98 protein-coding genes, 4 tRNA genes and 2 pseudogenes (2 of these 104 running past the window's edge) are annotated in these 111,921 nt (G+C 67.0%); 65 read left to right on the forward strand and 39 right to left on the reverse strand.

The window, feature by feature from the left end:
* From ACKN61_RS10265 to ACKN61_RS10275, 3 genes are all read right to left on the reverse strand, one after another.
* On the reverse strand, positions 1–391 hold the beginning of the coding sequence (locus ACKN61_RS10265; RefSeq protein ID WP_408953374.1) for an esterase-like activity of phytase family protein. It extends 989 nt beyond the left edge of the window; only the first 391 of its 1,380 coding nucleotides appear in the window; the start codon lies at positions 389–391; the stop codon falls past the left edge of the window.
* Positions 392–442: 51 nt separating this feature from the next.
* On the reverse strand, positions 443–1,300 hold the full coding sequence (locus tag ACKN61_RS10270; RefSeq protein WP_408953375.1) for an endonuclease/exonuclease/phosphatase family protein: 858 nt from the start codon (positions 1,298–1,300) through the stop codon (positions 443–445).
* Positions 1,301–1,599: 299 nt separating this feature from the next.
* A complete protein-coding gene (locus ACKN61_RS10275; RefSeq protein ID WP_408953376.1) occupies positions 1,600–3,387 on the reverse strand; it encodes a M14 family metallopeptidase in 1,788 nt (595 codons plus the stop codon).
* Positions 3,388–3,552: 165 nt separating this feature from the next.
* Here ACKN61_RS10275 and ACKN61_RS10280 point away from each other — a divergent pair, with 165 nt between their 5' ends.
* From ACKN61_RS10280 to ACKN61_RS10295, 4 genes are all read left to right on the forward strand, one after another.
* Entirely contained in the window at positions 3,553–3,972 is a 420-nt protein-coding gene (locus tag ACKN61_RS10280; protein WP_408953793.1) for a pentapeptide repeat-containing protein, read from the forward strand.
* Positions 3,933–4,559 carry a glutathione S-transferase family protein gene (locus ACKN61_RS10285; RefSeq protein WP_408953377.1) on the forward strand — a complete coding sequence of 209 codons (627 nt, stop codon included), beginning with the start codon at positions 3,933–3,935 and terminating at the stop codon, positions 4,557–4,559. The genes ACKN61_RS10280 and ACKN61_RS10285 overlap by 40 nt, the downstream gene beginning before the upstream one ends.
* 266 nt (positions 4,560–4,825) lie before the next feature.
* Entirely contained in the window at positions 4,826–6,463 is a 1,638-nt protein-coding gene (locus ACKN61_RS10290; RefSeq protein ID WP_408953378.1) for an oligopeptide:H+ symporter, read from the forward strand.
* 112 nt (positions 6,464–6,575) lie between these two features.
* Positions 6,576–7,196 (forward strand): rhomboid family intramembrane serine protease, encoded by a 621-nt coding sequence (locus tag ACKN61_RS10295; protein WP_408953794.1) that lies wholly within the window; start codon positions 6,576–6,578, stop codon positions 7,194–7,196.
* Between the two features lie 104 nt (positions 7,197–7,300).
* Here ACKN61_RS10295 and ACKN61_RS10300 read toward each other — a convergent pair whose 3' ends face one another.
* Positions 7,301–7,498: a hypothetical protein gene (locus ACKN61_RS10300; protein ID WP_408953379.1), complete on the reverse strand. Its 198-nt coding sequence runs from the start codon at positions 7,496–7,498 to the stop codon at positions 7,301–7,303.
* A 248-nt stretch (positions 7,499–7,746) separates the two neighbouring features.
* Between ACKN61_RS10300 and ACKN61_RS10305 the strand changes: the two are divergent.
* The 6 genes and pseudogenes from ACKN61_RS10305 to cfa all read left to right on the forward strand — a co-directional run.
* Positions 7,747–8,283, forward strand: a pseudogene (locus ACKN61_RS10305) (histone H1-like repetitive region-containing protein); the annotation flags it as partial.
* Positions 8,284–8,907: 624 nt separating this feature from the next.
* Positions 8,908–9,210 (forward strand): hypothetical protein, encoded by a 303-nt coding sequence (locus ACKN61_RS10310; RefSeq protein WP_408953908.1) that lies wholly within the window; start codon positions 8,908–8,910, stop codon positions 9,208–9,210.
* A gap of 134 nt (positions 9,211–9,344) precedes the next feature.
* Complete coding sequence (locus tag ACKN61_RS10315) at positions 9,345–9,620, forward strand: GNAT family N-acetyltransferase (RefSeq protein ID WP_408953380.1); 276 nt, start codon at positions 9,345–9,347, stop codon at positions 9,618–9,620.
* A 179-nt stretch (positions 9,621–9,799) separates the two neighbouring features.
* The gene (locus tag ACKN61_RS10320) at positions 9,800–10,513 is read left to right on the forward strand and encodes a pseudouridine synthase (RefSeq protein WP_408953381.1); all 714 of its coding nucleotides are present in this window, start codon (positions 9,800–9,802) and stop codon (positions 10,511–10,513) included.
* A 109-nt stretch (positions 10,514–10,622) separates the two neighbouring features.
* A complete protein-coding gene (locus ACKN61_RS10325) occupies positions 10,623–11,450 on the forward strand; it encodes a DUF3298 domain-containing protein (RefSeq protein ID WP_408953382.1) in 828 nt (275 codons plus the stop codon).
* A 208-nt stretch (positions 11,451–11,658) separates the two neighbouring features.
* Positions 11,659–12,795 carry a cyclopropane fatty acyl phospholipid synthase gene (gene cfa / locus ACKN61_RS10330; protein ID WP_408953383.1) on the forward strand — a complete coding sequence of 379 codons (1,137 nt, stop codon included), beginning with the start codon at positions 11,659–11,661 and terminating at the stop codon, positions 12,793–12,795.
* 171 nt (positions 12,796–12,966) lie between these two features.
* Here cfa and ACKN61_RS10335 read toward each other — a convergent pair whose 3' ends face one another.
* Positions 12,967–14,406, reverse strand: coding sequence for an amino acid permease (locus ACKN61_RS10335; RefSeq protein WP_408953384.1), 1,440 nt, complete (start codon positions 14,404–14,406; stop codon positions 12,967–12,969).
* Between the two features lie 228 nt (positions 14,407–14,634).
* Between ACKN61_RS10335 and ACKN61_RS10340 the strand changes: the two genes are divergently transcribed.
* Positions 14,635–15,939 carry a glycerophosphodiester phosphodiesterase family protein gene (locus ACKN61_RS10340; RefSeq protein ID WP_408953385.1) on the forward strand — a complete coding sequence of 435 codons (1,305 nt, stop codon included), beginning with the start codon at positions 14,635–14,637 and terminating at the stop codon, positions 15,937–15,939.
* 271 nt (positions 15,940–16,210) lie between these two features.
* Here the strand turns inward: ACKN61_RS10340 and ACKN61_RS10345 are convergent, their stop codons facing one another.
* From ACKN61_RS10345 to ACKN61_RS10360, 4 genes are all read right to left on the reverse strand, one after another.
* Positions 16,211–17,056, reverse strand: coding sequence for an NAD-dependent protein deacetylase (locus tag ACKN61_RS10345; protein WP_408953386.1), 846 nt, complete (start codon positions 17,054–17,056; stop codon positions 16,211–16,213).
* Positions 17,057–17,244: 188 nt separating this feature from the next.
* The gene (locus ACKN61_RS10350) at positions 17,245–20,514 is read right to left on the reverse strand and encodes a YadA-like family protein (protein ID WP_408953387.1); all 3,270 of its coding nucleotides are present in this window, start codon (positions 20,512–20,514) and stop codon (positions 17,245–17,247) included.
* A 362-nt stretch (positions 20,515–20,876) separates the two neighbouring features.
* Positions 20,877–21,644, reverse strand: coding sequence for a response regulator transcription factor (locus ACKN61_RS10355; RefSeq protein ID WP_408953388.1), 768 nt, complete (start codon positions 21,642–21,644; stop codon positions 20,877–20,879).
* A 254-nt stretch (positions 21,645–21,898) separates the two neighbouring features.
* Positions 21,899–24,115 (reverse strand): M3 family metallopeptidase, encoded by a 2,217-nt coding sequence (locus ACKN61_RS10360; protein ID WP_408953389.1) that lies wholly within the window; start codon positions 24,113–24,115, stop codon positions 21,899–21,901.
* Between the two features lie 227 nt (positions 24,116–24,342).
* On the opposite strand from ACKN61_RS10360, the gene ACKN61_RS10365 reads away from it, so the two are divergent.
* The 4 genes from ACKN61_RS10365 (at position 24,343) to ACKN61_RS10380 (ending at position 31,051) form a co-directional block, all read left to right on the forward strand.
* Entirely contained in the window at positions 24,343–24,726 is a 384-nt protein-coding gene (locus tag ACKN61_RS10365) for a VOC family protein (protein ID WP_408953390.1), read from the forward strand.
* Between the two features lie 93 nt (positions 24,727–24,819).
* Positions 24,820–26,892 carry an amidohydrolase family protein gene (locus ACKN61_RS10370; protein WP_408953391.1) on the forward strand — a complete coding sequence of 691 codons (2,073 nt, stop codon included), beginning with the start codon at positions 24,820–24,822 and terminating at the stop codon, positions 26,890–26,892.
* 645 nt (positions 26,893–27,537) lie between these two features.
* Positions 27,538–29,841, forward strand: coding sequence for a TonB-dependent receptor (locus ACKN61_RS10375; protein WP_408953392.1), 2,304 nt, complete (start codon positions 27,538–27,540; stop codon positions 29,839–29,841).
* 727 nt (positions 29,842–30,568) lie between these two features.
* Positions 30,569–31,051 carry a glutathione peroxidase gene (locus ACKN61_RS10380; RefSeq protein ID WP_408953393.1) on the forward strand — a complete coding sequence of 161 codons (483 nt, stop codon included), beginning with the start codon at positions 30,569–30,571 and terminating at the stop codon, positions 31,049–31,051.
* A 120-nt stretch (positions 31,052–31,171) separates the two neighbouring features.
* Here the strand turns inward: ACKN61_RS10380 and ACKN61_RS10385 are convergent, their stop codons facing one another.
* Positions 31,172–32,365: an acyltransferase family protein gene (locus ACKN61_RS10385; RefSeq protein WP_408953394.1), complete on the reverse strand. Its 1,194-nt coding sequence runs from the start codon at positions 32,363–32,365 to the stop codon at positions 31,172–31,174.
* A 153-nt stretch (positions 32,366–32,518) separates the two neighbouring features.
* Between ACKN61_RS10385 and ACKN61_RS10390 the strand changes: the two genes are divergently transcribed.
* Positions 32,519–33,454: a LytTR family DNA-binding domain-containing protein gene (locus ACKN61_RS10390; protein ID WP_408953395.1), complete on the forward strand. Its 936-nt coding sequence runs from the start codon at positions 32,519–32,521 to the stop codon at positions 33,452–33,454.
* A gap of 46 nt (positions 33,455–33,500) precedes the next feature.
* On the opposite strand, the gene ACKN61_RS10395 is transcribed toward ACKN61_RS10390, so the two are convergent.
* Positions 33,501–34,310 (reverse strand): ferredoxin--NADP reductase, encoded by an 810-nt coding sequence (locus ACKN61_RS10395; protein ID WP_408953396.1) that lies wholly within the window; start codon positions 34,308–34,310, stop codon positions 33,501–33,503.
* 259 nt (positions 34,311–34,569) lie between these two features.
* On the opposite strand from ACKN61_RS10395, the gene ACKN61_RS10400 reads away from it, so the two are divergent.
* Positions 34,570–36,975: a Tex family protein gene (locus tag ACKN61_RS10400; protein WP_408953397.1), complete on the forward strand. Its 2,406-nt coding sequence runs from the start codon at positions 34,570–34,572 to the stop codon at positions 36,973–36,975.
* 819 nt (positions 36,976–37,794) lie between these two features.
* On the opposite strand, the gene ACKN61_RS10405 is transcribed toward ACKN61_RS10400, so the two are convergent.
* The 4 genes from ACKN61_RS10405 to ACKN61_RS10420 all read right to left on the reverse strand — a co-directional run bounded on the left by ACKN61_RS10405 (position 37,795) and on the right by ACKN61_RS10420 (position 41,881).
* Entirely contained in the window at positions 37,795–38,985 is a 1,191-nt protein-coding gene (locus ACKN61_RS10405; RefSeq protein WP_408953398.1) for a PQQ-dependent sugar dehydrogenase, read from the reverse strand.
* Positions 38,986–39,113: 128 nt separating this feature from the next.
* Positions 39,114–41,003 (reverse strand): ABC transporter ATP-binding protein, encoded by a 1,890-nt coding sequence (locus ACKN61_RS10410; RefSeq protein ID WP_408953399.1) that lies wholly within the window; start codon positions 41,001–41,003, stop codon positions 39,114–39,116.
* Between the two features lie 80 nt (positions 41,004–41,083).
* Entirely contained in the window at positions 41,084–41,395 is a 312-nt protein-coding gene (locus tag ACKN61_RS10415) for an NIPSNAP family protein (RefSeq protein ID WP_031374156.1), read from the reverse strand.
* A 117-nt stretch (positions 41,396–41,512) separates the two neighbouring features.
* The gene (locus ACKN61_RS10420; RefSeq protein ID WP_408953400.1) at positions 41,513–41,881 is read right to left on the reverse strand and encodes a hypothetical protein; all 369 of its coding nucleotides are present in this window, start codon (positions 41,879–41,881) and stop codon (positions 41,513–41,515) included.
* A 267-nt stretch (positions 41,882–42,148) separates the two neighbouring features.
* On the opposite strand from ACKN61_RS10420, the gene ACKN61_RS10425 reads away from it, so the two are divergent.
* Entirely contained in the window at positions 42,149–43,675 is a 1,527-nt protein-coding gene (locus ACKN61_RS10425; RefSeq protein ID WP_408953401.1) for a fumarate hydratase, read from the forward strand.
* A 636-nt stretch (positions 43,676–44,311) separates the two neighbouring features.
* On the opposite strand, the gene ACKN61_RS10430 is transcribed toward ACKN61_RS10425, so the two are convergent.
* The 3 genes from ACKN61_RS10430 to ACKN61_RS10440 all read right to left on the reverse strand — a co-directional run bounded on the left by ACKN61_RS10430 (position 44,312) and on the right by ACKN61_RS10440 (position 47,197).
* Positions 44,312–45,268: a patatin-like phospholipase family protein gene (locus ACKN61_RS10430; RefSeq protein ID WP_408953402.1), complete on the reverse strand. Its 957-nt coding sequence runs from the start codon at positions 45,266–45,268 to the stop codon at positions 44,312–44,314.
* A gap of 153 nt (positions 45,269–45,421) precedes the next feature.
* Positions 45,422–46,579: a phospholipase A gene (locus ACKN61_RS10435; protein ID WP_408953795.1), complete on the reverse strand. Its 1,158-nt coding sequence runs from the start codon at positions 46,577–46,579 to the stop codon at positions 45,422–45,424.
* A 132-nt stretch (positions 46,580–46,711) separates the two neighbouring features.
* Complete coding sequence (locus ACKN61_RS10440; protein WP_223619483.1) at positions 46,712–47,197, reverse strand: DUF456 domain-containing protein; 486 nt, start codon at positions 47,195–47,197, stop codon at positions 46,712–46,714.
* 218 nt (positions 47,198–47,415) lie between these two features.
* Between ACKN61_RS10440 and ACKN61_RS10445 the strand changes: the two genes are divergently transcribed.
* Positions 47,416–47,625: a cold-shock protein gene (locus ACKN61_RS10445; protein WP_031371474.1), complete on the forward strand. Its 210-nt coding sequence runs from the start codon at positions 47,416–47,418 to the stop codon at positions 47,623–47,625.
* A gap of 688 nt (positions 47,626–48,313) precedes the next feature.
* On the opposite strand, the gene ACKN61_RS10450 is transcribed toward ACKN61_RS10445, so the two are convergent.
* The 3 genes from ACKN61_RS10450 to ACKN61_RS10460 all read right to left on the reverse strand — a co-directional run bounded on the left by ACKN61_RS10450 (position 48,314) and on the right by ACKN61_RS10460 (position 50,818).
* Entirely contained in the window at positions 48,314–49,423 is a 1,110-nt protein-coding gene (locus ACKN61_RS10450) for a M35 family metallo-endopeptidase (RefSeq protein ID WP_408953403.1), read from the reverse strand.
* Positions 49,424–49,714: 291 nt separating this feature from the next.
* Complete coding sequence (locus tag ACKN61_RS10455) at positions 49,715–50,215, reverse strand: glycine zipper 2TM domain-containing protein (protein WP_408953404.1); 501 nt, start codon at positions 50,213–50,215, stop codon at positions 49,715–49,717.
* A gap of 150 nt (positions 50,216–50,365) precedes the next feature.
* On the reverse strand, positions 50,366–50,818 hold the full coding sequence (locus ACKN61_RS10460; RefSeq protein ID WP_036148322.1) for a hypothetical protein: 453 nt from the start codon (positions 50,816–50,818) through the stop codon (positions 50,366–50,368).
* Between the two features lie 221 nt (positions 50,819–51,039).
* Between ACKN61_RS10460 and ACKN61_RS10465 the strand changes: the two genes are divergently transcribed.
* Entirely contained in the window at positions 51,040–51,858 is an 819-nt protein-coding gene (locus ACKN61_RS10465) for a ThiF family adenylyltransferase (protein ID WP_031371470.1), read from the forward strand.
* Positions 51,859–51,977: 119 nt separating this feature from the next.
* On the opposite strand, the gene ACKN61_RS10470 is transcribed toward ACKN61_RS10465, so the two are convergent.
* Both ACKN61_RS10470 and ACKN61_RS10475 read right to left on the reverse strand, forming a co-directional pair.
* A complete protein-coding gene (locus ACKN61_RS10470) occupies positions 51,978–52,769 on the reverse strand; it encodes a TatD family hydrolase (protein WP_408953405.1) in 792 nt (263 codons plus the stop codon).
* A gap of 4 nt (positions 52,770–52,773) precedes the next feature.
* A complete protein-coding gene (locus ACKN61_RS10475) occupies positions 52,774–52,998 on the reverse strand; it encodes a DUF6116 family protein (protein ID WP_408953406.1) in 225 nt (74 codons plus the stop codon).
* Positions 52,999–53,198: 200 nt separating this feature from the next.
* Here ACKN61_RS10475 and ACKN61_RS10480 point away from each other — a divergent pair, with 200 nt between their 5' ends.
* The 6 genes from ACKN61_RS10480 (at position 53,199) to asnB (ending at position 61,302) form a co-directional block, all read left to right on the forward strand.
* The gene (locus ACKN61_RS10480) at positions 53,199–54,020 is read left to right on the forward strand and encodes a glycine zipper 2TM domain-containing protein (protein WP_408953407.1); all 822 of its coding nucleotides are present in this window, start codon (positions 53,199–53,201) and stop codon (positions 54,018–54,020) included.
* 346 nt (positions 54,021–54,366) lie between these two features.
* The gene (locus ACKN61_RS10485; protein ID WP_031371466.1) at positions 54,367–55,530 is read left to right on the forward strand and encodes an acyl-CoA dehydrogenase family protein; all 1,164 of its coding nucleotides are present in this window, start codon (positions 54,367–54,369) and stop codon (positions 55,528–55,530) included.
* 222 nt (positions 55,531–55,752) lie between these two features.
* Positions 55,753–56,307, forward strand: a complete 555-nt coding sequence (locus ACKN61_RS10490; protein ID WP_408953408.1) for a GNAT family N-acetyltransferase — start codon at positions 55,753–55,755, stop codon at positions 56,305–56,307.
* A complete protein-coding gene (locus tag ACKN61_RS10495) occupies positions 56,307–56,945 on the forward strand; it encodes a glutathione S-transferase family protein (protein ID WP_408953796.1) in 639 nt (212 codons plus the stop codon). The genes ACKN61_RS10490 and ACKN61_RS10495 overlap by 1 nt, the downstream gene beginning before the upstream one ends.
* Positions 56,946–57,082: 137 nt before the next feature.
* Entirely contained in the window at positions 57,083–59,320 is a 2,238-nt protein-coding gene (locus ACKN61_RS10500) for a thiamine pyrophosphate-dependent enzyme (RefSeq protein ID WP_408953797.1), read from the forward strand.
* A gap of 5 nt (positions 59,321–59,325) precedes the next feature.
* Complete coding sequence (gene asnB, locus ACKN61_RS10505; RefSeq protein ID WP_408953409.1) at positions 59,326–61,302, forward strand: asparagine synthase (glutamine-hydrolyzing); 1,977 nt, start codon at positions 59,326–59,328, stop codon at positions 61,300–61,302.
* A 434-nt stretch (positions 61,303–61,736) separates the two neighbouring features.
* Here the strand turns inward: asnB and ACKN61_RS10510 are convergent, their stop codons facing one another.
* A complete protein-coding gene (locus tag ACKN61_RS10510; RefSeq protein WP_408953410.1) occupies positions 61,737–62,609 on the reverse strand; it encodes a YgfZ/GcvT domain-containing protein in 873 nt (290 codons plus the stop codon).
* Positions 62,610–62,639: 30 nt separating this feature from the next.
* On the opposite strand from ACKN61_RS10510, the gene ACKN61_RS10515 reads away from it, so the two are divergent.
* The 23 genes and pseudogenes from ACKN61_RS10515 to ACKN61_RS10625 all read left to right on the forward strand — a co-directional run bounded on the left by ACKN61_RS10515 (position 62,640) and on the right by ACKN61_RS10625 (position 82,181).
* The gene (locus tag ACKN61_RS10515) at positions 62,640–62,828 is read left to right on the forward strand and encodes a DUF1674 domain-containing protein (protein ID WP_408953411.1); all 189 of its coding nucleotides are present in this window, start codon (positions 62,640–62,642) and stop codon (positions 62,826–62,828) included.
* A 95-nt stretch (positions 62,829–62,923) separates the two neighbouring features.
* Positions 62,924–63,319, forward strand: a complete 396-nt coding sequence (gene sdhC / locus ACKN61_RS10520; RefSeq protein ID WP_408953412.1) for a succinate dehydrogenase, cytochrome b556 subunit — start codon at positions 62,924–62,926, stop codon at positions 63,317–63,319.
* Positions 63,316–63,711, forward strand: coding sequence for a succinate dehydrogenase, hydrophobic membrane anchor protein (sdhD, locus tag ACKN61_RS10525; protein WP_031371459.1), 396 nt, complete (start codon positions 63,316–63,318; stop codon positions 63,709–63,711). The genes sdhC and sdhD overlap by 4 nt, the downstream gene beginning before the upstream one ends.
* Before the next feature lie 42 nt (positions 63,712–63,753).
* A complete protein-coding gene (sdhA, locus tag ACKN61_RS10530; RefSeq protein ID WP_408953798.1) occupies positions 63,754–65,508 on the forward strand; it encodes a succinate dehydrogenase flavoprotein subunit in 1,755 nt (584 codons plus the stop codon).
* Positions 65,509–65,589: 81 nt separating this feature from the next.
* Positions 65,590–66,372: a succinate dehydrogenase iron-sulfur subunit gene (locus ACKN61_RS10535; RefSeq protein ID WP_031371457.1), complete on the forward strand. Its 783-nt coding sequence runs from the start codon at positions 65,590–65,592 to the stop codon at positions 66,370–66,372.
* 106 nt (positions 66,373–66,478) lie between these two features.
* Positions 66,479–66,901, forward strand: coding sequence for an MAPEG family protein (locus tag ACKN61_RS10540; RefSeq protein ID WP_408953413.1), 423 nt, complete (start codon positions 66,479–66,481; stop codon positions 66,899–66,901).
* Complete coding sequence (locus ACKN61_RS10545; RefSeq protein WP_408953414.1) at positions 66,898–67,581, forward strand: hypothetical protein; 684 nt, start codon at positions 66,898–66,900, stop codon at positions 67,579–67,581. Before ACKN61_RS10540 ends, ACKN61_RS10545 begins: the two co-directional genes overlap by 4 nt.
* 25 nt (positions 67,582–67,606) lie before the next feature.
* Entirely contained in the window at positions 67,607–67,882 is a 276-nt protein-coding gene (locus ACKN61_RS10550; RefSeq protein ID WP_408953415.1) for a succinate dehydrogenase assembly factor 2, read from the forward strand.
* On the forward strand, positions 67,833–68,279 hold the full coding sequence (locus tag ACKN61_RS10555; protein WP_408953416.1) for a hypothetical protein: 447 nt from the start codon (positions 67,833–67,835) through the stop codon (positions 68,277–68,279). Before ACKN61_RS10550 ends, ACKN61_RS10555 begins: the two co-directional genes overlap by 50 nt.
* A gap of 165 nt (positions 68,280–68,444) precedes the next feature.
* On the forward strand, positions 68,445–69,689 hold the full coding sequence (locus tag ACKN61_RS10560) for a lipoprotein-releasing ABC transporter permease subunit (RefSeq protein ID WP_408953417.1): 1,245 nt from the start codon (positions 68,445–68,447) through the stop codon (positions 69,687–69,689).
* Positions 69,682–70,428 (forward strand): lipoprotein-releasing ABC transporter ATP-binding protein LolD, encoded by a 747-nt coding sequence (gene lolD, locus ACKN61_RS10565; RefSeq protein ID WP_223619494.1) that lies wholly within the window; start codon positions 69,682–69,684, stop codon positions 70,426–70,428. The genes ACKN61_RS10560 and lolD overlap by 8 nt, the downstream gene beginning before the upstream one ends.
* Before the next feature lie 2 nt (positions 70,429–70,430).
* The gene (locus tag ACKN61_RS10570) at positions 70,431–72,815 is read left to right on the forward strand and encodes a DNA internalization-related competence protein ComEC/Rec2 (protein ID WP_408953418.1); all 2,385 of its coding nucleotides are present in this window, start codon (positions 70,431–70,433) and stop codon (positions 72,813–72,815) included.
* Between the two features lie 27 nt (positions 72,816–72,842).
* A complete protein-coding gene (locus ACKN61_RS10575) occupies positions 72,843–73,508 on the forward strand; it encodes a MotA/TolQ/ExbB proton channel family protein (protein WP_036148319.1) in 666 nt (221 codons plus the stop codon).
* Positions 73,509–73,519: 11 nt separating this feature from the next.
* The gene (locus tag ACKN61_RS10580; RefSeq protein ID WP_031371449.1) at positions 73,520–73,969 is read left to right on the forward strand and encodes a biopolymer transporter ExbD; all 450 of its coding nucleotides are present in this window, start codon (positions 73,520–73,522) and stop codon (positions 73,967–73,969) included.
* Positions 73,966–75,714 carry a lipid A export permease/ATP-binding protein MsbA gene (msbA, locus tag ACKN61_RS10585; RefSeq protein WP_408953419.1) on the forward strand — a complete coding sequence of 583 codons (1,749 nt, stop codon included), beginning with the start codon at positions 73,966–73,968 and terminating at the stop codon, positions 75,712–75,714. The genes ACKN61_RS10580 and msbA overlap by 4 nt, the downstream gene beginning before the upstream one ends.
* Positions 75,711–76,754 (forward strand): tetraacyldisaccharide 4'-kinase, encoded by a 1,044-nt coding sequence (gene lpxK / locus ACKN61_RS10590; RefSeq protein ID WP_408953420.1) that lies wholly within the window; start codon positions 75,711–75,713, stop codon positions 76,752–76,754. The genes msbA and lpxK overlap by 4 nt, the downstream gene beginning before the upstream one ends.
* Positions 76,755–77,038: 284 nt before the next feature.
* Positions 77,039–77,821: a 3-deoxy-manno-octulosonate cytidylyltransferase gene (gene kdsB, locus ACKN61_RS10595; protein ID WP_408953421.1), complete on the forward strand. Its 783-nt coding sequence runs from the start codon at positions 77,039–77,041 to the stop codon at positions 77,819–77,821.
* 3 nt (positions 77,822–77,824) lie between these two features.
* Positions 77,825–78,301 (forward strand): low molecular weight protein-tyrosine-phosphatase, encoded by a 477-nt coding sequence (locus ACKN61_RS10600; RefSeq protein ID WP_408953422.1) that lies wholly within the window; start codon positions 77,825–77,827, stop codon positions 78,299–78,301.
* A gap of 396 nt (positions 78,302–78,697) precedes the next feature.
* Positions 78,698–80,539 (forward strand): annotated as a pseudogene (gene uvrC, locus ACKN61_RS10605) (excinuclease ABC subunit UvrC); the annotation flags it as partial.
* 101 nt (positions 80,540–80,640) lie between these two features.
* On the forward strand, positions 80,641–81,216 hold the full coding sequence (gene pgsA, locus ACKN61_RS10610) for a CDP-diacylglycerol--glycerol-3-phosphate 3-phosphatidyltransferase (protein ID WP_031371443.1): 576 nt from the start codon (positions 80,641–80,643) through the stop codon (positions 81,214–81,216).
* A gap of 126 nt (positions 81,217–81,342) precedes the next feature.
* Positions 81,343–81,418: transfer RNA gene (locus ACKN61_RS10615), tRNA-Gly, on the forward strand.
* A 133-nt stretch (positions 81,419–81,551) separates the two neighbouring features.
* Positions 81,552–81,625, forward strand: a tRNA-Cys gene (locus ACKN61_RS10620).
* A 469-nt stretch (positions 81,626–82,094) separates the two neighbouring features.
* Positions 82,095–82,181: transfer RNA gene (locus tag ACKN61_RS10625), tRNA-Leu, on the forward strand.
* A gap of 179 nt (positions 82,182–82,360) precedes the next feature.
* On the opposite strand, the gene ACKN61_RS10630 is transcribed toward ACKN61_RS10625, so the two are convergent.
* Both ACKN61_RS10630 and ACKN61_RS10635 read right to left on the reverse strand, forming a co-directional pair.
* Entirely contained in the window at positions 82,361–82,906 is a 546-nt protein-coding gene (locus ACKN61_RS10630; RefSeq protein ID WP_408953423.1) for a GNAT family N-acetyltransferase, read from the reverse strand.
* A gap of 5 nt (positions 82,907–82,911) precedes the next feature.
* The gene (locus ACKN61_RS10635) at positions 82,912–83,478 is read right to left on the reverse strand and encodes a helix-turn-helix domain-containing protein (protein ID WP_408953424.1); all 567 of its coding nucleotides are present in this window, start codon (positions 83,476–83,478) and stop codon (positions 82,912–82,914) included.
* 76 nt (positions 83,479–83,554) lie between these two features.
* Between ACKN61_RS10635 and ACKN61_RS10640 the strand changes: the two genes are divergently transcribed.
* The 3 genes from ACKN61_RS10640 (at position 83,555) to ACKN61_RS10650 (ending at position 86,338) form a co-directional block, all read left to right on the forward strand.
* A complete protein-coding gene (locus tag ACKN61_RS10640) occupies positions 83,555–84,394 on the forward strand; it encodes a hypothetical protein (protein WP_408953425.1) in 840 nt (279 codons plus the stop codon).
* A 16-nt stretch (positions 84,395–84,410) separates the two neighbouring features.
* Positions 84,411–84,779 (forward strand): hypothetical protein, encoded by a 369-nt coding sequence (locus ACKN61_RS10645; protein WP_408953426.1) that lies wholly within the window; start codon positions 84,411–84,413, stop codon positions 84,777–84,779.
* Between the two features lie 194 nt (positions 84,780–84,973).
* Positions 84,974–86,338, forward strand: a complete 1,365-nt coding sequence (locus ACKN61_RS10650) for a S8 family peptidase (protein ID WP_408953427.1) — start codon at positions 84,974–84,976, stop codon at positions 86,336–86,338.
* Positions 86,339–86,428: 90 nt separating this feature from the next.
* On the opposite strand, the gene ACKN61_RS10655 is transcribed toward ACKN61_RS10650, so the two are convergent.
* Complete coding sequence (locus ACKN61_RS10655) at positions 86,429–87,520, reverse strand: M35 family metallo-endopeptidase (RefSeq protein WP_408953428.1); 1,092 nt, start codon at positions 87,518–87,520, stop codon at positions 86,429–86,431.
* Positions 87,521–87,756: 236 nt separating this feature from the next.
* Between ACKN61_RS10655 and ACKN61_RS10660 the strand changes: the two genes are divergently transcribed.
* Entirely contained in the window at positions 87,757–88,416 is a 660-nt protein-coding gene (locus ACKN61_RS10660) for a hypothetical protein (RefSeq protein WP_408953429.1), read from the forward strand.
* A gap of 30 nt (positions 88,417–88,446) precedes the next feature.
* On the opposite strand, the gene ACKN61_RS10665 is transcribed toward ACKN61_RS10660, so the two are convergent.
* Positions 88,447–88,890 (reverse strand): hypothetical protein, encoded by a 444-nt coding sequence (locus tag ACKN61_RS10665; protein ID WP_408953430.1) that lies wholly within the window; start codon positions 88,888–88,890, stop codon positions 88,447–88,449.
* A 108-nt stretch (positions 88,891–88,998) separates the two neighbouring features.
* On the opposite strand from ACKN61_RS10665, the gene ACKN61_RS10670 reads away from it, so the two are divergent.
* From ACKN61_RS10670 to ACKN61_RS10690, 5 genes are all read left to right on the forward strand, one after another.
* Positions 88,999–89,817 carry a right-handed parallel beta-helix repeat-containing protein gene (locus ACKN61_RS10670; protein ID WP_408953431.1) on the forward strand — a complete coding sequence of 273 codons (819 nt, stop codon included), beginning with the start codon at positions 88,999–89,001 and terminating at the stop codon, positions 89,815–89,817.
* 207 nt (positions 89,818–90,024) lie between these two features.
* Positions 90,025–91,008: an NAD-dependent epimerase/dehydratase family protein gene (locus tag ACKN61_RS10675; protein ID WP_408953432.1), complete on the forward strand. Its 984-nt coding sequence runs from the start codon at positions 90,025–90,027 to the stop codon at positions 91,006–91,008.
* A gap of 549 nt (positions 91,009–91,557) precedes the next feature.
* A complete protein-coding gene (locus tag ACKN61_RS10680) occupies positions 91,558–92,124 on the forward strand; it encodes a hypothetical protein (protein WP_408953433.1) in 567 nt (188 codons plus the stop codon).
* Positions 92,124–92,825: an SDR family NAD(P)-dependent oxidoreductase gene (locus ACKN61_RS10685; RefSeq protein WP_408953434.1), complete on the forward strand. Its 702-nt coding sequence runs from the start codon at positions 92,124–92,126 to the stop codon at positions 92,823–92,825. Before ACKN61_RS10680 ends, ACKN61_RS10685 begins: the two co-directional genes overlap by 1 nt.
* A gap of 140 nt (positions 92,826–92,965) precedes the next feature.
* Positions 92,966–93,355: a nuclear transport factor 2 family protein gene (locus ACKN61_RS10690; protein ID WP_031371431.1), complete on the forward strand. Its 390-nt coding sequence runs from the start codon at positions 92,966–92,968 to the stop codon at positions 93,353–93,355.
* 107 nt (positions 93,356–93,462) lie between these two features.
* Here the strand turns inward: ACKN61_RS10690 and ACKN61_RS10695 are convergent, their stop codons facing one another.
* On the reverse strand, positions 93,463–93,810 hold the full coding sequence (locus ACKN61_RS10695) for a hypothetical protein (protein ID WP_408953435.1): 348 nt from the start codon (positions 93,808–93,810) through the stop codon (positions 93,463–93,465).
* A gap of 305 nt (positions 93,811–94,115) precedes the next feature.
* Here ACKN61_RS10695 and ACKN61_RS10700 point away from each other — a divergent pair, with 305 nt between their 5' ends.
* The 4 genes from ACKN61_RS10700 (at position 94,116) to ACKN61_RS10715 (ending at position 98,759) form a co-directional block, all read left to right on the forward strand.
* Positions 94,116–95,183: a diguanylate cyclase gene (locus ACKN61_RS10700; protein ID WP_408953436.1), complete on the forward strand. Its 1,068-nt coding sequence runs from the start codon at positions 94,116–94,118 to the stop codon at positions 95,181–95,183.
* 1 nt (position 95,184) lies between these two features.
* Positions 95,185–95,499 carry a hypothetical protein gene (locus ACKN61_RS10705; protein ID WP_408953437.1) on the forward strand — a complete coding sequence of 105 codons (315 nt, stop codon included), beginning with the start codon at positions 95,185–95,187 and terminating at the stop codon, positions 95,497–95,499.
* 153 nt (positions 95,500–95,652) lie between these two features.
* Positions 95,653–96,942 (forward strand): nucleotide sugar dehydrogenase, encoded by a 1,290-nt coding sequence (locus ACKN61_RS10710; protein ID WP_408953438.1) that lies wholly within the window; start codon positions 95,653–95,655, stop codon positions 96,940–96,942.
* 194 nt (positions 96,943–97,136) lie between these two features.
* Positions 97,137–98,759 (forward strand): FMN-binding glutamate synthase family protein, encoded by a 1,623-nt coding sequence (locus tag ACKN61_RS10715; RefSeq protein WP_408953439.1) that lies wholly within the window; start codon positions 97,137–97,139, stop codon positions 98,757–98,759.
* A gap of 902 nt (positions 98,760–99,661) precedes the next feature.
* Here the strand turns inward: ACKN61_RS10715 and arsC are convergent.
* From arsC to ACKN61_RS10740, 5 genes are all read right to left on the reverse strand, one after another.
* Positions 99,662–100,027, reverse strand: a complete 366-nt coding sequence (arsC, locus tag ACKN61_RS10720; RefSeq protein WP_408953440.1) for an arsenate reductase (glutaredoxin) — start codon at positions 100,025–100,027, stop codon at positions 99,662–99,664.
* 244 nt (positions 100,028–100,271) lie between these two features.
* Positions 100,272–100,469 carry a hypothetical protein gene (locus tag ACKN61_RS10725; protein ID WP_408953441.1) on the reverse strand — a complete coding sequence of 66 codons (198 nt, stop codon included), beginning with the start codon at positions 100,467–100,469 and terminating at the stop codon, positions 100,272–100,274.
* 13 nt (positions 100,470–100,482) lie between these two features.
* Positions 100,483–102,351 carry an ATP-dependent nuclease gene (locus ACKN61_RS10730; RefSeq protein WP_408953442.1) on the reverse strand — a complete coding sequence of 623 codons (1,869 nt, stop codon included), beginning with the start codon at positions 102,349–102,351 and terminating at the stop codon, positions 100,483–100,485.
* A 184-nt stretch (positions 102,352–102,535) separates the two neighbouring features.
* Positions 102,536–102,610 (reverse strand) — tRNA-Val (locus tag ACKN61_RS10735).
* A 141-nt stretch (positions 102,611–102,751) separates the two neighbouring features.
* Positions 102,752–103,606 (reverse strand): hypothetical protein, encoded by an 855-nt coding sequence (locus ACKN61_RS10740; RefSeq protein ID WP_408953443.1) that lies wholly within the window; start codon positions 103,604–103,606, stop codon positions 102,752–102,754.
* 182 nt (positions 103,607–103,788) lie between these two features.
* Here ACKN61_RS10740 and ACKN61_RS10745 point away from each other — a divergent pair, with 182 nt between their 5' ends.
* Positions 103,789–104,193 carry a phasin family protein gene (locus ACKN61_RS10745; RefSeq protein WP_408953444.1) on the forward strand — a complete coding sequence of 135 codons (405 nt, stop codon included), beginning with the start codon at positions 103,789–103,791 and terminating at the stop codon, positions 104,191–104,193.
* A gap of 147 nt (positions 104,194–104,340) precedes the next feature.
* On the opposite strand, the gene ACKN61_RS10750 is transcribed toward ACKN61_RS10745, so the two are convergent.
* Together ACKN61_RS10750 and ACKN61_RS10755 are read right to left on the reverse strand one after the other, a co-directional pair.
* On the reverse strand, positions 104,341–104,967 hold the full coding sequence (locus ACKN61_RS10750; protein WP_031371731.1) for a TetR/AcrR family transcriptional regulator: 627 nt from the start codon (positions 104,965–104,967) through the stop codon (positions 104,341–104,343).
* Between the two features lie 34 nt (positions 104,968–105,001).
* Positions 105,002–105,259, reverse strand: a complete 258-nt coding sequence (locus ACKN61_RS10755) for an acyl-CoA-binding protein (RefSeq protein ID WP_408953445.1) — start codon at positions 105,257–105,259, stop codon at positions 105,002–105,004.
* 152 nt (positions 105,260–105,411) lie between these two features.
* On the opposite strand from ACKN61_RS10755, the gene ACKN61_RS10760 reads away from it, so the two are divergent.
* Positions 105,412–107,400, forward strand: coding sequence for an SDR family oxidoreductase (locus tag ACKN61_RS10760; RefSeq protein WP_031371729.1), 1,989 nt, complete (start codon positions 105,412–105,414; stop codon positions 107,398–107,400).
* Positions 107,401–107,813: 413 nt separating this feature from the next.
* Here the strand turns inward: ACKN61_RS10760 and ACKN61_RS10765 are convergent, their stop codons facing one another.
* The 3 genes from ACKN61_RS10765 to ACKN61_RS10775 all read right to left on the reverse strand — a co-directional run bounded on the left by ACKN61_RS10765 (position 107,814) and on the right by ACKN61_RS10775 (position 111,303).
* Positions 107,814–108,911 (reverse strand): restriction endonuclease, encoded by a 1,098-nt coding sequence (locus tag ACKN61_RS10765; protein ID WP_408953446.1) that lies wholly within the window; start codon positions 108,909–108,911, stop codon positions 107,814–107,816.
* 337 nt (positions 108,912–109,248) lie between these two features.
* Positions 109,249–109,854: a phasin family protein gene (locus tag ACKN61_RS10770; RefSeq protein ID WP_408953447.1), complete on the reverse strand. Its 606-nt coding sequence runs from the start codon at positions 109,852–109,854 to the stop codon at positions 109,249–109,251.
* A gap of 156 nt (positions 109,855–110,010) precedes the next feature.
* Complete coding sequence (locus ACKN61_RS10775; RefSeq protein ID WP_408953448.1) at positions 110,011–111,303, reverse strand: patatin-like phospholipase family protein; 1,293 nt, start codon at positions 111,301–111,303, stop codon at positions 110,011–110,013.
* 162 nt (positions 111,304–111,465) lie between these two features.
* On the opposite strand from ACKN61_RS10775, the gene ACKN61_RS10780 reads away from it, so the two are divergent.
* Positions 111,466–111,921 carry the 5' portion of an FFLEELY motif protein gene (locus ACKN61_RS10780; RefSeq protein WP_408953449.1) on the forward strand. Its footprint extends 267 nt past the window's final position, so only the first 456 of its 723 coding nucleotides appear in the window; it begins with the start codon at positions 111,466–111,468; the stop codon falls past the right edge of the window.

Raw genomic sequence — 111,921 nt, forward strand, 5'->3', positions numbered from 1 at the left:
GCGGGTTGAGGCCGTTGAAGCTGTCGCCGCGGCGCGCGCTGAACAACACGGTCTTGTCGACGATGGGCTGGCCGATGCGGCCGCTGCGGCGGTCGTAGGGAATGCGCAGGCGCTGCACGCGGGTGGCGTAGTCGATCACGCCGCCGCCGGGGCCGCGGTCGGACAGGGCGTACCAGTAGCCGTCGCGCGGGTTATAGGTGAGGTCGGAATAGAAACCGAAGCGGTTGAGGTTGGCCTGGTCGGGCGTGCCCGGCGGCAGACGCACCGCATCGCGCTGGGTCGCCGGGGTTTCGACGAGGTCGGTCAGCGACCAGTGAGCGGCAATGGCGGGGGCGGCGAACGCGGTCGCGGCGCAGGCGAGCAACAACGAGGTCAGGGTCGAACGGATCATGCGGGGCTCCGGCGGGGCAGGGGAACCCACCCACGCTAGTCGCCGCAAGTGTCAGTTCGGTGACGCGCGCAGGGTGACGAGCTTGGGCCGGGTGCGCAGCTTGACCAGCAGGCCGAAGTGGTCGGAAGGCCAGACGCCCTCGCGGCTTTGCTTCAGCACGACGCGGGCCTCGACGAGTTCGAAGCCGATCGGGTCGTAGAAGACGTGGTCGATGCGCTGCGCCGGCAGGTAGGCGGGGTTGAGCGTGGTGTGGGCCGCGATATTCCTCGACGCATCGGGGTGGGCATTGCCGTAAGCGTCGCGATAACGCGCGGCCAGCGCGCGCAGTTCCGGCGAGTCGGCATCGCTGTTGAAGTCGCCGGCGACGATCACGTAGCTGCCCTGGGCGGTGGTGTCGATGAAATTCAGCAGGCTCGATATCTGCGTGGCGCGGACCGCGCCGCCGCCCTGGTCGTTGTGCAGGTGGGTGGCGTAGACGTCGATGCGGGTACGCGGCGGGCCCGGGCGCAGCCGGGCATGCGCGGCGGTGCGGTAGTCGCCGAGCGGTTCGAGCTTGCGCATCTCGCGCGTCTCGGGGCGCTTGCGGGTGAGCAGGGCGTTGCCGTAGCGGCGCACCGCGTCGGGCGGGTCGACCGAGACGAATTGCACCCGATAGCCGAGCGCGGCGGCGAGGTCCTCGGCCTGGTTGCGCAGGCCGTCGCGTTGCAGCACTTCCTGCAGGGCGATCACGTCCGGCTTCAGGCGCTTGATCTCGGCGAGGATCATGGCGCGGCGCTTGGGCCAATCGCCCTTGTCGTGCCAGAGGTTGAAGCTGAGCACGGTCACGGTGGTCGCGCGGGTTTCTACGCGCGCGGTGTTTTCGGTGGCGAGCGCCTGCGGCGGCGCTGCGATGGCAGCCAGCAGCGTCAATACGGCAAGCGCCGATGCAATGCGGCACCGAGCCAGGGAAAGCGCCGGAAACGGCAAGGTTCGCACGGGCATGCGACGCTCCGATCGGGACAGGCATCGAGCATAACGCGGCCTAAGTCCGCGAGTGTAGGAGCGGCGTGAGCCGCGACCTCGTTCCGGTTGCCGCGCGATACCGGTTGAGTCCTGGCTTCGGCGGTCGCGGCTTACGCCGCGCCTACACCTGGATGCGAGACGAAAAAACGCGCGGAGCCACTGGGGCTCCGCGCGTTGCGGGTCGTTACTTCAGCGCGCGCCGACGATCAGCGCGGCACCTGCTGCGTGCGCACCACCGGGTACTGGTTATAGCGAACGTCCCAGGCCGAATGCAGACGATAGAAGAAGTCCAGGCGTGCCTGCGGACTCTTGGCGAAGGCCGGATCGTTGTTGATCTTCGCCTCGAACTCGGCCTTCAGCTTCGGGTCCTTGGCCAGCATTTCGCGCGCCACTTCCTCGGCGACGTAGTCCTCCATGTACTCCTTGCGCTCGAAGGCGTTGTTGAACTCGCCCCAGGCCGCGAGCGAATCGGGCGCCTGCGGTTCCAGCAGGGCCATGACCACGCGCGCCTTGGGCTGGGCGATCGGCACGAACAGCGCGCCGGCGACCAGGCTCTGGTTTTCCGGCTTCCAGGCGCCGCTCAAAGTGGCGCGCTGGTGGCCTTCGACCGATTGCGCGGCGAACTCGGTCTTGTCGGAACGGAAGGTCTCGACCCGCGCATCCTTGAGCGCGGCGCCCAGGCGGCGATAGCTCACGCCATGTTGGTCGAGCTTGGCCGCGACCCACGGCGCCTGCGCGGCCGGCACCAGATAGCCGCCGCGCGGGGCTTCGACCACGCGGCTGGGCTGGATGTCGTACTTCAGCTTTACGTTCCAGACCTCGGGCTTGGTCTCGTCGTAGCGGGTCATCAGTGCGCCGGAGACTTCCGACGGTGTGCGCGTATAGGCATAGCCGCGGAAGGCGACGTCGCGGACCTTGTCGGTGGCCTTGTAGTCGAGTGCGACCGGTTGGCCGCCGAGCGCCTGCGCGCGCCGGTCGGCGGCCAGGGCTTCGCGGCGCCAGTCGCTGCCGTGGCCGGCGACCAGTTCGAGCACGTTGACGATGGTGTTGCGGGTGATCCGCACGCGGGTCGGATAGTCCTTCCACGAATGGGTTTCGACCAGCATGCCCAGGCGGTTGCGCAGCGGGATGTAGCCGTTGGAGAAGCGCGGCGGCGGCACCGCGTCTTCGAAGCCCGAGGCCGGGTTGTCGGTTTCGATGAAGGACGGGTAGAACGACACCGGCAGCGAGCCCTGCTTGGCGAGGCGTTCGATCACGCCGTCGCGCAAAGCCAAGCCGGCCGGGCGCAGCGCGGCGTCGCCGGAGTGCACCGGTTCGACCTGGATCGAGACGTCCTGTTCGAACTTGGCGCCGTCGGTGACGTGCAGGTCGATGTAGGCCAACGGGTCCCAGGTGCCGACCAGTTTGAGCATGGCCTGCATTTCCGGCGCATCGGCCTTGAGATAGTCGCGGTTGAGGTTGTAGTTCTGCGCGGTGGTGCGCCAGCCCATTTCCTCGGGGCCGCGCTGGTTGGGACGGTTCCAGCGGCCGAAGCGCTCGTGGCCGTCGATGTTGAACACCGGCACGAACAGCAGCACCTGCTTGTCGAGCGCGCCCGGCGCGGCCTCGCCGTCGAGGATCTGGCGCAGCGCGAGGAAGCCCGCGTCCTTGCCGTCGATCTCGCCGGAGTGGATGCCGCCCTGGATCAGGGTGACAGGCAGCGACTTGGCCTGGGCCTGCGCCGGCGTGAACGCGCCGCTGCGGGTCGCCACCAGCAGCTTCATCGGCCGGCCTTCCGGCGTGGTGCCGAACTCCTCGCAGCGCACCGCGTCGGGGTAGCGCTTGGCGAAGGACGCGCACATCGCGATCACTTCGTCGTAGCGGCCGGTCTTGAGGAAGCCGCTGCGCTCGGCGACGGTGGTCAGGGCGTCGTTGGCTGCGGCGGCATGCAGCGGGGTGGTGGCGGCCGCGAGCATCGCGGCGACCAGGACGGTGCGTGTGGCGGTACGTGGCATCGGATCGGTTCTCCCCGGAATCGCTCCGCATGGTAGCGAAGAACCGCACCTCTGGATTGGCCCGGAGGGCCCGATCCGCACACAAATACGCAGACTGCTGACAGCCTGCTGTCAGGAGGGCGGCTCCGAGGAGAAGGTGGGGGAATGGGGTGGTGCGATCATGCGATGTGCCGCTTCGGTGGTCGCTCGCGAGCGCAGAGCAAATCTCCCGCGCGATCGGGGTTCGCCAATGCATCGGACTTGCGCAGCGCGCAGCCCCCTTCTTCAAAGGGGGCGACTTTCAGAGGGACGACTTTCAGAGGGACGACTTTCAGAGGGACGACTTTCGGAGAGGCGACTTTCGGAGGGGTGACTTTCGGAGAGGCGACTTTCGGAGAGGCGACTTCATGGGAAGGCGACTTATTCCTGCCCCGTCAGCGCTGTTCCCCCTTTGTAAAAGGGGGGCAGGGGGGATTTGCTTTCGCTCTGCTCTGCGTCCAAGCATCCAACCCCCGCAACTTCCATCGCTCCCCTAGACTGTCGCCCTCACTTCCGGAGTCCACCGCATGTACGCGCTCTATTATTCGCCCGGCACCGCCAGCTTAGTCGTCCATTGGCTGCTCATCGAGATGGGGATCGAGCACGAACTGCGAGCGGTGGATATGGAAGCCCGCGCGCACAAGAACGCCGAGTACCTGGCGCTGAATCCGAACGGCGTGGTACCGACCCTGATCGTCGACGGACAGCCGCGCTACGAAGCCGCGGGCCTGGCGATGTTTCTTGCCGACCGTCATCCGCAGGCCGGCCTGGCGCCGGCGCTCGACGACCCGCAACGCGCCGAATACAACCAGTGGATCTTCAACCTCACCAATACCCTGCAATCGCCGCTGCGCCTGTGGTGGTACCCATGGGACCTGCAGGCCGACGACGAGGCGGTGCGTGCCGGTGCGCAGGCGCGCATCGAGGCCGCCTGCGAACGCCTCGACGCGCAACTCGCCAAGCAGGGCCCGTACCTGCTCGGCGAGCGCCTGAGCGCAGCCGATTTCTACCTGACCATGCTGATGCGCTGGACCCGCAAGATGCCGCGGCCGGCGCACGACTGGCCGCACCTGGGCGCGTTCGCGCAGCGCATGAAGGCGCGGCCGAGCTTCGCCGCGGTGTACGAGCGCGAAGGGCTGACCGAATGGGCTTGAAGCGCTGTACGGCGGCAACGCCGGCGATCTGAACGGGGTAGTCCGAGCAGGACCGGCCGAACCTAGCCAAACCCAGCCGAACCTAGCCAAGCCAAACCGGTTCAGGCGGGCCCGGCCGCCGGCCCTGAGCCGGCGGCTGCGGTCAGGCCGGCCGCCGGGGCGATCGGTTAGGCTGTAGGGCTGGACCGCCCGGTCGCCGTCGCGCCCGGGTCCAGCGGGGGCGCCTATCGACGGCCTCCGCGCCCGACCGCCGAGGACTGCCGTAGATGAGCCAAGCCGCCACCGCCCCCGTCACCGCCGATTCGCAGGGCAAGATGCCCCGCCAGATCGGTTTCATCATCGGCAACGAGGCGGCCGAGCGCTTCAGTTTCTACGGCATGCGCAACATCCTGACCTCGTTCCTGGTCGGAACCCTGCTGCTGGCCTCGACCTCCGACCTGGCCGAGCGCGAACACCTCGCCAAGGAGGTGTTCCACAGCTTCATGATCGGCACCTATTTCTTCCCCTTGCTGGGCGGCTGGCTGGCCGACCGCTATTTCGGCAAGTACAACACCGTCATCTGGTTTTCGCTGATCTACTGCGTCGGCCATGCCTGCCTGGCGATGTTCGAGCACAGCCAGGCCGGCTTCTATACCGGCCTGTTCCTGATCGCCTTCGGCGCCGGCGGGATAAAACCCCTGGTGGTGTCGTTCTGCGGCGACCAGTTCGACCAGAGCAACAAGCACAAGGCCAAGCTGGTCTTCGATGCCTTCTACTGGACGATCAACTTCGGCTCGCTGTTCGCCTCGCTGCTGATGCCGATCTTCCTGCGCGAGTACGGCCCGAGCATCGCCTTCGGCATTCCCGGCGCGCTGATGTTCCTGGCCACGCTGATCTTCTGGCTGGGCCGCAACCGCTACGTGCGGGTGCCGCCGACCCGCGACGCGCCCGATCCGGACTCTTTCTTCAACGTCGCCCGCACCGCGCTGGGCGCGCGCGTGGCCGGGCAGGGCAACCCCGGCGCGATCGTCGCCGGCCTCGGCGTGGCCCTGGCGGTCGGCGCCCTGGCGCTGACCGCGGTGCCGGCGATGGGCTTCGTCAAGAGCGCCTGCCTGGCGCTGGGCCTGCTGATCGGTTTCGGCGGCTACGGCATTTCCCTACAGCTCGACCGCGCCCGCGGCAAGCACCCCGACGCCGCGGTCGACGGCGTGCGCGCGGTGCTGCGCATCCTGATCGTGTTCGCTTTCGTGACCCCGTTCTGGTCGCTGTTCGACCAGAAGGCATCGACCTGGGTGCTGCAGGGCCAGAAGATGTTCGTGCCGACCGACCTGTGGTGGTGGCCGACCTGGCTGATCTCCGGCGAAGGCGGCGCGCGCGCCGCGGCCTCGCAGATGCAGGCGATCAATCCGCTGCTGGTGATGCTGCTGATCCCGTTCAACAACCTGCTGCTGTACCCGGCGCTGCGTCGGATCGGCCTGCAGCCGACGCCGTTGCGGCGCATGGGCTTCGGCATCGCCATCTCCGGCCTGTCCTGGGTCGTGGCGGCGGTGCTGCAGTTGTATATGGACGCCGGCCACCCCATGTCGCTGGCATGGCAGGTCCTACCCTACGTGCTGCTGACCCTCGGCGAGGTGCTGGTCTCGGCGACGGCGCTGGAGTTCGCCTACAGCCAGGCCCCGCACGCGATGAAGGGCGTGATCATGGCGCTGTGGTATCTCACCAGCACCTTCGGCAACCTGTGGGTGATGTTGACCAACGCCGCGGTGCGCAACGAGGCGGTGACCACCCACATCGCCGCGACCGGGCTCAGCGAGAACGCCTTCCTGATGTTCTTCTTCGCCGGGTTCGCCTTCGTCGCGGCGGCCGCGTTCGCCTTGTACGCGCGCAGCTACCCGATGCAGGACCACTACCGCCAGGCGGCGTAAGCGACGCAGCCCAGCTTGAACGCCCCCATCCGAACCCGCCCGGCGCCGCCGGGCGAGCCGACCTGAGCGAGTCCGGCCCGGCCGGACGCGCCGACGAGAATCCGAACCGATGCTGATCACCCTCATCCTGATCGCCGTGACCGCGCTGGTGACGTGGCAAGCCTTCGAGAAACGCAGCCTGTACGAGCGCCTGGTGCTGTGGCCGCCGGCAATCGAGCGTTTCCGTCAGTACGACCGCCTGTTGACCCACGGCTTCGTGCATGCCGACTGGATGCACCTGCTGTTCAACATGATCACCCTGTACTTCTTCGGCGGCGCGGTCGAGCGCCTGTTCGGCGAAGTGGTCGGGCCGTTCGGCTACGCGTTCTTCTATCTGTCGGCGATCGTGGTCGCGATCCTGCCGAGCTATCTGCGCCATCGCAAGGACGGCGGCTACGTCAGCCTCGGTGCGTCCGGCGCGGTGTCGGCGGTGTTGTTCGCCTTCGTGCTGATCAACCCCTGGAGCTGGATCATCGTGTTCGTGATCCCGGTGCCGGCCATCGTCTATGCGATCGCCTATGTCGGCTATTCGTATTGGATGGACAAGCGCGGCAAGGGCAACATCAACCACAACGCGCATTTGTCGGGCGCGATCTACGGCGTGTTGTTCATGCTGTTGATGGAGCCGCAGTTGTTCTGGGTGTTTCTGCAGCGGCTCGCGAGCCCGAGCCTGCCGAGTTTCTTCGGCGGCTGAGAAGGGCGGCAGCGGTTTCGGCCGCTGCCATGCTGTATCGCCGCGTCCCCGGTTTGCGGCTTTGCGAACGGCGGCTCAGGCCGCCGTTGCCGTTTGCGCGATGCTCAGGACAGGAGCAGTGCGGGCGTGGTGGCCTTGTCGTAGGCCTCGTCGCCGTACGAGGCGATCAGTCCCGCGTAGATCTGGGCATCGAGCCGGCGCAGCTCGGCTGCGTCGGGCTCGCCGGTGCGGGCCAGCTCGTAGAGGCGGGTGATGACGGCTTCGGCCTGCTGGTCGTCGTCCTGCGGCTTGAAGTAACGCATTTGAGACCCCCTTTGATTTTATTGTGTGACGTACTTCACATTGAAGCACATTCCATGCCAGCGATTTCAAGGGGTTTGAGCGTTCAAAAGTGACACATCGTGTCAACACCGGGCGGTCAGGATCAGGCGACTGACGTCGAGGGGCGAGTCTCACCTTTGCTCACCCGTCATGAAGGTCCCACGTGTTAACAAACAGGCACGGTCCTTGGGGGTGACCGCTCATCCGGAAAAACCGACAGGAGCAGGGCATGGCGATCAAGAAAGCCGGCAAATCCGTCAGCAAATCGGCCAGTAAATCGGCCAGTAAATCGGTAGGCAAGAGCGCCGCGGGCAAGAGCGCGAAACGCGCAGGCAAGCAGGTCGCGCGCAAGGCCGCGACCAAGGCGGCCAAGAAAACCACGGCCACGAAGGGCGCGGCGAACAAGCGCCCGGCGTCGAAGGCCGTCGCCAAAAAAGCGGTAGCGAAGAAAACCGTCGCCAAGAAGGCCGCAAGCAAGAACGCGCCGGCGAAGAAAGCCGCGGGCAAGACCACCGCCATCAAGAAAGCGGCGGCCAAGAAGGCCGTCTCCAAGAAGACGAGCGCCAGCAAGACGGCGAGCAAGAAGACGAGCGCCAACAAGGTCGTCGCCAAGAAAACCAGTGTCAGGAAAGTCAGCGCCAGCAAAGCGCCGGCCAGGCAGGCCGCGGCCGGCAAGCGCGGCGCGGCGAAGACCGCCAGCCGGGTGAGCGCCACGAAAACTATCCCGACCAAGCCGGCTTCGACCAAGCAGGCTGCGAGCAAGTCGACTGCGGGCAAGTCGGCCGCGATCGCGAAAGCGGCGAAAAACACCGCGAAAACGGCGTTGCCGAACACGGCCAAGCAGGCCGTGCCTGCAGCGAACAAGCCAGCATCCAAGCAACCGGCCGTAAGCAAAACCGTCGTAAGCCGGCCTGCCGCAAGCAAGCCTGCAGCCGGCAAGCCCGTCGCCAAGACGCCTGCACCGCGCGCGACCCGACCAGGGGCGGTGACACCGGCGGCCCCCTTGGCGCCGTTGATCGACAGCCGCGTCGCGGCGGTGACGCCGACCGATGCGGTCGTCGACACGCCCTTGGTGGCGACGCCGGCGGTGACCGGCGTGCCGGCGAAGGCCGCGGCCAAACCGCGCAAGGCCAAGAAACCGGCCGCGGCCGATACCTCGGCGGCCAGCTTTTCGCCAACGAGCCCTTCGCCAACGAGCTCTTCGCCAGCGAGCTCTCTGGTGGCCTCGGCAGCCGCGTCGGAGTCGGCGGCGCCGGCGCTGCAGGCGCAAACCCACCGCTCGCGGACTTCGCAATCGTCCGGCGCGGCCGGAAGCCTGGTCGCAGCCGGAGCCGCCGCCGAAGCCGAACCGGCCGGCGCCGACACGCCGCAGCGCGAGGATGAGGCGGCGATGGAGGCGGCCGAGGGCGCCGACAGCGGCCACGACGAGGGCGACCGTCCCCGCATCACCCCGGAGCAGGCCCTGGCCAACACCCGTCAGTTGCTGGAAGCCAAGCAGGAGCAGGCGCGCGAGGCCCAGCCCTGGCAGCAGCTCGATTCCAAGCACGGCCAAGTGCCGCAATCGGGGCCGCAGTCGCCCGGTGCGGCGCAAAAGGCCGAGGAACTGCATGCCGCGGAAAGCCGGATGGACGCCATCCAGGGATCGATCGGCACCCAGGACCGGCACAACCAGGGCAAGCGCGATAATCGCTGAGCCCCGGCACCGGGCCGGATACCGGTCCGGTTCGTCGCCCCGGCGGGGGCCGCTCGCGCGGCCCCCGATCGCGGCTCGATACTCCCCAACTGCGGCCTCCGATGGCCGCCCTTATCCGCATCCCAGGTAGACCCATGGCCGTTTCCGTTCGCCACGTTCCCGACCAGCAGCGTTTCCTCACCGAAGTCGACGAGGTGCAGGCCCTGCTCGAATACCACCTCAACGGCGACCAGCTCGTCATCACCCACACCCTGGTGCCGGATGCGATCGGCGGCCGCGGCATCGCCGGCGATCTGGTCAGGGCGGCGTTCGAATATGCCCGCGAAGCCGGCTACAAGGTCCGGCCGGCCTGTTCCTATGCGGCGGCCTGGATCCAACGCCACCCGGAATACACCGAGCAACTGGGCTGAGGCCCTGCGGCGCGGCACGTGGCCAGGCTGTAGCGCGGGAGGCTTGAGCCAGCCCCGAGCCCGCGCATCGGGCACCCGCCCCTGAATCCGAACGCGGCCAGGGGTCGCCAAGCCGGCGCCGCTGTGCCAGCCTACGCGCCCTTCGCCCGTCTGCTGCCGGTTTCCGGCATCCTGTCTTTATGCGTCTGAACAAACACATCAGCGACACCGGCTTCTGCTCGCGCCGCGAGGCCGACCGCTTGATCGCCGAAGGGCGGGTCACCGTCAACGGCATGCGCGGCGGGGTCGGCGCGGAAGTCGGCGAGGGCGACGAGGTCCGCATCGACGGCGAGGTCCTGCGCGCGCGCGCGGTGGTCAAGGGCAAGCGCCAGCACGTCTACATCGCCCTCAACAAGCCGGTCGGCATCGTCTGCACCACCGAGTCGACGGTCAAGGAGAACATCGTCGACTTCGTCGGCCACGAGCGCCGCATCTTTCCGATCGGCCGCCTCGACAAGGACTCCGAAGGCCTGATCCTGCTGACCAGCAACGGCGACATCGTCAACGAGATCCTGCGCGCCGAGAACAAGCTCGAAAAGGAATATCTGGTCGCGGTGAACCACGAGGTCACCCCCGAGTTCCTGCGCGGCATGGGCCGCGGCGTGCCGATCCACGGCCAGACCACCTTGCCGTGCAAGACCGGCAAGCTCGGCCGCTTCGGTTTCCGGATCGTGCTGGTGCAGGGCTTGAACCGGCAGATCCGCCTGATGGCCGCGCACTTCGGTTTTCGGGTCAAGCAACTGCTGCGCGCCCGTATCGGCAACGTCAAACTGGGCCACCTCAAGCCCGGCCAGTGGCGCAACCTGACCGACCAGGAACTGCAGGGCCTGTTGCCTCACCGCAACGAGTGGTGAACGGCGCCGCGGATAGCGGCGGACCGAGGGCGATCTAGATGTGGACGTCACGCTTTGCGCGATAATGTCGCGCGAAACAACCATGGACGTCTGCCAAAAGGATTGCTGTATGAAGCGTGTCATCGCCGTCTCCCTGCTTGCGCTGGCCCTGGCGGCCTGCAAGAAAGAAGCCTCGCCTCAGCCCGGCGTCGCGCCGGCCGACCCCGCCTCGACCTTGCCGGCACCGGCGGTCGTCGTGGACGCACCGATCGAGCTCAAGGAAGTCGTCGAGACCACGCCGAACTACGTGGTCGGCATCACCTACGACACGCAGGCGGCGAAATACCCGGGCCTGGCGAAAGAGCTCAAGACCTACGCCGACCAGGCGCGCGCCGAGTTGATCGAGTCGGCTAACGGGCGCACCGCGAAAGAAAACCCGTCGCCGTACGAGTTGTCGCTGACCTTCAACGACATCCTCGACACGCCCGACCTGGTGGCGGTGTCGGCCGACGGCAGCAGCTACACCGGCGGCGCCCATGCCGCGCCGCTGATCGCGCGCTTCGTCTGGTTGCCCAAGCAGAACAAGCTGCTCAAGGCCGCCGAGCTGGTGCCGCAGAAGCAGGGCTGGGACGCGATCTCGCGCTATGTCCGCGAGCAACTGCACTCGGCGCTGTCGCAGCGCATCGATGCCGACGACCTGGCCCCGGCGGTGCGCGCCGAGCAGATCGAGACCGGCGGACGCATGATCGACGACGGCACCTCCGCCGACCCGGCCAACTTCGCCATGTTCGAACCGGTCAAGGCCGCCGACGGCAAGCTCAGCGGGCTCAAGTTCGTGTTCGCCCCGTACGAGGTCGGCCCGTATTCGGACGGCACCCAGACCGTCGAGGTGCCGGCGTCGGCGCTGCTGCCGCACGTCGCGCCGCAGTACCGCGCGATGTTCAGCGGCGGCGGTTGAGCGCCGCCGCGGCCCGGCGGTCCGATCGCCGCCGGAGCGCGCGCGAAACAGCCAAGCCCGGCACATCGCGCGGCGAGGCGTTTGTTATGGTGCGGCGACGCGGCAGGCGTGCGCGCTGGCCCTGGGCGTGATCCAGGGAACAGCGGGTCGATCAGCGCCGTGATCCGCAGGCAGTGCCGAGCGTTTCAACGACCGAGCCGAGGCCGACATGTCCGTTGCGTCGCTGCGTAAACGAGTCGAGGGGTTGCTGGAACTGGCCGACGTGCGCGTCGGTGGCCAGCGGCCCTGGGACATCCACGTCGAAGACGAGGCGTTCTACTCCCGGGTGATGGCGCAAGGTTCGCTCGGCCTGGGCGAGTCCTACATGGACGGCATGTGGCATACCGACTCGCTCGACGAGATGCTGGTGCGCCTGATGCGCGCCCATGTCGACGAGCAGGTCCACGGCTGGGCGGCGATTCTCGACGGCCTGCGTGCGCACTTGGTCAATCTGCAGAGCCACCGCCGCAGTTTCACCATTGGCGAGCGCCATTACGACCTCGGCAACGACCTCTACCGGGCCATGCTCGGCAAGCGTCTGGTCTACAGCTGCGGCTATTGGCGCGACGAGCGCGGCCAGCCGCTGCACGACCTGGATGCGGCGCAGGAGGCCAAGCTCGACCTGGTCTGCCGCAAGCTCGGTCTGCGCCCCGGCATGCGCGTGCTCGACATCGGCAGCGGTTGGGGCGAGGCCTTGAAGTTCGCCGCCGAGCGCTACGGCATCCACGGGGTCGGCATAACCGTGTCGCGCGAGCAGGCCGATCTGGCCGACGAGCTCTGCGCCGGGCTGCCGATCGAGTTCCGCCTGCAGGACTACCGCGAGCTCGACGAGCCCTTCGACCGGATCTTCTCGCTCGGCATGTTCGAGCATGTGGGGGTCAAGAACTACGCCGGTTACTTCGACGTCGCCCGCCGCTGCCTCAAGCGCGACGGCCTGTTCCTGCTGCACACGATCGGCGGCAACCGCTCGGTCACCCATTCCGACCCGTGGATCGCCAAGTACATCTTCCCGAACTCGATGCTGCCCTCGGCCAAGCAGATCGCCGAGCACGTCGAAGACCGTTTCGTGATCGAGGACTGGCACAACTTCAGCGCCGACTACGACCTGACCCTGCAGGCCTGGCGCGACAACGTCGAGCGCGGTTGGGAACATCTGGATGCGGCGCGCTACGACGAGCGCTTCCGGCGCATGTGGCGGTTCTACCTGGCCGCCTCGATGGCGACCTTCCGCAGCCGCCATGCGCAACTGTGGCAGTTGGTGCTGTCGCCCGACGGCGTGCCGGGCGGTTACGTCGCGCCGCGCTGAACCAGGTGCGGCCTCAGAGTAGGAGCGGCGCAAGCCGCGACCACGCAGCTACCGCCTCACCGCGTCAGCGGCCGCTGTAAGGCAACCCGTAAAGTAAGCCCAACGTGTATCGGCAGGGCCCGACGGGCCCTGCCGGCTTGGTTCAGGCCGCTTTCGTCAGGCCTGCTCTCGTCAAGCTTGTTCCTGCGCCAACTTGCTATGGCGCATGCCGTAGCCGAAATACACCACCAGGCCCAGGCTGACCCAGACCAGGAAGATCAGCCAGGTGATCGCGGCCAGCTCGGACAGCAGCCAAATCGAGAAGCCGATGCCGATCAGCGGGATCAGCGGCACCAACGGCGTGCGGAAGGCGCGGTGCAGGTCGGGCTTGCGCACGCGCAGCACCCACACCGAGGCGCAGATCACGATGAAGGCCGAGAGCACGCCGATGTTGACCAGCTTGGCGACCTCGCCGATCGGCAGGAACCCAGCGACCAAGGCGGTGAAGATGCCGAGCACTATGGTCGGGCGATGCGGCGTGCCGTACTTCGGGTGGATCTTGGCGAACCAGCCCGGCAGCAGGCCGTCGCGCGACAGCGAGAACCAGATGCGCGCCGCGCCGAGCATGAAGGCGAACAGCACGCTGGCGATGCCGATCACCGCCGAGATCGAGATGGCCGCGGCGATCCACGGCAGGCCGAGGCGGGTGAAGGCTTCCGAGACCGGGGCGTCGCCGCCGAGGGTGGTGTAGGGCGCGATGCCGGTCAGTACCAGCGACACCGCCAGGTACAACACCATGGACACGCCCAGCGACAGCAGCACCGCGCGCGGCAGATCGCGTTGCGGGTTCTTGGACTCCTCGGCGGCGGTGGTCAGGGTGTCGTAGCCGAACACCGCGAAGAACACCACCGCGGCGGCGGTCGCCACGCCCTGCAGGCCGAAGTGGCCGACGCCGTTGGCGTCGACGACGCGCTCGGGAATGAACGGCACCCAGTTGGCCGGGTCGATGTAGAACGCGCCGACGCCGATCACCAGCACCACCGCGATGACCTTGATCGCGACGATCAGGGTGTTGAAGCGTGCGCCCCATTCGGTACGGAACACCAGCAAGGCCGACACGCCGATCGTGGCCAGGGCCGCGATCAGGTTGAAGACGCGGCCTTCGCCGGTGCCGATGGCGCCCTGCGCCCACACCGGCAGATGGAAGCCGGCGCTGCCGAGCAGGGCCTGCACGTAGCCGGACCAGCCGATCGCGACCACCGCCACGATCAGCGCGTATTCGAGCAACAGGTCCCAGCCGATCAGCCAGGCCGGCAGCTCGCCGAGGGTGGCGTAGCTGTAGGTGTAGGCGCTGCCGGTGACCGGGATCATGCCGGCGAACTCGGCGTAGCACAGCGCCGCGGCGGCGCTGGCGATGCCGGCGAGCAGGAAGGCGAGGGCGACCGCGGGGCCGGCGTTGGTGGCGGCTTCGTGGCCGGCGAGGACGAACACGCCGACGCCGATGATGCCGCCGATGCCGATCGCGGTGAGCTGCCAGAGCCCGAGTACGCGGCGGAAATCCGTACGTTTGCTGGCCTCGGCCTGCAGTTGTTCCACCGACTTGTGCCGCAATACCTTGGCCACCAGGCTCATCGAACGCTCTCCCCGAATGATCGCCGCATCATAGCGGCTGCGGCGGGCCGCGCTTCAATACGGGACCGTTCTGGGGCGGGATCGTCAAATCGCGGCAATGCCCGGAGCGGATGATGGCGGGTCGGGCGCGGATGTCGCGCCTGTCGCGTCGGCACTGCGCGGGCGCCGGCACGCGGGCCGGCCGCATGGACGCGCCTGGATGCACGAGAACTAACGGAGAATCGACCGGTGAAGCGCAGTACATCTCTTAGACTGGCCTGGATCGTCTGCGGCGCGCTGGCCGGCGCGGCAGCGAATGCCACGCCTGCCCCCGTCGCTCCGGAGTCCTCGTCCGCCGTGCAGACCGCCGATAGCCCGCGCCTGATCGTGATCGCCCACCGCGGCGCCAGCGGTTATCGCCCCGAGCACACGCTGGAAGCCTATCGCCTGGCGATCCAGCAGGGCGCCGACTTCATCGAGCCGGACCTGGTCGCGACCCGCGACGGCGAACTGGTGGTCCGCCACGAGAACGAGATCTCCGGCACCACCGACGTCGCCGACCACCCGGAGTTCGCCGACCGCCGCGTCAGCAAGGTCATCGACGGCGAGCGCCTGACCGGCTGGTTCACCGAAGACTTCACCCTGGCCGAACTCAAGACCCTGCGCGCGCGCGAACGCATCCCGCAGATCCGCCCCGGCAACAAGCGTTTCGACGGTCAGTTCGAGATCGCGACCTTGCGCGAGGTGATCGCCCTGGCCAAGGAACACAGCCGCGACGGCCGCGTCATCGGCATTTATCCGGAAACCAAGCATCCGACCTGGTTCGCCCTCGAAGGCAAGCGTATAGACGGCACCCCGATCCAGGTCTCGCTCGGCGAGAAGCTGGTGCAGACCCTGGTCGCCGAGGGCTTCACCGACCCGGCGCGGGTTTACATCCAGAGTTTCGAGGTCGCCAATCTGATCGAGCTCAAGCGCAGGATCCTGCCGAAGGCCGGCATCGACCTGCCGCTGGTGCAGTTGTACGGCGACTTCGAGCGCGACCGTCCCTACGACTTCGTCTACCACCTCGCGCACGGCAGCGACCTGGGCGCGATCTATGGCGATCTGGGCACGGCGATACCGGGCGGCATCGGCGCCGGCACCGGTTATGCGGCGCTGACCGAAACCGCGGCGCTCAGCTGGATGCGGACGCACTACGTCGCCGGCCTGGGCCCGTCCAAGAGCAGCCTGCTGCCGCGCGTGGCCCTGCCGGCCAAGCGCGATGCCGACGGCGACGGCGACGCCCTGCTGGCGACGCGCAACACCGGCTTCGTCCATCCGGTGCTCGGCCGCGCCTTGCAGCTCGGTTTGCAGGTGCATCCGTATACGGTGCGCGCCGAGGAACCCTTCCTGAGCCAGACCGCCAACGGCGTGGTCCAGAGCGCGCTCGGCGAGGCCCTGCAGCTCTACGCCCTGGGCGTGCAGGGCTTCTTCATCGACCAGCCCGACATCGGCGTTGCCGCGCGCAAGCTGTTTCTCGAAAACAGCCGCATCGACCGCCGGCCGACGCCCTGAGCGACAGCGCACCACCGCTTCCGGTAGGAGCGGCGTAAGCCGCGACCCGGCGAAGCGGTGAAATGCCACGCTGTTGTCCGCGGGCAGGGGCTGCGACGTGCGAAAAACAAACGCCGATTGTCTGGGCTTCGGTTGCGGCGCTGGCGTTAACTTCTTCGGTTGGTCGCGGCTCACGCCGCTCCTACAGTCGGCGATATCGTTAACCGATTCCCGATTCCCGATTCCCGATTCCCGATTCCCGAATCCCGAATCCCGAATCCCGAATCCCGAGTCAGCCCAACGCCGCCTGCAAGGTCGCCGAACAATCGGCCTGCAGCTTGAGCGTGGCGATGTCGTCGGCGCGGGTCACGCCGCGGTTGAGCAGGGCCAGCGGCAGGCCGGCCTCGCGCGCGGCGCGGGCGAAGCGGAAGCCCGAATAGACCATCAGCGACGAACCCACCACCAGCATCGCGTCGGCTTCGGCCAGGGCCTGCTGGGCCGCGGCGACGCGCGCACGCGGCACGTTTTCGCCGAAGAACACCACGTCGGGCTTGACCATGCCGCCGCAGTGTTCGCACACCGGCGTGGCGAAGCGCTCGAACTCCAGGCCTTCCAGGTCGGCGTCGCCGTCGGGCAGGACCGCCGCGTCGAGGTCGACCCAGTCCGGATTGCGTTCGGCCAACTCGGTTTGCACCGACTCGCGCGCGCGCCGCGCGCCACAGTCCAGGCACACGATCTCGTCCAGGCAGCCGTGCAGATCGACCACGTCGCGGCTGCCGGCGCGTGCGTGCAGGCCGTCGACGTTCTGGGTCACCAGCGCATGCGGGCCATCGCGTTCCTGCCAACGCGCCAGGGCCTGGTGGCCGCTGTTGGGCCGCGCGCCGGCGAACGAAGGCCAGCCGACGAAGCTGCGCGCCCAGTAGCGGGCCCGGGCGCGGGCGTCGCCGACGAAGGCGCGGAAATCGATCGGCGGCTTGCGCTGCCAGGCGCCGTTCTCGTCGCGGTAATGCGGGATGCCCGAGCCGGTGCTGAGGCCGGCGCCGGTCAGCACGAACACGCGCCGGTGCGGACGCAGCCACTCGTACAGAGTCTGTGCGGCGGTGTGCGTATCGCGGGTGTCGGCGGCGTTCGGTTTCATTCGGGGGCGTGGTCGCAGGGGGGCAGGGCTGTGGGTTAGATGGCGGCGATGCGGTGGCTATCCAAGGTCGGCGCCGCGCCGCGGCAGCGACGGTCTGGCAAAAAGAAGACCGCCCGAATCGCTTCGGGCGGCCTGGCGTACCACGGCGGGGCGCGCGCGGTCGCCGGGGGGAGGTCAGGTTTCCGGGCTCACCACATCAGGCCGGCGCCGACGGTCACGCCGACATCGCCCTTGGAGTTGCTGTTGCCGGAGAATTTATAGACCCAGCGGCCGTCTTCGCTGATCGTCGAGACGCCGATCGCGAAGCCGGTTTCGCCGCGGAACGAGCTCGCCGCGATCGCCGCCATGCTCTTGCCGGGCATGTAGGACTGCGGCAGGCCCGCGACCGCCATCGCCGAAGCGACGCCGGCGCTGGCCTTGTCGTCGAGCTGGCCGATCTCGCGACGCAGGCCGTTGCCCCAGTTGTCGGTGTACTGGTTGGAGGTGGTGATGGCGCGGTTGACGCCGTCGTTGAGCTGCTGGACGTTGACCGCATCGGTGTTGGAGGTGCCGGCGCGGACGTTGCGGATCTGCACCGAGCCGCCGCCGTTGTTGAGGGTCACCTGAGTGGTGTTGACGCTGCCGTCGACGTTGGTGTCGTAACGCACCGTGCCGGCCTGCGAGGAGCGCAATTGGGCGACGTTGACCGCGTCGTTGTCCTGGCTGCCGGCGGCGACGTTGACGATCTGGCGCTGCGCGCTGGCGGTGCCCACCGAGACGGTGTTGGCGCGGTCGGCCACCGCGCCCTGGCCGAGCGCGACCGCGCCCGACGCCGTCACGCTGGCGCTTTCGCCGACCGCGACGGCATTGGTCGCCGACGCCGAGATGCTGCTGTTGGCGCCGACCGCGGTGCTGCCGTCGGCGTTGACCCGGGCGTTGCCGCCGATCGCGGTGTCGTTGTCGCCCGCGGCGTAGGCGTCGCCGCCGATCGCGACCCCATGCTGGCCCATGGCGCTGGCGCTGGCGCCCGCGGCGATCGCGCGGGTGCCGGCGCCGACCGTAGCGTTGCCGGTGCCGTCGATGGCGATGCGCGGTTCGGGGGTACTGCCCGGCGGCAGGTTGTCGATGCGGTTGTTGATGTTGGTCAGGCTGGCATCGACCGCGGCGAAGGCCGCGCCGACGTCCTGGTAGCTGCCGCCTTGCACGGTGAAGCTCGGTGCGCCGAAAACGCCGCCGCTGAAGCTGGCGCCGGCGCCGAAGATCGAGGCGATGCCGTCGCCGAAGCCCTGCACCTGGCCGCCGTTGACGGCCTCCAGGCTGCCGGCGGCGATCTGGCCGTTGGCGACGTTGTCCAGGGTCGTGCCGGTGCCGGCGGGGCCGCGCAGGGTGGCGCGGGTGTAGTCGGGGTTGCCGCTGCCGTCGTCGTCGTACTTCACCGCGAAGGCATCGTTGCCGGCCAGGCCGCCATCGAGCGCGCTCAGCGCCGCGCCGACGTCGTTATAGGTGTTGCCGCCGATGACGTAGTTGGGCGCGGTGAAGCCGCCGCCGATGTTGAAGGTGGCGCCGCCGCCGAACAGCGCCGCGGTCGAGGTGCCCAGGCTGAACAACTGGCCGCCGTTGACCGCCTGCAGGCTGCCGGCCGCGATCTGGCCGCCGGCGAGGTTGTCGATCACGGTGCCGGTGCCGGCCGGGCCTTGCAGGGTGACGTTGCCGTAGTCGGGGTTGCCGCTGCCGTCGTCGTCGTAGCGCACGGCGAAGGCGTTGCTGCCGGTCAGGCCGCCGTCGAGCGCGGTCAGCGCGGCGCCGACGTTGTTGTAGCTGTTGCCGCCGATGACGTAGTTCGGCGCGGTGAAGGTACCGCCGGCGTTGAAGGTGGTGCCGCCGCCGAACAGGTTCGCCACCGAGGTGCCGATGCCGAATATTTGGCTGCCGTTGATGGCGTCGAAGCTGGCGGCTGTGATCTGGCCGGCGGCGAGGTTGCCGATCAGGGTGCCGGTGCCGGCCGGGCCGCGCAGGGTGACGTTGCCGTAGTCGGGATTGCCGAGGCCGTCGTCGTCGTACTGCACGGCGAAGGCATCGGCGTTGGCCATGCCGGCGTTGACCGCGGCGAACGCGTCGCCGGCGTTGTTATAGCCGTTGCCGTCGATGATGAAGTTCGGCGCGGTCACGGTGCCGTCGGCCGCCACCGAGGCGCCGGCGCCGAGGCGCTGCGCATTGGACTGGCTGATCGCGAAGATCTGGCTGCCGTTCACCGCCTGGGTGCTGCCGGCGGCGATGACGCCGGCGCCGAGGTTGGAGATGACGGTGCCGCCCGGGCCCTGCAGGGTGACGTTGCCGAAGTCGGGCGTGCCGCCGAGGTCGTCGTACTTGACCGCGAACGGATCGGCCGCGGCATTGGCCAGCGCGCCCTGCAACTGGGCCACGTTGACCGCATCGGTGCCGGTGCTGCCGGCGGCGACGTTGGTCAGCTTGCGGGTCGAGCCGGCCGCGCCGATCGAGACTTCGCCGGCCGAGGTTTGCGGCGCGACCAGGCCGAACGCGGTATAGCCGGTCTGGGCGCCGAGCGCGGTGCTGGAACCGGCGCCGAGCGCGACGCTGTTGGCGTGGGTCGAGGTCGCGCCGAAGCCGAGGATGGTCTGGCGATTGGCGTTGCCGAAAGTGTTGTCGCCGATCAGCACCGAGTTGCCGAGCCGCGCGGCGTAGTTGGTGTCGGGGCCGCCGACGAAGCCCTGCGAGGCCGCGGTGACGGTCGGCAGCTGATGACGGGCGTTGGTGCCCATGACGATGGTGTTGGAGCCGTTGGCATAGCTGCCGTCGCCGATGATGACCTGGTTGTTCTGTGCGGGATTGGTGCGCCAAGTGCAGGCCAGGCCGATGATCACGCACGAGGCGTTGTTGTTGTTGCCGGTGTAGTTGCTGTCCTGGAACTGGATGTAGCTGTCGGACTGCACCGCGCCGATCAGGGTCAGGTGATTGGCCGGCTGGTTGCCGTCCAGGTCGAGCACGTTCGGCGCCTGCACCAGGTTGAGGATCAGCGACAGATACGAATAGTTGAAGTTGGCGCGGTCGATGGTCAGGCAGCCGCTGCCGAGCAGGCCGCAGGCCTGGTAGTCGTTGCCGAGCAACCAGTTGCTGAGATAGGCGCTGATGCCGGGCAGACTGTTATTGAGCGGGTCGGGCGGTTGGATCACGCTCATCGGCGAAGCCATGCCGCCCTCGTCGAAGGCCATCGAATCCCAGGTGGAACTGTTGGGTATGCCGTCGAACACCAGCGGCAGCAATGGTGCTTCCTCGTCGAGCAGTTCATCGCTGGGGGTCGGCTGTTCGCCGTTGGAAGACGAGGTGTCTTCGCTGCTCTCGATCGCAGGCGCGGACAGTGCCGAGCCGTCTTCGGCGGCGCTGGCGAGCAGAGGCGTTGCCGCCAGGCTCAGCGCGAGGCACCAACAGGCGGTCGATCGGAACAGGGAAGTGCGCGTCATTCGGATGCCGTGCGGGGCTGCCGATGAGGTGGCCAAAAGAATTCCGTTCTGCGTGTCGCGCTGATTCATGGCAACAGTCTCCGTCTACGATCGTTGCGGTGGGCCGATCGATAGCGCAGGACGGAGCAGATGCAAGCCGGCCGCTATGGCCGCGATTTCGTCTCAATCCGTTGGATATCATCGCTGCCGCGTTCGCTGGCACGACAGTCATCGGCTGATGCAGGCTAGGTAGCCCATCTACGCAATACACTCATGCAGCATCACCTTCACTCACGCGAGATCACGCGAGCCAGTGTGTGATTTGCACGGTTTCTCGACGTCAGCCGCCCCCTGCGGCTGCTATGAAAGTCCGCAGTGACTATTCAATTGTTCGCACGCACGATGGTGCACAGATAACCCATGCCGCGCACGGCGCGCAGAGGCAACGGCAGGGGGCTCATCAGCGCGACTTTCTTGCGCAGACGATAGATCAGCATTTCCAGGCGGTGCGGATCGAAATCGTAGACATCGCTGGTCAAGGAACCGATCAGGCTGTCGTGCGAAACCGGATGGCCGCCGGCGCCGGTGTTGACCAGGCGTAACAGCACGCTGCGCTCGGGCGCGCTGAGGTCGATCGAAGATCCGTCCGGCGTGCGCAGGGTCCAACCGTCGAGCGCGAGTTCCCATTCGCTCAGGCCGGCGCTGCTGCGCGACGGCATCGCACGCATATGGTGTTGCAGGCTGTGCATCGCGGTGATGACCGCCGCGAGTCCGTCGAGGTCGACCGGTTTGGGGAAACAGGCGTCGGCGATCTCGCGATAGGACTCGGTCTGGCAGCCGTTGCCGGTATCGGCATCGAGCATGACGATGCCGATGTCGGAATGTTGGCGCAGGTGCAGGGCGACCGTGCGCGGATTGTCGTCGGGCAGGTCGCTCGCGATCACTGCGATATCGCAGGGCGAGCTGAGCAGGTTGCGGTATAGCGCGGTGGCGTTCGCGCATTCGACGACGGCGAACTGGCGCATCTGCAGCGAATGCAGGATCTGTTGTCTCAACATCGGGTCGCGTTCGACCAGTGCGATGCGTCGGTCGTTGCGGTTGGAACTGGAACCGGACGAGCTTGCAGCTTGGACCACGGAGATGGCGGCCATCCTGATGTCCCCTGTTGATCGAAATCCTGCCGTTTCGCTTGCGCGCACCGACGCCGTCGATATCCAAAATCAGGTTAGTTGGGCTCCACTTGGACCGAATGTGACATAAGTCGAGCTTCGTCGAAAGTGCGGAAATTCCTTGGAAATCTTTAGATCGTGATAACGGTGGTTATGTGCCTTCCAACGACAAAAAGGCCGCCCACCGGACAGGTGGGCGGCCTTTTGCGTTGCAAAACCTGAAGGGCGGGCCTGAATTATTTATTCTTGGGCTCGCCGGCGGCCGGGGCGGCCGGGGCGGTCAGGCCGCGGCGCTCCAGCAGGGGCTCGATCTTCGGCTCATGCCCGGCAAAATCGCGGAACAGCTGCAGGGCGTCCTTGCTGCCGCCGCGCGAGAGCAGGGTGGCGCGGAAGCGGTCGCCGTTCTCGCGGGTCAGGCCGCCGTGCTGCTTGATCCACTGCACCGTGTTGGCGTCCAGCACTTCCGACCAGATGTAGGCGTAGTAGCCGGCCGCGTAACCGCCCATGATGTGGCTGAAGTACGGGGTGCGGTAACGCGGCGGCACCGGCGTGTAGTAGATGCCGTCCTTCTTCAGCGAAGCGGTCTCGAAGGGCATCACGTCCTTGGCCTTCGGCACCTGAGCGGCGTCGCCGATCTGGTGCAGGTTCTGGTCGAGCATGGCCGCGCCGAGGTATTCGGTGGTGGTGAAGCCCTGGTTGAACTTGGAAGCGGCCAGGACCTTGTCCAGCAGTTCCTTCGGCATCGGCTCGCCGGTCTGGTAGTGCTTGGCGTAGTTGGCCAGCACCGACGGCCAGTCGGCCCACATCTCGTTGACCTGCGAGGGGAACTCGACGAAGTCGCGCGGCACGCTGGTGCCGGAGAAGTAGGGGTACTTCACGTTCGAGAACATGCCGTGCAGGGCATGGCCGAACTCGTGGAACATGGTGGTGACCTCGTCCCAGGTCATCAGGGTCGGCTTGCCGGCCGGCGGCGCCGGGATATTGAGGTGGTTGGCCACCACCGGCAGGGTGCCGAACAGCTCCGACTGGTCGACGTACGAGTTCATCCAGGCGCCGCCGCGCTTGGAATCGCGCGCGTACATGTCGGCGATGAAGATCGCCAGTTGCTTGCCGTCGGCGTCGAACACGTCGTAGACGCTGGTGTCCGGGCGGTACAGCGGCAGGTCGGTGCGCTGCTTGAACTTCAGGCCGTAGAGCTGGCCGGCGGCGTAGAACACGCCGTTCTCGAGCACGTTCTTCATCTCGAAGTAGGGCTTGAGCTGGGCTTCGTCGAAGGCGAACTTTTCCTTGCGCACCTTCTCGGCGTAGAACGCCCAGTCCCAGGGCTCGAGCTGGAAGCTCTTCTCGCCCTTGGCGGCCTGTTCCTTGTCGATCATCGCCTGCAGATCGGTGGCTTCGCGCTTGGCGTTGGCGACCGCGGCCGGGGCGAGTTGGCCGAGCATGTTGTTGACCGCCTCGGGGTTCTTGGCGGTCTCGTCCTCGAGCACGTAGGCGGCGTAGTTCGGGTAGCCCTGCATCTTGGCGCGTTCGGTGCGCAGGGTGACGACCTTGGACACCAGCGCGGTGTTGTCGAAGGCGTTGCCGCGGCTGTTGCGCGCGACCGAGGCCTTGTGCAGCTTCTCGCGCAGGGCGCGGTTGGTCAGGTCGGTTTCCGGCGGCTGGCCGGTGGTGTTGAGCAGGGTCAGCAGGTACTTGCCTTCCAGCTTGCGCGCCTTGGCTGCTTCGGCCGCGGCGGCGATGCGCTCGTCGGACAGGCCGTCGAGTTCGGCCTTGCTGTCGACGACGATGGCCGAGTCCTTGACCTCTTCGAGCACGTTCTCGCTGAACTTGGCGCCCAGTTCGGCCAGCTCGGCGTTGATCGCCTTCAGGCGGGTCTTCTGCGCGTCGCTGAGATTGGCGCCGCCGCGGACGAAGTCGGTGTAGTAACGCTCGACCAGGCGCACGCCCTCGGCGTCGAGACCCAGCGAGTCGCGCTGGCCGTACAGAGTCTTGATGCGCGCGAACAGCTTGGGATTGAGGTTGATCGCATCGCGGTGCGCCGACATCTTCGGCGCGTATTCCTGCATGAGCTTCTGCCGCACCGGGTTGGTGTCGGTGCTCATCAGGTTGAAGAAGGTCGAAGTCGAACGGGCGAGGATGCGGCCCGAACGCTCCAACGCCAGGATGGTGTTGTCGAAGCTCGGCGCGTCGGCGCTGTTGGCGATCGCGTCGATTTCCTTGAGCTGGTCGGCCATGCCGCGATCGAAGGCGGGCGCGAAGTCGGCGTCCTTGATCTTGTCGAACTGCGGGAACTGCAGCGGCAGCGGGCTCTCCTGGAAGAACGGGTTCGCGTTCGATTGAGCGTTGGCGGTCACGGCTTGGTCTGCTTTGGTCTGGGCCTGGGCATTGTGGGCAAGGCTGGTACCGGTGGCGAACAGGGCCACGGCCAGCGCCAGCGCGAGGGGATGCTTCATCGTGCGGAACCTCGTCAATAGGAACCTTAAAGCCTAACCGACCCCGGGCCGGGGCGGCCCGTGACGAAAGACATGGCCGCCCGGGGCGGGCCCGCAAGGCCGGGCAAAGCATGACCAAGGGGCCAGGTTCGCCGGCGGCGGCCGGTTTACACTCCGGCCCAGTTCATCAGGGAGCGGGCGATGGCGCAGGGCAGCCGGCACACACGACGGGCGCCAGGACAGGCCCCATGACGGCGCCGAGCGCACAGCGTTTCGTGCCGATGCTGCACGTCGCCCAGGTGCCGCGCGCGGTAGCCTTCTACGCCACCTTCGGCTTCGCGATCGGCAACGCCCACTACGAGCCCTCCTGCGGCGACGATCCGGTCTGGGTCTCGCTGCAGAGCCCCGGCGGCGCCGAGCTGATGCTGGTGCTGGCCGACGGGCCGGTCGACGACACCGTTCAGGCGGTGCTGTTCTACGTGTATTGCGACGACGTCGCGGCGATGCGCGAGCGCGTGCTCGCCGCCGGTGTCGACGCCGGCGCCATGGCCTATCCGTTCTACCGCCCCAAGGGCGAGTTCCGGGTCACAGACCCGGACGGTTACGTCCTGATGGTCACGCATCACGACTGAAGCGTTCGCACGCTAGTGAAAGCTTTTGCATTCCAGGTTTCTGCCTATTCCATGCTGTTTCTTCCGGAGCACGATCCGATGCCTCAACTGCCGATGTCCCGTTCGACCCTGCGCGCGCCGCGCCTGCCCTCCGTCGCCCGCCTGGCCCTTGCGGTCTGCCTAGCCTCGGGCTTCGCTTCCAGCGCCTTCGCGGCCGAGACCACGCGCTACCTGGCCCTGGTCGACGGCGGCAAGCAGGCCGGCCAGCAGGTCGTGACCCGGGCCGACGACGGCACCGTCACGGTCGATTTCATCTTCAAGGACAACGGCCGCGGCCCCGAGCTCAAGGAAACCTACACGCTGGCGAAGGACGGCACCTACCAGACCTATCAGGTCCAGGGCACCTCGACCTTCGGCGCGAAAGTCGACGAGAGCTTCCGCCGCGAGGGCGACAAGGCGGTGTGGAAGTCGCTGTCCGATTCGGGCGAGGCGACCGTAGCCGGTCCCGGTCTGTACGCACCGCTCGGCGGCACCCCGGCGGGCTTCTCGGTGGTCCTCAACGCCCTGGCCAAGCGCAGCGACGGCAAGCTGCCGCTGCTGCCCAACGGCAGCCTGAGCGCGCGCAAGATCGACGAGGCCGAAGTCACTCGCGACGGCAAGACCGAGAAGGTGCAGCTGCTGGCGATGACCGGGCAGGGCTTCACCCCGAACTTCGCCTGGGCCACCACCGGCGCGGAACCGCGCTTGTTCGCCTTCATCTATCCCGGCTATCTGCAGCTGATCGAGGAAGGCTGGCAGGGCAACGCCGCGGCCCTGGAGACCCGCCAGAAGGCCGCCGAAGGCAAGCTGTTGGTGGATTTGCGGCAGAAGCTCGGCCACCGCTTCGCCGGCACCACCCTGCTGCGCGACGTACGCGTGTTCGATAGCGAGAAGGCCCAGCTCGGCGAGGCCACCGACGTGGTCGTCGCCGACGGCAAGATCGTCTCGGTCGGCAAGGCCGCGGCGTCGCTGAAGTACGACCGCAGCGTCGACGGCGGCGGCCGCGTGCTGATGCCGGGCCTGTTCGACATGCACGGCCACCTGTCGCGCTGGGACGGTGGCCTCAACATCGCCGCGGGCGTCACCACCGTGCGCGACATGGGCAACGACAACGCGACCCTGCAGCAGATGATCGGCGAGATCAAGGCCGGCACGCTGTTGTCGCCGAACGTGGTGCCGGCCGGCTTCATCGAGGGCGAGAGCAATTTCTCCGCGCGCAACGGTTTCGTCATCAAGGACATCGCCGGGGCCAAGTCGGCGGTCGACTGGTACGCCGCCAACGGCTATCCGCAGGTGAAGATCTATAACTCCTTCCCGAAGGAGCTGCTGCGCGAGACCGCGACCTATGCGCACAGCAAGGGCCTGCGCGTCAGCGGCCACGTGCCGGCGTTCATGCGCGCCCAGGACGTGGTCGACCAGGGTTACGACGAAGTGCAGCACATCAACCAACTGCTGCTGAATTTCTTCGTCGACGACAAGACCGACACCCGCACCCTGCAGCGCTTCTACCTGGTCGCCGACAAGGCCGCCGACCTCGACCTGGATTCCAAGCCGGTGCAGGACTTCATCGCGACCCTGGCGAAGAAGCAGATCGCGATCGACCCGACCCTGGCGACCTTCGAGTTCCTGCATCAGCGCGACGGCGAGTTGTCGCCGATCGTCGAGGGCATCGCCGACCACCTGCCGCCGGACGTGCAGCGCGGCCGTCGTTCGGCCGAGATGAACATCCCCGACGACGCGACCGCGGCGCGCTACAACAAGTCCTACGCCAAGGCGGTCGAGTTCGTCGGCCGCGCCTACAAGGCCGGCGTGCCGCTGCTGGCCGGCACCGACGAGGTGCCCGGCTTCACCCTGCAGCACGAGCTGGCCCTGTACGTGCGCGCCGGACTGACCCCGTCGCAGGCCCTGCAGGTCGCGACCTGGAACGCCGCCAAGGTCGCGCGGGTGCTCGACGACCGCGGCTCGGTAACGGCCGGCAAGCGCGCCGACCTGATCCTGATCGACGGCGACCCGACCCGCGACATCGCCGACATCCGCAAGGTCTCGTTGGTGCTGCAGGGCGACACCGCTTACTACCCGAGCGAGGTCTACGACGCCCTGGGCGTGAAGCCCTTCGCCGCACCGGCCAAGGTGGCCGCGGCGAAGTAAGCCGAAGCGAACCCGCCGAGCGGTTCGCAAAACCGCCCGAACCGTTCCCCCCTTTGGAGAAGGGGGGCAGGGGGATTTGCCCTGCTCGCGAGAGCCCGGCCACGCCGCAACAGCAAATCCCCCGCGCCGCAGGCCGCGGCCTGCGGCCCGATGCGTCGGGCGCTGGCCCCCTTTGCCAAAGGGGGCGATGGTTCGGCGGCTTCGGCAGCGGCGCTCCGCGTCGCTGGCGATTCGCGTCGGCCACTCGCTCCCCGAGCTGTTCCCCCCTTTGGAAAAGGGGGGCAGGGGGGGATTTGCTTTGCTCGCGAGAGCCTGCCGCAACCGCAAATTCCCGCGCCGCAGGCGCCTGTTCTTCGGCTCAAGGTGCTGGACGTCGCCCCCCTGCCAAAGGGGGCAGTGGTTCGGCGGGTTCGGTAGCCACGCCGCCCGCCGATCCGCCAGAAAGCCCATTCGAGCACGGGCTCTTTAATGGTTTGGTAACATTCGCCGGTCAATGAGCCGCCACCGGCGCGGGCAGTCCGCGTCACGGCCGTCAAGGGACGGTCCGATCGCCCATCGCCGTACGCGCGTGCCCGAGGGAGCACGGCGGCGGCGGTTTCCCACGAACTGGCGCCCCACGCGCCGCGTCCATCGAGAAACCCGACCATGTTCCAGCACTTGCGTGCTCTTCGCAGCCCTGCGCCCCGTAGTCACGCCCTGGCCGTCGCTATCGGCCTGACCCTCGCTTCCGCCGCCGCTTTCGCCCAGGAGCCAGCGCCCGCCGCGGCCGCACCGGCCGAAGGCGAGGCCAAGACCCTCGACGCGCTGATGGTCACCGCCCAGCGCAAGGTCGAACGCGCCAAGGACGTCCCGGTCGCGCTGACCACGGTCGACCGCGAGAAGCTGCATGTGCTCGGTTCCGGCGGCGGCGATATCCGCTTCCTGTCCGGCCGCCTGCCCAGCCTCAACATCGAGTCCTCGTTCGGCCGCGCCTTCCCGCGTTTCTACATCCGCGGCCTGGGCAATACCGATTTCGACCTCAACGCCTCGCAGCCGGTCTCGCTGGTCTATGACGACATCGTCCTGGAGAACCCGCTGCTGAAGGGCTTCCCGGTGTTCGACCTGGAGAACGTCGAACTGCTGCGCGGCCCGCAGGGCACGCTGTTCGGCCGCAACACCCCGGCCGGTGTGGTCAAGTTCGAGTCGGCCAAGCCGACCCGCGAGCTCGAAGGCTACGGCCAGGTCTCCTACGGCACCTACGGCACCACCAATTTCGAAGGCGCGATCAGCGGCCCGCTGAGCGCCAACTGGTCGGCCCGCGCTTCGGCGATGTACCAGCGCCGCGACGATTGGGTCACCAACACCAATCCGAACGCGCGCAGCAACGGCGAACTCGAAGGCTACGACGAATCCGCGGTGCGCCTGCAACTGCAGTACGACGGCAGCGACACCTTCAACGCCTTGTTCAACGTCCACTCGCGCCACCTCAACGGCACCGCGCGTCTGTTCCGCGCCATGCTGTTCAAGAAGGGGACGAACGATTTCGCCGACGGTTTCGACATCGACGAGGTCGGCATCGACGGCCGCAACTCGCAGGAACTCGACAGCTACGGCGCCAGCGCGCGCCTGAGCTGGGAGCTGCCGAACGACCTGACGCTGTACTCGATCACCGGTTACGAAACCGCCGACTCGCTGAGCCGCGGCGACATCGACGGCGGCGTCGGCGCGATGTTCCTGCCGGGCGGCAGCACCCCGGTCGGCATTCCGTTCGCCGCCGAGTCGGCCGACGGCCTGCCGGACCACCGCCAGTGGACCCAGGAATTCCGCATCGAATCGAGCTATGCGGGCCCGCTCAACTGGCAGGCCGGTTTGTTCTATTTCGACGAAGACATCACCGTCGACAGCCTCAACTACGACAGCCTCGCCGGCGGCGTGCAGGCCGGTCATGCGCAGCAGAAGCAGCGTAACAAGGCCTGGGCTGCGTTCGGCTCGCTCGAATACGACGTGACCGAGCGCTTCAAGCTGCGCGGCGGCCTGCGCTACACCCAGGACAAGAAGGACTTCAGCGCCAGCGTGCTGCAGAGCGCGCCGTTCGGTGCGCCGGTGTCGGGCCCGTTCAAGGTCCGCACCGACGTCGACGACGTCAGCTGGGACATCAGCGGCGTGTTCCAGGCCACCCCGGACATCAATCTGTACGCGCGCATCGCCAAGGGCTTCCGCGCGCCCAGCATCCAGGGCCGCCTGCTGTTCCAGACGCCGCCGCAGCCGTCGGTCGCCGACGCCGAGAAGGTGATCTCGTACGAAGCCGGCCTCAAGGCCGACCTGTGGGACAAGCGCGCACGTCTCGGCGTGGCTCTGTTCCGCTACACCGTCGACAACCAGCAGCTCAATGCCGTCGGCGGCGCGCTCAACCAGACCATCCTGGTCAATGCCGACAAGACCCTCGGCCAGGGCGTGGAAGTCGACCTCGACGCCTACGTCACCGACAACCTGATGGTCACCTTCGGCGCGAGCTACAACGACACCGAGATCCAGGACAGCAACCTGTTCGTGGCTCCCTGCGGCGGCGGCTGCACCGTCACCGACCCGACCGTGGTGCGCAACGGCCAGACCCTCGCGGCGATCGACGGCAACCCGCTGCCGCAGGCGCCGAAGTGGGTCTACAACGTCACCGCACGCTACAGCCTGCCGCTCGCCAACGGCAACGAGTTCTACGTCTACACCGACTGGGCCTACCGCAGCGAAGTGAACTTCTTCCTGTACGAAGCCCGCGAGTTCCGCGGCAAGGACCTGCTCGAAGGCGGCCTGCGCATCGGCTACCAGTGGGACAACGGCCGTTACGACGTGGCCCTGTACGGCCGCAACATCCTCAACGAAAAGCGTGCAGTCGGCGGCATCGACTTCAACAACCTGGTCGGTTTCGTCAACGACCCGCGCATCGTCGGTGCGGAGTTCAAGGCTTCGTTCTGATCCGAGCCTGCATCGCGATACTTCGAACGGCCCGCCTTGTGCGGGCCGTTCGTTTTTGTGGGGTGAGTGGATGCGCTTGCGAGCCACTGGCTCGCGCGTCCATGAACGCCAGGGCGCTGTAGCGAAACGCTGCTGCATGTAGCTTCAACTCCAAGCTCGTCATCCCCGCGAAGGCGGGGATCCAGAGACTTCACAGTGCGGTCGCGTTAAAGCCCTGGATCCCCGCCTTCGCGGGGATGACGGCAAGAGCGAAACGCTGCTGCCTGGAGGCTCGACGCCGTGCTCGTCGTCTCTGCGCAGGCGGGGACCCAGAGACTTCAGAGTGAGGTCGCGATAAAGCCCTGGATCCCCGCCTTCGCGGGGATGACGGCAACAGCGAAACGCTGCTGCCTGGAGGCTCGACGCCGTGCTCGTCGTCCCCGCGCAGGCGGGGACCCAGAGACTTCAGAGTGAGGCCGCGGTAAAGCCCTGGATCCCCGCCTTCGCGGGAATGACGGCAAGAGCGAAACGCTGCTGCCTGGAGGCTCGACGCCGTGCTCGTCGTCTCTGCGCAGGCGGGGACCCAGAGACTTCAGAGTGAGGCCGCGGTAAAGCCCTGGAACCGGCCTTCGCGGGGATGACGGCAACAGCGAACTGGATGCAGCTGCAACCTCAAAGCCGTATCCAGCCCCCAGACACCGCCACCGCGAAGCGTTATGGTGCCTCCAGTCCCCAGGGAGTCCCCGCGATGACCACCGCCTACGATTTCTCCGCCGTCGACATCGACGGTCAGAACCAGTCGCTCGATCGCTATCGCGGCAAGGTGCTGCTGATCGTCAACGTCGCCTCGAAATGCGGGTTCACCCCGCAGTACACCGGCCTGGAAAAACTCGAGCGCGACTATGCCGCGCGCGGTTTCGAAGTGCTGGGGTTCCCCTGCGACCAGTTCGGCCACCAGGAACCCGGCGACGAGGCCGAGATCAAGGAATTCTGCTCGCTGACCTACGAGGTGAGCTTTCCCCTGTACGCCAAGATCGACGTCAACGGCGACCAGGCGCATCCCTTGTGGAAGTGGCTCAAGGACGAGAAGGGCGGCTTCCTCGGCATCGACGCGATCAAGTGGAATTTCACCAAGTTCCTGGTCGGCCGCGACGGCAGCGTCATCAAGCGCTATGCGCCGACCGACAAGCCCGAATCGATCGCCGCCGACATCGAGAAAGCGCTGGCCTGAGCGAACGCTCCCCAGGGTAGGAGCGGCGCAAGCCGCGACCGCGTCGGCAGCCGAAGCTACGTGGTCGCGGCTTGCGCCGCTCCTACCCAGACGCCGTCGCGTCGTATCGAAACTTCGCGATCAGGCGGCCTCCACCGCCGGCCGCGAAAGACCGTCGGCCGATGCCGCCACCTGCATTCGGCCACCGCGCTTCGCCTTCAAACCGAAGCAAGGCCGCAGCCACGGTACCCGCCGGATCGCTTCGTGCAGCGCCCAGCAACCGAGCACGGTGCCGAGCAGAACGATGGCCGGCTCGACGACCGCGCCGAACTTGAGCGGCAGCACCCAATACGCGATCAGTACGGTCAGGCTCTGATGCAGCACGTACCAGGGGTAGACCGCTTCAGTGGCCCAGGGCAGCCAGCGGAACGGGCGGTTGAGCAGATGGTGCGACCAGCCGAGGATCGTGCAGATCGCCGCCCAGATGTACAGGCTGCGCACGGTCCAGATCGCGTATTGCATACTGTCGGGCACGTCCTCGGGCAGCAGCCGGATCATCGCCAGATAGGCCGCGAACAGCGCCAGTGCCCAGGCCAGGGTGCGGCGGCGAAGGCGCAGCAGTTCCTGCCACAGGCCGGCCTCATTGCCGAGCCAGTAGCCGTAGAGGAACACGCTGAAATAGATCGCGTGGCGGTACCAGTCGTGGATCAGGTCGCCGGTTTCCTCGAAATGCGGCTGCAACAGGATCGAGCCGAGCGCCAGCGGCAGCGCCGGCAACACGACCAATTTCCAACCGCGCAACGCGGCATGCGCGCGGCGGCCGACGCCGTTGCGGAACAACGGCAACACGGCCACGAAGACCAGGGTGTAGACCCACAGGTAGGCCAGGTACCACAGATGGTTCCAGGTGAAGCCGTACTCCCAGCCGTCGAAGGCCTCCGCCGGCCAGGGCTGGAAGCGGTAGTAGCGCAACAGGAAGTCGACGAAGCCCGGCTCGACCAGGCCGTTCGCCACGCCCTGGGCGTAGGGCTGGATCGGCACGACCACCAGGCAGCCGAAGGTCAGCGGCAGCAACAGCCGCCAGCTGCGTTGGGCGACGAAGCGGCCGAGCGAACTGCCGCGCAACAGAAAGTGCACCGACAGGCCGGAGATCAGGAAGATCAGGTCCATGCGCCAGCGGTTCACGAACAGCATCGGTAACTGCAGGGTCTCCGACAGGTGCGTGCTTTTGAGGTGCCAGCCCCAGTCGGCGACGTAGAGCATGGCCCAGTGATAGAGGATCAGCAGGGCGAAGGCGAGGGCGCGCAGGGCGTCGATGTCGTATCGGCGTTGCATGGGCGGTCACGGCAGTGGCGGAGCCGCCAGCCTGTGGCGACGGGCGTTCGCGAACGATGCCGGGGTGACCGATGGCGGTTCATGGGGACGAATCGCGGTCCCCGGGGGACGACCGGTCGTCGCGTTCGACGGTCGCCGGGCGAGAATGCGCGCATGAACGACGATGTGTCCCCGATCCCCGCGGCCGCCAGCGCCGCCGCCCTTCCTCCCACCCATCCGGCCGTCCCGCCCAGCGCCTGGGACCGCTACCAACCCTGGCGCCGCACCGCCGAGATCCTGGGCTGGGTGATCCTGTTCGGGGTCAATGCGGTCGCCGGCAGCCTGACCACCTTGATGGACATCCGTCGTGCCGGCCTCGACATCCCGAATTGGGCGCCGCCGGTGTGGGAGGGCAGCAGTTGCCTGGTCGCGCTGGCGCTGGTGCCGGCCCTGGTCTGGTACACGCGCCGGGTCCCGTTCCATGTCGATACCTGGCGCCGCGCCCTGTCCCTGCACCTGCTCGGCAGCGTGGCCTGGTCGGTCGCGCACGTGACCGGCATGGTGGCGATCCGCAAGGCGGTCTATGCCGGCCTAGGCGAAAGCTACGACTTCAGCCCCTGGGCGACCGAATACGTCTACGAATACCTCAAGGACGTGCGGTCCTACGCCTATATGGTGCTGTGGATCGAGGCCTATCGCCTGCTGCTGCGCCGTTGGCAGGGCGAAGCCAGCGTCTTGACCGTCGCCGACGACGTGCCCGAGCCGGTCGTTCCGGAACGGCCGGAGCGCTTCCTGGTACGCAAGCTCGGCAAGGAGTTCCTGATCGCCGCGGCCGAGGTCGAGTGGCTGCAGGCCTCGTCCAACTACGTCAACCTGCATCTGCGCGGCCGCGACTATCCGCTGCGCACGACCATGGCCGGCATCGAGACTCAGCTCGATCCGGCCCGCTTCGTGCGCGTGCACCGCAGCTATATGGTCAACCTGGATTGCGTCGGCGAGATCGAGCCGCTGGAAAGCGGCGATGCGCGCATCACCATGAGCGACGGCACCCGCATCCCGTGCAGCCGGCGTTACCGCGGCGCCCTGCGCCAGGAGCGGCGCGCGGCCTGAGTGGCGCGCGGTGTCGGGGTGGGGCGCCGCGCCGGCCCGGGCGGGCTTACTTCTCGACGAAGGCGCGCTCGAACACGTACTGGCCCGGCGTGCCGATGCGCGGCGAGGCGGTGAAGCCGCGCTGGTCGAGCACGCCGCGGAAATCGGCCAGCACCTGCGGGCTGCCGCAGATCATCGCGCGGTCGTGCTCGGGGTCGAGCGGCTCGATGCCGAGCAGGTCCATCATCCGGCCGCTTTCCATCATCTCGGTCAGGCGGCCGCGCTGGTCGCGGCCGGCGTACTCGAACGGCTCGCGGGTCACGGCCGGGCAGTACTTGAGCTTGGCGGCGATCTGCTCGCCGAGGAACTCGTGGTGCGGCAGCTCGTTGACGATGTAGTCGCGGTAGGCCAGGTCTTTCTCGTTGCGCACGCCGTGGCAGAGCACCACCTTGTCGAAGCGCTCGTAGGTCTCCGGGTCCTTGATCACCGACAGCCAAGGCGCCAGGCCGGTGCCGGTGCCGAGCAGGTACAGGTTGCGGCCCGGATGCAGGTCGTGGATCAGCAGGGTGCCGGTGGGCTTGCGCCCGATCAGCACGCTGTCGCCCGGCTGGATCGACTTCAGGCGCGAGGTCAGCGGGCCGTTCGGCACCTTGATGCTGAAGAACTCGAGCTGCTCTTCCCAGTTGGCGCTGGCGATCGAATAGGCGCGCAGCAGCGGCTTGTGCGAGCCGTCCGCCTGCTCGACCTGCAGTCCGATCATCACGAACTGGCCGTTCTCGAAGCGGAAGCCGTCGTCGCGGGTGGTGGTGAAGCTGAAGTAGTCGTCCGTCCAGTGACGGACGTCCAGCACCGTCTCGGTGCCAAAAGCGGAGGACATGCGAGGATCGATTCGGGTGTAGCGGGGCGCTCATTGTACCCGAGCGATGAGAACGGTTCTTAAAGAGAGGAGTGAGTGGAGAGGAGTGAGGAGCGAGCAAAGCCGATACCGCCTCGCTCCCGCTCGCTTCTCACTCCTCTTCGCTCGTTTTCTCATCCGCCCGCCCCAAAAACCCAGTCCTGTCAATGGGTTTCGCCTTCACGCCGGCATTGCGACAATCGCCCGGTCCCCCGCCAGCGGGGCTAATCGATTGGAAACGATGCAAGACCAGAACACGCAGTCCGCGCTGATCGCAAACAAGATCGCCAAACTCATCGCCGTCGAGATCGGCGCCCAGACCGCCCAGGCCCTGTCCGCCATCGCTTTGCTCGACGAAGGCGCGACCGTGCCCTTCATCGCCCGCTACCGCAAGGAAGTGACCGGCGGCCTCGACGACATCCAACTGCGCGACCTGGAATCGCGCCTGCGCTATCTGCGCGAGCTCGAAGACCGCCGCGCCGCGGTGCTCGAAAGCATCGCCGAGCAAGGCAAGCTGACCGACGAGTTGCGCGGCGATATCGAAGCGGCCGACAGCAAGGCGCGCCTGGAAGACTTGTACCTGCCGTACAAGCCCAAGCGCCGCACCAAGGCCCAGATCGCCCGCGAAGCCGGCCTGGAGCCGCTGGCCGACGGTCTGCTGGCCGACCCGACCCTGAGCCCGGAAGCCTTCGCCGCCGGCTTCGTCAGCGAGGAAAAGCAAGTCGCCGACGTCAAGGCCGCGCTCGACGGCGCACGCGCGATCCTGATGGAGCGTTGGGGCGAAGACGCCCGGCTGGTCGGCGAACTGCGCACCTGGCTCAGCGAGGTCGGCGTGATCCGCGCCCGCGTCGCTGAAGGCAAGGAGGCCGAAGGCGCCAAGTACCGCGACTACTTCGACCACGCCGAATCGCTGGCGAAGATTCCCTCGCACCGCCTGCTGGCCTTATTCCGCGCCCGTCGCGAAGAAGTGCTGTTCCTCGAACTCGAGCCCGGCGCCGATGCCGAGGCCGGCCACGCCTACGGCGAAGGCCGGGTCGCGCTCAACGCCGGCATCTCCGACCAGGGCCGCGCCGCCGACCGCTGGTTGCTCGATGCCTGCCGCCTGACCTGGCGCGCCAAGCTGCACCTGCACCTGTTGCTCGACCTGTTCGGCCAGGCTCGCGAGAAGGCCGAGGCCGAAGCCATCGACGTGTTCGGCGACAACCTCAAGGACCTGTTGCTGGCCGCGCCGGCCGGTCCGCGCGCCGTGCTCGGCCTCGACCCGGGCCTGCGCACCGGGGTCAAGGTGGCGGTGGTCGATGCCACCGGCAAGTTCGTCGCCCACGACACCATCTACCCGCACGAGCCGCGCAAGCAATGGGACCAGTCCCTGCACACACTGCGCGCGCTGTGCATCAAGCACGGCGTCGAATTGATCGCGATCGGCAACGGCACCGCTTCGCGCGAAACCGACAAACTGGCCGCCGACCTGATCAAACTGGTGCCGGAAGCCAAGTTGACCAAGGCCGTGGTCAGCGAGGCCGGCGCCTCGGTGTACTCGGCCTCCGAATTCGCTTCCAAGGAATTCCCCGATCTCGACGTCAGCATCCGCGGCGCGGTCTCGATCGCGCGGCGCCTGCAGGACCCGCTGGCCGAACTGGTCAAGATCGAGCCCAAGGCGATCGGCGTCGGCCAGTACCAGCACGACGTCGACCAGTACCGCCTGGCGCGCGCGCTCGACGCCCGCGTCGAGGACTGCGTCAACGCGGTCGGCGTGTACGTCAACACTGCCTCGGCGGCCTTGCTGGCGCGCGTTTCGGGCCTGTCGAGCACGGTGGCCGAGAACATCGTCCGCCATCGCGACGAAAACGGCCCGTTCGCCTCGCGCAAGGCCCTGCTCAAGGTGCCGCGTCTGGGCGACAAGACCTTCGAGCAATGCGCGGGCTTCCTGCGCATCGTCGGTGGCGAGCAGCCGCTCGACGCCTCGTCGGTGCACCCCGAGGCGTATCCGGTGGTCGAACGCATCGTCCAGCAATGCGGGCGCGAGGTGAAGCAGTTGCTCGCCGACCCGCAGTTCGTGCGCGGCCTGAAACCGGAAGCGTTCACCGACGAGAAGTTCGGCGTGCCGACCGTGCGCGACATCCTCAAGGAAATGGAAAAGCCCGGCCGCGACCCGCGTCCCGAGTTCAAGGCCGCGCGTTTCGCCGACGGCGTTGAGGACCTCAAGGACCTGCAGGTCGGCATGATCCTCGAAGGCGTGATCAGCAACGTCGCCGCGTTCGGCGCCTTCGTCGACATCGGCGTGCACCAGGACGGCCTGATCCACATCTCGGCGCTGTCGGACAAATACGTCAAGGACCCGCGCGAAGTGGTCAAGGCCGGCGACGTGGTCAAAGTGCGGGTGCTCGAAGTCGACATCCCGCGCAAGCGCATCGCCCTGACCCGCCGTCTCGACGACGCCGTGCCGGCGCCGCGTCCGCCGGGTGCGGGCGCCGAGCGCAACGAGCGTGGCGACCGCAACGACCGCAATGGCGGGCGCGGCAACGACCAGCGCGGCGGCCGTCGCGATGCGCCCCCCGCGCGCGGTGGCTCGTTCGCCCCGAAGGCCGCCGCACCGATGGGCGGCGCCCTGGCGGATGCGTTCGCGAGGGCGAAGCAGAAGTCCTGATTTCCCGGGGTTTTTGTCTTTGGTGACAACCGAAAGCCGCCTCCTTGAGAAAGGGGGCGGCTTTTTTTATGGGACAAGTTGAGGGTGTCGTTGACGGAAGCGGCGGAGCTGCCGCTCAGTCTTTGCCTTTGCCTTTGGCTGCCGTTGCGGTTGCCGTAAAGATGTTGCTGTTGCTGTTGCTGTTGCTGTGCGTCGTATCGACCTTGCGAAGGCAATCGAAGACCCTGAGGGCGGCCCGCATGGATGCGCGCCGTTTTTCATCGGGACAGGGATGTCCCGTATGAAAAATCCCCGCGGATGCATCGCTCGTGCGGGCCTGTGATTCAAAGCAAAAGCATTTTTCTTTGGTGACTTTCTTTTGTTGCTTTAGACAAAAGAAAGTTACCCGCCGCTTTAGTGGCGGAAGCTTTTATCGTTTGGTCTTGCTTCCATTAAAGCCACAGGCAAGTGCGAAGTACCCCTGTAGGAGCGACGTAAGTTGCGACCACGCTCTGCCGGCCTCCGGCACAACCCTTCAAGAAAGAGCAGAGCTTCCGTCCGCTACGCGGTCGGGTTACTTTCTTTTGCTAAGCCCAAAAGAAATGTAACCAAAGAAAAGGGCTCTCCTTGCAAGGGCACAGGCCACGAGTGCGATGCCCGCGCCGGGATTTTCCGATAAGACGTCCCTGTCTTATCGGAAAACGCCGCACGTCCTGTGCGGCGCCCTCCGGGTCTCCAGGTGTTCTCGCGAGATAGCTACTGCGCCAAGGTTTCACGGCAAAGGCAAAGGCAAAGGCAAAGGCAACGGCAACGGCAACGGCAACCGGCGTCAGCCACCGATCACTTCTTGACCGGCGGCTCCAACCGCAACAACTTGCCCTCGTTCTCGTCGGTCAACACATACACCTTCCCATCCGCCGACACCCGCACATCGCGGATGCGCCAGTCGAGTTCCTTGAGCAGACGTTCTTCCTTGACGATCTTGTCGCCGTCCAGGCTCAGACGGATCAGGCTGCCGTCGGCGAGGGCGCCGAGGAACAGGCTGTCGTTCCACGGCGAGCCGCTGTGGCCGGTGTAGAAGGCCATGCCCGACAGGGCCGGGGATTTTTCCCAGACGTGGTAGGGCGATTCCAGACCCGGTTTCTCTTTGCCTTCGGCCTCGGAAATCTTCAGCCCGCTGTAGTCGATGCCGTGGGTGATCAGCGGCCAGCCATAATTTTTGCCGGGCTGCGGCAGGTTGATCTCGTCGCCGCCGCGCGGGCCGTGTTCGGCTTCCCAGACGGTGCCGGTGCGCGGGTCGACGGCCAACGACTGCATGTTGCGGTGGCCATAGCTCCAGATCTCCGGGCGCGCGTCCTTGCGGCCGACGAAGGGGTTGTCCTCGGGCACGCTGCCGTCGAGGTTCAGGCGCACCAATTTGCCTTGCAGTTTGTCGAGTTCCTGCGAGGCCATGCGCTGTTGGCGCTCGCCCTGGGTGATGAAGATGTGGCCTTGTTTGTCGAAGGCCAGGCGCGAGCCGAAGTGATTCGGGCCGACCAGCTTGGGCTGCTGTTGGTAGATCACCTTGACGTCGGCCAAGGCCGCCTCGCCGAGCGTCGCCGAGGCCACCGCGGTGCCGGCGCTGCCGTTGTCGCCGGGCTCGGCGTAGCTGAGGTAGATGCGCTGGCTGCTGGCGAAGTCGGGCGACAGCACGACATCGAGCAGGCCGCCCTGGCCTTCGGCCCAGACCGCCGGCACGCCCGCGATCGGCGCCGAGATCGCACCGTCGGCGGCGATTCGGCGCAGACGGCCGGGGCGTTCGGTGACCAGGAAGCCGCCGTCGGGCAACAGCGCGACGGCCCAGGGGTGTTCGAGCCCGGAGGCGATCTCGGTGACGCGTACCTCGCCGAGTTCGCTCTTGACCTGATGGGTGGCTTGTTGTGCCGGCGCCGCCTTGGCGGTCGCCGCTTCGGCCTCCTGGTTGCGCTGGCAGGCCGCCAGGCTCAGCAGCAGGGCGAGGGAAAGGACGCTGCGATGAAAAATCGGGGTCATGTGCGCTCCTGGATCGTGAGGTCGCGAGCGGCGTGCGCTCGGCAACGGCGCAGTCACCATAGCCGCCGCTGCGCACTGGGACAACGAGGCGCCGGTACAGTTCCGCCCGGCGGGTATCCGCTGCCGGCTCAGCGATAGCCGGCGGCTTGCAGCTCGAACAGCTCGGCGTAGCGTCCGCCCTGGGCGAGCAGTTCGACATGGGTGCCGCTGGCTTCCAGGCGGCCCTCGGCCAGCACCAGGATGCGGTCGGCCATGCGTACGCTCGAGAAGCGGTGGGAGATCAGTACCGCGGTCTTTTCCGCCGACAGTTCCTTGAAGCGCTGGAACACCTCGAACTCCGAGCGCGCATCCAGGGCCGCGGTCGGTTCGTCGAGGATCATCACCTGCGCGTCGCGCATGTAGGCGCGCGCGATCGCGATCTTCTGCCATTGCCCACCGGACAGGTCGACGCCGGTCTTGAAGCGGCGGCCGATCAACTGGTCGTAGCCGCGCGGCAGGTTCTCGATGACTTCGTCGGCCATGCCGCGTCGCGCCGCTTCGCGGATGCGCGCGGCGTCGCCCATCGCATCGATCTGGCCGACGCTGATGTTCTCGCCGGCGGTCAGGTGATAACGGACGAAGTCCTGGAAGATCACCCCGGTGTTGGCGCGCAGATCGTCGAGGTCGTAGTCGCGCAGGTCGCGGCCGTCGAGCAGGATGCGGCCTTCGTCGGGGTCGTACAGGCGCGCGAGCAATTTCACGAGGGTGGTCTTGCCGGCGCCGTTCTCGCCGACCAGGGCCAACACTTCGCCGGCGTGCAGTTCGAAGTCGAGCCCGCGCAGCGCCCACTGCTCGGCGTCGGGATAACGAAAGCCGACGTTTTCGAACACGAAGCCCTGGCGGATCGGTTTCGGGATCGCGAGCGGGTCGGCCGGCGAGACGATCTCCGGCTTGATCTCGAAGAACGAGAACAGGTCTTCCAGGTACAGGGCTTGTCCGGCGACTTGCGAGAAGCCGATCAACAGCCCTTCCAGCAACTGGCGCAGGCGCAGGAAACTGCCGGCGAGGAAGGTCAGGTCGCCGATGCTGAAATCGCCGCGCACCGTGCGCCAGGCGATGTAGCCGTAGGCGATGTAGTAACCCAGGGTGCCGAGCCCGGCCAGCACCGTGCCCCACAGCGCGCGGCGGCGGGCGAGGGCGCGGTTGGCCTTGAAGAACTTGCCGGCCAGCTCGCGGTATTTCGCGATCAGGAAGCGATGAAGATTGAAGATCTTCACTTCCTTGGCGGTTTCGACGCTGGCGCCCATCTGGCGCACGTATTCGAGCTGGCGCCGCTCAGGCGTCCAGGCGAAGTTGAGCGAATAACCCAGGGCGTTGAAATGCGCCTCGCCGATGAAGGCCGGAATCAGGGCCACCGCGAGCAGCAGGATCAGCCACGGCGCGTAGACCAACAGGCCGATGGCGAAACTCACCACCGTGATGGTGTCCTGGACCTGGCCGAACAACTGGCTCATCAGGTTCATGCGGCCCATGGTCTGGCGGCGCGCGCGATCGAGCTTGTCCTGCAGGTCGGGGTCTTCGAAGTCTTCGAGGTCGAGGGTGGCGGCGTGCTCCATCAGACGCACGCTGGTGGCGTTGGTGAACAGCTCCGACAGCAGCGCATCGCCGTAGGCGACGATGCGCCCGAGCAGGTCGGAGCCGATGGCCAGGCCGAACTCGAGCGCGAGCAGGCTCAGCAAGGTGTTCAACTGGCCGCCGGCCCAGGCCGAGGACAGCGAATCGAAGCCCGGGTCGGCGGCGACCAGGCGCACCGCCTCGTCGATGATCAGCTTGCCGACGTACAGGGTGAGCACCGGCAACAGAGCGCGGACCAGGCGCAGGCCCAGGGTGATCAGGGTCAGCGTCGGGCTGGTCGCCCAGATCTGCTTGAGAAAGGGGCGCAGATTGCGCAAGGCGTCGAAGCGTTCGCGCAGACTGGGCTTGCCGCCGTCGGCCTGCGCCTGGCGGGGCGACGGGCTCGCATCACTGGATGTGCTCATGCGGCGATTGTGCCCAAGAACCGGGGCGCAGAGTTGGGGTCTGGTCGGCGGTCGGGCCACGGCGACCCGATGGGCGGCGGTCAGTCCGGTTTGAACACCGGCCGGAAGAAACTGCGTTCGTAGCTGACGATGAAGCGCTTCTCCTGCGCATAGGCGAAGGCGGCCTGGCAGTCGGGATCCTCGAAGGAGCGCGTGCGGTAATCCTCGTACGCAGCCAGACTGGGGAACGAGAACATCGCCAGGGCGACGTTGTTGGTGCCTTCGGAGGGCATGAAGTAACCGTGGTGCTGGCCGCCGAATTTTTCGACCAGGGGAATCCAGAGCTTGCCGTAGTGCTCGAACTCGGCCAGTTGGTAAGGGTCGATGACGTAGCGCAGATAGCAGGTGATCACGGGCAAGGGCTCCAGGGGCGAAGGCAGACGCTCAATGTAGCCTGAGGCTGCGTGGGTTTCAGCGACGGCGTGGCGGAGCCGCGAAGCAGGTCGCACTGCCTCGCTCGGAGCGCTCGCTCAGAGTGTCTGCGCCAACTTGAAGATCGGCAGATACATCGCGATGACCGCCAGCGCGCCGGCGCCGATGCCGGCGATGCCGCCGAACAACAACGCGACCAGATCGCGGCGCCGCTTCGGCCACAGCATCCACAGCGCCAACACCAGCACCGGCAGCGGGCACAGCAGCCAGGGATAGTCGATCAAGGTCTGGGTGAGCAGCGGCAGATCCATGCCGAAGACCGCGAACACCGACTCGAACCGCGGCACCAGCAGCAAGGGGCTGACGCCGCCGAGCCCGGACAGCGCCAGGCCGATGATCAGCAGGGCCGGGTTGAAGTGGGCCGGCGCTTGCGGTGCCGGCGAGGGTTGCGGGGGCGAATGGGGCACGAGGGACCAGGGAGGCGGCCAGAACAGCCGCCAGCTTAGTCGCACAAGGCGGCCAGGATGGACGCCGGCTTTACGGCGTCCCGGCGGCTAGGGCGGACGCTGGCTTTGCCGCATCACGGTGCTCAGGATAGACGCCGGCTTTACCGCGTCCTCGGCGCCCGGCCCGTCCGCGCAAGGGCCCCGGCCGGGCCGGAAGGGTAGAATGGCGGTCCCCACCGCCAGCCTACGCCCGCCGTGACCGCCTCCCAGTCCCATGCCGTTTCCGCCGTGAGCGGACCCGTCGTCATCCGCCAGGACGACCTGATCCAGTCCGTCGCCGATGCGCTCCAGTACATCAGCTACTACCACCCGGTCGACTACATCAAGAACCTCGCCGCCGCCTACGAGCGCGAGGAAAGCACTGCGGCCAAGGACGCGATCGCGCAGATCCTGATCAATTCGCGCATGTGCGCCGAAGGCCACCGGCCGATCTGCCAGGACACCGGCATCGTCACGGTGTTCCTCGAGATCGGCATGGACGTGCGCTGGGACGGTGCGACCATGGGCGTGGAGGACATGGTCAACGAAGGCGTGCGCCGCGCCTACAACCATCCTGACAACAAGCTGCGTGCGAGCGTGCTCGCCGACCCGGCCGGCAAGCGCAGCAACACCAAGGACAACACGCCGGCGGTGGTCAACGTCAAGGTCGTGCCGGGCAACACCGTCGAGGTGATCGTCGCGGCGAAGGGCGGCGGTTCCGAGGCCAAGTCCAAGTTCGCCATGCTCAACCCGTCCGACTCGATCGTCGACTGGGTGCTCAAGACCGTGCCGACCATGGGCGCGGGCTGGTGCCCGCCGGGCATGCTCGGCATCGGCATCGGCGGCACCGCCGAGAAGGCGATGCTGTTGGCCAAGGAAGCGCTGATGGAGCCGATCGACATCACCGATCTGCAGGCGCGCGGCGCCAGCAACCGTGCCGAAGAGCTGCGCCTGGAGCTGTACGAGAAGGTCAACGCGCTCGGCATCGGCGCGCAGGGCCTCGGCGGCCTGACCACGGTGCTCGACATCAAGGTCAAGGATTATCCGACCCACGCCGCCAACCTGCCGGTGGCGATGATCCCGAACTGCGCGGCGACCCGCCACGCGCATTTCACCCTCGACGGCAGCGGCCCGGTCGCGCTCGACCCGCCGTCGCTGGAGGACTGGCCGAAGCTGACCTACGACTCGTCCAAGGGCCGTCGTGTCGACCTCGACACGGTCACCGCCGACGAGGTCGCCAGTTGGAAGCCCGGCGAAGTGTTGCTGCTCAACGGCAAGCTGCTGACCGGCCGCGACGCCGCGCACAAGCGCATGGTCGACATGCTCAACAAGGGCGAGGCGCTGCCGGTCGATTTCAAGGGCCGCTTCATCTATTACGTCGGCCCGGTCGACCCGGTGCGCGACGAGGTCGTCGGCCCGGCCGGCCCGACCACGGCCACGCGCATGGACAAGTTCACCGAACAGGTGCTGGCGCAGACCGGCCTGCTCGGCATGGTCGGCAAAGCCGAGCGCGGCCCGGTCGCGATCGAGTCGATCAAGAAGCACCGCTCGGTGTATCTGATGGCGGTCGGCGGCGCGGCCTATCTGGTGTCCAAAGCGATCAAGGCCTCGCGCGTGGTCGGTTTCGCCGACCTGGGCATGGAAGCGATCTACGAGTTCACCGTGCAGGACATGCCGGTGACGGTCGCGGTCGATTCGGCCGGCGAGTCGGTGCACAAGACCGGCCCGAAGGAATGGCAGGCGCGGATTGGCAAGATTCCGGTGGTGGTGGAGTAAGCCTTCGCGGTTTCGTTCGTAGCGTTCCTGTCGTGAACTCATGCAACGCCCGGCCCAGTGTCGGGCGTTGTCGCATACGTACCTTCGAATGCATTCGTTCGCATGTATCCCCCTGTAGGAGCGGCGTGAGCCGCGACCAGGAGACGCGCAGACACAACAATGCCGATATCGCTCATCGAAGCAGCGTGCTTTCGTTCGCCGGGGTAGGAGCGGCGTCCTACTGGATTTCCTTCGGTCACAAGCCGCGACCACGCTGCCGCGGGTTTGCGGCGTATCGCTCATGCAAGATCTAGATCTAGATCAAACGCCAAAAGCTTCCGTCGCTGAAGCGGCGGCTGACTTTCTTTTGTCTAAAGCAACAAAAGAAAATCACCGAAGAAAAATGCTTTTTTTGAATCACAGGTCCGCACGAGCGCTGCCGACGCGGGGATCTACATACGGGACATCCCTGTCCCGATGAAAAACGGCGCGCGTCCCTGCGCACCGCCCTCCGGGTCTTCTTTAGCCTTCGCGAGTGCCGGGCGACGCACAGCAACAACGGCGCCGTCGCTTCTGCTCCAAGGGTAGGAGCGGCGCAAGCCGCGACCGCGAATCCGCAAGCAACGGCGCCACGTTACGGGACGACGCGATCGCCCCTCAAAGCTTCTTAACCAACTGCGCCAACATCTTCTTCGTCGCCGGCCGAAGCAGATATTCGTTCGACAGTATCTCCAGCGCGGCGAGGTTGGTGGCGCTGGTGTCGTCGAGGTCGTCCAGGCCGACCAGCAGTTCGGTCTGCATCCGGTAATAGCCGTCGCCGACCAACTGCCTGGCGATGTAGTCGACCGAATCGGTGTTGCCGTCGAACAGGACGTCGATGATCGGCACCGCCCATTCCAGCGCGCCCCATTCTCGGGCCGAGTGCAGGTCGATGCTGCGGGTGCGTTCGCCGGTGCCGACCGACAGCACCACCAGGTCGCGGCTGTTGTCGACCTGGGCATCCTTGCGCATCGCCTCGGCGATGGCGCAGGCGGTCGGATTGTTGGCGACCACGCCGCCGTCGATCAGCGCGTGCAGCTTGCCCTGCAGGTGCATCGGATGGGCCGGGAAATAGGTCGGCGCGGCCGAAGACGCGCGACAGATCTCCCACACCGGCAGCTTGCGATGACAAGCATCGAAGCTCTTGAAGATCACCGGCGCGCGCGAAATCGTGTCGTAGCTGGTGACCAGCACCGGCGCCTTGAGCTGACCGAGGGTGGTCCTGCCGAATACCTTCTTGAGTACCTTCTCCAAACCCACGCCGTCGTAGCGCGGGGCCGAGAGACCGGCGTAGAACACGCGTCCCGCACGCGACCACAGTCGCCCGGCCAGATCCGGAAAGATCAGATGGCGTTGATCCCGATACAGCTCGGCCATGGCCGCGGGGCTGAGCCCATGAGCGAGGCCGCAGGCGACCAGCGCGCCGGTGGAACTGCCGGCGATCAGGTCGAAACTCTCGAGCAGGCCGGGCTTGCCGGACTGGATCAGCGTCCGCTCGACGCCGTCGAGCCAGTGGCAACTCACCAGACCGCGTATGCCTCCGCCGTCGAGCGAGAGGATGCGCCGCATCTTCATCGCGTTCTCCGTCGTTGTGCAGTAAACACGCCGTGCTTCGAGGACAGGAGCGGCGCGAGCCGCGACCGCGATCCTGCCGCCGCGACGCGAATCGCGGCGGCTGTGTTCAAGGCCCAGGCGGCGCCCTCACGACGGGCGCGCAGGCGGTCGAACTCAGTACCACTCCAACAACGACACACCCAGCCCGATGTAGGTCGCGCGATGGTTGTAGTCGATCATGCTCTCGCCGTAGCCGTCGAAGATCTGCAGATGGCCGCGCAACTGGTTGTGGATCGGGAAGCCCCAGTCGAACTGCAACGCGCCGTGCGAGCGGTCGCCGCCGCGCATCGAGTGGCGCGCCATCAGCGAGAATTCGTGGCCGCCGCGGCGATGCACCACGGTGAGGTCGCCGCGGCCGATGTAATCCTCGATGTCCGGATTGTCGTCGTCGTTGCCGTCCGACAAGCGCCACCACGGCCGCAGCATCACCGCCCAGTTCTCGCGGTCCAGGCCGACGTTGGCGATCACCCGGTTCCAACTGCGCGAGAACGGATCGGCGCGGCCGTTGGACTGGTGATTGATGCCGATCGCCGCCATGCGCCCGTTCCAGCCGCCGATGCGGTAGTTGTTGCGGAACACCAGCAGCACTTCCGGCTCGTAGTTGGTTTCGCGGAACGGTCGCGAGTCCTCGCCGTTATAGACCTGCCAGCGCGAGCTCTGGGTGTAGCCCATCCAGACGTCGCCGTTGTCGCCGAACAGGTTCTCGACCGCCTTGGTCTTGAAGCTGATCTGGAACTTGGCCTCGATGTCCTTGAGCGACTGCGGCTCGGTCACGTTGTTGCGCGGGTTCGGCGACGACGGCAGCGTGTTCGGGTCGTCGTTCCAGAACACCGGCAGCAGGTACACCGGTTTGTAGGCGCGGAAGTTGAACACGCCGAGCTTGGAGTCCTTGGCCAGCTCCCAACGGCTGTCCAGCAGGCTGCCCTTGCCGGCGTTGGCGATGGCGCTGTCGAGCGGGTCGTCGTGGCTGAAGACGCTGCCCGACAGGGCGCGCTTGGCGCGTTCGCCGACGCTCGGCTTGGGCTCGCCGGCGATTTCGTCGCCGACCGCGAGGTTCTGCTGGATCGCCTTGGCTTCCTTGGCCGCGATATCGGCCTGGCGCGCGCCGTCGGCGGGGCGGCCGAGCGCGGCGTCGTAGCAGGCCAGGCGATCGGCGTTGCTGGTGATCGCCACGCAGGCTTGCGGGGTCGCCGCTTGCGGCGCGGTCTGGGCGAAGGCGAGCACGGGAGCGCTGGCGAGCGCGAGGTAGATCAAGCTGCGTTGCAAGGGCATGGCGATACTCACGGCGTATGGATCGCGAACGACAAAACCGTTGCAGTCTTGCATTCGGACGCGAACGAGACGTGAACCGCGTCGCAGCGCGAGGGCTGCGACGCGGTCGCGCGCAGGCTCAGAAGTAAAGGATCAGAAGAACCAGGCGAACGCGAACAGGCCGACCATCGCGAAGGCGAGGCCGAGCTTGAGCACGGTGCCGGCGACGATGCCGACCCAGGTGCCGACCCCGACCTTGGTCGCCTGGCTGAGCTGGCGGGTGTGGATCAGCTCGCCGGCGAGGGCGCCGACGAAGGGGCCGATGAACACGCCGATCAGGCCGAAGGCCAGCCCGGCGAAGGTGCCGATGATCGAGCCGACGATCGCCAGCTTGCTGGCCCCGACCCGTTTGGCCCCCATCGCGGTGGCCGCGAAATCCACGCCCATCGACAGCACCGTCAGCACGCCGAGGATGACCAGCACCACCCAGCCGACTTTCTCGAATCCGGACACCCAGGAGGCGAGCACCATCCCGGCGAATACCAGGGGCAGGCCGGGCAGGGCGGGGAGCACCGTTCCGACCATTCCGACGACGACCAGCACCCCGGCCAAAATGTAATAAAACGTATCCAAATTCATGCCGAATCCCTTGTCCGGACAGGCTGTCCGGGCTGTTTGCATTTTGGCCCATGTCGGGGTACGTTGCGGTCGCTGCGTTTGCCAAGGGTCACCGTGAATCGTGGCCCCGATGCGGTAGATCCATCGATCCGCTACATCGTTGCACCTCGCTTCCTCCTTGCAACCAGCACGCGACGAAGGTCGTGTTAACAACATCACGTTCCAGGGAGAGAGTAGCGATGTCCGGCAAAGAAACGGGAACCGTCAAGTGGTTCAACGATGCCAAGGGTTTTGGCTTCATCAGCCGTGAAAACGGCGAAGATGTCTTCGTGCATTTCCGCGCGATCCAATCCCAGGGCTTCAAGAGCCTGAAGGAAGGCCAGAAGGTCTCCTTCACCGTCGTCCAGGGCCAGAAGGGCCTGCAGGCCGACGCGGTCGAACCGCTGTAAAGCTCGCACCGATGTTCGGCTGCGGTCTCCGATCGCAGCGCATAGAGTCAGAAAAGCCCGGCTTCGGCCGGGCTTTTTGCTGTGTATTTTTTGATTTTCGTCACAGTTCCGGATGTTGCCGGCTTGGCTCCAGCGCAATCGCAACGATTCCGGGCCTGTCGGATTCGTTGCGCTGCGAACGCAGCCCGGCGCGAATCCTGCGGATATGGCTCTACCCCAGGGTTATATCGATTGAATGCCGTCGGGCGAAAGCGCGGCATCGCTGCCCGCATCGCGAAGCCGCCGGTCGGCCGATGCGCCTGTGCGAATCCCGCAAGAGCGCCGGGGGCAGGAAGCCCCCGGCAACCCGACGGCCTCGCCGAGCCGTCCCGCGTCCTTGCAGCTGTTGCAGCGACCGGCGCTCCCGTCTCGCCCCGCGCCGTTCGCGCTTCCGAATCTCCATCCGGAAGGAGCCCCGCACGGCGCCGACCCGGCCTCGTCTCCCGGTCGGCGCCTTGCGCCATCCTGGCGCCCGCTTCCGCTTTCGCATCCACTTCCGGCGGAAGGCTCGTGGTTATCGAACGCACCAGTCCGATGCATGGGGTCGAGCGCGAACGGATTTCGCATCGAGGGCGGCTTCAACGCGAACGGCCCGCCGAGGCGGGCCGTTCGGAGCTCGACGGGCGAGCGCGCTGCGCGGGTGCGCGGCTCAGTTCTGGAACGGGGTGTTTTCGGCGAAGTACTCGTGGTTGTCGGCGTTGTCGAGCGCGGCGCTCGGGTTGCTGTTGGCGAGGCTCTTCGCCGCGCTCTGGCCGTAAGCGTGATCGTCGGTGCCGGCGACGACGGTGAAGTGGCTCATCTCGTGGATCAGGGTGCCGGCCTTGGAGTCGGTGCCGGTCAGCGGCGCGTTCCAGAACGCGTTGCAGACGTAAATCTGGTACGGCTGGTTCGGATAGACGTAGGCATAAGCGCTGCTGCTGCAACCGCAGTTGATGGTGATCTGGCCGTTGCTCTGGTCGATCGCCGAATCGATCGACACGAAGTGCGAGCGTGCGGTGCTGTAACGGCTGGAGGTGTAGGCGCCGAACCAGGTCGTGTAGCGCGGGCCGAGCGTGCCGGCGTTGAGATAGCCCTTGGCGTTCTCGGCATAGCTACGCGCGGCATTGACGGCCTGGCCGGCCGAACTCGTGCGCGAGGTGGTGCAACCGACATAGTTGACGCCATTGACGATCGCGCTCGGGCCGACCGGCGGCTTCTTCGCCGCAGGCGAGGCCTTGCTGCCGCCGAGTCGGTCGAGGCCGTCGACCCACAGGCTCAGCGGCGCGCTTTGCGCGCTCATCGGCAAGCCGTTGGCCTGGTGCAGCATGACCCGGTCGGAGGTCGAGGCGTGTTGCAGCGGCGCATTGAAGCTGACCACGTACTGGCCGGTCTGCGACAGGTCGTAACCAGCCGCGAGGTCGATCACGCGGCGATAGGTCTGGCCGGGTTGCAGGATCGCGAAATCCTCGGCCTGCGGCAGGCCGCGCTTGACCATCGCGCCCTCGTAGGCGACCGGCTGGCCGTTGTAGCTGACGTTGAACAACTTGGCGTCGAACTGATCCGACGGCAGCTGCCACTTCGGCAGGCGCACGGCCTTGCGGCTGGTGTTGGTGATGCTGATCTCGACCGAGCCGAGGAAATCGTCGGCGGCGCCGGAGACGGCGACCATGCCGACGCGCAGCGGATTGTTCTGGGCTGCGCCGGGTGCGGCGACGGCGGCTGCAATGGCGCCGGTGAGCACGGCGCTCGCGGAAACCAGATGCACGAAGCGAAGTTTCATTCCACGATCTCCTGATGTTGCGATGGGCGGGGTCCGGTGGCGGACTCGAAAACCCTAACCGAAGGCAAGATCGTGCAACGCGCGATAAGTGAGCCAGTTCCGCGCTTAATCGTGATGCGGGTCGTGAACGCGAAGCGCGGCGCGCGCGCACGAAAAAACGGCCCGCGATGCGGGCCGTTTTTTCTCGTTACTTCTCGTTACATTGTTTCATCGCGGTTTGATCGCAAGCCCGGGACGATGCCGCCCGGTTCGCGTTCGATCGGAGCGAGCCCGATCGCCGCCGGCCGTCGATCAACGAACGTAGGCGCGACCGTTGGCGACGCGCACGTAGGTGTTCTCGCGAATGCCAGCGAGGTCCTTCTGGCTGACCACGGTGGTGCGGCCGTCGTTCATGCGTACATAGATGTTGTAGGTCGGCGCGCCGACGCGGTTCTGGATGGCGTTGCCGGCGAGTGCACCGGCGGCGGCGCCTGCGACGGTCGCGGTGTTGCGACGGCCCTTGCTGTCGGTGTGGTCGTCGGCGATCTCGCGGCCGGCGACGGCGCCGACCAGACCGCCCAGGATCGCACCGGTCGCGCGCGGCGCCGTGCTGGTCGCGGTGGTCTGTTCGATGCGGGTCACGACACCGCAGTCATAGCAATTGTTCTGGTTGTTGTTGCCGTAGCTCGGTTGCGACGGCGGCGGGTAGCTGTTGCCGTAGCCTCCGCCGTAGCCCGGAGAGGTCGCACAGCCGGCAAGCGCCAGCGTAGCGACCGTGGCCAGACCCAGCAATCGGATGTTATTGGTGTTCATTCGAGGCTCCTGCGCTTTAGGGGCGTGTGGCGGACAGTTGCCACGCATCAGCCAAGCTATGCGCAGTCACGTGAACACGTGTTCAATTTTGGACCCTGTATCCGACTTCTTCCCCACCGCGTTCAGCTCGCGGCGGGGAAGCCGAGGCGATCAGCCGCGGAAGTCCTGATGGCAGGCCTTGCAGGCCTCGCCGATCTGTTCCGAAACGGCGCCGACGCCGGCGCAGTTGAGCGGCGGGCTGGTCAGCGCGCCGTCGAGCGCTGCGCGCATCTTGCTTGCGTGCTGGCCGAAGCGGGTGTCGTCCTTGAGGTCGGGGAACGCCGGTTCGAGATCGTCGGCCATGGTGCGCAGGGCCTTCAGATGCGGGAGCGTGTCGGTGGCTCCGCAACGGTTCTGTTCGACCTTGCCCTTGAGCTGGCCCAGATGCCACTGCTGCACTTGCATGACGCTGTCGGGGAAGTGGTCCTTGCGCTGATCCAGTGCGCGTACCGCCATGACGGTGGCGACGACGCCGCCGACCAGGCCGATGAGAAACAGAAACAAGTACTTCGAACCATTGCCTTTGCGTTTCGCTTCGGCGTTGCTGGGCTGGGTATCACTCATTGCCTGGCCTCCATCCAATGTCGGCGCACGATAGCACGCGCCAATGTGAGGTCCAGGTCAGAAACCTTTGGCGGCCAAGCCTTTCGGCGCCTTCGAAGGCACATTATTCGAGGAGCGGAGGCAGGCCCCCGGGGAGAGAAGGCCTGGTCAGGCGCGTTCGCGCGCCGCAGCGTCCCAGCGTTCGCGCCGGCAAGCCGTGCCGTCGCCCTTACAATATGCGCATGACCCCGCAATCCTCCGACACTCTCTGGCAAGAACGCTTTGCCGGCATCGACCGCCTGTACGGCCACGGCTCGGTCGCACGCTTCCGCCAATGCCGCATCGCCGTGGTCGGCATGGGCGGCGTCGGTTCCTGGGCGGTGGAGGCGCTGGCGCGTACCGGCATCGGCCACCTGACCCTGATCGATGCCGACGACCTGTGCGTGTCCAACACCAACCGCCAGTTGCCGGCCTTGGAAGGCCAGTACGGCCGCGCCAAGGTCGAGGCCATGGCCGAGCGTTGCCGCGCGATCAACCCGGCAATCGAGGTCGATGCGGTGCAGAGCTTCCTGACCCCGTCGAACCTGGACGAGCTGCTGGACCGCGGTTTCGACCTGGTCCTGGATGCTTGCGACAGTTTCCGCAGCAAGGTGGAACTGATCGCCTGGTGCCGGCGCCGCAAGCTGCCGGTGATCGTGGTCGGCTCGGCCGGCGGCCGCACCGATCCGACCCTGGTGCGGGTGCGCGATCTTTCGCGCACCGAACACGATGCGATGCTGGCGCTGATCCGCAAGAAGCTGCGCGGCGAATTCAACTTCCCGAAGAACACAGGCCGCTATTTCAGCGTCTCGGCGATCTACTCGCTGGAAAACGTCAAATACCCGCAACCCGACGGCAGCGTCTGCGGCCTGCGGCCGAAGGTCGCCGGCGATGCGGCCCTGAAGCTGGACTGCGGGGCCGGGCTCGGCGCAGCCACGCATATCACCGGCGTCTTCGCCTTCGCCGCGGTCGGGCGCGCGCTGGAGATCCTGCTCAAGCCTAAGGCGCAGGCGGCAGGCTAGGAACGGTGCGAGCCGCGACCGCGGGCTTTCAACCCGGTGCGAAGGCAGCAGTAGCGAAATCCATCGGCAACCGTCTTTGCGCCGTCGTTGCGATGGCGCGGTCGCGGCTCGTGCCGCTCCTACCCGGAGACGGTGTCTGAAGCCTGCGGCAGCTTGAACAAACGCTCGGCGTTGGCGCTGGTGGCGGCGGCGAGTTCGTCGAGCGATATCCCGCGCAGTCCAGCGATGGTTTCGGCGATGCCGGCCAGGCGCGCCGGTTCGTTGCGTTGGCCGCGGATCGCGGCATCGGGCTGGTCGGGCGCATCGGTTTCGAGCAGCAACTGCTCGATCGGCATCGCCGCGACGATGCGCCGCAAGCGCTTGGCGCGGTCGTAGGTGACCGGGCCGCCAAGCCCGAGCAGGAAACCCGCCTTCCACAATTGCTCGGCCTGTTCCTCGCTGCCGGAATAGCTGTGGACCACGCCGCGCAGGCCGCCGATGCGGCGCAACGCTGCGATGGTCGCCTCGACCGCGTGGCGTGCGTGCACGATCAGGGGCAAGTCGAACTCGCGCGCGAGTTTCAGCTGGCCTTCGAAGTAGCGCATTTGCTCGTCGCGATCGAGGCCTTCGACGAAATAATCGAGCCCGCATTCGCCGACCGCGAGCGGCCGTTCGCGCTCGATCCAATCGCGCAGTTCGTGCAGGTGCCCGGGTCGGTGCGAGGACAGATACATCGGGTGCAGGCCGTAGGCCGGATACAGACCGGGCGCGCTCGCGCAGACCTCGCGCAATTTCGGCCAGCCGGCCGCATCGACCGCCGGCACGACTTGGCGGGCGACGCCGGCCTCGCGCGCTCGCGCCATCACCTCGTTGCGGTCGAGGTCGAACTCGGTCGCGTCGAGGTGGCAATGGCTGTCGACCAGGGCGTGCATGCGCTCAGCGCGCGGGCGGCCGCGGCGGCTCGATGGTCGGCGGCGCCTTGCGGTTCTTCCAGTTGGCCAGCAGCAAGGTGCCCAGGCCCAACAGGATTTCGTCGGCGAGCGGGACGAAGTCGGGGACGACCAGGTCGACCAGGAACAGCGCCGCGGTGACCACGAACAGACGCGGGTAGCTCAGGCGTCCGAGAAAACCCAACAGGGGGGCGAGCAGAGGATTGGCCATGTTCGGTCGAGTTGTGACGCAGGTAGCAAACACGCTAGCACGCGGCCGCGCGACGATTCACACAGGGGACAGATTGGCGAAAATCAATAGGCACTGGTTCAGCTTTCGAGTGGTGGAATGGCGCCGTCCCCCCAACGGTCGGCAACGTATTCCGACCGTATGTATCTACATAGCTGCTCAGCGCGCCCCGGAGGCTCCAAATGAACAAGAACATGATAGCTGTAGCGATTGCCGCGCTGCTCGTCGGCGGCGTCGCCGTCGCGGCGTTCCAGAGCTTCCGAGGCAACGGCGCGCCCGGCCAGGCCGCGCTGGCTCCGGTCGCAGGCGCCGAACTCGCGCCGGCCGGCACCGTCGGCGACATCGCTGCCAACGGCGCGATCAACACCGCGCCGCAGGTCGATTACGCCGACGTGGTCAAGGTCAACCCGATCAACGAGAAGCAGAAGCTGTACGCGACCGTGATCGGCACCGATCCGGTCCGCGAGACCAACACCACCTCGACCCCGCGCGAAGTCTGCGAAGACGTGGTCGTGCAAGAGCGCCTGCCCGAGCGCGACGGCAACGTCGGCGGCACCGTCGCTGGTGCGGTCATCGGCGGCCTGCTCGGCAACCAGGTCGGCGGCGGCAACGGCAAGAAGGCCGCGACCGCGGCCGGCGCCGTGGCCGGCGGCTTCATCGGCAACCGCGTCGACCGCAACCATGTCGGCGGCCGCGTCGTGAACCGCACCGAGCGCCAGTGCCACACCGTGTCCGACAAGTCGCAGTCCTCGCGCGTGGTCGCCTACAACGTGACCTACCGCAACCCGGACGGCACCACCGGCACCATGCGCACCGAGAGCAAGCCGGGCAGCCGCATCGCACTGGGCAGCGAAGACAAGGTCGTCGGCTACGACGTGACCTACCGCTACCAGGGCCAGGAGCAGACCATCCGCATGGACGAGCGCCCGACCCAGCGCCTGCCGGTCATCGACGGCCAGGTCGTGACCCAGACCGCGTCGGCCGGCGTGCCGAGCCGCGGCTGAGTCCAGCGCAACACGCGACACCCGAACGGGGCCGGATCTTCCGGCCCCGTTTTTTTGCCTGGCGGTTCGACGACAGAGCAGGGGTAGGTGCAGCCGCAGCGCTGGCTCGGAACGGCCGGGGCGCTTCGTCGGAGCACGCGCGCCAACTGGCGGGACTGCTGATCGCGCGCGGTTTTGTGCCGGGTCGCAGGTGCGGACGAGAAACCCGCCCGCTGCCGTGCGGGCTTGCGCAAGAATTCCCCGGATACCGCCCAGTGCGCAGATCCGTGGGTTTTCGGCCTTACCCGGGCCGCAGCGGGCCATTACAATGACCGTCTTTCTGTCCTAGAGGTCTCCCAAGCGCGCCATGGCCCTGAATCCCTACGATCTCTACGACGTCCGTTCCTTGCTCAGCGACGAGGAGCGCGCCGTCCAGGACACCGTGGCCCGTTTCACCGATGAGCGCGTGATCCCGATCATCGGCGATGCCTTCGACCAGGGCCGCTTCCCGAAGGAACTGGTGCCGGAAATCGCCGCACTCGGCCTGCTCGGTTCCTCCTTGCCGGAAAAGTACGGCTGCGCCGGCCTCAATGCGGTCAGCTACGGCCTGATCTGCCAGGAACTCGAGCGCGGCGACAGCGGTATCCGCAGCTTCGTCAGCGTGCAGTCCTCGCTGTGCATGTACCCCATCTACGCCTACGGCACCGAAGAGCAGCGCGAGCGCTGGCTGCCGGGCATGGCCCGCGGCGAGATCATCGGCTGCTTCGGCCTGACCGAGCCGCACGGCGGTTCCGACCCGGCCAACATGAAGACCAACGCCAAGCGCGACGGCGGCGACTGGGTCCTCAACGGCTCCAAGATGTGGATCACCAACGGCAACCTGGCCGACATCGCCATCGTTTGGGCGCAGACCGACGACGGCATCCAGGGCTTCGTGGTCGAGAAGGGCATGCCCGGTTTCGCCGCCCAGGAAATCAAGCATAAAATGAGCCTGCGCGCGTCGGTGACGTCGTCGCTGTTCTTCGACAACGTGCGCGTGCCCGAGGCCAACCGCCTGCCCAACGTCAAGGGTCTCAAGGGCCCGCTGGGCTGCCTGACCCAAGCCCGTTACGGCATCACCTGGGGCCCGATCGGCGCGGCCATCGCCTGCCTCGACGAGGTGCTGGGCTACACCAAGGAACGCATCCTGTTCGAGCGTCCGGTCGCGGCGACCCAGTCGGCGCAGATCAAGATGGCCGAGATGGCGCGCCGCATCACCATGGCGCAGTTGCTGGTGGTGCAGCTCGGCCGCCTCAAGGACGCCGGCAACATGCAGCCGACCCAGGTCAGCCTGGCGAAGTGGAACAACTGCCGCATGGCCATCGACATCGCGCGCGAATGCCGCGACCTGCTCGGCGGCGCCGGCATCACCACCGAGCATGCGGCGATCCGTCATGCCCTGAACCTGGAATCGGTAATCACGTACGAAGGCACCGAGACCGTGCACCAGTTGGTGGTCGGCCGCGAGCTGACGGGGATCAGCGCGTTCTGAGTGTCCGCTTCCGCCTGATGCGATAGGCGGGAGATTGCGGTGTTTCCCTTCTCCCGCGCGCGGGAGAAGGTGGCCCGAAGGGCCGGATGAGGGCGCACGCCGCCTGGCGGCCCCGGGATGTAGCCGGACGCAGCCGGATCGCGCTCTCATCCAACCCCTCTCACATCAGCGGAAAGGGGCTTCCACATGGCGATGCTGGCGCAAGGGGAGAACCGAGCCGTGATGACGATTCCCGACATTAGACTGGAAACGCCGCGCCTGATCTTGCGCCCGCCGCGCCTGGACGACTTCGACGACTGGGCCGCCTTCATGGACGCCGGCGATTACCTGCGCTACATCGGCGGGCCGCAGCCGCGCTCGGTAGCCTGGCGCGGCCTGATGTCGGTGATCGGCTCCTGGGCCGCATACGGCTATGGCTTCTTCTCGGTCTACGAAAAAACCTCCGGCCGCTGGATCGGCCGCCTCGGCCCCTGGCAGCCGGATGGCTGGCCCGGCACCGAGGTGGGTTGGGGCATCGTCGAAAGCGAAGGCGGCAAGGGCTATGGCACCGAGGGTGCGACCGCCGCGACCGACTGGGCCTTCGAACACCTGGGCTGGAGCGAAGTGATCCACACCATCGACGCGGACAATCTGCCGTCGAAAGGCGTAGCGGCCAAACTCGGTTCGCGCTACATGCGCCAGGACCGCCTGCCGGCGCCGGCCGACATGGAAGTGGAGGTCTGGGGCCAGACCCGCGAGGAATGGCAGGCGCGGCGCAAGCGGGAAGCGGGCGCGTGATCACCGTCTACGGCTTCTCGCCCTCGGGCAATTGCCACAAGCTGCGCCTGTTGCTCGAACAACTCGGCGAGCCTTACGCCTGGGTCGAGGTCGACAGCAGCCGCGGCGAAACGCATACGCCGGAATTTCTCGCCCTCAATCCCAATGCCAAGGTGCCGGTCATCGAGCTGGACGACGGCCGCACCCTCAGCGAATCCAACGCCATCCTGTACTACCTCGCCGACGGCAGCGCGTTCTTGCCGTACGACCGCTGGCAGCGCGCGCAGGCCTTGAGCTGGATGAACTTCGAGCAGTACAGCCACGAGCCCTATGTCGCCGTGGCCCGTTTCATCGCCGGCTGGACGCCGCTGGATTCGCCGCGTCGCGCCGAGCTGCCGTCGCTGCGCGAACGCGGCCATCGCGCGCTGGCGGTGATGGAGCGGCATCTGCAGTCCCACGATTGGTTCAGCGGCGAGGCCTACGGCATCGCCGACATCGCCTTGTTCGCCTACACCGACGTCGCCGGCCACGGCGGCATCGCGTTGGCGCCGTATCCGGCGATCGAGGCCTGGCGCGCGCGGGTCCGCGCGACGCCGGGCTTCGTCGCCTTGCCCGATCCCGATCCGCAGGCGGCGCAGCGCATCGCGCAGACGCCATGACGGGTTCCGTCTAATTCTTCCTTGATGAGCCGGCCCGGCGACGGGCGGCGGAGTGTTCGATGTCAGCGCAACTGCAGTCTTCGATCTTCAACAACGTGCCGAACTTCAATGCGGTGCCGAGCCCGATCCCGGCACGCATGAAGGGCCTCAACCGGGCCGAGATCTGCGACGTCAATTTCGTCGAGTTCGTCAATCAGTGGAACGGCCGCGCCGATGCGCGGCCGGCGCCGGACGAGGCGATCCTGCAGGGCAGCGCGCTCGACGCGCGCGGTTTCCGCGAGCTGTTCGAGTCGCAGCTGATCAGCCGCCATCTCGACCTGATGGCGCGCGTGCTGCGCGTGCAGAACAAGGTCTTCTACACCATCGGTTCCAGCGGCCACGAAGGCAACGCCATGGTCGCGCGCTTGACCCGCCACACCGATCCGGCGTTCCTGCACTACCGCAGCGGCGGCTTCATGGCCGAGCGCTTCCGCAAATTGCCCGGCATGGACCCGGTGATGGATTCGGCGCTGAGTTTCGCCGCCAGCAAGGACGACCCGGCTTCGGGCGGCCGGCATAAGGTGTGGGGCAGTAAGCCCTTGTGGGTGCTGCCGCAGACCTCGACGATCGCCTCGCATCTGCCGAAGGCGCTCGGCACCGCGGTCGCCATCGAAACCGGTCGCCGTCTCGGCCACGCTCTGCCGATCCCCGACGACAGCATCGCCATCTGTTCGTTCGGCGACGCCTCGGCCAACCACGCCACCGCCCAGACCGCGTTCAACGCCGCCGCCTGGACCGCGTATCAAAAACTGCCGGCACCGGTGTTGTTCGTCTGCGAAGACAACGGCATCGGCATTTCGGTCAAGACCCCGGGCGGCTGGATCGCCAACCGTTTCCGCAACATGGACGGCCTGGATTATTTCGCCGCCGACGGCCTCGACCTGGCCAGCGGTTATGCCGACGTGCAGCGCGCGGTCGAGCATTGCCGCCGCAGCCGCCGTCCGACCTTCCTGCACCTGCGCACGACCCGCATCATGGGCCACGCCGGCACCGACTTCGAGATCGAATGGCGTTCTTTCGAGGAACTGTGCGCGGTCGAAGCCAGCGACCCGCTGCTGCGTTCGGCGGCGATCGCGCTCGAATCGGGGCTGATGTCGAAGCAGGACGTGCTCGACCTGTACGAGGCCACGCGCAAGCAGTGCTTCGCCGCCGCCGAAGAGGCCGATCGCCGGCCCAAGCTCGACCGCCTCGACGAGGTGATCGCGCCGCTGGCGCCGTATTCGCCCGAAGCGGTGCAGCAGGAGGCCAAGCGCGCCGATTTCGCCGAGCGCCGTCTGCAGGTGTTCGGCAGCGAAGCCAAACTGCCCGAGCAACAGCCGCCGCGCCATCTGGCGATCCAGATCAACAACGCCCTGCACGACCTGTTCGCCAAATACCCGGAAACGCTGCTGTTCGGCGAAGACGTGGCGCAGAAGGGCGGCGTCTACACGGTCACCAAGGGCCTGCAGAAAGCCTTCGGCCCGCGCCGCGTGTTCAACACCTTGCTCGACGAGACCATGATCCTCGGCATGGCCCAGGGCTTCGCCAACGTCGGCCTGATGCCGATCCCGGAGATCCAGTACCTGGCGTATTTCCACAACGCCTGCGACCAGATCCGCGGCGAGGCGGCGTCGCTGCAGTTCTTCAGCAACAACCAGTACCGCAACCCGATGGTGGTGCGCATCGCCGGCCTGGGCTACCAGCGCGGTTTCGGCGGGCATTTCCATAACGACAACTCGATCACCGCCTTGCGCGACATCCCCGGCCTGGTGGTCGGTTGCGCCTCGCGCGGCGACGACGCCGCGACCATGCTGCGCACCCTGACCGCGCTGGCCAAGGTCGACGGCCGCGTCTCGGTGTTCCTGGAACCGATCGCGCTGTACATGACCAAGGACTTGTACGAAGCCGGCGACGGCGCCTGGCTGACCTCGTATCCGAAGCCCGACGAGGCGATGACGCTCGGCGAAGGGCGAAGCTATGGAGAGGGCGACGATCTGGTCGTGTTCTCTTACGGCAACGGCGTGCCGATGAGCCTGCGCGCGGTGCGCGAGATCGAGCAGCAGCACGGTTGGAAGGCGCGCGTGATCGACCTGCGCTGGCTGGTGCCGCTCAACGATGCTTACATCGCCGAACAGGCGCGCGGCGCCAAGCGCATCATCGTGGTCGACGAAGGCCGGCGCAGCGCCGGCGTCGGCGAGGGCGTGATCACGGCATTGACCGAGGCCGGTTTCGGCGGCGTGCCGCTGCAGCGCGTGGTCGGCGTCGACACCTACACGCCGCTGGCCGGCGCGGCCTTCCTGGTGATCCCCGGCGAGGACGATATCGTCCGCGCCGCCGACGTGCTGGCCAAGGGCTGACCCTCATGTGCGGACTGGCCGGCCTGCTGTGTCCGCGCACCGATATCGGCCACGAGCATCTGCTCGAACTGGCCGGCGCGATGGGCGACGCCCTGCGTCACCGCGGCCCCGACGACGACGGCGTCTGGGCCGATGCGCAACACGGCATTGCCCTGGCGCATCGGCGCCTGAGCATTCTCGACCTGTCGCCGCTGGGCCATCAGCCGATGGCCTCGGCCGACGGCCGCTACGTGATCGCCTACAACGGCGAGGTCTACAACTTCGCCGCCTTGCGCGAAGAACTGCTCGAACTGGGCCACGCCTTCCGCGGCCACTCCGACACCGAGGTACTGCTGGCCGCGGTGGTGGAGTGGGGCGTCGAGCACGCGGTGGCGCGCTGCAACGGCATGTTCGCCATCGCCCTGTGGGACCGCCACGAACAGACGTTGTGGCTGGCCCGCGACCGGGTCGGCAAGAAGCCGCTGTACTACGGCTGGGCCGGCGACACCCTGGTGTTCGGTTCCGAACTCAAGGCGCTGTGGCGTCACCCGCAGTTCGACAACGGCGTCGACCGCAATGCGCTGGCCCTGTTGCTGCGTTACGACTACGTGCCGGCGCCGTACGCGATCCATACCGACACCTTCAAGCTGATGCCGGGCACCTTGCTGCGTTTCGACGCGGCCACGGTCGCGCGCGGTGCGGCGGCCCACGATCCCAAACGCGACCAGCACAGCTATTGGCAGGCGCGCGACCGCATGGCCGCGGCGATCCGCCACCCCTTCGACGGCGACATCGACGCTGCCGAGGACCGGCTCGACGACTTGCTGCGCGATGCGGTGGGCCTGCGCATGGTCGCCGACGTGCCGGTGGGCGTGTTTCTTTCCGGCGGCACCGATTCGTCGGTGGTGACTTCGTTGATGCAGGCCTTGAGCGCGAAGCCGGTCAAGAGCTTCACCATCGGTTTCGAGGGTTCGCACCACGACGAGGCGCCGCTCGCGCTCGAAGTCGCGCGCCATCTCGGCACCGCCCACACCGAGCTCTACGTCAGCGGCGTCGACGCCTTGGCGGTGGTGCCGCGGCTGTCGGCGATGTTCGACGAACCCTTCGCCGATGCCTCGCAGGTGCCGACCGCGCTGGTTTGCGCCTTGGCGCGCAGCCAGGTCACGGTGGCGTTGTCGGGCGACGGCGGCGATGAGTTGTTCTTCGGCTATACGCGCTACGAGCGCGCCTTGCGCAACCTGCGCCTGCAGCGGCGCGTGCCGGCGCCGCTGCGGCGCTGGCTGGCGAAATCCGCGAGCGCTCACGGCGAAGCCTCGCGCGCTGGCGGTTTCGCTGCGTTCGCGGCCGAGATGGGCGCGCAGGGCATCGGCGACGTCTACCGCAACCGCATCGTGCGCTGGCGCTTCCCCCAGGCCGCCGTGCCCGGATCGAAACTGCCGGCGACGATGTACGACCTCGCCGAGCCGCTGGGCGGCCTGGGCACGCCCGCCGACGCGATGATGCTGGCCGACTACAGCGTGTACCTGCCCGACGACCTGTTGTGCAAGGTCGACCGCGCCAGCATGGCGGTCGGGCTGGAGGCGCGCGCGCCCTTGCTCGACACCCACGTCGCCGAATTCGCCTGGTCCTTGCCGCTGCAGTTCAAGCGCGGCGACAGCGGCAGCAAGTACCTGCTCAAGCGCGTGCTCAAGCGCTACCTGCCCGACGCCATGGTCGACCGCGGCAAGCGCGGTTTCGGCGCGCCGGTGACGCAATGGCTGCGCGGCGACTTGCGCGAATGGGCGGCGGGGTTGCTCGACCCGTCGCGCCTGGCGCAGGAAGGTTATTTCGACGCCGAGTTGGTCGGCGGCCTGTGGCGGCAGTTCCTGGCCGGCGAGCGCCGCTGGCACACCCATCTGTGGAACGTGTTGATGTTCCAGGCCTGGCAGGCGCATTGGAAAACCGAGCGCAACGAAGTCGGGCGCTCGGTCTGGATGTCGACGACCGGCGAGGGCGGTTTGTAGGCGGCATGATCGACCCGCGCCGCTCCTACCCCTTACAGCCGTTGCGTCAACACATCGCGGCGCAACCCTTTGTAGGAGCGGCGCAAGCCGCGACCGCGGGGTTCCAGGCCACGGCGCCGTGCTGGCCGTCGCAGCGCAACCCCTTGTAGGAGCGGCGTGAGCCGCGACCGCGGAGTTTCGGGTCGCGGCGTTGCTGTCTGGTGGGCGCGCGGTCGCGGTTCGCGCCGCTCCTACCCAGGGGCAACGCAGGCAAGGGGTAGGAGCGGCGCAAGCCGCGACCGCGCTTCTGCAAGGCGCAGCGTCTGTCGGGGGTCACTGCGAACGGCTCATGCGGTGGATGTTTGGCCGCTTCGGTCGATGACGCGGGACCGGAGTTTTCTGCGCGTCCCGTGGTCGCGGCTTGCGCCGCTCCTGCTCCTGGAGGCGCAACTCCCTCAGCGCGCGAAACCTTCCAGCAGCGGCACTTCCTCGACCGCTTGGCCGCCGATGCTCAGCGCTTGTTCGGGGCGCTCCAGCGGCAGCACCGCCAGGGCGAGATGGGTTCCCCCATCGCTCGCCGCGGCGACCACGGTGCCCAGTGCTGCGCTTTCGCCACGCACTTCCGCTCCGGCCTCGATCGATGCGGAAGCGGCGAATGCCGCCACGCCGCGCTTGGCCTTGCCCAGGAAATGGGTGCGCGCGACGATCTCCTGGCCGGGATAGCAGCCTTTCTTGACGCTGAAGGCGCGCAGGCGTTCCAGCGACAGCTGTTGCGGGGTCCATTGTTCGGCCTGCGAGGCCGGCAGCCGCGGCAGGCCGTGGCGCAGGTCGGCCAGCGCCCACTGCGCGGTCGCTGCGGGGTCCTCGGGCGCACGCGCGTCCGCGACGATGCGCAGGCTGCGCGCACCGCCGTCGCCGCTGAAGTCCAGCTCCAGGCCTGCGTCTTCGTCGCCGCCGAGGGCGGCGCCGCGCGCCTGCGCCGGCTCGGCCCAGCGCCCTTCGGCGCTCAAGTCCTCGCGCAGGGCGATGACCACCTTGCTGCGGAAGACGAAGCGTTTCAACGCCTCGGCGATAGCCGCGGCGTCGGCGTCGGGGACCAGCAGCCAGACGCGTTGGTCGGACAGGCGGAGCAGGGCGAATAGCGCAATCAGGCGCCCTTTGGGCGTCAGCCAGCCGCTCCAGTGCCAATGTCGATCGGCGAGCGTCTTCACGTCGTTCATGAACTGAGACTGCGCAAAGGCTGCTGCGTCGCGGCCTTCGAGGGTAATGAGGCGTTGGCCGGGCAGGGCAAACGCCTGTCCGTGCAAGGGGTGCGGGTTGTCAGGCATGGGGGCCGGGAATTAATATTTAACGCTGTGATGATAGGCGAAACCACCCCGGAAGCACCTTCGGACTTTGTGTCCGAGACCCCGGCGACTCCCGTACCCGAGACGGGAGGCGATTCGTCTTCCGCCAAGGACGCTCGCAAAGAGCACGGTGGTCGCGAGGGTCCCGAACCGACCCGTTACGGCGACTGGGAAAAGAACGGCCGCTGCATCGATTTCTGATCCGACGTCCGACCGCTAGCCCTCACGCCCCCCACACAGCGCTCCCACGCTCCCCCCGCCACGCGGCGCCGCCGCCCAGCTGAGATTGCCATCGCATGGCGAACCGCGAACGACCCCTGTCACCGCATCTGCAGGTTTACCGCTGGCAGATACAGATGGTGACCTCGATCCTGCACCGGGCGACCGGTATCATCCTTTCCGTCGGCGCTTTGCTGATCGCCTGGGCGTTGGTATCGCTCGCGGCCGGTCCCGAAGCCTGGGCCCAGTTCACCGCCTGCGCCCGCTCGCCGCTCGGTTTCCTGATCCTGTTCGGCTGGACCTGGGCCTTCGCCTACCACCTGATCAACGGCATCCGCCATCTGGTCCAGGACGCGGGCTACGCCTACAAGGTCGACACCTTCGTGCGCAACGGCTGGATCAGCGTGATCGGCAGCCTGGTGCTGACCGCCCTGATCTGGATCGTCGCCATGATGTCGCGAGGTGGCGCATGAGCGCGAACAACAAGCATCTGCGCAATCCGCTCAAGACCGCGCGCGGCCTGGGCTCGGCGAAGGACGGCACCCACCACTTCGTGGTCCAGCGCGTCACCGCGGTCGCCCTGATCGTCCTGACCCTGTACGTGCTGGGCCTGATCGTGTCGTGGATCGGCGGCGATTACGCCTCGGTGCGCGCCTCGGTCGCCCATCCCTGCAACGCCGTGCTGCTGAGCGCGTTCGTCGTGGCGATGTTCTGGCACGCCAAGCTCGGCCTGCAGGTCGTCATCGAGGACTACGTCCACACCCCGGGGCTGGCGATCGCCTCGCAGCTCGCGGTCGTTTTCGTTTGCGTACTCGCGGCTCTCGCCAGCGTGCTCGCCATCATCCGCATCGCGTTGGGAGCCTGAGTCGTGGCCTCTGCCTACAAGATTCAAGAACACAAGTTCGACATGGTCGTGGTCGGCGCCGGCGGCGCCGGTCTGCGCGCCACCTTCGGTCTCGCCCAGAAAGGCCTGAAGACCGCCTGCATCACCAAGGTGTTCCCGACCCGCTCGCACACCGTCGCCGCCCAGGGCGGCATCTCGGCCGCGCTCGGCAACATGGGCGAGGACGATTGGCGCTACCACTTCTTCGACACCGTCAAGGGTTCGGATTGGCTGGGCGACCAGGACGCGATCGAGTACATGTGCAAGGAGGCCATCCCGGCCATCATCGAGCTCGAGCACCAGGGCGTGCCGTTCTCGCGCACCGACGAAGGCAAGATCTACCAGCGCCCGTTCGGCGGCATGACCACCAAGTACGGCGAAGGCCCGCCGGCGCAGCGCACCTGCGCCGCCGCCGACCGCACCGGCCACGCCATCCTGCACACCCTGTACCAGCAGTCGCTGGCGCACGACGCGCAGTTCTTCATCGAATACTTCGCCCTCGACCTGATCATGGACGAGACCGGCGCCTGCCGCGGCGTGCTCGCCCTCGACATGGCCGAAGGCACGCTGCACCTGTTCCGCGCCCAGGGCACGGTGCTGGCCACCGGCGGCTACGGCCGCGCCTATTTCTCGGCGACCTCGGCCCACACCTGCACCGGCGACGGCGGCGGCATGGCCCTGCGCGCCGGCCTCGGCCTGCAGGACATGGAATTCGTGCAGTTCCACCCGACCGGCATCTACGGCGCCGGCTGCCTGATCACCGAAGGCGTGCGAGGCGAGGGCGGCATCCTGCGCAACGCCAACGGCGAGCGCTTCATGGAGCGCTACGCGCCGAGCGTGAAGGACTTGGCGCCGCGCGACATGGTCAGCCGCTCGATGACCATCGAGATCCGCGAAGGCCGCGGCGTCGGCGAGCACAAGGATCACATCCTGCTCGACCTGACCCACCTCGGCCCCGAGGTCATCCACGAAAAACTCCCGGGCATCGCCGAATCGGCGCGCATCTTCGCCAACGTCGACGTCGAGAAGGAGCCGATCCCGGTCATCCCGACCGTGCACTACAACATGGGCGGCATCCCGACCAACTACCACGGCGAAGTCGTGCAGTTGAAGAACGGCGACCCCGATGCGGTCGTGCCGGGCCTGTACGCGATCGGCGAAGCGGCCTGCGTGTCGGTGCACGGCGCCAACCGCCTGGGCTCGAACTCGCTGCTCGACCTGGTGGTGTTCGGCCGTGCGGTGGCCAACCGCTGCGCCGAGACGGTCAAGCCCGGCGGCGCCCACGCCCGCCTGGCCGGCGACGCCTGCGACGAAGCGCTGGCGCGCCTGGACAAGCTGCGCAACGCCACCGGCAGCACGCCGACCGCGGTCATCCGCGACAAGATGCAGCGCACCATGCAGGCCGACGCGGCGGTGTTCCGCACCGGCGAGACCCTCGCCGACGGCGTGCGCAAGATGCGCGAGATCCACGCTTCGTTCGCCGACGTCAAGGTCAGCGACCGTTCGTTGATCTGGAACTCGGACTTGATCGAGACCTACGAGCTGTCGAATCTGCTCGGCCAGGCCTTGGCCACCATCGTCTCGGCCGAGAACCGCACCGAGTCGCGCGGCGCCCACGCCCGCGAGGACTTCGCCACGCGCAACGATGAGCAGTGGCAGAAGCACACGCTGTGCTGGGTCGACGAGAAGGGTACGACGAGCATCGACTACCGTCCGGTGCACAACTACACCTTGACCGACGATGTCGCCTACGTCCCGCCCAAGGAACGCAAGTACTGATCGGCGCTACGGCGCGCAGTTCCGCTGCGCGCCATTCACGCAACCCACCGCAGTACTGCCGCAAGCCGAGAGATCGCCAGCATGGCCGAATTCGCTCTACCCAAGAACTCCCAGATCCAGAAGGGCCGTCACTGGCCGACGCAGGGCGCCAAGCAGCCGCGTACCTTCAAGGTCTACCGCTGGAACCCCGACGACGGCCTCAACCCGCGCGTGGACACTTATGAAGTGGACCTCGCGACCTGCGGCCCGATGGTTCTCGACGCGCTGATCAAGATCAAGAACGAGATCGACCCGACCCTGACCTTCCGCCGCTCCTGTCGCGAAGGCATCTGCGGTTCGTGCGCGATGAACATCGACGGCACCAACACCCTGGCCTGCACCCGCGCGATCACCGATTGCGACAAGCCCGAGGTGCCGATCTACCCGCTGCCGCACATGTCGGTGGTCAAGGACCTGGTGCCGGACCTGACCCACTTCTACGCCCAGTACGCCTCGATCCGCCCGTGGCTGCGCACCCAGAGCGCGACCCCGTCGGACCGCGAGCGCCTGCAGTCGCCGGAAGACCGCAAGAAGCTCGACGGCCTGTACGAGTGCATCCTGTGCGCGTGCTGCTCGACCAGCTGCCCGAGCTACTGGTGGAACGGCGACCGCTACCTCGGCCCGGCGATCCTGCTGCAGGCCTATCGCTGGATCATCGATTCGCGCGACGAGGACACCGGTGCGCGCCTGGACGATCTGGAAGATCCGTTCAAGCTCTATCGCTGCCATACCATCATGAACTGCGCCCGCACCTGCCCGAAGGGGCTGAACCCGGCGCAGGCGATCGGCGAGATCAAGAAGCTGATGCTGGCGCGTCGCGTCTAAGGCGAACGCGGCACCGCCCGGTTCCAACCCACGACGGCGCCTCGGGCGCCGTCGTGCCGTCCAGCCAGTCGCAGGCGGCGTATCCGCGCCGCGCCAGGGGTGAGCGATGCAGTCGAAGGCGATTTTCCTGCCCGCCGTGGCGATGGTCGCGTTGACCTGCACGGTGTGGCTGCGCATGTACGCGGTGCGGATCGGGCAGATGCGCCGCGAGCGCATCCACCCGCAAGCGGTCGCGACCTCGGCGCAGGCCGTCGCCCGGCTCACCGACAGCGCCGCGGCCGACAACTTCCGCAATCTGTTCGAACTGCCGGTACTGTTCTATGTGGCGGTGGTCGTGGCTGCCTTGGCCGGACTGGCCGATGGCGCGACTCTCGTCTTGGCCTGGCTGTTCGTCGCACTGCGCATCGCCCACAGCGCGATCCACTGCAGCTACAACCGGGTCATGCACCGTTTTTTCGTTTACGCCGCCGGCGCGCTCGCGCTGTGGGCGTTGTGGTTCCATCTCGCAATCGGACTGCTGAGCTCATGAACAGTTTCTCCCGCGTCACCGCTTCGCGTTTCGCCCGTCGCACCCTGGCCGCGCTGGTCGCTGCTGCGTTCTGCGCCGCGCCGGCTTTCGCCGATACGGCCAAGGCCGCCGACGCCTCGCAGGGCGGCGCCCGTGTCGCCGATGCCCGCCAGTTGCTGGAGACGATGCGTTACGCCGAGATTCTCAAGCAGGGTTTGAGCCTGGTGTTCAGCCAGCCCATGCCCGGCAGCGAGGCGCTTTCCGACGAGCACAACGGGGTGATGAAGCGCTTGTTCGACAGCATGCCGGCCGGGCCTTTCCTCGACGGCGCCTCCAAGCGTCTGGCGCAGAGCGCGACTCAGGCCGAAATCGACGAGGCCCTGGCGTACTTTCGCGGCGCGGCCGGACAGACCGAGTTGGCTTGCGTGCGCGACACGCTCGGCACGCCGACCACGCTCGATTGCATCCGCGAGCGCGGCGGCGAAGCGCATCTGCAGGCGCATCGCGCCTTCGCCGAAACCTCGATCGAGAACAAGCTCGGCGAGATCATGGCCGGCGACAGCGGCGATGCCGATTTCGCCGCCTCGGCCAAGCTCGCGCTCGAACAGGACCCGGCGCTGGCGAAGGACCTCGACGCCTATTGCGGAAGTCATCCCGGCGGTCTGTGCGATGTGTTGAAGCCGGCCCAGGCCGCGCCCTGAGCGTTGGATGCGAGGAAGCGACGAGATGAGCGAAGACGAGACCAGCCGCGAGGAGCGCGACGAGATCGAATTGCGTCGCTTGCGCTGGCGTTGCCGGCGCGGCATGCGCGAACTGGACCAGTTGTTCGGGCGTTATCTCGACCGTATCTGGAAGCAGGCTTCCGACGCCGAGCGCGGGGTTTTCCTACGGTTGCTGGAAACCGAGGACGATAAGCTCTGGCACTGGTTCATGGGCCACGAAGCCGCCAGCGATGCCGAACTCGACCGTCTCGTCCAATCGATCCGCGCCCTGCCGCCTTGAGTGGCGGCCGTCGCGCCTGCTCGCGGCGGCGCTGATCGTTCTGGGGCTGGCGGCGGCGTTGTCGCTGTGGTTCAGCGAATGCCCGCGCGCCGTGGCCGGGCCGCTGGCGGTGCTGGCCCTGGCCTGGGCGCTGTATTCGGCGCGGCGCGAACTGCGCCGGCCGTCGCAGCGTCTGGTCATCGCCGGCGAGCGCGCCAGCCTCGACGACTTGCCGATCACCGAGCTGCGCCTGCACTGGCGCGGCTGGCTGGCCCGGCTCGATTTCACCGGCCCGGACGGGCAGGGGCGGCGCCTGTTGTGGTGGCCGGACCGCCTGGACGCCCGCGGTCGCCGTGAACTGAGGCTGGCCGTGGCGGTCTCAGCCCCTGCGCGCGATCCGCGTTCGATGGCACCATGAGGCCCGGATTTGAACGCGGCGATCAGGGCGCCGGGATTCGGGATGGGCAAGGCGGCCAGCGCCGAACCACCGAGCACCGCGCCTGTCCAAGCCGCCAGCACTAGAGAGACAGAGTTCACGATGAAAGCAATGTCCAGTCCCCAGCTTCCGGTCTCGGCCGCATAGATGTTCAAACCCATCTCCGTCGCCATCGGCCTGCGCTACCTGCGCGCCAAACGCCGCAACGGCTTCATCTCCTTCATCTCCCTGGCCTCGATCGGGGGCATCGCCCTCGGCGTGACTGCGCTGATCACCACGCTGGCGGTGATGAGCGGCTTCCAGCGCGAGATCCGCGACCGCATGCTGCAGATGGCCGCCCACGCCACCGTCAGCGCCTACGGCGAACCAGTGACCGAGTGGCGGCTGGCGATCGACAAGGCCACCGCCGACCCCCGCGTCGCCGGCGCCGCGCCGTACATCGAAAAGGAAGCGCTGCTGTCGTCCACGCGGCAACAGCCGGCGATCATCCGCGGCGTCGACCCGGCCGAGGAGAGCAAGGTCTCGGTGCTCGCCGACAAGATGGTCGAAGGCAAACTCAGCTCGCTGACCCCGGGCAGTTTCAACATCGTCCTCGGCAAGGAACTGGCCCTGTGGACGGGCGCCCAGGTCGGCGACAGCGTGGTGGTGATGACCGCAGACGGCCGCAGCACGCCGATGGGGGCGATGCCGCAGCTCAAGCGCTTCACCGTCAGCGGCATCTTCGAGGCCGGCTACAGCGAATACGATAAGGGCCTGGCGGTGGTCAACATGAGCGACATCCAACGGGTGCTGCGCATGGGCGACGGCGTCACCGGCGTGCGCCTGAGGCTGCACGACATGGACAAGGCCTGGGATGTCGCCCGCGATCTCTCGGTGGCCCTCGGCGGCCCCTACCGGATCACCGATTGGAGCAGCGACAACGCCAACATGTTCCGCGCCCTGAAGATGGAAAAAGTCGTGATGGCGGTCCTGCTGTCGCTGATCATCGCCATGGGCGCGTTCAACCTGGTGTCTTCGCAGGTCATGTTGGTCACCGACAAGCAGGCCGATATCGCGATCCAGCGCACCCTCGGGCTGACCCCGATGAGCGTGATGCGGATCTTCATCGTCCAGGGCACCCTGATCGGCATCGTCGGCACGGTGCTCGGCGTGGTCGGCGGTATCGTCCTGACCTTGAACCTCGAACACATCCTCAAGGCCATCGAGACCGTGCTCGGTGTGCAGTTGATGCCGGAAGACGTCTACTACATCACCGGCCTGCCGACCGACCTGCAGACCAGCGACGTGACCATCATCGCCTGCGTGGCGCTGGCGATGGCCTTCCTGGCCACGATCTATCCCGCCTGGCGCGCCGCGCGCACGGCGCCGGCGGAGGCGCTGCGTTATGAATAACCCACAGAACGCCGACGTCCGCCGGACCGTCGCCGACGACATCGTGTTGCGCTGCGACGGCCTGGCGATGACGTATTCGGAAGGCAAGCTGCACACGCCGGTGTTCCAGGGGTTGGAACTGGCGGTGCGCAAGGGCGAGACGGTCGCGATTCTCGGCGCGTCCGGTGCCGGCAAGAGCACCTTGCTGCATCTACTCGGCGGCCTCGACACGCCGACTGCGGGCGAGGTCTACGTCGCCGGCGAGCGCATGAGTGCGCTGTCCGATCGCGCGCGCGGCCTGCTGCGTAATCAGGCGCTGGGCTTCGTCTACCAGTTCCATCACCTGTTGCCCGAGTTCACCGCACTGGAGAACGTGATGCTGCCGGTGCTGCTCGACGGCCGTAGCCGTTCGGCCACGACCAAGCAGGCGTCGGAGCGGGCCAGGGCATTGCTGGAATCGGTCGGCCTGGGCCATCGTCTCGATCACAAGCCGGGCGAATTGTCCGGCGGCGAGCGCCAGCGCGCCGCGGTCGCGCGCGCCCTGGTCAATCGCCCGGCCTGCGTGCTCGGCGACGAGCCGACCGGCAACCTCGACGAAAAAACCGCCGCGGTGGTGTTCGAGCTGATGCTCGCGCTCAATCGCGACCAGGGCACCAGCCTGGTGTTGGTGACCCACGACCGCCGCCTCGCGCGGCGCCTGGACCGCGTGCTGGAATTGCACGAAGGCAAACTGCGGCAACTGGACGCCGCCGAGGTGTAGACATGCACGACGCGGCAAGGACGCCGCCCTTCGGAAAACTCGTCGCCTGCGCATTGCTGACCGGCATCGGTGCCGGGCTGGCCTTGCCGCATGCGTGCCCGTGGGGAGTTTCGTTACCGGCTTTGATCGCCGCCGCCGTCGCGTGGTGGCGTTTGCCGCGTTGGCGCTGGCTCGCCGCGGCGGTGTTGGGGTTCGCGCTCGCCAGCCTGCATGCGGCCTATGCGCTGAGCCTGCAGTTGCCGCCGGACTGGGAGAAGCGCGAGGTCGTCGTCAGCGGGCGCATCGTCGATCTTCCGCAGCACGAACCGCGCCGCAGCCGTTTTCTGTTTCGTGTCGACGAGGACGCGCAACAGCCCGTGCCCTTGCGCGGCCGCTTGTTGCGATTGGCCTGGTACGACGATGAACTCGAACCGCGTCGCGTGCTGCGGGCCGGCCAGCGTTGGCGTTTCCAGGCGCGGGTGCGGGCGCCGCGCGGCCTGCGCAACCCGGGCGGCCCCGACGCCGAAAAATACGCTTTGATGCAGCGTTTGGCCGCGACCGGCTACCTGCGCGAGCCGGAGCGCGCACGGCTGTTGGCCAAGGCGAGCGGGCTGGATGCCTGGCGCGAATCGATCTCCGACCGCATCGCCGCGACGGTGCGTTCGCCGTCTTCGCGCTTCGTGCGTACGCTCGCGCTCGGCGACACCCGCGGCTTGGACGAGCGCGACTGGAGCGTACTGCGCGCCGACGGCCTGACTCATCTGATCGCGATCTCCGGCTTCCATGTCGGCCTGGTCGCGGGCTTCTTCGCCTTGTTCGCGGGCCGGTTATGGCGGGTCTTCCCCGCGCTGGGGCGACGCTGCCCCGGGGTAGTCGCGGCGGCGGTCGCGGCGATGCTCGGCGGTTTGGCCTATGCGGCCGCGGTCGGCTTCGCCCTGCCGACCGTACGCACCTGGCTGATGATCGCGCTGGTCGCGGCGCTGCGCATGTCGCGCCGGCCTTTTCATGCCTTCGACACCTTGGCGATGGCGGCGATCGCGATGGCCTTGGCCGATCCTTTGGCCTTGCTCGGCGCCGGCTTCTGGCTGAGCTTTCTCGGCGTCGCCTGGCTGCTGTGGTGCCTGCCGGATTCGATGGCGGCGACCGGCTGGCGCGATCGGTTGCGCGGGTTCCTGAGCGCGCAGGGCGTGGCGAGCCTGGGTTTGCTGCCGGTGTGCGTGCTGTTGTTCGGCCAGGCGTCCCTGGCCGGGCCGTTCGCCAATCTGATTGCGGTGCCGTGGTGGAGCCTGGTGGTGGTGCCCTTGGCCCTGCTCGGCACCGGCCTGGAAGCGCTCCACGCCGGCGCCGGCGAGTTCGCCTGGCGCGGCGCCGCGGCTTGTTTCGATGCAAGTTGGCCCGGGTTCGAGTCTCTGGCCGACAGCGGTCTGGCCCTTTGGTGGTTGCCGGAGCCGGCCTGGTTCGCCTTGCCGCTGGCGATGCTGGGCGCGTTCTGGCTGCTGCTGCCGCGCGGCGTGCCCGGCAAGGCGCTGGCGCTGCTGTTGTGGCTGCCTTTGCTGTGGCCGGACCGGCATCTGCCGGAGCCGGGCGAAGCCGAACTGGTCGTGGTCGACGTGGGGCAGGGCTTGTCGGTACTGGTGCGCACGGCGAACCACAGCCTGCTGTTCGACGCCGGGCCCTCGGTGCGCGACGGTTTCGACGCCGGCGAGCGCGCGGTGGTGCCGGCCCTGCATGCGCTCGGGGTGCGCCGCCTCGACCGTGTCGTCGCCAGTCACGGCGACAACGACCACGCCGGCGGTGTGGCCAGCGTGCTGCGTGCGTTTCCGACGCCGGTCGTGTTCGCGCCGCCCGAGGTCGATGGCGAGGCGCTCGAGGGCATCCGCACCCGTCCCTGCGAGGCCGGGCGCAGTTGGGAATGGGACGGCGTGCGCCTGCGTTTCCTGCACCCGCCCCGGCATTTTCCCTACCTGGGCAACGAATCGAGCTGCGTGCTGCGGGTCGAAAGCCGGCACGGCGCGGCGCTGTTGACCGGCGACATCGGCGAGGTGATCGAGCGCGATCTGGTCCGCCGCGCCGGGCTTTCGCCGCAGGAGCGCGTGCGCGCCGAGGTGGTGCTGGTCGCCCACCACGGCAGCGGCGGCTCTTCCGACCCGGATTTCGTCGCCGCCACCGGGGCACGTCATGCCTTGATCTCCAGCGGCCATGGCAACCGCTTCGGCCACCCGCGCGCGGACGTGCTGGAACGCTGGCGGCGAGCGGGGGCGGGCACCCGCGATACCGCCGCCGATGGCGCCTTGCGAGTGGGGCTGCGTGCCGGCGGCATCGCCGTGGAAACGCGACGCCAGACACACCCGCGTCTGTGGGATGCGACCCGGCGTGCGGGCGCTGGGCTATCCTATCGGCCAGATTGATGTCGGCCACGGGCCGGAGGTTCGCGAGTGCTGGAACTGGTCAAGGCCGGCGGTTGGCCGATGATTCCGTTGTTGATCCTGTCGGCGGTGGCGCTGGCGATCATCATCGAACGCCTCTGGACCCTGCGCCGCAGGGCGGTGTTGCCGCCGCAGCTCGGCCAGGAAGTCCGCGCCTGGGCCGCGACCGGCAAGCTCGACCCGGCCCACATCGAGTCGCTGCGCGCGACCGCGCCGCTCGGCGAACTGCTCGCCGCCGCGCTCGACGTCCGCCATCGCCCGCGCGAAGAAATCCGCGAGCGCATCGAGGACGTCGGCCGCCATCTCGTGCACCGCATGGAGCGTTACCTGAACACGCTCGGCACCATTTCCGCCGCCGGCCCGCTGCTCGGGCTGTTCGGCACCGTGGTCGGCATGATCCAGATGTTCATGGTCATCAACGACCACGGCATCGGCGACGTCAACCAACTCGCCGGCGGCATCGGCAAGGCGCTGATCTGCACCGCGACCGGCATGATCGTGGCGATTCCGGCGCTGATGGCCCACCGCTGGTTCCGCGGCCGCATCGCCGAATACATCGTCGCGATGGAGCACGAAGCGATTGCCCTGGTCGACGTGCTGACCCCGGGCACGGTCGAGTCGCGCCAGCAGCATGAGGCGCGCGCGCCGGTGCGCCTGGCCGGCCAGGCCGGCTGAGGCGCCGACGCATGCGCATTCGCGACCATCGCTCCGACGATGAGCCCGAGATCAACCTGGTGCCGTTGATCGACGTGATCCTGGTCCTGATCATCTTCTTCGTCGTCACCGCCACCTTCGACGCGCGCTCGGTGCTCAAGCTCGAACTGCCGCGCGCCACCGGCGAGCCCTCCGGCGACGCCAGCAAGGCCCTGATCGTGCTCGTGAATGCCGAAGGCCGTTATTTCGTCGGCGACCGCGAGGTGCTGCGCGACGATCTGGAATCGCTCAAGACCACGATAGCGGAGGTCGCCGGCAGCGACCGCGACCGCACGGTCATGCTGCGCGCCGATGCGCGCACGCCGTACCAGGCCGTGGTCACCGTCTACGACGCGCTCGGCCAGCTCGGTTTCCGCAGGATCATGAGCGCGACCGCGCCGCCGCAACCCGGTGCCCAGGCCGCCGCGGGGACGGTGCGGTGACAGCCACCGCATCGCCCTGGCAGACCTACCGCCGGTTGCTCGAATTCTCGCGGCCTTACCGCGGACTGCTCTGGATCGCCGCGCTCGGCATGGTGATCGAGGCCGCCGCCGGCGCCGGTTTCACCAAGATCATGGAACCGATCATCAACCAGACCTTCATCGCCAAGAACTCGGCGTTGGCGATCTGGCTGCCGGCGGCCATCGTCGCCTTGTTCGTGCTGCGCGGTCTCGCCGGCTACCTCACCGATTACTACATGGCCAAGTCCGGCCGCGGCGTCGCCCGCGACCTGCGGGTGAAGGTGCTCGGCAAGTACCTGCGCTTGCCGGGTTCGCGCTTCGATACCGAGCCGGTGCCGTCGATGCTGGTGCGGCTGGGCTCCGACAGCGATCAGGTCGCGCAGGCCGCGGTCGACGCGCTCAAGGTCATGGTCCAGCAGTCGCTGCAGGCGCTCGCGCTGCTCGGCGTGATGATCTGGACGAGCTGGCAGGTCACCATCGCCGTCGCGGTGATGGCGCCGCCGCTGGCCTGGGTCATGGACAAAGTCGGCCGCCGCTATCGCCGCATCAGCCACAAGATCCAGGAGAGCGGTGCGCAGTTGCTGCTCGCGGCCGATCAGGCGCTGTCGAACCAGCAGGAAGTGAAGGTCTACGGCGCGCAGCCGACCGAGCTGACCCGCTACGGCGCCATCGCCGACGACTACCTGCGCCTCAGCCTCAAGGTCGAGTCCACCCGCAGCATCGCCTCGGCCATGGTCCAGCTGATGGGCTCGATCGGCCTGGCCTTGCTGCTGCTGGTCGCCAGCCACGAAGCTTTCGCCGGGCGCCTCAGCGCCGGCGGTTTCGTCGCCCTGATGATGTCGATGATGGCGATGATTCCGGCGCTGCGTCAGCTCACCAACGTGCAGAACATGCTGCAGCGCGGCCTGGCCTCGGCCGAGCGCTTGTTCGACGTGCTGGACGCTCCCGACGAATTGGACGAAGGCACGCGCGAACTCGCGCGCAGCCAGGGCCTGGTCGAGTTCCGCGACGTCACCGCGCGTTATCCGGGCCAGGACCGTCCGGCGTTGTCGGACATCAGTTTCGTTGCGCGTCCCGGCACCGTGACCGCCATCGTCGGCCGCTCCGGCAGCGGCAAGTCGACCCTGATCAAGCTGATCCCGCGCTTCTACGACCCCGAGGCCGGGCAGATCCTGCTCGACGGCCATCCCGTGCAGGACTACCGCCTGGCCGACCTGCGTCGCCAGATCGCCCTGGTCGGCCAGCAGGTGATGCTGTTCGACGGCACGGTCGCGGCCAACGTCGCTTACGGCGAATTGCAGGACAGCGACCCAGAGGCACTGCAACGCGCGGTCGGCGGCGCCAATGCCAGCGAGTTCATCGAACGCCTGTCCGAAGGCGTGAACACGCCGATCGGCGCCAAGGGCGGCAAGCTCTCCGGCGGCCAGCGCCAACGCTTGGCGATCGCGCGCGCGATGCTCAAGGACGCACCGATCCTGATCCTCGACGAGGCCACCGCCGCGCTCGACACCGAATCCGAACGTCTGGTCCAGGACGCGCTCGAACGCCTGATGCCGGATCGCACCACCTTGGTCATCGCCCATCGTCTGTCGACGATCGAGCATGCCGACCAGGTGTTGGTGCTCGATCAGGGCCGTATCGTCGAGCGCGGCAGCCACGGGGAATTGCTCGCCCAGGGCGGTCTGTACGCGCATTTGCACCGCATGCAGTTCCGGGAAGCCGAATGAGCGGCGCCTCGGATCGGCAACCGCATGTACCGGCGTATTGGTATGGCGACGTCCCGGTGCCCGCGCATGCGCGCCTGCTCTCGGGCTTGTACGGCGCGGTCACCGACCTGCGCCGCACCCTGTACCGCAAAGGCCTCAAGCGCCGCCGCCACCCCGGCGTGCCGGTGATCGTGGTCGGCAACATCACCGCCGGCGGCGCCGGCAAGACGCCGCTGACGATCGCCCTGGTCCAACGCCTGAAGCAGGAAGGCTGGAACCCGGGCGTGGCCAGTCGCGGCTACGGCCGCGACGACATCGCCACGCCGCTGTGGGTCGAGCGCGATACCGATCCGCGCGTGGGCGGCGACGAGCCGGTGCTGATCGCACGCCGCACGGGCGCCAGGCTGCGCGCCGACCGCGACCGCGCCGCCGCGGCGAAAGCCCTGGCCGACGCCGGCTGCGACATCGTGGTCTGCGACGACGGCCTGCAGCATTACCGGCTCGCCCGCGACATCGAGATCGAAGTCGTCGATGGCCGCCGTCGTTACGGCAACGGCCAATTGCTGCCGGCCGGACCGTTGCGCGAGCCGCCCGAACGCGGCGCCGAATGCGACTTCCGTGTGGTCAACATGCCCAACCTCGCCGGCGACGCCGCCGCCGCGACCACCGGTTTCGGCGAATGGCCGATGCGATTGATCGCCGACCAGGCGCTGCCGCTGCTCGGCGGCCGCCCGCTCAAGCTCGACGCCTTCGTCGGCCAGCGCGTGCACGCGGTCGCCGGCATCGGCGACCCCGAGCGCTACTTCGGCATGCTGCGCAGCCTCGGCATCGCCATCGTGCCGCACGCCTTCGCCGATCATCATCGCTACAGCGCCGCCGATTTCGAATTCGGCAGCCGCCTGCCGGTGCTGATGACCGAGAAGGACGCGGTCAAGATTCCGCTGGCGGGCGAGGGCGCATTCGCCTCGGACCTGCATTACAGCGTGCCGGTGCGTGCCGAATTGCCGGAAGCGTTCTGGGTTTCGCTGCTCGACAAACTGCCGGCGCGCGTCGCACGCTGACGTCGCGCGGCGGCGCGCCGGCGGTGTCCATCGATCCGTCCGAGGCGCCATCGCGCGAGCCCGGTTCGCCGGAGTTCCAAGGCTGGCAGCGGCGCAAGCCGCGCCCCTTCCGTCTATCGCTTCGCCAGCGACCAACCCGAGCTAAGCCGGCCTGATCTAAGCCGGCGCGACGTAAGCCGGCCCGACTTAAGCCGGCCTGACGTAAGCCGGCCTGTCGTAAGCTTGTCCCGCGCCGCACGTGCGCATCGAATTTCTCGCGGCCAGCCGCGATCGTTGGAGCGAACATGAGCCAGGATTTCGTCGTCGCCATTCCCGCCCGCTACGCTGCCTCGCGCCTGCCGGGCAAACCGCTGCGCGAGCTGGCCGGCGAGCCGTTGGTGCTGCACGTCGCCCGTCGCGCCCTCGCGGCCGGTGCGCGCGAGGTCTGGGTCGCGGCCGACGACGAGCGCATCGCCCAGGCGTTGAAGGACAGCGGCGTGCAGGTGGCGATGACATCGACCGAACACGCCTCCGGCACCGACCGTCTTGCCGAGTGCGCCGATATCGCCGGTTGGCGCGACGACACCGTGGTCGTCAACCTGCAGGGCGACGAACCCTTCGCACCGGCCGCGGGCATCGTCGCCACCGCGACCGCCTTGCGCGACAGCGGCGCCGAGATGTCGACCCTGGCCGCGCCGATCGCCGAAGTCGAGGTCTTGTTCGATCCGAACGCGGTCAAGCTGGTGCGTGCCGGCAACGGCGATGCGCTGTACTTCAGCCGCGCGCCGATTCCGTGGCCGCGCGACGCTTTCGCCAACGACCGCCAGCGCATGCCCGGCGGCGGCGAATGGTTGCGCCACATCGGCATCTACGGCTATCGCGCCGGTTTCCTGCGCAAGTTCGCCAAGCTGCGGCCGGGCCGGCTCGAACAGATCGAATCGCTGGAGCAATTGCGCGCGCTCGAAGCCGGCTACCGCATCGCGGTCGGCATCACCCCAGAGCCGTTCCCGCCCGGCGTCGACACCCCCGAAGACCTTGCCCGCGCCGAAGCGCATCTGGCCAGCCGCACGGCGGGCGAGGGTGCCTGAGCCATGCGTCTGCTGATCGTCTGCCTCGGCAATATCTGCCGCTCGCCGGTCGCCGAGGGCGTGCTGCGCGCCCGCATCGCTTCCTCGTCGGTGGCCGGGCGGGTCGAGCTCGATTCGGCCGGCACCGGCGACTGGCACGTCGGGGAGCCGCCGGACCGGCGTTCGATCGCCAACGCCGCCGAGCACGGCGTCGACATCTCCGGCCTGCGCGCGCGCCAACTCGCCGCGTCGGACTACACCGAGTTCGACTGGCTGCTGTGCGCCGACCGCGCCAACCTGCGGGACGTCCGTGCCCGCGCGCCGCGCGGCGCCAGGGCGCGCAGCGCGCTGCTGCTGGATTGGTGCGGCCTGGAAACCGAAGGCGAAGTGCCCGATCCCTACACCGGCGGGCCGGCCCAGTTCGAGCACGTGTTCCAGTTGCTCGACCGGGCCGCCGACGGCGCGATCGCGCGCCTGCGCGAAGAACTGCATCTGCGTTGATCGCCCGATGAGGCGGCAGGCCTCGGCACCGCGCCGGCGCCGGTCGACCCGGATGGCGGCGGGCGGGGGCACCGAACAAACGCCGCAGACTCGCCGGCCGGGCCGCCGCCATGGCGCGCACCGATTTGCCGTTCGCGGCTCGACCGCCTTGCCGTCCGGGCCGTTACCCGATGCATTCGGCCCCAAGGCCCGGTTCGGGCCCTTGCGCTCGCGCATAATCAACCCAATCCAGAACCCGGCCCTTTGTTTCCGGTTCCCCGATCTGCCGATGCCCGCCACCGCGCCCGCCCGTTCGAACGCTCTCAATCGTGCCGTCGCCGGCGCGCGGGCGATGCCCGCCTGTGCCGCGCCCGGCCTCGTCGCGAGCGTTCGCGCGCACCCGCAAGCGAGAGCCTCGTGACGACCGCCTCCCAGCCCGCAGCGTTCGACGGCAAGGCCTTCGTCAAGCATCTGAGCACCGCGCCGGGCGTCTATCGCATGATCGGCGCCGACGACAACGTGCTCTATGTCGGCAAGGCCGGGGCGCTGCGCAACCGCGTATCGAGTTATTTCAACGCCACGCCGAAGTCCACGCGCATCATGTCGATGCTGTCGCAGACGGTACGCATGGAGGTCACGGTCACCCGCACCGAGGCCGAGGCGCTGATCCTCGAGAACCAGCTGATCAAGTCGCTCAAGCCGCGCTACAACGTGCTGCTGCGCGACGACAAGAGTTACCCCTACGTATTGATGACCCAGGAAGCCTGGCCGCGCATCGCCATGCACCGCGGGCCGCGCGCGATCCCGGGCCGCTACTTCGGTCCTTACGCAAGCGTCGGCGCGGTGCGCGACACGCTCAACCTGATGCACAAGCTGTTCCGCCTGCGCAGCTGCGAGGACAGCGTGTTCCGCAATCGCTCGCGGCCTTGTCTGCAACACCAGATCGGTCGTTGCAGTGCGCCCTGCGTCGGCCTGGTGCCGGCGCGCGACTATGCCGAGAGCGTGCGTCGCGCCGGGCTGCTGCTCGACGGACGCAGCGACGAGCTCACCGACGAACTCGGCCGGAGCATGGAAGAGGCGAGCATGCGCCTGGATTTCGAGGACGCCGCACGCCTGCGCGACCTCATCACCGGCATCCGCACCTTGCAGGCGCGCCAGTACGTCGACGGCCGCGCCGCCGACCTCGACGTGCTCGCGGTGGCGATGCAGGGGGTCTCGGCCTGCGTGCTGCTGCTGGCGTTCCGCGACGGCCGCAACCTCGGCACGCGCGCGTTCTTTCCCAAGACCAACGGCAGCGACAACCCCGAGGAAGTGCTGGCCGCGTTCGTCTCGCAGTACTACGCCGAGCAACCGCCGCCGCGCGAAATCGTGCTCGATCGCGACCTGCCCGATCGCGAACTGCTCGAGCACGCGCTGTCGAGTTCGGGCGAGCGCCGGGTGCAGATCAAATGCAACGTGCGCGGCGAACGCGCCGGTTATCTCGACATGGCGCGGCGCAATGCCGAGCTCGCGCTCGGCACCGAACTGACCAGCCACGCCGCCCAGCTCGCACGCGCCGAGGCGCTGCGCGACCTGCTCGGCATGCCGTCGCTGCCGGCCCGGATCGAGTGCTTCGACATCAGCCACACCATGGGCGAGGCCACCGTGGCCTCGTGCGTGGTGTTCGATGCCGAGGGGCCGGTACGCGGCCAGTACCGCCGCTACAACATCGCCGGCATCGTCGAGGGCGACGACTACGCCGCCATGAACCAGGCGATTTCGCGCCGGTTCCGGCGCGCGGTCGAGGAAAACGGGGTGGTCCCGGACGTCCTGCTGATCGACGGCGGCGCCGGGCAGGTGGCCCAGGCCCGCGCTGCCCTGGAAGAGCTCGGGGTCGAGGGGCTGATCCTGGTGGGCGTGGCCAAGGGCCCGGCCCGCCGTCCCGGCGATGAAGAACTGCTGCTCCCGGACGGCCGGGTGGTCCGCCCGGGCGCCGAATCGCCGGCCCTGCAGCTGGTCCAGCAGGTTCGCGACGAGGCGCACCGTTTCGCCATCACCGGCCATCGGGGGCGTCGCCAGAAGGCCCGCAACAGCAGTAGGCTGGAAGACATTCCCGGTATCGGACCGCGTCGGCGCGCTAATCTGTTGCGGCATTTCGGCGGTTTGGGCGGCCTGAAGGCCGCCGGGATCGAGGAGATTTCCCGGGTCGAGGGGGTCAACGAAGCCCTGGCCGAGCGCATCTACGCCGCCTTGCACGGGCTGGACGCGCCCGCCGAGGCCGCGGTTACGGGCACTATCCAAAAGGGCGCCGCTGCGGCGGCGACGGGCGGCAAGAAGCAGGGGGCCGCGGTTGCGGCACCCGATCGCAAGCGGAGTGAAGGATGAAGTTGACCATACCCACCATGCTGACTCTGGCCCGGATCGTGCTGATCCCGGTGCTGGTGGTGGTGTTTTTCCTGGACTATCCGTGGACCAACTTCGCCGCCGCGTTCATTTTCGCCTTCGCCTCGATCACCGATTGGCTCGACGGCTGGATCGCGCGCCGTTACGACCAGTACTCGGCATTCGGCGCATTCCTCGACCCGGTGGCCGACAAGCTGATGGTCGCGGTGGCGCTGCTGCTGATCGTGCAGAAGCATCCGACGGTGTGGATGACCTTGTGGGCGGCGGTCATCGTCGGTCGCGAAATCGCCGTTTCCGCGCTGCGCGAATGGATGGCCGAGCTCGGTCAGCGCGCCGCGGTGAAAGTGGCCTCGATCGGCAAGATCAAGACCATCGTGCAGATGGTCGCGCTGGTTTGCCTGCTTTATCAGGAGCGCGTGTGGGGTTTGCCGATCTTCGGCATCGGCGAATGGTTGCTCGCTGCAGCGGCCTTGCTAACTTTGTGGTCGGGACTAGCGTATTTACGCGCGGCATGGCCTATAATGCGCGAGGACGCCAACAAGCCCACGAACTGATCGCATCGGTTCGGCGCGAACGAAGCCCTGGCAGGCAACGAACGCATCGGGGACTGAATCGTTTCCAGGCATCGAAAAAAAGTAGTTGACACTTTTCTTTCGATCCCTAAAATATCGCTTCCTTCAGCGGGAATAGCTCAGTTGGTAGAGCACGACCTTGCCAAGGTCGGGGTCGCGAGTTCGAGTCTCGTTTCCCGCTCCAAATTAGAGGACCTCCGGTAACGGAGTCACCCTCAGAAACAAAACCCCGCCCGCGGGGTTTTGTTTTTTCAGGCGAAGGCTTGCAGCGATTGCAAGCCGACGCAGCCGCAGGCAGTATGCTGTGGCAAGTCACCGGCCGGGTGGCAGAGTGGTTATGCAGCGGACTGCAAATCCGCGTACGCCGGTTCAATTCCGACCTCGGCCTCCAATTCGAAAAACGATCAGGGCAACCTGGTCGTTTTTTTTGCGCCATCGTTTCGTGCGAATCGACCGAAGCGGGACGGTTGCGCGGCGGCATCGCCGATCCCGGTTCGAGATTGCGTCGTGCGCATTCGGGGTCGGTTCGATCCATTCAGGCACTTGCGCAGGCGTACGTGCCGAGTTTGCCCGGAGGCTGCCCGGTACCCGCGTGCATCGACGATCGCGAGCATCCGCAGTGGGCCACTTCGCCGCGACGGCGTCGCGGATTCGACAGGCAGAGCGTCGGGATCGGATCGGGCACGCAGGCTGTCGTGCCCCGATCCGCAAGCGCATTGCCGACCCGTCCTCACGGCACAGTCGAGTGCGTCGCATCGCCGTTGTCCGGAGCAAGCGAAACCGTCCCCGGATGGTTCGGACAGCGCTCTTGGTGTCGTGTCGCGCACGGCTGTCGTAAGCTATCGCGGTCACCGCATCCTGCCCGGATGGCGAAATCGGTAGACGCAGCAGACTTAAAATCTGCCGGGGGCAACTCCGTGCCGGTTCGATTCCGGCTCCGGGCACCATCGCGCGGTTCTGGGAAAACGTTTGGATTTGCGCTTCCGGTGCAGCGCCCCCAGCGCGGCACGCGGCCTGCCGAAAACCGCTTTCCCAGCAGGTTTTTTCCACACTGCATCGGATATCGCGCTCGGCTCGTTCGGGTGCCGCGTGTGTGCCGATAACGAAGCGGCCGCGCCGGCCCGGGTCAAACCTTCTTCCAGAAAATGATCGTCCCGGTCAGCCCGCCATGCGGTTTGAGGGCGTAATCGGGAATCTCCCCGGCGCGAACGTAGCCCAGCTTTTCGTAGAAGGCCGATGCGCCTTCGTCGGCGGCGGTGTCGAGCACGAGCAACGAGCGTCGGTGCTCGACAGCGAGTGTTTCGACGGCGCGTATCAGCGATGAAGCCACGCCCCGGCCGCGATAGTCGCGGCGCGTCATCAGTTTGGCGATCTCGCCGCGATGCGGTTGATTGGGCGGGCAATCGAGCAACAAGGTCACGGTGCCCGCCAACGTGTCTTCATCGAAAGCGCCGAGCACGATGCGCGCGCCGAGATCGGCCGCGAGCAGCGAGTTGTGCCAGAACGCTTGGGCCTGTTCCGACGACAGGGGATGCATGAAGCCCACCGAGCCGCCGTAAGCGACGACGTCGACCAGCAGTTCGCTCAGCATCGATAGGATTTCGGCCGAGCAGGAGAGTGGTCGGATCTCGAAGGCGGGCATATCGATGGAGTGCGTATCGGTGGAAAGCATGCGGCTCAGCTCCTGGCCAGTACGACGAGGTAGACGCAAGGTCTCGGGGTGTCGTTGGCAAGGGTGACGTCCGACGGCGCGCCGAAGCCGAGGCAGTCGCCGGCCTGCAATCGGTGGCTTTCGCCGCCTTCGACGATGCTGAGCTCGCCCTTGGTCACCCGGATCGCCTGGCGGATGCGCGCGTAGGACGAGGCGGGCAGGCAGACGCGCCGTCCCGCGGGCATCTCGACCTCGACGATCTCGACCGGGTGGTCGGAGCGGACGAACACCTGTTTGCGCCGATAGCCGGTTTCCGGGTCGCGCCAAACCGGTTGCGCGTCGGCTCGCGACAGCCGGCCGGCATCGCCTTCGGCGCGCAGCAGCAGCCCGGCCAGGGTCAGGTCGAACGCGCCGGCCAGGCGGACCAGCAGCGCCGCGGTCGGGCTGGTCTCGCCGCGCTCGATCTTGCTGATCGCGGCCTTCGACACCTCCGAGCGCGCCGCCAGGTCGGCCAGGGACCAGCCGCGGGTTTCGCGCTCCAGGCGTATCCGGCGGGCCAGTTGCAGGCTGGAATCATCCAATAAAGTAGTCATTTGTATCTTTTACTAGACGGTCCCGGCTGGCGTCAATTGCCTTCCCGTCGAGAAGGGGCAGGCCGACCGGTAGCGCGTGAACGCTGTCGAGGAGGCCGTGCAGCAAGGCGCTCAGCCTGGGCCGACGGCGATTCGACCCGGCCGCACCGATGGAATGCGGCCTGCCGTGGTGGTCGTCGGCCAGCACAGGCCTGGATCGATTCACGTGAGGCTAACGCTTGGGGGCGCAGGCTGGCCCGTCACCACGACGCAATGTCGTATTCAGCCATTCAGGCGCAGAAGATTCTTTTCCTTCCGCATCAGCTTCGCACTCCCGCGTCCGGCGAGTGCACGGTCTTGGTCGTTTATCGCGTCGCTGGAGACCGTAAAGAACGATCGGCGTGACTGGCGTTTGCGGGTTCCGCATCCGGTGTTGGTGCGGCTTCGGCTGCAGCGCCGGCGCGGCACGACCGGATCGCCGGCGCGCCGAATCGTAGAGTCAACGATCCATCAGGAAAAGCGAGGCGGCGAGGAAAATCTTCGCCGTCGTTTAGGTGCGAGCCAAGGAGTCGACGGTGCGGGACTCGAAGTCCGGCACTGCCGCAACGGCTCGCGATGGAATCAGCCGGGCGCAACGCAACCCGTTCGCCGTGTGCCGGAGAGATCGATGCAAGAGAACGTCGAATGGTTCTATTTCACGCTGGGAAACGGCCAGAGCATCGGGCCGCTGCAACTGCGGCGAATCTGGATGGAAGCCTGCAGCTCCACCAATGTGAGCGTTCACCGCACGCATCGTCTGTTGTTGGGAAAACAGACGGCGATCTATTCCTTGCGCGCTTCGCCCAGGCTCGGCGATCTGCGCATCGTCGAGTCGCGTCTTCGCCGGCTGCTGGACGATTCCAGGCTCAGCAGTGTCTTAACTTTCGTGTCGCATTGAGGTTTTCATGCAGCTTATGTTCGATATCGCCGTTGGCAAATGCGAATCCATCGACCAATCGTCGGTGACGGTTCGCCTCGACAGCGCCATCGTCAGTCGTCTCATCCCCGGTCGTGCCTGGAGCCGCTCCGGCACCAGCATCCTTAAAATCAGCCTGCGCCTGTGCAGCGAGCGCAGGCCGCCCAAGGTCGGCAGCGAGACCTTCCTGCAGCGAGAGGCCTTGTTGCGCAATCCGATCGCCAGCCTCGATCTGCTCGGCGACGGCGAGTTCACGCCTGTCAGGCTGCGCTCGCTCGGCACCGATACCGATCCGCAGTTGCCCGAGGCGGCGCCCGTCCGCGGCAAGGCCGACCGCGCACCCTCGCGTCCGCGCAAGGATTCCTGACCCGGCTCGGCATGGCATAGCCCTTCGTGGGCGGCTCAGGGCGCTGGTCTCAAGTGCGACTGCGCCCGGATTCAGTCAATTCAGCGTTTGCTGCGACGCAGCATGTATGTGACCGATTTGGCACATACGCTCGTGAAGCGACCGGTCGGGTCGCCAGCCAATACCTGAAGCCAAAACCTGAAGGGCATGAGCCAATGAAGTCGTCATTTCGTATCGCCTTGCTGTGTGGCGCGGTGCTTTCCGCGCTCGGTGTTTCCTCCGCCGCGGTCGCCGGCGGCAGGCCGGACCTGGTCCTGGCCGGGCTGAAGGCCGGCCGTGCGCATCAACCGGGAGAGCTCCTGGTCAAATACCGCGACGGCAGCAATGCCGTGCAGCAGGCTTCGGCCCGCCAGGCGTTCGGGCTGCAGAAGCTCGAGACCCTGCGCGGCGGCAATTCCTCCCGCGGGGAGCTGGCGCTGATGCGGGTGCCGGCCGGACGCGATCTGGCGGCGACCTTGTACGAACTCGGCAAAAACCCGAGCGTCGAATACGCAGAACCGAACTGGCAGTACGAACATCAGGCCAGCTCGAACGACACCTATTACACCAACGGTTCCCTGTGGGGCATGTACGGCTCCGGATCGAGCCCGGCGAACCCGTACGGCTCGCAGGCCGCGGTGGCCTGGGCCGGCGGCCACACCGATTGCAGCAACGTCGTCGTCGGCATCATCGACGAAGGCTATATGTATTCGCATCCGGACCTGGCCGCCAACGCCTGGACCAACCCCTACGATCCGGTCGACGGCGTCGACAACGACGGCAACGGCTATATCGACGACGTGCGCGGCTGGGACTTCGAAGGCAACGACAACCAAGTCTTCGATGGCGCAGGCGACGATCACGGCACCCATGTGGCCGGCACCATCGCCGGTGCGGGCGGCAACGGGCAGGGCGTGGCCGGCGTGTGCTGGAGCGGCGTCAAGCTGATCAGCGGCAAGTTCCTCGGCCGCCGCAGCGGCACCACCGCCAATGCGATCAAGGCGATCGACTACTTCAACGACTTGAAGTCGCGCCACGGCCTGAACATCGTCGCGACCAACAACTCCTGGGGCGGCGGGCCGTTCTCGCAGGCCCTGCAAGACGCGATCGGCCGCGCCAACACCGCCGGCATCCTGTTCGTGGTCGCCGCCGGCAATGCCGGGGTCAACTGCGAAACCTCCGACTGTTATCCGGCCGAGTACCCGAACCCGAACGTGCTGTCGGTAACGGCGTTGCGTTCCGACGGCTCGCAGATCTACAGCTACGGCTCGACCACGATCGATATCGGTGCGCCGGGCTACGGCATCTGGTCGACCGTGCCGGTGTCGTCGAAGGGCAACGTCATACCCAGCTATGCGAGCTACAACGGCACCTCGATGGCGACGCCGCACGTGACCGGTGCGGTCGCGTTGTATGCGTCCTCGCATCCGGGCGCAACCGCGGCCGACATCAAGAGCGCGATCATGAGTTCGGCGATCGCGACGCCGTCGTTGAGCGGCAAGACGGTCAGCGGCGGGCGTCTCAACGCCAGCGGCTTCTGAGGCCTCGCTAAAGACCGGTCGTAAAAGACCGACCGTTAAAGAACAGGCCCCGGGAAACCGGGGCCTGTTCGTTGTTGCGACGGGTGAGGATCAGTTCTGCGCCGGCGTGTTCTCGGCGAAGTATTCGTGGCTGTCGGCGTTGTCGAGCGCGTTGGTCGGGTTGCTGATCGCGAGGCTCTTCGCGCCGGCCTGGCCGTAGACATGATCGTCGGTGCCGGCGACGGCATCGAAGTGGCTCATCTCGTGGATCAGGGTGCCGGCCTTGGAGTCGGTGCCGGTCAGCGACGCGGACCAGAACGCGCGGCAGACGTAGATCTCGTAGGGCTGGTTCGGATAGACGTAGGCGTAGTACTTCTGGTTGCAGCCGCAGTTGACGGTGATGGCGCCATTGCTCTGGTCCATGGCGGCGTCGATGGCGACGAAGTGCTGGCTGGCGGTGCCGTAGCGTTGCGAGGTGTAGGCGCCGAACCAGGTGGTGTAGCGCGGGCCGACGGTGCCGGCGCCGAGATAGCTCTTGGCGTTTTCCGAATAACCACGCGCGGCGGTGATGGCGCTGCCGATGGTGTCGATCTGGGTCGCGCTGCAGCTCTTGTAGGACACGCCGTTGACGACGCTGCCGCCGCCGCCACCGGGCTTGCCCTGGCCGCTGACCTCGCCCTTGCCGCTGACCCACAGGCTCAGCGGAGCGCTCTTGGCGACCAGCGGTAGGCCGTTGTCCTGGCGCAGCAGCTTGCCGTCCGACAGCGAGGCGAACTGCAGCGGCGAATCCAGGGCGACCACGTATTGGCCGCTTTGCGAGAAGTCGTAGGCCTTGGACAGGTCGACGACGCTGCGCAGGGTTTCGCCGGCGCGCAGGATGGTGAAGTCGGCCGCATCGGGCAGGCCGCGCTTGATCATCGGGCCGTTATAGGAAACCGCCGCGCCGTCGCGGCTGATCTCGAACAACTTGGACTCGGCGAGATTCGAGGGCAGTTGCCATGTGGGCACGCGAGCGGTGTGACGGCTGGTGTTGGTGACGGTGACTTCGACCTGGCCGCCGAAGTGTCCGTTCTGATCGGCGAGCGCCATCAAACCGATGCGCAAAGGATTGTTCTTTTCGTGTGGCGGGGCGGCGGTGACGGAGGCGATCGCGCCGGCGAGAACGACGCTGCCCGCGACGGCGGACATGAGACTGATTTTCATTCAAAAATCCCCGAGAAAATGAACGGCAAAGTCCGCGAGGGCGGACATGTCCACGTAACCAGAATGTCGCCCTGAATGCATTGTGCGACGCATCACGCTTTAATCGGTCGAGGTTAAGGCGTGCGGCGGATACTGCGGTGGAAGAGCCGGCAAAAACGTATGCTCGGCGCCTTCATCCGGACTTCACGCACGATCACGACGAGGTGTTTGCCATGCGGTACATGAAGCGAGCGGGTATGGCCCTATTGCTGGGTTTGAGCCTGGCCGGGGCCGCGCAAGCACAGACGGTCGGTTACAACATCCGCACCGGCGACGTCTGGGTCGATACGCGGCTTGGCGAGATCAACGACTACGGTCGCCGGTATCGCGAGCCCTTCATCAACGAGGTCAGCGGTTATTACGGCGCACCGCGTTCGCTGATCGACGAATTGCTCGATCGCCGCGGCTGGGCCCCCGGCGACGTCTACTACGCGTGCGCCATCGCGCGTTCGCTCGGCGTGCCGTGTCTGAACGTCGTGCGCGAATACGATCGCAACCCCGGCCAGGGTTGGGGCGCCGTCGCCAAGCGCATGGGCATCAAGCCGGGTTCGCCGGCCTTCCACGCGCTCAAGCGCGGCGCGGTCGGCACCTACGACCGTTGGGGCTATCCGATCACCGTCAATCAGTCGGTGCACGTCGATTGGGCCCAGCACGGACCCGGCAAGGGCAAGAGCAACGGACATCCCGGCGGCAAGAAGAGCGGCGCCGGGTCCTCGCATTACGACCACCCGAGTTCGAAAGGAAACGGCCGCGGCAACTCCGACAAGGGCGGCGGCCATGGCAAGGGGCAGGGTGGCGACAAAGGCCACGGCGGCGGCAAGGGCCAGGGCAAAGGAAAGGACAAGGGTCACGGCTGAGTCGGGCCGGTAAAAAACGGACCCGAGGCGTCAGCCTCGGGTTTCGTTCAATGCAACTGGCAAAGACTGTGCCAGTCGCTGAGATTTTTCGGGTTTAAGGCGCGGTTCGCGCGCCAGGCGCGAGCCGAAGCGCTGCGCCGAGGTCATCGCCGCGATACGCGATCGCAGTTCCCGATTGATCGAACGCAGACGCAGACGCAGCCGCAGCCGCAGCCGCAATGGCATGCGCGTCCGAACGCAGCGCAATACCTCCCCGCTTCTTACGAATAGACGCCGACGGCCCGCGCCGTCGCGGCGCCTGCGACGCCGATCGGCGATTCTGTCCCGGTCGCGATGCTGGCAGGCCGGGGAAGCTGCTTCATTCGCGGTCGACGTCAGGAATCTCGCATTCGACAGGGGAGTCGGCATCGAATGCGATGCTTCCGGCGCGCCGCAGGTCCAGGGACGACCGTCGGGATCGCCGATCTGCTTCATCACGACATTCCACCCAACGCAGGATGCGGCATGTCGCCGCGTGTCCTGTACGGCGCGACGGGCGCGCCTCGCGCCCGGCGTTTCATCGGCGCTCTTAAAAGGATATTCATGCGCTCCATTCTGCTTTCCAGCCTGGCCCTGTCGGCCGCGATGTTCAGTGCCAGCTCGCTGGCTTGCGACACCGTCGTCACCTCGGCCAATCCGCATATCACCGCGCCCGGAAAATACTGCCTGGCCGGGAATCTTGGCGTCCCCATCGTCATCACCGGCGAAGACATCGAGTTCGATTGCAAGGGACGGACCCTGGCCAATCCCGACCCGAACGGAGGCCCTGCCGCCATTACGGTCGATTCCTGGTCGAAGGTGACGGTACGCAACTGCCGCATCGAGGGCTATTCGCTCGGCATCCACCTGCGCACGCGATCCGGCGATCAACTGCTCAACAACACCGTGGTCCGCCCGTACGATGCGGGCATCGTGATCTTCGGCGACAGCCCGCCGGACGGTACAGGGGCGCGGGTGGTCGGCAATCGCGTCATCGATTACGGCAACCCGAACATCTCGCCGTGGCGCGAGGCCATCCAGATCACGATGGCGCCGCGCACCGTCGTCACCAACAACGTGATCGCCGGCTACAGCGGCGGCGGCCTGCTCGTCGACCGCTCGGCCGACGTGCAGGCGACCGGCAACCAGTTCCTCGATTTCCCGGACAATACCGATCGGATCATCGAGCTGCGTCAGTCGCCGCGGGCGCGGCTGGTGCACAACTCGATCATGCTGCGGACGCGTTCGGGCGTGCAGGGGCTGATCGGCGGCAGCAGTGCGACCTGCATCGAGAACGTCGCCATCAACACCGCGCGTTCGGGCTTCTCCGAGTGCGCGGTCACCCGCTACAACGTCGAAGAGCCGTCGCCGTTCATGCCGTAAGCCTGTGCTGAAACGCCGGCGCTGCGTTCGCAGCGCCGGCGTTCTCGCGCATGCGGCCCGCTTCTGCCGAGGCGCAGGAGCCAGCGGGGTTTCAGCGCTCTGCACATGGCGTCGCCACCGCAGCCTTGCTAGGCTTTGCGCATCCATCCAAGCCCGGGCCGCTGTCGCTGCGGCAGCGGGCGTGCGCGTCGCCAGGAGTCCGTCTCGATGTCCATCCTCGTTACCGGCAGTGCCGGCCACCTCGGTGAAGGCCTGATGCGCCGTCTGCGCGCGCAATCGCGCGACGCCGTCGGCATCGACATCAAGGCCTCCGGGTTCACCGGCCAGGTCGGTTCGATCGCCGATCGCGCTTTCGTCCGGCGCGCCATGCAAGGCGTGCGCGCGGTGGTGCACACCGCGACCCTGCACAAGCCGCACGTCGCCACCCACCGCTACCAGGATTTCGTCGACACCAACGTCACCGGCACGCTCGTGCTGCTCGAGGAAGCGGTCGCGGCCGGCGTCGAATCCTTCGTTTTCACCAGTACCACCAGCGCGTTCGGCGCAGCCTTGAAGCCGGTGCCCGGCGGCCCGGCCACCTGGATCACCGAAGCGGTGACGCCGGTGCCCAAGAACATCTACGGCACCACCAAGATCGCCGCCGAAGGCCTGTGCGAACTGTTTCATCGCAAGCACGAGCTGCCGGTGCTGGTGTTGCGGACCTCGCGTTTCTTTCCCGAGGACGACGACGACGCCTCGGTGCGCGACGTCTACGCACCGGCCAACGTCCAGGCCAACGAATTGCTGTATCGCCGCGCCGACATCGAGGACATCGTCGACGCGCATCTGCGTGCCGTCGAACGCGCGCCGGCGCTCGGCTTCGGCCGTTACATCGTGTCGGCTACCGCGCCGTTCGGTCGCGACGATCTGCTCGCCTTGCGTCAGGACGCCGCCGCGGTGGTGGAGCGGCTGTTCCCGGATTGCCGCGAGTTGTACGCGGCCAAGGGCTGGCGGCTGTTTCCGCAGCTCGACCGGGTCTACGTCAACGAACTGGCCCGCCGCGACCTGGGGTGGGAACCGCGTTACGGTTTCGCCTACGTGCTCGATTGCCTGCGCGCCGGCATGGATTTCCGCAGCGCGCTCGCCCACGAGGTCGGCGTGAAGGGCTATCACGACCGCGTGTTCGAGGGCATGCCGTATCCGGTGGCTTGAAGCGGAGCGGACCGCGCTGAGGTGGCCGCAAGCGCGGGGTAGCAGCGGCGCGAGCGGTGAGAGCGGCATTGCGCGCGGCCGCGGAGGTGCCTGGGCCGGAAGTTCACGGTCGCGACTTGCCTCGCTCCTACTCAAAAGCAGGGGCGGATCGTGGACGCAGAGCAGGGCTGGAGCGGTGTCGGCACGCGGCGATGACTGCTGCATCCGTTCTCGCAGCGCAGCAAGATGCGTCGCGGCCATCGTCTTTCGCCGCCTAACCGGTCTCGTTTCCGCGCCGTGTCGGGCCTGGAATAGGGAAAACCGCCGTCAGCTGGCTAGAATGCGGATCATCGCGATCGGAGCTTTGCGGCGGGTACGTCCGGTCGCCGACGCTCCGGCCGCCGTCGATTGGACGCAGCGCCGAGGAGTAGACGAGATGGCGATCGATTCTGGCCGGCCCCTGCCGCACCCGCCTGTAACCCGCCGCACCGCTGCGGCCCCGCGCCTGCGATCGCAGGCCGCCTCATCCATGCCGCGCCCGGCGTCGTCGGCCGGGACCGTTTGCGCTTTATGAGCTGGACCGCACTGATCTGCCTGGGGGCCAGCGACGGCCCGCGTGTCGAGAATCTGCTGTTGTCGGCGGCGCAGCTGCTGGCCGAGTTCGACGATGCCGCCGATGCAAGCGCCTTGCGCGCATGCTCGGAACTGTACGGCGACCGCCATCGCGTCCATCGCGGCGGCGCCACGGTTAACCTGATGCTGGCGATGAAGGTCGCGCCGCGCTGGTCGATCGAAACCATGGAGCGCCGTTTCAAACAGATCGAGGCGGCGTTCGGACGCGAGCGCGATCCGCAACGCGCGCTGCCGGTGCCATTGGACATCGACCTGGTCGGCAGGATCGACGGCGAGGTGCAGTGGCAGGATCGCTACGACCCGGCCCGGCCGTATCTGTTCCATGGCCTGCATCAACTGACATTGCCGTTGTTGCGCAAGGCGCTCGACGCCGTCGCCTTGCAGCGCGGCTTCCGCCCCGAACACAATGCGATGGGTTTCTATCCCTTGGCCGGAGCGGATTTCGTCGAACGTTTCCTGCACGCCCAGGCCGAGCCTGCCACCGCCGCCAAGGAGGCCAGCTGATGTCCGAACGCATCACTCTCGTTACCGGCGCTTCGCAACGCATCGGCCGGGCTATCGTCGAAGCCTGTCTGCAACGCGGCGAGCAGGTCGTCGCCCATCGCCGCCGCGCCGCTTCGACGCCGCCGCCGTACTCGGCGCCGGTGCACGAATGGAGCTGGGACATGACCGAGCCGCTGCAGGCCTTGCCGCCGGTGGAGGTGACCGACCTGGTTCTCAATGCCTCCCTGTTCGAGCGCGGCCATGCCTGGGGCGACCTCGGTGCCGGCGATACCGACGAGGAGCGCGAGCGCCTGGAGCGCCACCTGCGGGTCAACCTGATCGCGCCCTGGGAGCTGGTGATCGGCCTGCACCAGCGGCGTCCGCTGCGCTCGGTGGTGGTGATGCTCGACACCTATCTCGATCGCTCCTTCGCCGGTCATGCGGCCTATCAGGTCAGCCGCGCCGCCGGTGCCGGCATGGTGCGTGCGCTCGCCGCCGAGCTCGCGCCGACCCGTGTCAATGCGGTCGCCCCGGGCACCGTACTGCCGTCGGCGCGCGACCCGGCCGAACGCGCCGAACAGGAAGACGCGATCGCCGCGCGCACCGTGCTCGGTCGCATCGGCACGGTCGAGGCCGTGGTCGAGGCGGTGTTGTATCTGCGCGATGCCAGCTACAGCACCGGCGAAATCCTGCGCATCGACGGCGGCCGCTTCAAACTCTGAGCGCGGCGAACGCCGAGTGCGGCCTGCGCCGGTCGGCGTTGCAAAGGCGCGACAGGCCGGTCCATGGATGCGCTCGTGGCGGCGCCGGGCGCTGCCCATAATCGGCGCATTGCCATCGCCAACTCGCCAGGGAAGACCGCATGAGCGCCACCCACAGCCACGACTACGACGCGGTCATCGCGACCCTGGCGGATTATTTCGACGGTCTGTACTACAGCGACACCGCCCGATTGCGTCGCGCCATGCATCCGCAGGCGCATTACGTCTGTGCGACCGACGGCAGTTTGTTGAAGCTCGACATGGAGGCGTATTGGGCGGTCGTCGAGCAACGCGCATCGCCGGCCAGCCAGGGCGCCGCACGCGAGGATAAAATCGTCTCGATCGAATTCGCCGGCCCGGTGACCGCGTTCGCGCGGGTCGAATGCGCGATCCCGCCGAAGCGCTTCACCGATCTGCTGACCCTGATCAAGCTCGACGGCCGCTGGCAGATCATCTCGAAGGTGTTTCACTACGAACTCGACGCTGCCTGATCGGGCGGCAGCGCCGCGGCCTCGCTGTGGCGACGCGCGTCGGATGCGCTCGCGGACGCCCGGAGCGCGCAACGCGCTCCGGGGATGGGTTTCGAGTAGCGTTTGGCTCAGGATTGTGCGGCCAGTTGCGCCACGCGGCGCCCGATCTGCGCCTGCGCGGCCTCGGCGTTCTCTTTCGCGCGCTGCCACGCCGATCGCGCCGCGTCTTCGGCCTGTTCCCAGTTCAATACCGAGCCGAGACGGATGCGTTGATAGCGGGCCCTCAAGTCCAGGCGGGGATCGTCGAAGTCGCGGTCCGGATGTTCGAGGTGGGCGGCGATGCCGACGTAGAACGCAGGTGCGTAATCGCTGAAACGCAGGCCGTCGCGATAGAAACCGGCGCTGCGGAACTGACTCGCCCAGTAGCTCAAGCCGGGCGTGGTCGGGGCGGGGCGGCCTTGCAGGGTGCTCGTCATCACACAGGCTCCGCTCTGGGAACCCCCTGTGGGGCGAATCTTGCCCGATCCCGGCGTTAGTCTTTCGTGTACGGAACGTTCAATCCCCGCTGTCGGAGGCGGGGCGGCCGGGTTCGAGCCGGGGTGGGCCGGGTCCCGTACCCCGGGCCCCGACCCCGAGGCTGGCCACGGCCCTGGCGCCGGTCATCGGAAGCCGTCGGCGGCGGCCCGCTTGCGCATTCAGGCCCGGGCGAGCAGGGTATGCTGGTAGCCGCCGCAACCCCCGGCGGTACTCGTCTCGATGATCCAGGCCGCTGGGAGCGTGCGTGACTGGAATTGCCGACACCTCATTCGACCCGGTTCGAGCGACCGAACATCTGCGGTTCGTGCGCCGCATCTACCAGATGCGCACCCTCGGCCTGGGGACGGGGTTCTTCGCCGTCGCGGGGGTCTTGTACGAACACGATGCCAGCGCCTGGGTCTGGGCGCTGCTGTTCGCCAACGGCTATCTGTGGCCGCCGCTGGCCTATCTGGTCGCCTCGCGCAGCGTCGACCCCGAGTTCGCCGAGTACCGCAACCTGGTGATCGATTCGGCCCTCGGCGGGATCTGGATCGCGGTCATGCATTTCAACGTCGTGCCGAGCGCGCTGCTGGCCGTGATGCTGTCGGCCGACAAGATCAGCGTCGGCGGCTGGCGTTTCTTCGTGCGCACCGCGACCGCGCAGCTGTTCACCTGCGCCACGGTCTGGGCGCTGCTGGGCTTTCCGTTCGCGCCGGACAGCTCGATGCCGGTGATCCTGGCCAGCCTGCCTTTCATGTTCGTCTATCCCATGGCGATCAGCAGCGCGGCCTACGGCCTGGCGCGCAAGGTCGTGCGCCAGAACAAGCAGCTCGATCAGCTGAGCCGTACCGATCCGCTGACCGGCCTGCAAAATCGCCTGCATTGGGACGATTCGGCCACCGCGACCATGACCTACTGCGCGCGCTCCTCGAAGGGCGCGGCCTTGATCCTGATCGACATCGACCGCTTCAAGGAGATCAACGACTTCCACGGCCACCTGGTCGGCGATGCGGTGTTGCGGCGCGTCGCCGGCACCCTGCACGAGGTGGTGCGCCTGACCGACACCGCCAGCCGCATCGGCGGCGACGAGTTCGCCCTCATCCTCATGGACACCGGCCTGGAGGCGGCGGTGGCGATCGCCGAACGCATCCGCAATGCGGTCGAGGACGCGCGCTTCGACGAAGCGCCGGCCTTGCGCTGCACGGTCAGCGTCGGCGTCGCGACGACCGGGCCGAAAACCATCAGCGCGGCCATGTGGATGCGCCATACCGACAGCGCCCTGTATCGCGCCAAAGAGCTCGGGCGCAATGCGGTGGTGGTGGCCGAGGATTGAGATGAGCGGGGGACGCGCGCCGCTGATGTGGACACGCTGGACGCCGGGCCCGGGCTGGGCCGGCTTCGACGCGCACCGGGCGCTGTCGGACGCGATCTGGAGCGGGCTGTCCGAGGCCGACGGCGTTTGGCAGTACATGAATTTCAGCCAAGACCACTCGATCTGGGAACACCGCGCCGACGGCAGCGAGATCGTGATCCAGTACCGGGGCGAGCGCATCGACAGCCTGCATTCCAGCGCGGGCGAGGCGCAGGATTACCTGCGCGCGGCGTTGGCGCCGTTCGGCCTGATCGCGCAGGAAGGCCCGGCGCCTTAGCCGCAGTCGCCCAGTGCCCCGTGGGCGGAGCGATCCGGGTGTCTTTACCGGCGCCCCGGAACGCGACCGAGCGCACCGGTTTGCCAGTCCGGAAAGCGGGTCTCTAGAATCCATGACCGGACCGCCACCACGGCGGTGAACCCAGGGCAGGGCATGACGCAGTACGAAGGCAGCATCGCGCAAACGCGCATCGGCGTGATCGGTCTGGGCTACGTCGGCCTGCCGCTGGCCCTGGAGTTCGGCAAGCGCTACGACACCGTCGGCTACGACACCAATGCCGTGCGCGTGGCCCAGCTCAGCGTCGGCGAAGACCACCACCGCGAGAACGACGCCGACGAGATCGCCGCATCGACGCATCTGCGCTTCACCGCCAGCGCCGCCGACCTGAGCGATCGCGATGTCTACGTGGTCACGGTGCCGACCCCGATCGACGAGCACAAGCGCCCGGACTTCACGCCGCTGATCGAGGCCAGTCGCGTTATCGGCGGCTTGCTCAAGCCCGGCGACACGGTGATCTACGAGTCGACGGTCTACCCCGGCGCGACCGAGGAGATCTGCGTTCCCGAGCTCGAACGCGCTTCGTCGCTGCGCTTCAATGTCGACTTCTTCGTCGGCTACAGCCCCGAGCGCATCAATCCCGGCGACCGTAAGCGCCGCCTGGTCGATATTCCCAAGGTGACCTCGGGTTCGACGCCACAGACCGCCGAGCGCGTCGACGCGCTGTACCGCAGCATCATCCCGGCCGGCACCCACCTGGCTTCCAGCCTGCGCGTGGCCGAGGCCGCCAAGGTCATCGAGAACACCCAGCGCGACGCCAACATCGCCCTGATCAACGAGTTCGCGCTGATCTTCCAGAAGCTCGGCATCGACACCACGGAGGTGCTGGAGGCGGCCGGCAGCAAGTGGAATTTCCTGCCGTTCCGCCCCGGCCTGGTCGGCGGCCACTGCATCGGCGTGGACCCCTATTACTTGATCCAGAAGGCGCAGAGCGCGGGCTATTACCCCGACATCCTGCTGGCCTGCCGGCGCATCAACGACGCCATGGGCAGTCACATCGCCTCCGACATCGTCAAGTTGATGATCCAGCGCGGCGTGGCCCTGGCCGGTTCGCGCATCCTGATCCTCGGCATCACCTTCAAGGAGAATTGCGCCGACCTGCGCAACACCCGCGTGGTCGATCTGGCGCGCGAGCTCGGCGAGTACCGGGCCCAGGTGCAGATCCACGACCCCTGGGCCAACGCCGAGGAGGCGCGGCGCGAGTACGGCGTGGAGATGGTCGAGCAGCCCGACATGGCCGCTTACGATGCGGTGGTGGTCGCGGTCGCCCACGACGAGTTCCGCGCGCTGGGCGCCGCTGGCGCGCGCGCCTATGGCCGCCCGGGCGCCTTGCTGTACGACATCAAGAGCCTGTATCCGCGCATCGAGGTCGACGCACGGCTTTGATCGGCGGTGGGGGCGCGCATGGGCCGCAGGTTCGGGCGCGGCCACTGCGCCTGTTCGTGGCGCCATTGGACTGGCTGCCCTGCGTGGCGTCGGCCTGTTTGGGATGGCTCGGCGCTCATCCGCCCGGCCTCGTACAGCGATTGCACACGCGCAGGGTTATGCTCGCCCTCAGCTCGTGAACTGATCCGATCGCCATGCGCTATGCCGCTTATGTCGCCAGCCTGCTCCTGACCCTGATCTCGGTGGTGTTGGTGTTCCTGCACCACGCCGATTGGTTGTGGGGTGTCGGCTTGTTCGGCGCGCTCGCCGCGCTCGGCACCTGGGACTTGTTGCAGACCCGCAGCACGTTACGCCGCAACTATCCGGTGCTGGCGCATTTTCGCTACGGCCTGGAATCGATCGGCCCGGAGATGCGCCAGTACTTCATCGAGGCCGACACCGCCGAGGTGCCGTTCTCGCGCCAGCAGCGCGCCCTGGTCTACCAGCGCGCCAAGTCGGTCAACGACGTGCGCCCGTTCGGCAGCCAGCAGGACGTCTATGGCCTGGACTACGAATGGATCAACCATTCGATGGCGCCCACCGCGCACGTTTCGCACGATTTCCGCATCGTCATCGGCGAGAACACCGCGCATCCGTACTCGGCCAGCGTGTTCAACATCTCGGCGATGAGCTTCGGCTCGCTGTCGGCGAACGCGATCCGCGCTCTGAACCGCGGCGCCAAGCTCGGCAGCTTCTATCACGACACCGGCGAAGGCTCGATCTCGCCGTATCACCGCGAGAACGGCGGCGACCTGGTCTGGGAGATCGGCTCGGGCTACTTCGGCTGCCGCGACGAGCGCGGGCTGTTCAACGCAGAACGCTTCGCCGCCAACGCCGGCGACCCGCAGGTCAAGATGATCGAGATCAAGCTCTCGCAGGGGGCCAAGCCGGGCCACGGCGGCGTGCTGCCGGCGGCCAAGGTCAGCGCCGAGATCTCGGCCACGCGCGGCGTGCCGATGGGGCAGGACTGCGTGTCGCCGGCCGCGCACACCGCCTTCGACTCGCCACAGGGCCTGCTGCATTTCGTCGCCCGCTTGCGCGAACTGTCGGGCGGCAAGCCGACCGGTTTCAAGCTGGCGATCGGCCATCCCTGGGAGTGGTTCGGCATCGCCAAGGCCATGCACGAGACCGGGGTGTTGCCGGACTTCATCGTCGTCGACGGCGCCGAAGGCGGCACCGGCGCGGCGCCGGCGGAATTCATCGACCACGTCGGCGTGCCGATGCACGAGGCTTTGATGCTGGTCCACAACACCCTGGTCGGCCTGGAGCTGCGCGACAAGATCCGTATCGGCGCGGCCGGCCGCATCACCAGCGCCTTCGACATCGCCCGCACCCTGGCGATGGGCGCGGACTGGTGCAACGCCGGGCGCGGCTACATGTTCGCCCTGGGCTGTATCCAGGCCCAGAGTTGCCACACCGACCGTTGCCCGACCGGCATCGCGACTCAGGACCCGAGCCGTTGGCGCAAGCTCGACGTGCCGGACAAGGCCACTCGGGTATTCCACTTCCACGACAACACCCTCAAGGCTCTTCGCGATTTGCTGTGCGCAGCGGGCTTGAGTCATCCGGCCGAGATAGGGCCCGAACACATCCTGCGTCGTGTCTCGCCGACTGAGGTGCGTTCGCTTGGCGCGCTGTACAACTTCCTTGCGCCCGGCGACTTGTTGGGCAAGATTCCTGCGCATGCGGTGTTCCAGTCGTTCTGGGCGAACGCGCGCAGCGATTCGTTCGCGGCGCCGGATCGGTTGTTGGCGATGCGGGGCAGTAAGTCGTTTTGAGAGGCGGTGCGGATTTCCCGACTGTAGGAGCGGCGTGAGCCGCGACCACGGGATGCGCTGAGGCAGCAAGGCTGATGCTCTCTATCGAAGAGGCGTCCTGCCGCGAGGGTAGGAGCGGCGCAAGCCGCGACCGCGCTGCGATGGTCTTGCGCCGCATCGATCTATCGAGCGGGTTCGGGATCAAACACTAAGAGCTTTCGCTGTTGCCGTTGCCGTTGCCGTTGCCGTAAGAGCTTGGCGCAGTTCCGATCTTGCGATGCGATCGTAGACCCGGAGGGCGGCGCACAGGACGTGCGCCCAGCCTTTAAAAAGAAATGACTCGATAGGACAAGGATGTCCTATCGAAAAATCCCGGCGACAGCATCGCACTCGTGGCTTGTGCCCTTGCAAGGAGAGCCCTTTTCTTTGGTTACCTTTCTTTTGGGCTTAGCAAAAGAAAGTAACCCGGCCGCGTAGCGGACGGAAGCTCTGCTCTTGCTTGATCAATACCCGGCGAGATCGGTCGCGACTTACGTCGCTCCTACAGGAGTGACAACTCTGCATTTGCTTGGGGTTTTCAGAAGCAAGATCAAACGCTAAGAGCTTCCGCCACTAAAGCGGCGGGTTACTTTCTTTTGTCATAAGCAACAAAAGAAAGGTAACCAAAGAAAAATGCTTTTCTTTGAATCACAGGCCCGCACGAGCGGTGCCTCCGCGGGGATTTTTCATACGGGACATCCCTGTCCCGATGAAAAACGGCGCACATCCCTGCGCGCCGCCCTCCGGGTCTTCGATTGCCTTCGCGAGTGCTGGGCGTCGCACAGCAACAGCAACGGCAAAATCTTTGCGGCAACGGCAACGGCAACGGCAACGGCAACGGCAACTGCAACGGCAACGGCAACTGCTTGTCGCCGCGCCTTCGCTCAGATCAATTCCAGCACGCGCTCCGGCGGGCGGCCGATCACGGCGCGGCCGGCATGGACGAAGATCGGGCGTTCGATCAGGCGCGGGTGGGCGGCCATGGCGGCGAGCAGGCGTTCGTCGTCGAAGGCGGGATCGGCGAGGCCGAGTTGGCGGTATTCGTCTTCGCCGCTGCGCAACAGGTCGCGGGCGGTCAGGCCGAGCAGGGCCAGCAACTCGCGCAGTTCCTCGACGCCCGGCGCGGTGTCGAGATAGGCGACGAGGGTCGGTTCGATGCCGCGCTCCTGCAACAACGCCAGGGCGCCGCGCGATTTGGAGCAACGCGGGTTGTGGTAGAGGCGGGTCGGGGCGGCGTGGGTGTCGGTCATGGCGGTGTCCTCGCGGTTCGGTGGGCGCGGGCGGGGCTGCGTAGGTCGCGACCGGGCGATGCGTCGTGCCGCTACGCTGGCCGGCCTTCGCAGTGCGTTGCTGGACCTGGGCGGCGCGCAGGCGGTGGCGGCGACTGTGGTCCGGAAACGAAAAAAGCCGGCTTGCGCCGGTGCAGGGTTCGAACCTGCGACCCTTAATGGGCAAAGGCCCCGCGACGCGCCAAGGTGTTGCGGGGCTTTTCTTCTAGGCTAGCGCCTCATATCGCCAATGCGTGATGTCGTCATAGGCAAGCTGTGCCGGCACAACAAATCCCTGCTTTGGATCGTCTGGATTGTCGACGTATTTTCCATGCAGAACGTCGCCATTGCGAACTTTTACTAGCACCGACGTTGCGTGCAGCGGAAGGCGGTCATTAACATCGGTCCATTCGGCATCATTCATTTTTATTCCTCCATTACGCCTTCATGGTCGCATTGATTAGTTCATTTAGCTTAGAAAAATTGTCGGAAGTTTCATCGCTAAAGGTGCGTCCCTGGTGAGTCCTCAAAAGCGTTTCAGCGACTTCACCGTGGTCATACGCCTTTCCAATCTTGGCTTCGATTCGCTTGACGACCCGATCTCCCGGTCCAAGGTCGGCAGGCTTCAGTTTTGCCTTGAAGGTGTCGTTGTAAAGGCTTAAGTAGTCTTCAGCAGAGAATAGGTCTTCGATGTCGGAGTTTTTTTGTCTTGTTACCGCGTTCACAAGAATGAGTCTAGTGCCGGTAATTAGCTTCTTTTCAATCATCCCCGCGACACGTTGCATGCCTTGCGTGTCTGAATCGGCAAGGACGGTGATATCAAGATGCGGGCCGACAAGACTCACAAACGTTGGGATGTTAGTTGCGCCGCCGCTAGGAAGAATGCGCCAGCGTGAGTCTAGCGGCGTCTTTTTCTTCTGGCCGGCAACCTGGCTCATGATGGTCAGATAAATGAAGTCAGACGTTCCTTCTACAACAAGGTTGTTGGGGCCGATGAACAAGCTTTGCGCGATGTCATACCCCAACGCGGCTTGCAAAGGGAACAGGCTATCAGGATCGTTCGCTAGCGCGTCTTCTGAAATGATGGAGCCCTCGGGCGGGCCACGATCTTCAACAATTCGCACGCGCTCGAGGCGTCCCATTTCGACCATGAAAGGCGAGTGTGTCGTATAGATAACGGGGGATGCTACAGCGAGTCTCTCATTGATAAAGCGAAGGAAGTCCACCTGAGCCCGACCGTGCAATGCCAAGCCCGGCTCATCAAGAAGGACGACCGTGGATTTTTTGTTCTCAAACTCGCTGAAGGCAGCCAAGAAGGAGAAGAACCACTGGAATCCGGACGACCTTTGGCTGAAGTTGTTTGAGTACCCTGTGCGTCGGTCCCTCAAGCGGATGTCCAGGAACCTCGCCGCCACGCGCGTGCCGTTGTGCTGCGGTATCTCTTCCTTGTCCACGTCAATAATGACTTCCAAGTCAGGATTCTGTTTCCAGTAGTCGAATACTTGATTTGTCAGATCAATCGAGACAGCTTCCATTTCACCGCGGCGCTGTTCGTAGTCATCTGCGCTGAGTTGTTCTGCCGTTGTCCCGGCTAACGCGATGAGGGCACGAGCGGTTTGCATAGCGCTGTTGCCCGGCTCTTCATTCGCTGCCGTCACCTCGCGCAAGTCGATCCGACCCGGAAGCGTGTTGTACCCCGTGAATCTGAAGAAGGTTGGAAGCTTGTCGCCAATTACTTCATGGACAAGATCGAAAGCTGTTGCCTTCAGTAAATTTTTCTCGGTTACAAGTGCTTTGGCTGCCTTAATCTCGCCTCCATCGACATTTTCATGAGCGGCAGCGTCAATTGCGTTGATTGCTTCACCTAACGCCTTAAGCGCCGATACCTTTCCGATGATCTTCTGAACATTCTTGGATAGTTGCCCGAGAAGATGCGCGGCTATCGCAGCCTCATCGGGGTCTAGATACCAAAGCTTGTTGCCGCCGTATGTGCGCGTGACTTTGAAGGAGTTATACTGGAAGAGCTTGCTGCCAAGTGCTTCTTCCAGTTCCGCGATTTCGTCAGAGTCGAGTGCGAATTCGGCGCTAATAAATTCAACTTCTGACAGGTTGCCGGCACGCCTATCCTTGGCGAGTAGCCAGCGCGGATATTGCTTTTCTAGATCAGGCTTGACTTTATAAGCAGGATTCAGCAAGTGCAGGGCTTCGAGCGCCCCCGACTTTCCGGCCTCGTTCTTACCTACAAGGCACGTGACCGGCTCGGATGCTTTCACTTGGCCGGAATCGACAATGTTCCGGAACTTCATGACACGAAATGACTGGAGTTGCATCGTCCATCCCCCTGAGCATTCGTTGAAGCGTAGCGCTTTCAACACGCGGTTAGCAGGGCGGAATAGAGGCGTGACGGTGCGTTTGCTGTCGCCATGTTGTCACGAAAAAGCCGGCGCTAGGCCGGCTTTGACGTAATCCACTGAATTAACAGTGAAAATTTGGTGGGCGGTGCAGGGTTCGAACCTGCGACCCTCGCCGTGTGAAGGCGATGCTCTACCGCTGAGCTAACCGCCCGAGTGGAATCGGGCCGCAGAGTTTACAGGGGGACTCGCGGAACAGGCAAGCCTCCGGATGAATCGGCCGCAGGGGCGGGCTCTCGGGCGCTCCGCCAGGCCCACGGGGGCGTGCGAGCGCTCTGCGAGCCGGGGCCCGCGCTTACTCCAACTGCTCCTTGGCATAGGCGGCATCCAGCGCCTCCATCGCGTCCAGCGGCTTGAGCTTGGCGGCTTTCTCGTAGGCCGCGGCGGCGGCGTTTTCCTGCTTGTCGCCGTGCAGGAGCATCAGCACGTTGCCGTACTCGATGTGGGCGATCGGCGAGTCCGGGGTCAGCTTGACCGCGGCCTTGATGTGCTTCTCGGCTTCGGCCGCCTTGGCGCCATAGGTCAGCCCGCCGATCATGCCGCCGATCTTGTTGATGATCTCGGCGTGGTACAGGGCCATCGCGGTATGCGCTTCGGCATGTTTCGGCGACAGCTCCAGCGCCGTCTCGAGCGCACTGCGGACCTTGCCGGCGATGCCGGCCTTGAGCGCCTTGGCGATGCTCAAGCCCTGGCTGTAGCGGCCCAGGGCGAAGGCGTGGCGATAGTGGCTGTTGGCGTCCTCGGGCAGGGCCTTGATCGCGGTCTCGGCGAGCTTGGCGGCCTGCTCGAAGCGCTGCAGCTTTTCGGCGTCGTCGTCGACCAGATAGGTGGCGTGAATGCCCATGGCCTTGACCGCGACGCTGGCGCCTACCGGGCCGAGCGCCTGGCCGGCGTCGAAGGCGGCCTTGAAATCGCCGCGATGGAAGGCGCGCCAGGCATCCTGCAGGGCGGCGGCGAGTGCGTCGGCATCGAGGCCCTTCGGGGCCGCCTTGCCGGCCGCGCCGATCAGCGCGCTGGCGCGCTTGGCGTCGGGGAAGGGCTCGGTATCGCCGGCGTGCAGCTTGGGCCAGGCTTTCTTGAGGGCGTCGCCAGCGTAGGCATAGCCCTTGGCATCATGGGGAAAGTTGGCCCAAGCGGATTTGGCAGCCATCTGCAGTCCTTGTCGACAGGTCGGGAAGGCAGCATCCCGCCGTCGCCTCGCCGTGGCAAGAGGGGAGGACGCATCGGTGCTTCGCCGTCAGAAAGCTGAAGCGGCTAGTGTGATTGCTCGATGCTCCGTCGCCACAGTGGCCTGGTGAAACCGCTCATCCGGAGCGGTCAGCGGAGCTAACGATGGCAGCAGTGAAACGCAAGAAACCGGCGGCGAGCGAAACCACGCTGCGCCATGTCTGGCTGGCCGGCCTGGGACTGGTGGTGTTGGCGCGTCGCGAAGCGATCGCCGCGGCGAGCCGCAGCATCGGCCGTGTCGATGCGCTGCAGCAGCGCGTACGCGATTTCGCCGACGACGCGCGCAGCAACGTGCGCGGCGGCATCGAGAACGTGCGCGACCAGGTAGAGCCCAAGGTCGTCAAATTCAGCGCCGAGGTCGAGGCGCGCCTGGCGCCGGTGCTGGACAAGCTGGGCCTGAAGAAGCCTAAGCGCGGCCAGCGCAAGGCCCGCAAGACCGTGGCGAAGAAGCCGCAGTCGCGCCGGGTGGCGGTGCGCAAGCCGGCGGCGCGTCGCGCCCGCAAGGCCTGATCGGTCGGCTCGCCGCGACCATGGCGGCGGGTCGGTTCGAGTGAATCGAGCGAGTGAAAGAAAGGGCGCCGATCGGCGCCCTTTCTGCGTTGCGATTTGGGGTTGGGTGCGGCGCCCGTGCAGGCATGTCGGCGAGCGCCCGCCGGTTCAGTCCAGATAGGCCCGGATCAGCGTGTTCAGATGCATGCGCTCGGCGTCGCGCAGGAACGGAGCCAACAGCATCATCACCTGGACGATGCCGTCGCGGATCGCGGCGTGCTCGTCTTTGTCGCCGCGCGCGGCGGCGTAGTTGAGCCAGAAGGTGGCGATGACCAGCACGTTCGTGGCCGTGGCCGCGAGCTCGTCGCCGGACGCGCGCATGATCCCGGCCTGCGACAGCCCGCGCATCACCATGTGGGCCTGTTCATCGGCGCGCTTGAGGATGCGGGCGAAGCGCATGCGCAAGCGGCGGTTGCGGCTGAGGATCTCGACCAGGTCGCGGTAGAGGAAGCGGTAGTCCCAGATGCACTCGAACACCAGGTGCAGTTGCAGCCAGATGTCCTCGAGCCCGGGCAGGCGGCCTTGCGGCGCGGCCAACGCGGCGTCCATGCGCTCCTCGAAGCGCGCGAACAGCTGCTCGATGATGTCGTCTTTGTTGCGGAAGTGGTAGTACAGATTGCCCGGGCTGATCTCCAGCTCGTCGGCGATGTGGTTGGTGGTGACGTTCGGCTCGCCCTGCGCGTTGAACATGGTCAACGCGGTGTCGAGGATGCGCTGACGGGTCTGTTTCGCCATCGGGCGTGCCGTGCAGGGGCGGGCGGGCGCGGCGTCAGCCGCGCAGTTTCTTGACCAGGTCGACGTACTTCTTCTGCGCGTCGGCCTGTGCGGTGCCCTTGAGCTTTTCCCAGGCTTCGTACTTGGCGGTGCCTACGAAGTCGAAGAAGCCGGGCTTGGGACCGCTGACGTCGCCCTCGGCGCCCTGCTTGTACAGCGCGTACAGGCGCAGCAGGGTGTCGTTGTCGGGGCGGTCGGTCAGCGATTGGACGTCTTTGGCGGCTTGTTCGAACGCGGACTGGATATCGGACACGGCGAGCCTCTCCTGGCGCCAGGGTGAAGCGGCATAACAGCATGCACGCCCGGGACGGTCAATACGGAAAGGAATTGTTCCGCGGCACGGGCTCTGGCACCGTAGTGTCATGCCGCCGCATTGGCGGTCGATCGGCCATCCAGGAGAGGGGTATGAGCTATTTCGTCACCGGCGCGACGGGTTTCATCGGTCGCTTCCTCGTCAGCAATCTGCTGAAACGCAAGGGCACGATCCACGTGCTGGTGCGCAAGGACTCGCAGAAAAAGTTCGACGCCACCGCAAAAAAAATGGGCTGGGACCTCAAGCGGGTGATCCCGGTCGCCGGTGACATGACCCAGGCCAAGTGCGGCCTGAGCGCCGCGCAGATCCGCGCGCTCAACGGCAAGATCAAGCACTTCTTCCACCTGGCCGCGATCTACGACCTGACCGCCAGCCCGGCCGCGCAGCGCGCCGCCAACATCGACGGCACCCAGCACGCGCTGGACCTGGGCACGGCGCTCAACGTCGGCTGCTTCCACCACACCAGCTCGATCGCCGCAGCCGGCATGTACCCGGGCGTGTTCCGCGAAGACATGTTCGACGAGGCCGAAGGCCTGGACGATCCCTACCTGCGCACCAAGCACGATTCCGAAGGCCTGGTGCGGGCCGAGAAGCGCATCAAGTGGCGCATCTACCGCCCGGGCATGGTCGTGGGCCATTCCCAGACCGGCGAAATGGACAAGATCGACGGGCCGTACTACTTCTTCACCTTCCTCAAGAAGCTGCGCGAGATGCTGCCGCCGTGGATGCCGATGCTCGGCGTCGAAGGCGGGCGCATCAACATCATCCCGGTCGACTACGTGGTCGATGCGATGGACCACATCGCGCACAAGCCCAAGCTCGACGGGCATTGCTTCCACCTCACCGATCCCGAGCCGCAGCGCGTCGGCGAGGTGCTCAACACCTTCGCCCGCGCCGGCCACACCCCGGAGATGACCATGCGCATCGACGCGCGCATGTTCGCCTTCGTGCCCAGCAGCGTGCGCGGCGCGGTCGGCAACCTGCCGCCGGTGCGGCGTTTCATCGGCATGCTCCTGCGCGACTTCAAGATCCCCAAGGAGACCTTGAAGTTCATCACCTATCCGACCCGCTTCGACAACCGCGAGACCGAGCGCGCGCTGCGCGGCAGCGGCATCAAGGTGCCGAACCTGGACACCTACGCCTGGCGCCTGTGGGACTACTGGGAACGCCACCTCGACCCGGACCTGTTCATCGACCGCACCCTCAAGGGCAAGGTCCGCAACAAGGTCGTGGTGATCACCGGCGGTTCCTCGGGCATCGGCCTGGCGACGGCGGAGAAGGTGGCCGCGGCCGGCGCGGTGACGGTGATCATCGCCCGCGGCGAAGACGAGCTGTTCAAGGCCCGCGACGCGATGAAGGCCGCCGGCGGCAAGGTCTTCGCCTACACCGCGGACCTCGCCGACATGGCCGACTGCGACCGCCTGGTCAAGCAGATCCTGGACGAGCACGGCCACGTCGACATCCTGGTCAACAACGCCGGCCGTTCGATCCGGCGCTCGATCGAACTCAGCTACGACCGTTTCCACGACTTCGAACGCACCATGCAGCTCAATTATTTCGGCAGCCTGCGCCTGATCATGGGCTTCATGCCGAAGATGACCGAGCGTCGCAAGGGCCACATCATCAACATCAGCTCGATCGGCGTGCTGGCCAGCTCGCCGCGGTTCTCGGCCTACGTCGCCTCGAAAGCGGCGCTGGACGCCTTCAGCCGCTGCGCCCAGGGCGAGTTGTCGGGCAAGGGCATCAGCTTCACCACCATCAACATGCCCTTGGTGAAAACGCCGATGATCGCGCCGACCAAGATGTACGACAGCGTGCCGACCCTGACCCCGGACGAAGCCGCCGACCTGGTGGTCAAGGGCATCATCGAGAGGCCGACCCGCATCGCCACCCGCCTGGGCATCTTCGCCTCGGTGGTCAACGCGCTGGCGCCGAAGGCCTACGAGGTGGTGATGAGCACGGCGTTCGAGCTGTTCCCCGACTCGGCCGCGGCCAAGGGCGACCGCAAGGGGCTCAAGGACGAACACGCCAGCAGCGAACAGATCGCGTTCGCGGCGCTGATGCGCGGCGTGCACTGGTAAGCGGCGCGCGCCCGCAGGTGGCGCGCACGGTGCCACGAACATCGGGGCGGCTCAGGCCGCCCCGATGCGTTTGCGCGCTTCGGGCCGCGCGGTCGCCTGTAGCAGCGGCGTAAGCCGCGACATAGGTCCGGTGCGACCCCGGGATCGCGTCGTGGGCGTGGTTGCGCGTCGCGGCTCACGCCGCTCCTGCAAAGGACGGGAGGGATCGACCCGGAGGCGGGTAGGAGCGGCGTAAGCCGCGACATAGGTCCGGTGCGACCCCGGGATCGTGTCGTGGGCGTGGTCGCGGGTCGCGGCTTACGCCGCTCCTACAAAGACGGGAGGGATCGACCAAGGCGTGAAACGAAAACAGCGCGCCGTTCGTCGCGGCGCGCTGTGCTCGGGTCCGGTCGGTTCGCTTTGACAGGCCCGGATCAATAGGCCCGACACTGGAAGAAGCGCACGCGTGCCGTGCTGCCCGGCGGCGGTTGCAACTGCACGCGCGAGGAACGCAGGTCGGGATAGGCGTCGAGGATCGAACAGATCCGGTCGATGTCCTGTTGCTGCGCGTCGGTCAGGCGATAGATCAGCAGGTTCGACGGCGTCGACCACAGGGCGCGTTCGACGCCGTCCAGGGTGGAAATGCTGCGGATGACCTGACCGCGTTCGGCGGCGGGGTTGCCGGCGGGGGCGACGGCCGTGGGCGGATTCGCCGGTCGCGTGCCGGCGGTAGCCACCGGAGCGGTCGCAGGCGGCGCTTGCGCGACCGGCGCTGCGCTCGGTGCGGTTGCGGCCGGCGTCGGCGCAGGCGTGGTCGCAGGCGGCGTTGCCGGCGCGGATGCGGCGGCGGGCGCGGCGGTGTCGGAGGGTGTTTCTTGCGACGTCGCCGCGTCGACCGGCGTCGCCTGCGCGGGTGCCGGAGTGTCGGGCTCGCTGGAAACGAATTGCGGCACGACGAAGCCAGCGACCAGGCCCAGCACGATCGCTATGGCCCAGGCCCCGACGATGGTGCCGATGCTGCGCTTCTGCGCGGCGGCGATGACCTCGTGCCGGGTCGAGGCCGGCAATTGCGGTTCGACCAGCTCCCACAGCGTCTCGCCGCTGTACAGGTCCAGGCCGTTGGCGACGCGCTCGGAATTGCTGTCGAAGCGCCCCGTGGTGACCATCATCCCGCCCGCGGCGCCGTTGAAGCGCACCGCATCGGCCAGTTCGGCCACGGTCGCCGCCGACACGCGATAGTCGGCGTCGCCGAGCTTGCACGACAGCAGCCAGGGTTTGCCGGCGCGCAGCAAGCGCAGCTCGGCCTGGGTGCCGCGAGCGAGAGACTCCTCGACCGACTCGGCTTCGAAGCCGCGTTCGCGCAGGGATTCGACGATCAGGCGGGCGAACTCGCGCCAGCGCATCTTGGCCAGGCCGGCGATACCGGTGGCGACCTCAGTGCGATGACGGCGGTAGGACCACAGATAGGCGGTGGACACCAATCCGATCGTCAGTGCGACGGCGGCAGCAGCCCACAGGGAAAAACTCGACATGAAGCGCTAGGCCCATAAAAGACGCTGAGGATATACGGCCTGCGACATCTAGCACTTATACGAACTGAGACGTGGTTCGCGAAATTGACGTGTTCGTTATCGGCCGTTCCATCAAGAACGACGATTCGATGTCAGCGTGAAGTCCATCCGCTACGGCATGGCGGATGCGCGGCGTTCGATGCGGGCGTCGTGGCGACCCGGCGGCGGTCGCAGGCATAAGAAAGCCCGCCAGTCCGAAACCGTAAGGGGAGGGGAGCATACGGAAGCGCGGACTGGCGGGCTTAAACGTCGCGCTGCGGACGACCCGCAGCGCAGTGAAACCGGAGTTGAAGCTGGGTTACGGTGCGACCGGCGGCTTCGGGCGCGCGATCGACTTGCGCGTGGCCTTCTTCGCCGCCGGCGACTTCTGCGCCTTCGGCTTGGCGGCCGCGGCCTTCTTCGCGGCGGGCTTGGCCGGTGCCTTGGCTGCGCTCTTGCGTGCGCTCGGGGCGCTGCCGCCCTGGCGACGCAGTTCGCGGGTCAGGGACTCGACGCGCTCGCTGAGGTCGGTCAGGTCGTCGCGGCCCGGCACGCCGAGCTTGACCAGGGCACGCTGGACGCGCTCTTCGAACACCTTCTCGAGGCGGTCCCAGGTGTCGGACGCGCGTTCGCGCGCCTGGCCGACCTTGGACTCGACCGCGTCGCGCAGCACGCCGGCTTGGCCGCCGGTGAACTTGCGCGCGGTCTGCTCGAGGTTCAGGCCTTCCTTGACCAGGCCTTCGAACAGCTTGGTGCCTTCGGCCTGGGCGCGACCGAACGCGCCGACGCCGGCCAGCCAGATCTGCTGCGCGGATTCGCTGAGCGTCTTGGACAGGCGCTCGGCCTGTTCCTGCGCGCTGCCCTTGCCGGCGCTGCTGCTCTTGCCGGGGGTCTTCTTAGCGGTCTTCTTGAACTTGGCGGCCATGGACGTCCTGTAATGAGTGCTATCGCTGTGCACTCAAGATGGCCCCCCTGTCTAGAGTAATCACACCAACCCACAGTGAGCGGCCAGTAATGAGAACGAGGAGTGAGAAACGAGTGAAAGCAGGCTCGCTCTTACTCGTTTCTCACTCCTCTTCGCTCACTTCCCGCTTCTGGCTGCAGACGCCGTCCTGCGGCGCCGCGGCCGCGGTTGCGCCACCAGCCGGTCGACGTCGTCCAGCGCACGCCGCAAGCGTGCGGTGGTCTCGGTGTCGCGCTTGGGCGGTGTGATGCCGTCGAGGATCGAGCGCTGGGCGTCGGCGATCACGTCGCGGCGCAGGCGCAGGCCGTGCGCGGCCAGCACCGGGCCGAGTACGTCGGCGCGCAGATGCAGGTCGGCCAGGGTGTTGCGGTAAGCGATCTCGCAGATGCGCTGGCGCGCCGAGAAGCTGAAGGCGTTGGTGAAGAACAACTCGCGGTCTTCGGCGTTGGGCTCGAACACCAGTTGATCGATGTCCGGGTATTGCTGGGCGTAGCGTGCCAGGCCGACCTGCATGCGCGACTGCAGCAGGGTGCGGAAGGTCTGCGACAGCACCGCCGGCAGGCCGCCCGCGGCGAGGCTGTTGTCCTCGGCGACCGGCACGCCCTGGTTGTGGTTGAACGGCACCAGCGGGTTGATGCCGATCAGCAGGTCGATACCGCGGTCGAGCACCACCGAGGCATGCATGGTCCGGCGCAGGGCGCCGTCGACGAAGTGGCGGCCGCGGATCTGCACCGGCGGGTACAGCCCCGGCAGTGCGGCGCTGGCCTGCACCGCCTTCGAGATCGGCACGTCGCTCCAGTTGTCGCCGCCGAAGCGCACCGCGTCGCCGCTGTCGATGTCGACCGCGACCACGTACAGCTCGGCGCCGAGTTCGCGGAAGTCGTTGCTGCGGCCGCGGCGGGTGAAGACCTCGCGCAGGAACAGCTCGACTTGGGCGTTGTCGAACAGGCCGTTCGGGATCAGGCCGCCGAAGCGGGTGATCAAGTCCGACCAGCGCGCCTCCAGCGGCGAGAACAGCAGCTCGCGCCACCACTCGGTCGCCAGGCGCGGAAAGCTCGCCGCGCGCTTGACGTACTCGAGGAAGGCCGGCCGCATGAAGGTTTCCGGGCGGAACTCGACATCGGCGCTGTCGCCGGTGACGAAGATCCGGCACATCTCGGCGGTGTCCATGCGGTTGGCCAGACCGGCGGCGAGGAAAGCGCCGCTGCTGACGCCGACGTAACAGTCCAGGCGGGTGAGGTCGAGGCCTTCGATCGCTTCGTCGAGCGCGCGCAAGGCGCCGAGCTCGTACATGCCGCCGATCGGACCGCCGCCGGCGATGGCCAGGCCGATCTTCGGTGCAGAAGTGTTGGTGCCGTGGGCCGTACGTTTGCGGCTCGCCCGGTTCTGGGCGGAATGGAGTGACAGCATGTGATAGGCAGCACGGCCCGGACGGAATTCGGTCGAGTGTAGCCCAGGACGGGCAGGGCACCAGGGGGCTAGGACCAAGGTCTGAGGCGGCTCGATGGGCCGGTCTGCGCCGGCTCGCCGGTCGGCTTGCGGAGGCCGGCCGGCGCCGCGATGATCGTCGCGATGGCCAGGACGACCGAACATAGCCAGCGTCTGGGGTGTCTGCTGGCCCGCCACCAGGCCCTGCACGACCCCGGGCGCGAACCGCGCAACCGGCTGCGCTGGCTGCCCGAACTGCGGCTGTGGCAGGCGCGGCGCCTGGAGGCCAGCTTCGACCGCTTCCTGCGCGACCCGCGCCGGCGCCCGGCGGCGCAGTTCTTCCTCAGCGACGTCTACAACGACCGCGACTTCAGCCGTCGCGACGCCGACATCGCCAAGGTCTTGCCGATGATGCAGCGGCTGTTGCCGGGCTCGTTGCTGAGCACGGTCGCCGATGCGATCGAGCTGGGCCTGCTGACGCACGCCTTCGACCTGCGCATGGCCGAGCGCCTGCAAGCGCTGGCGCCGCGCCGGCGCCGTCTCGACGGGCCGTTATACGCGCAGATCTACCGTGCCTGCGGCTTGCCGCGGCTGCGCGAC

The sequence above is a fragment of the Lysobacter sp. Hz25 genome (genome assembly GCF_046097045.1).
Classification (GTDB): Bacteria; Pseudomonadota; Gammaproteobacteria; order Xanthomonadales; family Xanthomonadaceae; genus Lysobacter; species Lysobacter antibioticus_B.

What these genes read in the sequence shown, in the direction of transcription:
- ACKN61_RS10535 (WP_031371457.1), top strand. Translation starts at nt 65,590, where the DNA reads ATGGCCGAATTCGCTCTACCCAAGAACTCCCAGATCCAGAAGGGCCGT.
- ACKN61_RS10280 (WP_408953793.1), top strand. Translation starts at nt 3,553, where the DNA reads ATGTGCCGCTTCGGTGGTCGCTCGCGAGCGCAGAGCAAATCTCCCGCG.
- ACKN61_RS10570 (WP_408953418.1), top strand. Translation starts at nt 70,431, where the DNA reads ATGCACGACGCGGCAAGGACGCCGCCCTTCGGAAAACTCGTCGCCTGC.
- ACKN61_RS10705 (WP_408953437.1), top strand. Translation starts at nt 95,185, where the DNA reads ATGAGCGGGGGACGCGCGCCGCTGATGTGGACACGCTGGACGCCGGGC.
- ACKN61_RS10410 (WP_408953399.1), bottom strand. Translation starts at nt 41,003, where the DNA reads ATGAGCACATCCAGTGATGCGAGCCCGTCGCCCCGCCAGGCGCAGGCC.
- ACKN61_RS10405 (WP_408953398.1), bottom strand. Translation starts at nt 38,985, where the DNA reads ATGACCCCGATTTTTCATCGCAGCGTCCTTTCCCTCGCCCTGCTGCTG.
- ACKN61_RS10310 (WP_408953908.1), top strand. Translation starts at nt 8,908, where the DNA reads ATGGAGGCGGCCGAGGGCGCCGACAGCGGCCACGACGAGGGCGACCGT.
- ACKN61_RS10660 (WP_408953429.1), top strand. Translation starts at nt 87,757, where the DNA reads ATGGCCCTATTGCTGGGTTTGAGCCTGGCCGGGGCCGCGCAAGCACAG.
- ACKN61_RS10400 (WP_408953397.1), top strand. Translation starts at nt 34,570, where the DNA reads ATGCAAGACCAGAACACGCAGTCCGCGCTGATCGCAAACAAGATCGCC.
- ACKN61_RS10645 (WP_408953426.1), top strand. Translation starts at nt 84,411, where the DNA reads ATGTTCGATATCGCCGTTGGCAAATGCGAATCCATCGACCAATCGTCG.
- ACKN61_RS10455 (WP_408953404.1), bottom strand. Translation starts at nt 50,215, where the DNA reads ATGAACACCAATAACATCCGATTGCTGGGTCTGGCCACGGTCGCTACG.
- ACKN61_RS10775 (WP_408953448.1), bottom strand. Translation starts at nt 111,303, where the DNA reads ATGCTGTCACTCCATTCCGCCCAGAACCGGGCGAGCCGCAAACGTACG.
- ACKN61_RS10730 (WP_408953442.1), bottom strand. Translation starts at nt 102,351, where the DNA reads ATGAAGTTCCGGAACATTGTCGATTCCGGCCAAGTGAAAGCATCCGAG.
- ACKN61_RS10550 (WP_408953415.1), top strand. Translation starts at nt 67,607, where the DNA reads ATGAGCGAAGACGAGACCAGCCGCGAGGAGCGCGACGAGATCGAATTG.
- ACKN61_RS10480 (WP_408953407.1), top strand. Translation starts at nt 53,199, where the DNA reads ATGAACAAGAACATGATAGCTGTAGCGATTGCCGCGCTGCTCGTCGGC.
- ACKN61_RS10715 (WP_408953439.1), top strand. Translation starts at nt 97,137, where the DNA reads ATGCGCTATGCCGCTTATGTCGCCAGCCTGCTCCTGACCCTGATCTCG.
- ACKN61_RS10275 (WP_408953376.1), bottom strand. Translation starts at nt 3,387, where the DNA reads ATGCCACGTACCGCCACACGCACCGTCCTGGTCGCCGCGATGCTCGCG.
- ACKN61_RS10470 (WP_408953405.1), bottom strand. Translation starts at nt 52,769, where the DNA reads ATGCACGCCCTGGTCGACAGCCATTGCCACCTCGACGCGACCGAGTTC.
- ACKN61_RS10315 (WP_408953380.1), top strand. Translation starts at nt 9,345, where the DNA reads ATGGCCGTTTCCGTTCGCCACGTTCCCGACCAGCAGCGTTTCCTCACC.
- lolD (WP_223619494.1), top strand. Translation starts at nt 69,682, where the DNA reads ATGAATAACCCACAGAACGCCGACGTCCGCCGGACCGTCGCCGACGAC.
- ACKN61_RS10685 (WP_408953434.1), top strand. Translation starts at nt 92,124, where the DNA reads ATGTCCGAACGCATCACTCTCGTTACCGGCGCTTCGCAACGCATCGGC.
- sdhA (WP_408953798.1), top strand. Translation starts at nt 63,754, where the DNA reads ATGGTCGTGGTCGGCGCCGGCGGCGCCGGTCTGCGCGCCACCTTCGGT.
- kdsB (WP_408953421.1), top strand. Translation starts at nt 77,039, where the DNA reads ATGAGCCAGGATTTCGTCGTCGCCATTCCCGCCCGCTACGCTGCCTCG.
- ACKN61_RS10765 (WP_408953446.1), bottom strand. Translation starts at nt 108,911, where the DNA reads ATGTCGAGTTTTTCCCTGTGGGCTGCTGCCGCCGTCGCACTGACGATC.
- ACKN61_RS10630 (WP_408953423.1), bottom strand. Translation starts at nt 82,906, where the DNA reads ATGCTTTCCACCGATACGCACTCCATCGATATGCCCGCCTTCGAGATC.
- ACKN61_RS10375 (WP_408953392.1), top strand. Translation starts at nt 27,538, where the DNA reads ATGTTCCAGCACTTGCGTGCTCTTCGCAGCCCTGCGCCCCGTAGTCAC.
- sdhD (WP_031371459.1), top strand. Translation starts at nt 63,316, where the DNA reads ATGAGCGCGAACAACAAGCATCTGCGCAATCCGCTCAAGACCGCGCGC.
- ACKN61_RS10555 (WP_408953416.1), top strand. Translation starts at nt 67,833, where the DNA reads ATGCCGAACTCGACCGTCTCGTCCAATCGATCCGCGCCCTGCCGCCTT.
- ACKN61_RS10545 (WP_408953414.1), top strand. Translation starts at nt 66,898, where the DNA reads ATGAACAGTTTCTCCCGCGTCACCGCTTCGCGTTTCGCCCGTCGCACC.
- ACKN61_RS10680 (WP_408953433.1), top strand. Translation starts at nt 91,558, where the DNA reads ATGAGCTGGACCGCACTGATCTGCCTGGGGGCCAGCGACGGCCCGCGT.
- ACKN61_RS10460 (WP_036148322.1), bottom strand. Translation starts at nt 50,818, where the DNA reads ATGAGTGATACCCAGCCCAGCAACGCCGAAGCGAAACGCAAAGGCAAT.
- ACKN61_RS10335 (WP_408953384.1), bottom strand. Translation starts at nt 14,406, where the DNA reads ATGAGCCTGGTGGCCAAGGTATTGCGGCACAAGTCGGTGGAACAACTG.
- ACKN61_RS10710 (WP_408953438.1), top strand. Translation starts at nt 95,653, where the DNA reads ATGACGCAGTACGAAGGCAGCATCGCGCAAACGCGCATCGGCGTGATC.
- ACKN61_RS10600 (WP_408953422.1), top strand. Translation starts at nt 77,825, where the DNA reads ATGCGTCTGCTGATCGTCTGCCTCGGCAATATCTGCCGCTCGCCGGTC.
- ACKN61_RS10745 (WP_408953444.1), top strand. Translation starts at nt 103,789, where the DNA reads ATGGCAGCAGTGAAACGCAAGAAACCGGCGGCGAGCGAAACCACGCTG.
- ACKN61_RS10475 (WP_408953406.1), bottom strand. Translation starts at nt 52,998, where the DNA reads ATGGCCAATCCTCTGCTCGCCCCCCTGTTGGGTTTTCTCGGACGCCTG.
- ACKN61_RS10580 (WP_031371449.1), top strand. Translation starts at nt 73,520, where the DNA reads ATGCGCATTCGCGACCATCGCTCCGACGATGAGCCCGAGATCAACCTG.
- ACKN61_RS10490 (WP_408953408.1), top strand. Translation starts at nt 55,753, where the DNA reads ATGACGATTCCCGACATTAGACTGGAAACGCCGCGCCTGATCTTGCGC.
- ACKN61_RS10320 (WP_408953381.1), top strand. Translation starts at nt 9,800, where the DNA reads ATGCGTCTGAACAAACACATCAGCGACACCGGCTTCTGCTCGCGCCGC.
- ACKN61_RS10390 (WP_408953395.1), top strand. Translation starts at nt 32,519, where the DNA reads ATGAACGACGATGTGTCCCCGATCCCCGCGGCCGCCAGCGCCGCCGCC.
- ACKN61_RS10650 (WP_408953427.1), top strand. Translation starts at nt 84,974, where the DNA reads ATGAAGTCGTCATTTCGTATCGCCTTGCTGTGTGGCGCGGTGCTTTCC.
- ACKN61_RS10380 (WP_408953393.1), top strand. Translation starts at nt 30,569, where the DNA reads ATGACCACCGCCTACGATTTCTCCGCCGTCGACATCGACGGTCAGAAC.
- pgsA (WP_031371443.1), top strand. Translation starts at nt 80,641, where the DNA reads ATGAAGTTGACCATACCCACCATGCTGACTCTGGCCCGGATCGTGCTG.
- ACKN61_RS10510 (WP_408953410.1), bottom strand. Translation starts at nt 62,609, where the DNA reads ATGCCTGACAACCCGCACCCCTTGCACGGACAGGCGTTTGCCCTGCCC.
- ACKN61_RS10285 (WP_408953377.1), top strand. Translation starts at nt 3,933, where the DNA reads ATGTACGCGCTCTATTATTCGCCCGGCACCGCCAGCTTAGTCGTCCAT.
- ACKN61_RS10440 (WP_223619483.1), bottom strand. Translation starts at nt 47,197, where the DNA reads ATGAATTTGGATACGTTTTATTACATTTTGGCCGGGGTGCTGGTCGTC.
- ACKN61_RS10465 (WP_031371470.1), top strand. Translation starts at nt 51,040, where the DNA reads ATGACCCCGCAATCCTCCGACACTCTCTGGCAAGAACGCTTTGCCGGC.
- ACKN61_RS10750 (WP_031371731.1), bottom strand. Translation starts at nt 104,967, where the DNA reads ATGGCGAAACAGACCCGTCAGCGCATCCTCGACACCGCGTTGACCATG.
- ACKN61_RS10355 (WP_408953388.1), bottom strand. Translation starts at nt 21,644, where the DNA reads ATGGCCGCCATCTCCGTGGTCCAAGCTGCAAGCTCGTCCGGTTCCAGT.
- ACKN61_RS10560 (WP_408953417.1), top strand. Translation starts at nt 68,445, where the DNA reads ATGTTCAAACCCATCTCCGTCGCCATCGGCCTGCGCTACCTGCGCGCC.
- ACKN61_RS10540 (WP_408953413.1), top strand. Translation starts at nt 66,479, where the DNA reads ATGCAGTCGAAGGCGATTTTCCTGCCCGCCGTGGCGATGGTCGCGTTG.
- ACKN61_RS10725 (WP_408953441.1), bottom strand. Translation starts at nt 100,469, where the DNA reads ATGAATGATGCCGAATGGACCGATGTTAATGACCGCCTTCCGCTGCAC.
- cfa (WP_408953383.1), top strand. Translation starts at nt 11,659, where the DNA reads ATGTCCGTTGCGTCGCTGCGTAAACGAGTCGAGGGGTTGCTGGAACTG.
- ACKN61_RS10325 (WP_408953382.1), top strand. Translation starts at nt 10,623, where the DNA reads ATGAAGCGTGTCATCGCCGTCTCCCTGCTTGCGCTGGCCCTGGCGGCC.
- ACKN61_RS10430 (WP_408953402.1), bottom strand. Translation starts at nt 45,268, where the DNA reads ATGAAGATGCGGCGCATCCTCTCGCTCGACGGCGGAGGCATACGCGGT.
- ACKN61_RS10500 (WP_408953797.1), top strand. Translation starts at nt 57,083, where the DNA reads ATGAAGGGCCTCAACCGGGCCGAGATCTGCGACGTCAATTTCGTCGAG.
- ACKN61_RS10655 (WP_408953428.1), bottom strand. Translation starts at nt 87,520, where the DNA reads ATGAAAATCAGTCTCATGTCCGCCGTCGCGGGCAGCGTCGTTCTCGCC.
- ACKN61_RS10635 (WP_408953424.1), bottom strand. Translation starts at nt 83,478, where the DNA reads ATGACTACTTTATTGGATGATTCCAGCCTGCAACTGGCCCGCCGGATA.
- ACKN61_RS10395 (WP_408953396.1), bottom strand. Translation starts at nt 34,310, where the DNA reads ATGTCCTCCGCTTTTGGCACCGAGACGGTGCTGGACGTCCGTCACTGG.
- ACKN61_RS10300 (WP_408953379.1), bottom strand. Translation starts at nt 7,498, where the DNA reads ATGCGTTACTTCAAGCCGCAGGACGACGACCAGCAGGCCGAAGCCGTC.
- ACKN61_RS10385 (WP_408953394.1), bottom strand. Translation starts at nt 32,365, where the DNA reads ATGCAACGCCGATACGACATCGACGCCCTGCGCGCCCTCGCCTTCGCC.
- ACKN61_RS10360 (WP_408953389.1), bottom strand. Translation starts at nt 24,115, where the DNA reads ATGAAGCATCCCCTCGCGCTGGCGCTGGCCGTGGCCCTGTTCGCCACC.
- ACKN61_RS10740 (WP_408953443.1), bottom strand. Translation starts at nt 103,606, where the DNA reads ATGGCTGCCAAATCCGCTTGGGCCAACTTTCCCCATGATGCCAAGGGC.
- ACKN61_RS10665 (WP_408953430.1), bottom strand. Translation starts at nt 88,890, where the DNA reads ATGAAGCAGATCGGCGATCCCGACGGTCGTCCCTGGACCTGCGGCGCG.
- lpxK (WP_408953420.1), top strand. Translation starts at nt 75,711, where the DNA reads ATGAGCGGCGCCTCGGATCGGCAACCGCATGTACCGGCGTATTGGTAT.
- ACKN61_RS10370 (WP_408953391.1), top strand. Translation starts at nt 24,820, where the DNA reads ATGTCCCGTTCGACCCTGCGCGCGCCGCGCCTGCCCTCCGTCGCCCGC.
- ACKN61_RS10445 (WP_031371474.1), top strand. Translation starts at nt 47,416, where the DNA reads ATGTCCGGCAAAGAAACGGGAACCGTCAAGTGGTTCAACGATGCCAAG.
- ACKN61_RS10365 (WP_408953390.1), top strand. Translation starts at nt 24,343, where the DNA reads ATGACGGCGCCGAGCGCACAGCGTTTCGTGCCGATGCTGCACGTCGCC.
- ACKN61_RS10670 (WP_408953431.1), top strand. Translation starts at nt 88,999, where the DNA reads ATGCGCTCCATTCTGCTTTCCAGCCTGGCCCTGTCGGCCGCGATGTTC.
- ACKN61_RS10345 (WP_408953386.1), bottom strand. Translation starts at nt 17,056, where the DNA reads ATGAAACCGAACGCCGCCGACACCCGCGATACGCACACCGCCGCACAG.
- ACKN61_RS10695 (WP_408953435.1), bottom strand. Translation starts at nt 93,810, where the DNA reads ATGACGAGCACCCTGCAAGGCCGCCCCGCCCCGACCACGCCCGGCTTG.
- ACKN61_RS10290 (WP_408953378.1), top strand. Translation starts at nt 4,826, where the DNA reads ATGAGCCAAGCCGCCACCGCCCCCGTCACCGCCGATTCGCAGGGCAAG.
- arsC (WP_408953440.1), bottom strand. Translation starts at nt 100,027, where the DNA reads ATGACCGACACCCACGCCGCCCCGACCCGCCTCTACCACAACCCGCGT.
- ACKN61_RS10690 (WP_031371431.1), top strand. Translation starts at nt 92,966, where the DNA reads ATGAGCGCCACCCACAGCCACGACTACGACGCGGTCATCGCGACCCTG.
- ACKN61_RS10485 (WP_031371466.1), top strand. Translation starts at nt 54,367, where the DNA reads ATGGCCCTGAATCCCTACGATCTCTACGACGTCCGTTCCTTGCTCAGC.
- sdhC (WP_408953412.1), top strand. Translation starts at nt 62,924, where the DNA reads ATGGCGAACCGCGAACGACCCCTGTCACCGCATCTGCAGGTTTACCGC.
- ACKN61_RS10450 (WP_408953403.1), bottom strand. Translation starts at nt 49,423, where the DNA reads ATGAAACTTCGCTTCGTGCATCTGGTTTCCGCGAGCGCCGTGCTCACC.
- asnB (WP_408953409.1), top strand. Translation starts at nt 59,326, where the DNA reads ATGTGCGGACTGGCCGGCCTGCTGTGTCCGCGCACCGATATCGGCCAC.
- ACKN61_RS10675 (WP_408953432.1), top strand. Translation starts at nt 90,025, where the DNA reads ATGTCCATCCTCGTTACCGGCAGTGCCGGCCACCTCGGTGAAGGCCTG.
- ACKN61_RS10435 (WP_408953795.1), bottom strand. Translation starts at nt 46,579, where the DNA reads ATGCCCTTGCAACGCAGCTTGATCTACCTCGCGCTCGCCAGCGCTCCC.
- ACKN61_RS10350 (WP_408953387.1), bottom strand. Translation starts at nt 20,514, where the DNA reads ATGACGCGCACTTCCCTGTTCCGATCGACCGCCTGTTGGTGCCTCGCG.
- ACKN61_RS10770 (WP_408953447.1), bottom strand. Translation starts at nt 109,854, where the DNA reads ATGGCCGCCAAGTTCAAGAAGACCGCTAAGAAGACCCCCGGCAAGAGC.
- ACKN61_RS10760 (WP_031371729.1), top strand. Translation starts at nt 105,412, where the DNA reads ATGAGCTATTTCGTCACCGGCGCGACGGGTTTCATCGGTCGCTTCCTC.
- ACKN61_RS10515 (WP_408953411.1), top strand. Translation starts at nt 62,640, where the DNA reads ATGATAGGCGAAACCACCCCGGAAGCACCTTCGGACTTTGTGTCCGAG.